Source organism: Mariniflexile sp. HNIBRBA6329, from assembly GCF_043558645.1.
Classification (GTDB): domain Bacteria; phylum Bacteroidota; class Bacteroidia; order Flavobacteriales; family Flavobacteriaceae; genus Mariniflexile.
This window is the reverse complement of record NZ_JBIFXS010000007.1, coordinates 1-115,343: the sequence shown is the minus strand read 5'-3', so window position 1 is coordinate 115,343 and position 115,343 is coordinate 1. Positions and strand designations below refer to the sequence as shown.

At 34.3% G+C, this 115,343-nt stretch carries 93 protein-coding genes (1 of these 93 running past the window's edge); 43 read left to right on the top strand and 50 right to left on the bottom strand.

Annotation, left to right across the window (positions count from 1 at the left end):
• Positions 1-1,496 carry the 3' portion of a rhamnogalacturonan lyase gene (locus tag ACGK9U_RS10060; RefSeq protein ID WP_394466243.1) on the top strand. It extends 331 nt beyond the left edge of the window, so the window shows 1,496 of its 1,827 coding nt (coding positions 332-1,827); its start codon lies off the left edge, out of view; the stop codon is at positions 1,494-1,496.
• Positions 1,497-1,520: 24 nt separating this feature from the next.
• On the opposite strand, the gene ACGK9U_RS10055 is transcribed toward ACGK9U_RS10060, so the two are convergent.
• Positions 1,521-2,399, bottom strand: coding sequence for an AraC family transcriptional regulator (locus tag ACGK9U_RS10055; RefSeq protein ID WP_394466242.1), 879 nt, complete (start codon positions 2,397-2,399; stop codon positions 1,521-1,523).
• Between the two features lie 119 nt (positions 2,400-2,518).
• On the opposite strand from ACGK9U_RS10055, the gene ACGK9U_RS10050 reads away from it, so the two are divergent.
• The 4 genes from ACGK9U_RS10050 to ACGK9U_RS10035 are packed head-to-tail and all read left to right on the top strand — an operon-like array spanning position 2,519 to position 12,870.
• Positions 2,519-3,916: a sugar porter family MFS transporter gene (locus ACGK9U_RS10050; RefSeq protein WP_394466241.1), complete on the top strand. Its 1,398-nt coding sequence runs from the start codon at positions 2,519-2,521 to the stop codon at positions 3,914-3,916.
• Between the two features lie 13 nt (positions 3,917-3,929).
• Positions 3,930-7,241, top strand: a complete 3,312-nt coding sequence (locus ACGK9U_RS10045) for a DUF5107 domain-containing protein (protein ID WP_394466240.1) — start codon at positions 3,930-3,932, stop codon at positions 7,239-7,241.
• Entirely contained in the window at positions 7,235-10,078 is a 2,844-nt protein-coding gene (locus ACGK9U_RS10040) for a sugar-binding domain-containing protein (protein ID WP_394466239.1), read from the top strand. Before ACGK9U_RS10045 ends, ACGK9U_RS10040 begins: the two co-directional genes overlap by 7 nt.
• Before the next feature lie 20 nt (positions 10,079-10,098).
• Positions 10,099-12,870, top strand: a complete 2,772-nt coding sequence (locus ACGK9U_RS10035; RefSeq protein WP_394466238.1) for a beta-galactosidase — start codon at positions 10,099-10,101, stop codon at positions 12,868-12,870.
• Positions 12,871-12,878: 8 nt separating this feature from the next.
• Here the strand turns inward: ACGK9U_RS10035 and ACGK9U_RS10030 are convergent, their stop codons facing one another.
• Both ACGK9U_RS10030 and ACGK9U_RS10025 read right to left on the bottom strand, forming a co-directional pair.
• On the bottom strand, positions 12,879-13,601 hold the full coding sequence (locus ACGK9U_RS10030; RefSeq protein WP_394466237.1) for a geranylgeranylglyceryl/heptaprenylglyceryl phosphate synthase: 723 nt from the start codon (positions 13,599-13,601) through the stop codon (positions 12,879-12,881).
• Entirely contained in the window at positions 13,602-14,228 is a 627-nt protein-coding gene (locus ACGK9U_RS10025) for a 4'-phosphopantetheinyl transferase family protein (protein WP_394466236.1), read from the bottom strand.
• 139 nt (positions 14,229-14,367) lie between these two features.
• On the opposite strand from ACGK9U_RS10025, the gene ahcY reads away from it, so the two are divergent.
• Positions 14,368-15,684: an adenosylhomocysteinase gene (gene ahcY, locus ACGK9U_RS10020; RefSeq protein ID WP_394466235.1), complete on the top strand. Its 1,317-nt coding sequence runs from the start codon at positions 14,368-14,370 to the stop codon at positions 15,682-15,684.
• Between the two features lie 133 nt (positions 15,685-15,817).
• Entirely contained in the window at positions 15,818-16,381 is a 564-nt protein-coding gene (locus ACGK9U_RS10015) for a very short patch repair endonuclease (RefSeq protein WP_394466234.1), read from the top strand.
• 6 nt (positions 16,382-16,387) lie between these two features.
• On the opposite strand, the gene ACGK9U_RS10010 is transcribed toward ACGK9U_RS10015, so the two are convergent.
• From ACGK9U_RS10010 to ACGK9U_RS09985, 6 genes are all read right to left on the bottom strand, one after another.
• Entirely contained in the window at positions 16,388-16,663 is a 276-nt protein-coding gene (locus ACGK9U_RS10010; protein WP_394466233.1) for a hypothetical protein, read from the bottom strand.
• 141 nt (positions 16,664-16,804) lie between these two features.
• Entirely contained in the window at positions 16,805-17,824 is a 1,020-nt protein-coding gene (locus tag ACGK9U_RS10005; RefSeq protein ID WP_394466232.1) for a phytase, read from the bottom strand.
• 9 nt (positions 17,825-17,833) lie between these two features.
• Complete coding sequence (locus ACGK9U_RS10000; RefSeq protein WP_394466231.1) at positions 17,834-20,677, bottom strand: TonB-dependent receptor; 2,844 nt, start codon at positions 20,675-20,677, stop codon at positions 17,834-17,836.
• A 219-nt stretch (positions 20,678-20,896) separates the two neighbouring features.
• On the bottom strand, positions 20,897-21,157 hold the full coding sequence (rpmA, locus tag ACGK9U_RS09995; protein WP_209655651.1) for a 50S ribosomal protein L27: 261 nt from the start codon (positions 21,155-21,157) through the stop codon (positions 20,897-20,899).
• Between the two features lie 41 nt (positions 21,158-21,198).
• Positions 21,199-21,846: a 50S ribosomal protein L21 gene (rplU, locus tag ACGK9U_RS09990; protein ID WP_394466230.1), complete on the bottom strand. Its 648-nt coding sequence runs from the start codon at positions 21,844-21,846 to the stop codon at positions 21,199-21,201.
• 87 nt (positions 21,847-21,933) lie between these two features.
• The gene (locus ACGK9U_RS09985; RefSeq protein ID WP_394466229.1) at positions 21,934-22,377 is read right to left on the bottom strand and encodes a DUF4199 domain-containing protein; all 444 of its coding nucleotides are present in this window, start codon (positions 22,375-22,377) and stop codon (positions 21,934-21,936) included.
• 179 nt (positions 22,378-22,556) lie between these two features.
• On the opposite strand from ACGK9U_RS09985, the gene ACGK9U_RS09980 reads away from it, so the two are divergent.
• Positions 22,557-23,051 (top strand): heavy-metal-associated domain-containing protein, encoded by a 495-nt coding sequence (locus tag ACGK9U_RS09980; protein ID WP_394466228.1) that lies wholly within the window; start codon positions 22,557-22,559, stop codon positions 23,049-23,051.
• A 53-nt stretch (positions 23,052-23,104) separates the two neighbouring features.
• Here ACGK9U_RS09980 and gldD read toward each other — a convergent pair whose 3' ends face one another.
• From gldD to mutY, 4 genes are all read right to left on the bottom strand, one after another.
• Positions 23,105-23,647 carry a gliding motility lipoprotein GldD gene (gene gldD / locus ACGK9U_RS09975; RefSeq protein WP_394466227.1) on the bottom strand — a complete coding sequence of 181 codons (543 nt, stop codon included), beginning with the start codon at positions 23,645-23,647 and terminating at the stop codon, positions 23,105-23,107.
• A 65-nt stretch (positions 23,648-23,712) separates the two neighbouring features.
• Positions 23,713-25,041: a gliding motility-associated protein GldE gene (locus ACGK9U_RS09970; RefSeq protein WP_394466226.1), complete on the bottom strand. Its 1,329-nt coding sequence runs from the start codon at positions 25,039-25,041 to the stop codon at positions 23,713-23,715.
• A gap of 48 nt (positions 25,042-25,089) precedes the next feature.
• Complete coding sequence (locus tag ACGK9U_RS09965; RefSeq protein WP_394466225.1) at positions 25,090-25,542, bottom strand: single-stranded DNA-binding protein; 453 nt, start codon at positions 25,540-25,542, stop codon at positions 25,090-25,092.
• Positions 25,543-25,760: 218 nt separating this feature from the next.
• A complete protein-coding gene (mutY, locus tag ACGK9U_RS09960; protein ID WP_394466224.1) occupies positions 25,761-26,801 on the bottom strand; it encodes an A/G-specific adenine glycosylase in 1,041 nt (346 codons plus the stop codon).
• A gap of 139 nt (positions 26,802-26,940) precedes the next feature.
• Between mutY and ACGK9U_RS09955 the strand changes: the two genes are divergently transcribed.
• Both ACGK9U_RS09955 and ACGK9U_RS09950 read left to right on the top strand, forming a co-directional pair.
• Complete coding sequence (locus tag ACGK9U_RS09955; protein WP_117173525.1) at positions 26,941-27,231, top strand: HU family DNA-binding protein; 291 nt, start codon at positions 26,941-26,943, stop codon at positions 27,229-27,231.
• 444 nt (positions 27,232-27,675) lie between these two features.
• Complete coding sequence (locus ACGK9U_RS09950; RefSeq protein ID WP_394466223.1) at positions 27,676-29,223, top strand: Rne/Rng family ribonuclease; 1,548 nt, start codon at positions 27,676-27,678, stop codon at positions 29,221-29,223.
• Positions 29,224-29,527: 304 nt separating this feature from the next.
• On the opposite strand, the gene ACGK9U_RS09945 is transcribed toward ACGK9U_RS09950, so the two are convergent.
• The 3 genes from ACGK9U_RS09945 to ACGK9U_RS09935 all read right to left on the bottom strand — a co-directional run bounded on the left by ACGK9U_RS09945 (position 29,528) and on the right by ACGK9U_RS09935 (position 31,705).
• Positions 29,528-30,109 (bottom strand): hypothetical protein, encoded by a 582-nt coding sequence (locus ACGK9U_RS09945; protein ID WP_394466222.1) that lies wholly within the window; start codon positions 30,107-30,109, stop codon positions 29,528-29,530.
• A gap of 9 nt (positions 30,110-30,118) precedes the next feature.
• A complete protein-coding gene (locus tag ACGK9U_RS09940; protein ID WP_394466221.1) occupies positions 30,119-30,619 on the bottom strand; it encodes a hypothetical protein in 501 nt (166 codons plus the stop codon).
• 189 nt (positions 30,620-30,808) lie between these two features.
• Positions 30,809-31,705, bottom strand: coding sequence for a neutral zinc metallopeptidase (locus ACGK9U_RS09935; protein ID WP_394466220.1), 897 nt, complete (start codon positions 31,703-31,705; stop codon positions 30,809-30,811).
• Positions 31,706-31,908: 203 nt separating this feature from the next.
• Between ACGK9U_RS09935 and ACGK9U_RS09930 the strand changes: the two genes are divergently transcribed.
• The gene (locus tag ACGK9U_RS09930) at positions 31,909-33,012 is read left to right on the top strand and encodes a lipid II:glycine glycyltransferase FemX (protein WP_394466219.1); all 1,104 of its coding nucleotides are present in this window, start codon (positions 31,909-31,911) and stop codon (positions 33,010-33,012) included.
• A gap of 165 nt (positions 33,013-33,177) precedes the next feature.
• Here the strand turns inward: ACGK9U_RS09930 and ACGK9U_RS09925 are convergent, their stop codons facing one another.
• The 3 genes from ACGK9U_RS09925 to ACGK9U_RS09915 all read right to left on the bottom strand — a co-directional run bounded on the left by ACGK9U_RS09925 (position 33,178) and on the right by ACGK9U_RS09915 (position 36,228).
• Entirely contained in the window at positions 33,178-34,218 is a 1,041-nt protein-coding gene (locus tag ACGK9U_RS09925; protein WP_394466218.1) for an NADP(H)-dependent aldo-keto reductase, read from the bottom strand.
• A gap of 246 nt (positions 34,219-34,464) precedes the next feature.
• Positions 34,465-35,424, bottom strand: coding sequence for an OmpA family protein (locus ACGK9U_RS09920; protein WP_394466217.1), 960 nt, complete (start codon positions 35,422-35,424; stop codon positions 34,465-34,467).
• A 39-nt stretch (positions 35,425-35,463) separates the two neighbouring features.
• Complete coding sequence (locus ACGK9U_RS09915; protein ID WP_394466216.1) at positions 35,464-36,228, bottom strand: exodeoxyribonuclease III; 765 nt, start codon at positions 36,226-36,228, stop codon at positions 35,464-35,466.
• Positions 36,229-36,396: 168 nt separating this feature from the next.
• Here ACGK9U_RS09915 and ACGK9U_RS09910 point away from each other — a divergent pair, with 168 nt between their 5' ends.
• Positions 36,397-39,816 (top strand): hypothetical protein, encoded by a 3,420-nt coding sequence (locus tag ACGK9U_RS09910; protein ID WP_394466215.1) that lies wholly within the window; start codon positions 36,397-36,399, stop codon positions 39,814-39,816.
• Positions 39,817-39,865: 49 nt separating this feature from the next.
• On the opposite strand, the gene ACGK9U_RS09905 is transcribed toward ACGK9U_RS09910, so the two are convergent.
• From ACGK9U_RS09905 to ACGK9U_RS09885, 5 genes are all read right to left on the bottom strand, one after another.
• Complete coding sequence (locus ACGK9U_RS09905; RefSeq protein ID WP_394466214.1) at positions 39,866-40,792, bottom strand: M28 family peptidase; 927 nt, start codon at positions 40,790-40,792, stop codon at positions 39,866-39,868.
• An 82-nt stretch (positions 40,793-40,874) separates the two neighbouring features.
• The gene (locus ACGK9U_RS09900; protein ID WP_209652358.1) at positions 40,875-41,618 is read right to left on the bottom strand and encodes a succinate dehydrogenase/fumarate reductase iron-sulfur subunit; all 744 of its coding nucleotides are present in this window, start codon (positions 41,616-41,618) and stop codon (positions 40,875-40,877) included.
• 10 nt (positions 41,619-41,628) lie between these two features.
• Positions 41,629-43,641 carry a fumarate reductase/succinate dehydrogenase flavoprotein subunit gene (locus ACGK9U_RS09895; protein WP_394466213.1) on the bottom strand — a complete coding sequence of 671 codons (2,013 nt, stop codon included), beginning with the start codon at positions 43,639-43,641 and terminating at the stop codon, positions 41,629-41,631.
• Positions 43,642-43,651: 10 nt separating this feature from the next.
• Positions 43,652-44,332 (bottom strand): succinate dehydrogenase cytochrome b subunit, encoded by a 681-nt coding sequence (locus ACGK9U_RS09890; RefSeq protein ID WP_394466212.1) that lies wholly within the window; start codon positions 44,330-44,332, stop codon positions 43,652-43,654.
• 270 nt (positions 44,333-44,602) lie between these two features.
• Positions 44,603-46,474, bottom strand: coding sequence for a T9SS type A sorting domain-containing protein (locus tag ACGK9U_RS09885; RefSeq protein WP_394466211.1), 1,872 nt, complete (start codon positions 46,472-46,474; stop codon positions 44,603-44,605).
• Positions 46,475-46,669: 195 nt separating this feature from the next.
• On the opposite strand from ACGK9U_RS09885, the gene ACGK9U_RS09880 reads away from it, so the two are divergent.
• Complete coding sequence (locus ACGK9U_RS09880; protein WP_394466210.1) at positions 46,670-47,962, top strand: aminopeptidase P N-terminal domain-containing protein; 1,293 nt, start codon at positions 46,670-46,672, stop codon at positions 47,960-47,962.
• A gap of 59 nt (positions 47,963-48,021) precedes the next feature.
• Here the strand turns inward: ACGK9U_RS09880 and ACGK9U_RS09875 are convergent, their stop codons facing one another.
• Positions 48,022-49,344 carry an aspartate kinase gene (locus ACGK9U_RS09875; protein WP_394466209.1) on the bottom strand — a complete coding sequence of 441 codons (1,323 nt, stop codon included), beginning with the start codon at positions 49,342-49,344 and terminating at the stop codon, positions 48,022-48,024.
• A gap of 219 nt (positions 49,345-49,563) precedes the next feature.
• On the opposite strand from ACGK9U_RS09875, the gene ACGK9U_RS09870 reads away from it, so the two are divergent.
• From ACGK9U_RS09870 to ACGK9U_RS09855, 4 genes are all read left to right on the top strand, one after another.
• Positions 49,564-50,220 (top strand): hypothetical protein, encoded by a 657-nt coding sequence (locus ACGK9U_RS09870; protein ID WP_394466208.1) that lies wholly within the window; start codon positions 49,564-49,566, stop codon positions 50,218-50,220.
• Positions 50,221-50,239: 19 nt separating this feature from the next.
• Positions 50,240-51,019 carry an alpha/beta fold hydrolase gene (locus ACGK9U_RS09865; protein WP_394466207.1) on the top strand — a complete coding sequence of 260 codons (780 nt, stop codon included), beginning with the start codon at positions 50,240-50,242 and terminating at the stop codon, positions 51,017-51,019.
• A gap of 58 nt (positions 51,020-51,077) precedes the next feature.
• Complete coding sequence (locus ACGK9U_RS09860) at positions 51,078-51,344, top strand: hypothetical protein (RefSeq protein ID WP_394466206.1); 267 nt, start codon at positions 51,078-51,080, stop codon at positions 51,342-51,344.
• A 73-nt stretch (positions 51,345-51,417) separates the two neighbouring features.
• Positions 51,418-51,666, top strand: a complete 249-nt coding sequence (locus ACGK9U_RS09855; protein WP_394466205.1) for a hypothetical protein — start codon at positions 51,418-51,420, stop codon at positions 51,664-51,666.
• Here ACGK9U_RS09855 and thiL read toward each other — a convergent pair.
• On the bottom strand, positions 51,656-52,696 hold the full coding sequence (gene thiL / locus ACGK9U_RS09850; RefSeq protein WP_394466204.1) for a thiamine-phosphate kinase: 1,041 nt from the start codon (positions 52,694-52,696) through the stop codon (positions 51,656-51,658). The two genes, ACGK9U_RS09855 and thiL, sit on opposite strands and share 11 nt — an antisense overlap.
• Before the next feature lie 254 nt (positions 52,697-52,950).
• Here thiL and ACGK9U_RS09845 point away from each other — a divergent pair, with 254 nt between their 5' ends.
• The 14 genes from ACGK9U_RS09845 to ACGK9U_RS09780 all read left to right on the top strand — a co-directional run bounded on the left by ACGK9U_RS09845 (position 52,951) and on the right by ACGK9U_RS09780 (position 65,413).
• Entirely contained in the window at positions 52,951-53,280 is a 330-nt protein-coding gene (locus ACGK9U_RS09845) for a HesB/IscA family protein (RefSeq protein ID WP_379925025.1), read from the top strand.
• A 49-nt stretch (positions 53,281-53,329) separates the two neighbouring features.
• Positions 53,330-54,778 (top strand): Fe-S cluster assembly protein SufB, encoded by a 1,449-nt coding sequence (gene sufB / locus ACGK9U_RS09840; protein WP_394466203.1) that lies wholly within the window; start codon positions 53,330-53,332, stop codon positions 54,776-54,778.
• Between the two features lie 59 nt (positions 54,779-54,837).
• Positions 54,838-55,257, top strand: coding sequence for a hypothetical protein (locus ACGK9U_RS09835; RefSeq protein WP_394466202.1), 420 nt, complete (start codon positions 54,838-54,840; stop codon positions 55,255-55,257).
• A 63-nt stretch (positions 55,258-55,320) separates the two neighbouring features.
• The gene (gene sufC, locus ACGK9U_RS09830) at positions 55,321-56,073 is read left to right on the top strand and encodes a Fe-S cluster assembly ATPase SufC (RefSeq protein ID WP_394466201.1); all 753 of its coding nucleotides are present in this window, start codon (positions 55,321-55,323) and stop codon (positions 56,071-56,073) included.
• A gap of 77 nt (positions 56,074-56,150) precedes the next feature.
• Positions 56,151-57,464 carry a Fe-S cluster assembly protein SufD gene (sufD, locus tag ACGK9U_RS09825; RefSeq protein ID WP_394466200.1) on the top strand — a complete coding sequence of 438 codons (1,314 nt, stop codon included), beginning with the start codon at positions 56,151-56,153 and terminating at the stop codon, positions 57,462-57,464.
• Positions 57,465-57,550: 86 nt separating this feature from the next.
• The gene (locus ACGK9U_RS09820; protein WP_394466199.1) at positions 57,551-58,765 is read left to right on the top strand and encodes an aminotransferase class V-fold PLP-dependent enzyme; all 1,215 of its coding nucleotides are present in this window, start codon (positions 57,551-57,553) and stop codon (positions 58,763-58,765) included.
• 120 nt (positions 58,766-58,885) lie between these two features.
• Positions 58,886-60,007, top strand: a complete 1,122-nt coding sequence (locus ACGK9U_RS09815; protein WP_394466198.1) for a zinc metalloprotease — start codon at positions 58,886-58,888, stop codon at positions 60,005-60,007.
• A 79-nt stretch (positions 60,008-60,086) separates the two neighbouring features.
• The gene (locus ACGK9U_RS09810) at positions 60,087-60,515 is read left to right on the top strand and encodes a hypothetical protein (RefSeq protein WP_394466197.1); all 429 of its coding nucleotides are present in this window, start codon (positions 60,087-60,089) and stop codon (positions 60,513-60,515) included.
• A gap of 129 nt (positions 60,516-60,644) precedes the next feature.
• Positions 60,645-61,067, top strand: coding sequence for a SufE family protein (locus ACGK9U_RS09805; protein ID WP_394466196.1), 423 nt, complete (start codon positions 60,645-60,647; stop codon positions 61,065-61,067).
• A 73-nt stretch (positions 61,068-61,140) separates the two neighbouring features.
• Positions 61,141-61,464 (top strand): SUF system Fe-S cluster assembly protein, encoded by a 324-nt coding sequence (locus tag ACGK9U_RS09800; protein WP_209652398.1) that lies wholly within the window; start codon positions 61,141-61,143, stop codon positions 61,462-61,464.
• Positions 61,465-61,477: 13 nt separating this feature from the next.
• Positions 61,478-63,313 carry an ABC transporter ATP-binding protein gene (locus ACGK9U_RS09795; RefSeq protein ID WP_394466195.1) on the top strand — a complete coding sequence of 612 codons (1,836 nt, stop codon included), beginning with the start codon at positions 61,478-61,480 and terminating at the stop codon, positions 63,311-63,313.
• A 22-nt stretch (positions 63,314-63,335) separates the two neighbouring features.
• Positions 63,336-63,842: a DUF2480 family protein gene (locus ACGK9U_RS09790; RefSeq protein ID WP_394466194.1), complete on the top strand. Its 507-nt coding sequence runs from the start codon at positions 63,336-63,338 to the stop codon at positions 63,840-63,842.
• Between the two features lie 80 nt (positions 63,843-63,922).
• Entirely contained in the window at positions 63,923-64,849 is a 927-nt protein-coding gene (locus ACGK9U_RS09785) for a DUF3078 domain-containing protein (RefSeq protein WP_394466193.1), read from the top strand.
• A gap of 33 nt (positions 64,850-64,882) precedes the next feature.
• Entirely contained in the window at positions 64,883-65,413 is a 531-nt protein-coding gene (locus tag ACGK9U_RS09780) for a hypothetical protein (RefSeq protein WP_394466192.1), read from the top strand.
• Positions 65,414-65,479: 66 nt separating this feature from the next.
• Here the strand turns inward: ACGK9U_RS09780 and ACGK9U_RS09775 are convergent, their stop codons facing one another.
• Both ACGK9U_RS09775 and hflX read right to left on the bottom strand, forming a co-directional pair.
• Positions 65,480-67,738: a transglycosylase domain-containing protein gene (locus ACGK9U_RS09775; protein WP_394466191.1), complete on the bottom strand. Its 2,259-nt coding sequence runs from the start codon at positions 67,736-67,738 to the stop codon at positions 65,480-65,482.
• A 12-nt stretch (positions 67,739-67,750) separates the two neighbouring features.
• A complete protein-coding gene (gene hflX / locus ACGK9U_RS09770; protein WP_394466190.1) occupies positions 67,751-68,962 on the bottom strand; it encodes a GTPase HflX in 1,212 nt (403 codons plus the stop codon).
• A 75-nt stretch (positions 68,963-69,037) separates the two neighbouring features.
• Here hflX and ACGK9U_RS09765 point away from each other — a divergent pair, with 75 nt between their 5' ends.
• The gene (locus ACGK9U_RS09765) at positions 69,038-70,006 is read left to right on the top strand and encodes an endonuclease (protein ID WP_394466189.1); all 969 of its coding nucleotides are present in this window, start codon (positions 69,038-69,040) and stop codon (positions 70,004-70,006) included.
• On the opposite strand, the gene ACGK9U_RS09760 is transcribed toward ACGK9U_RS09765, so the two are convergent.
• From ACGK9U_RS09760 to ACGK9U_RS09750, 3 genes are all read right to left on the bottom strand, one after another.
• Positions 70,007-70,213, bottom strand: a complete 207-nt coding sequence (locus ACGK9U_RS09760; RefSeq protein ID WP_394466188.1) for a hypothetical protein — start codon at positions 70,211-70,213, stop codon at positions 70,007-70,009.
• Positions 70,214-70,471: 258 nt separating this feature from the next.
• Positions 70,472-71,830 (bottom strand): DUF5689 domain-containing protein, encoded by a 1,359-nt coding sequence (locus tag ACGK9U_RS09755; protein WP_394466187.1) that lies wholly within the window; start codon positions 71,828-71,830, stop codon positions 70,472-70,474.
• A 34-nt stretch (positions 71,831-71,864) separates the two neighbouring features.
• A complete protein-coding gene (locus ACGK9U_RS09750; RefSeq protein ID WP_394466186.1) occupies positions 71,865-74,633 on the bottom strand; it encodes a carboxypeptidase-like regulatory domain-containing protein in 2,769 nt (922 codons plus the stop codon).
• Between the two features lie 121 nt (positions 74,634-74,754).
• Between ACGK9U_RS09750 and ACGK9U_RS09745 the strand changes: the two genes are divergently transcribed.
• Positions 74,755-75,810, top strand: coding sequence for an endonuclease/exonuclease/phosphatase family protein (locus tag ACGK9U_RS09745; protein ID WP_394466185.1), 1,056 nt, complete (start codon positions 74,755-74,757; stop codon positions 75,808-75,810).
• 161 nt (positions 75,811-75,971) lie between these two features.
• Here ACGK9U_RS09745 and ACGK9U_RS09740 read toward each other — a convergent pair whose 3' ends face one another.
• The 10 genes from ACGK9U_RS09740 to uvrC all read right to left on the bottom strand — a co-directional run bounded on the left by ACGK9U_RS09740 (position 75,972) and on the right by uvrC (position 90,782).
• Positions 75,972-76,409 carry a hypothetical protein gene (locus ACGK9U_RS09740; protein WP_394466184.1) on the bottom strand — a complete coding sequence of 146 codons (438 nt, stop codon included), beginning with the start codon at positions 76,407-76,409 and terminating at the stop codon, positions 75,972-75,974.
• 100 nt (positions 76,410-76,509) lie between these two features.
• A complete protein-coding gene (locus ACGK9U_RS09735; RefSeq protein WP_394466183.1) occupies positions 76,510-79,107 on the bottom strand; it encodes a TonB-dependent receptor domain-containing protein in 2,598 nt (865 codons plus the stop codon).
• 167 nt (positions 79,108-79,274) lie between these two features.
• A complete protein-coding gene (gene pgi / locus ACGK9U_RS09730) occupies positions 79,275-80,894 on the bottom strand; it encodes a glucose-6-phosphate isomerase (protein WP_394466182.1) in 1,620 nt (539 codons plus the stop codon).
• A gap of 3 nt (positions 80,895-80,897) precedes the next feature.
• Positions 80,898-82,199 (bottom strand): peptidoglycan DD-metalloendopeptidase family protein, encoded by a 1,302-nt coding sequence (locus ACGK9U_RS09725; protein ID WP_394466181.1) that lies wholly within the window; start codon positions 82,197-82,199, stop codon positions 80,898-80,900.
• Positions 82,157-83,074 (bottom strand): tryptophan 2,3-dioxygenase family protein, encoded by a 918-nt coding sequence (locus ACGK9U_RS09720; RefSeq protein WP_394466180.1) that lies wholly within the window; start codon positions 83,072-83,074, stop codon positions 82,157-82,159. The genes ACGK9U_RS09725 and ACGK9U_RS09720 overlap by 43 nt, the downstream gene beginning before the upstream one ends.
• Positions 83,075-83,082: 8 nt before the next feature.
• Complete coding sequence (locus ACGK9U_RS09715; protein WP_394466179.1) at positions 83,083-83,865, bottom strand: DUF3108 domain-containing protein; 783 nt, start codon at positions 83,863-83,865, stop codon at positions 83,083-83,085.
• A 195-nt stretch (positions 83,866-84,060) separates the two neighbouring features.
• Positions 84,061-85,197: a 4-hydroxyphenylpyruvate dioxygenase gene (gene hppD / locus ACGK9U_RS09710; RefSeq protein WP_394466178.1), complete on the bottom strand. Its 1,137-nt coding sequence runs from the start codon at positions 85,195-85,197 to the stop codon at positions 84,061-84,063.
• 120 nt (positions 85,198-85,317) lie between these two features.
• Positions 85,318-86,505, bottom strand: coding sequence for a homogentisate 1,2-dioxygenase (locus tag ACGK9U_RS09705; RefSeq protein ID WP_394466177.1), 1,188 nt, complete (start codon positions 86,503-86,505; stop codon positions 85,318-85,320).
• Between the two features lie 227 nt (positions 86,506-86,732).
• The gene (locus ACGK9U_RS09700; RefSeq protein WP_394466176.1) at positions 86,733-88,970 is read right to left on the bottom strand and encodes a patatin-like phospholipase family protein; all 2,238 of its coding nucleotides are present in this window, start codon (positions 88,968-88,970) and stop codon (positions 86,733-86,735) included.
• Positions 88,971-88,988: 18 nt separating this feature from the next.
• The gene (gene uvrC, locus ACGK9U_RS09695; protein ID WP_394466175.1) at positions 88,989-90,782 is read right to left on the bottom strand and encodes an excinuclease ABC subunit UvrC; all 1,794 of its coding nucleotides are present in this window, start codon (positions 90,780-90,782) and stop codon (positions 88,989-88,991) included.
• Between the two features lie 116 nt (positions 90,783-90,898).
• Between uvrC and ACGK9U_RS09690 the strand changes: the two genes are divergently transcribed.
• Genes ACGK9U_RS09690 through ACGK9U_RS09675 form a run of 4 tightly spaced genes read left to right on the top strand, consistent with a single transcriptional unit; the run spans position 90,899 to position 93,761 of the window.
• On the top strand, positions 90,899-91,324 hold the full coding sequence (locus ACGK9U_RS09690) for an ATP-dependent zinc protease (RefSeq protein WP_394466174.1): 426 nt from the start codon (positions 90,899-90,901) through the stop codon (positions 91,322-91,324).
• The gene (gene rimK, locus ACGK9U_RS09685) at positions 91,321-92,202 is read left to right on the top strand and encodes a 30S ribosomal protein S6--L-glutamate ligase (protein ID WP_209652434.1); all 882 of its coding nucleotides are present in this window, start codon (positions 91,321-91,323) and stop codon (positions 92,200-92,202) included. The genes ACGK9U_RS09690 and rimK overlap by 4 nt, the downstream gene beginning before the upstream one ends.
• Positions 92,203-92,219: 17 nt before the next feature.
• On the top strand, positions 92,220-93,191 hold the full coding sequence (locus tag ACGK9U_RS09680) for a succinylglutamate desuccinylase/aspartoacylase family protein (protein WP_209652436.1): 972 nt from the start codon (positions 92,220-92,222) through the stop codon (positions 93,189-93,191).
• A gap of 6 nt (positions 93,192-93,197) precedes the next feature.
• Positions 93,198-93,761, top strand: a complete 564-nt coding sequence (locus ACGK9U_RS09675) for a 5-formyltetrahydrofolate cyclo-ligase (RefSeq protein ID WP_394466173.1) — start codon at positions 93,198-93,200, stop codon at positions 93,759-93,761.
• Between the two features lie 32 nt (positions 93,762-93,793).
• Here ACGK9U_RS09675 and ACGK9U_RS09670 read toward each other — a convergent pair whose 3' ends face one another.
• The 9 genes from ACGK9U_RS09670 to panC all read right to left on the bottom strand — a co-directional run bounded on the left by ACGK9U_RS09670 (position 93,794) and on the right by panC (position 105,414).
• Positions 93,794-95,818 carry a hypothetical protein gene (locus ACGK9U_RS09670; RefSeq protein WP_394466172.1) on the bottom strand — a complete coding sequence of 675 codons (2,025 nt, stop codon included), beginning with the start codon at positions 95,816-95,818 and terminating at the stop codon, positions 93,794-93,796.
• Positions 95,819-95,873: 55 nt separating this feature from the next.
• Positions 95,874-96,494, bottom strand: a complete 621-nt coding sequence (locus ACGK9U_RS09665) for a lipoprotein signal peptidase (RefSeq protein WP_394466171.1) — start codon at positions 96,492-96,494, stop codon at positions 95,874-95,876.
• A 95-nt stretch (positions 96,495-96,589) separates the two neighbouring features.
• Positions 96,590-96,970 carry a TraR/DksA family transcriptional regulator gene (locus ACGK9U_RS09660; protein ID WP_394466170.1) on the bottom strand — a complete coding sequence of 127 codons (381 nt, stop codon included), beginning with the start codon at positions 96,968-96,970 and terminating at the stop codon, positions 96,590-96,592.
• A gap of 4 nt (positions 96,971-96,974) precedes the next feature.
• Complete coding sequence (gene ileS, locus ACGK9U_RS09655; protein WP_394466169.1) at positions 96,975-100,379, bottom strand: isoleucine--tRNA ligase; 3,405 nt, start codon at positions 100,377-100,379, stop codon at positions 96,975-96,977.
• Positions 100,380-100,514: 135 nt separating this feature from the next.
• Complete coding sequence (radA, locus tag ACGK9U_RS09650) at positions 100,515-101,873, bottom strand: DNA repair protein RadA (RefSeq protein WP_394466284.1); 1,359 nt, start codon at positions 101,871-101,873, stop codon at positions 100,515-100,517.
• Between the two features lie 106 nt (positions 101,874-101,979).
• Positions 101,980-103,128, bottom strand: a complete 1,149-nt coding sequence (locus tag ACGK9U_RS09645; protein WP_394466168.1) for an alpha/beta hydrolase — start codon at positions 103,126-103,128, stop codon at positions 101,980-101,982.
• A gap of 85 nt (positions 103,129-103,213) precedes the next feature.
• Entirely contained in the window at positions 103,214-104,194 is a 981-nt protein-coding gene (locus ACGK9U_RS09640; RefSeq protein ID WP_394466167.1) for a lysylphosphatidylglycerol synthase transmembrane domain-containing protein, read from the bottom strand.
• A gap of 4 nt (positions 104,195-104,198) precedes the next feature.
• On the bottom strand, positions 104,199-104,549 hold the full coding sequence (gene panD / locus ACGK9U_RS09635; RefSeq protein WP_394466166.1) for an aspartate 1-decarboxylase: 351 nt from the start codon (positions 104,547-104,549) through the stop codon (positions 104,199-104,201).
• 13 nt (positions 104,550-104,562) lie between these two features.
• Positions 104,563-105,414, bottom strand: a complete 852-nt coding sequence (gene panC, locus ACGK9U_RS09630; RefSeq protein ID WP_394466165.1) for a pantoate--beta-alanine ligase — start codon at positions 105,412-105,414, stop codon at positions 104,563-104,565.
• A 196-nt stretch (positions 105,415-105,610) separates the two neighbouring features.
• Here panC and ACGK9U_RS09625 point away from each other — a divergent pair, with 196 nt between their 5' ends.
• From ACGK9U_RS09625 to ACGK9U_RS09600, 6 genes are all read left to right on the top strand, one after another.
• Positions 105,611-106,420, top strand: coding sequence for a glycogen/starch synthase (locus ACGK9U_RS09625; RefSeq protein WP_394466164.1), 810 nt, complete (start codon positions 105,611-105,613; stop codon positions 106,418-106,420).
• A gap of 25 nt (positions 106,421-106,445) precedes the next feature.
• Complete coding sequence (locus ACGK9U_RS09620) at positions 106,446-108,131, top strand: DUF4270 domain-containing protein (protein WP_394466163.1); 1,686 nt, start codon at positions 106,446-106,448, stop codon at positions 108,129-108,131.
• A gap of 143 nt (positions 108,132-108,274) precedes the next feature.
• Complete coding sequence (glmS, locus tag ACGK9U_RS09615; protein WP_394466162.1) at positions 108,275-110,122, top strand: glutamine--fructose-6-phosphate transaminase (isomerizing); 1,848 nt, start codon at positions 108,275-108,277, stop codon at positions 110,120-110,122.
• Between the two features lie 226 nt (positions 110,123-110,348).
• Entirely contained in the window at positions 110,349-113,153 is a 2,805-nt protein-coding gene (locus ACGK9U_RS09610) for a TonB-dependent receptor (RefSeq protein WP_394466161.1), read from the top strand.
• Positions 113,154-113,338: 185 nt separating this feature from the next.
• Complete coding sequence (gene atpD, locus ACGK9U_RS09605) at positions 113,339-114,847, top strand: F0F1 ATP synthase subunit beta (protein ID WP_394466160.1); 1,509 nt, start codon at positions 113,339-113,341, stop codon at positions 114,845-114,847.
• Positions 114,848-114,898: 51 nt separating this feature from the next.
• Positions 114,899-115,177 carry a F0F1 ATP synthase subunit epsilon gene (locus ACGK9U_RS09600; RefSeq protein ID WP_379926364.1) on the top strand — a complete coding sequence of 93 codons (279 nt, stop codon included), beginning with the start codon at positions 114,899-114,901 and terminating at the stop codon, positions 115,175-115,177.
• Positions 115,178-115,343 lie beyond the last annotated feature (166 nt).

Here is a 115,343-nt window from a genome sequence, read left to right as displayed (position 1 = left end):
ACGGTAGAGACTATAAATATGAAGCAAATGACGCTTCTGTTGGAGACTTAGATGGTGATGGCGAATATGAACTTATACTTAAATGGATGCCCTCAAATTCGCATGACAATTCCCATAGAGGTTATACCGGTAGTACTATTTTACAAGGATTGAAATTGGACGGCACTATTTTATGGACTATAGATTTAGGAAAAAACATTCGTTCAGGTGCACATTACACGCAATTTTTAGTTTATGATTTTGATGGTGATGGAAAAGCAGAAATAGCTTGCAAAACTGCCGATGGCACTATTGATGGAAAGGGAACTATTTTAGGTGATGCTTCAGCAGATTTTAGAACCCCAAACGGCTATATTTTATCCGGTCCCGAATATTTGAGTCTTTTTAATGGTGAAACAGGAGCTTTTATAACCACCCAAGATTATATTCCTGCAAGAGGAAATATATCCGATTGGGGTGATGGTTACGGGAATAGAGTAGATAGATATTTAGCCTGTGTAGCTTACCTTGACGGAAAACGACCAAGCTTAGTATTCACAAGAGGTTATTACACACGTACTGTTCTAGCTGCCTACGATTATAGAAATGGAAAACTAACAAACCGTTGGATATTTGACACCGATGAAAAAGGAAATGAAAAATATTACGGACAGGGAAACCATAATTTAGCAGTAGGTGATCTTGATGGCGATGGGAAAGATGAAATTCAATTTGGCTCATGCGCCATAGATGACGATGGTACTGGTCTATACTCTATTGGATTTGGCCATGGCGATGCTGCACATTTAGGAGATTTCAATCCTGAACATGAAGGATTAGAATATTTCATGGTTCACGAAGAAGCCGACAGACCTGAAGTACCACAAATAGATTATAGAGACCCTAAAACAGGCAAAGTATTTTGGAGCGTTGCAGGTAAGGGCGATATTGGAAGAGGTGTAACTGCAGACATAGACCCTAACTATATTGGCACAGAAAGTTGGGCATCAAATGGTTCCGGAATCCACAACAGCAAAGGCGAAGTCATTTCAACAATATATCCTTCCACAGGTAGAAGAGGTGCTAGCTTTAACATGCTTGCATGGTGGGATGGTGATTTATTGCGTGAGCTAGTAGATAAAACTGTTGTAGCCAAATGGAATCCTACCACTAAAAGCTCAGACATTCTACTTACTGCCTATAACTATGACAGCATGAACTTAAGAAGCAACAATGGCACAAAATCAAATCCTTGTTTAATTGCTGATATTCTTGGAGATTGGCGGGAAGAAATTATTTGGAGAAATTCTGAAAATACAGAATTGGTTATTTTCGCAACACCTTATAGTACTAACGAGCGCATATTTACATTAATGCACGACCCATTGTATCGCGTAAGTATTGCATGGCAAAATGTTGCTTACAACCAACCTGCCCATACTGGTTTTTATTTGGGTCATGGTATGGCAAAGCCAAAAGCTCCTAAAATTTATTTGGCAAAAAAACCAATTAAATAAAAACCTAGAAAACAGAACATCTTATCACCCTTTTTTGAAATTTCTGTAATGTTTTGGTGATTTACCCATGATCTTGGAAAAAATTCTACTAAAATAAAATGGATCTGGATACCCTACTTCAATTGCTATTTCATTAATTTTAAGTCCACTAAAATCTAACAATTTAGACGCCTGCTCAATTCTTATATAAGTTAAATAATCCAAAGGCGTTCTAGATGTTTTCTTTTTAAAGAGCACACAAAATTGAGACACAGATAGCCCCACGTGATTGGACATCATTTCTAAACTTAATTTTTCTGAAATATGATTTTTCATATATCTAATACTCTTTTCTATCCTGTCATGCGTTTGAAGTTCCTTAATTTTTCTAAACTGAGATAAGTAACGAAATGACCCTAGCATATGCCATAAACAAATATTGGCATATTCTAAATTATCCATACTATACCCCATTCCTAGGTTATTAAAAATTTCTTCAAAAAGTAGAATTCTGTCACTAAACCTAGCATTTTTATCCAAATCTATTCTTAACTTTTCATTAGGATAATTAACAAATAAATGCGCTTTTTCTCCAATAAAGTGAATCCAATAGATACTCCATGGATCATGATAATCACTTCCATATCGATGAGGTGTTTTTGGTGATATTATAATATATTCATTTTCTAATATCGCCTGTCTTTTATTATTAATTTCTATCCACCCTTTTCCTTCTGTACAATAAATTAAAATATTTTCTAAACTTCCATTTTTCCTATATATACTATGCCCTTTAGACTTAGGATAATAACCAATATCTGTTACCAAAAGCGATTTTGTGAGATTATTTTCTTTGAGTTCTTTAATAATTCCTTTAGGTAAAACAATGGCTTTTTTCTCAGTATCAAGTATGTTTTTTGTCATAATATAAAGATATTAAAAACAATAATATAATCCATTTTAATAAATTAATAATCTATTTTATAAACCTAATGGATACCTTAGTTTTGTATAACCCGCTAAACCAATAACCATTAACTAATATGATAGAAAAGAACAAATTCAACAATCGATTTTTATTAAGTATTTCCCTAGTAACCGCTATGGGAGGCTTATTATTTGGATATGATTGGGTGGTTATTGGAGGCGCAAAACCTTTTTACGAGAAATTTTTCAATATTACAAGTTCACCATCCTTACAAGGTTGGGCCATGAGTTGTGCTCTAATTGGCTGCTTATTAGGTGCTATTTGTTCGGGCATACTTAGTGATAGGCATGGTAGGAAGAAACTGTTAATCGCTGCTGCCTTTCTCTTTGTTATTTCTGCCTATGGGACTGGAGCCACAAATAATTTTACCCATTTTATTATTTATAGAATTATTGGAGGTATTGGTATTGGGTTAGCTTCTAATCTATCACCAATGTATATCGCCGAAGTTTCACCGAGTGCAACTAGAGGTAGATTTGTATCTCTAAACCAACTAACAATAGTCATTGGAATTTTAGCGGCACAATTAGCAAATTGGCAGATAGCAGAACCTGTTCCAGAAAATATTACAGATTTAGAGATATTAAATTCTTGGAATGGGCAAACAGGTTGGCGTTATATGTTTTGGATGGAATTAATTCCTGCAGGCTTATTTTTCCTATTAATGTTTTTTGTTCCAGAAAGCCCTAGATGGTTAGCTGCTAATGGAAAATCAATACAATCGAAAATCATTTTATCAAAAATTGGAGGGGATATTTATGCTGAAAACGAATTAAAAAAAATTAAGAGTACCCTTGATGATGGTAAAAATCAAATTATTAATTTAAGACAATTATTTGAACCCAGTTTAAAAAAGATTATCATTATTGGCGTTGTAATTGCCGTTTTCCAGCAATGGTGCGGTATTAATGTTATTTTTAATTATGCCGAAGAAATTTTTAAAGCTGCTGGGTATGGTGTTTCAGACATCCTTTTTAATATTGTTATTACTGGAAGCGTAAATTTAGTATTTACATTTATTGCCATAGCCACAGTAGATCGTTGGGGAAGACGATCTTTAATGCTTTTTGGCGCTGGCGGATTAGCGGGTATTTATGCCTTAATGGGAATCGCCTACTTTTTTCAAATTAGCGGATTACCGCTTTTAATTTTGGTGATATCTGCAATTGCATGTTACGCTATGTCTTTGGCACCTGTAACTTGGGTTGTCCTTTCAGAAATATTTCCAAACAGAGTTCGAGGTGCAGCTATGTCTGTTGCCACAGTAGCGTTATGGTCAGCCTGCTTTATTCTTACGTATACATTCCCACTTTTAAATGACTTTTTTGGCACTTCAGGAACGTTTTGGCTATACGGTTTAATATCGGTTGGAGGATTTATTTTTATTTATAAAAAACTGCCCGAAACAAAAGGAAAATCTTTAGAGCAAATTGAAGAAGAAATTAAAAATTAATTAGTTACATAAAATGAGTGTAAACGTTTGGAAGGAAAATATTGTAATACCAACTTATGAAATAGAAGCACCAGAAAAAAATCCTATTTTTTTAGAGAACAGAGTCTATCAAGGTAGTTCGGGTAAAGTGTATCCGCTTCCCATTGTAGAAAAAATAAGCGACACTAAAATAGACAAAACATGGCATGCTATTTATTTAGAAAATGATTTTCTGAAAATCATGATACTTCCCGAATTGGGAGGACGTGTTCAAATGGCATTCGACAAAACTAAAAACCGACATTTTGTATATTACAATCAAGTAATAAAACCCGCTTTAGTGGGACTTACAGGACCATGGATTTCTGGTGGCATAGAATTTAACTGGCCACAACACCACAGGCCTTCAACGTATAGTCCTATTGATTCTGATATTGAAGAAAATGAAGATGGTAGCAAAACTGTTTGGTGTAGCGAAATAGAACAAATGACCAGAACCAAAGGCATGATGGGTTTTACGTTATACCCAGACAAAGCCTACTTAGAGATTAAAGTAAAACTTTACAATAGAACCGCCCAACCTCAAACCTTTTTGTGGTGGGCTAATCCAGCGGTAAAAGTCAATGATCATTACCAATCTGTTTTTCCTCCGGATGTTCATGCCGTTTTTGACCATGGAAAAAAAGATGTTTCAGATTTCCCAATAGCCACAGGAACATATTATAAAGTAGATTATTCACCGGGAACGGATATCTCTAGATATAAAAACATTCCAGTCCCAACATCATATATGGCCATAAATAGCGCATTCAACTTTGTAGGTGGTTATGAAAACGATTCTAAAGGTGGTTTGCTTCATGTCGCAGATAACAACATTTCTCCCGGTAAAAAACAATGGACTTGGGGCAATGGTGATTTTGGAAAATCATGGGATTTAAATCTAACGGACGAAGATGGGCCTTATATTGAACTCATGTGTGGCGTATACACAGACAATCAACCCGATTTCTCATGGATGCATCCCTTTGAAGAAAAAACGTTTTCTCAATACTTTATGCCTTATCGCGATTTAGGCGTTGTTAAGAATGCCACTAAAGAAGCGATGCTTAATTTAGAATTCGATGATAAAACAGCCATAATAAAATGCTATACTTTAGGCATTTACAATAATGCAAAAATTGTACTAAAAGTAAAAGATGACGTTCTATTAGAAGACACGATAAACGCCACACCCAAAAGTTCTTATGAAAAGGAAATAGCTATCAATCCTAAAACACCGCTTACAGATTATAATCTTACACTCTTCGACGAGTTCGGCAATATTTTAGTAGCTTATCAACCTCTGGGAAAAGAGGAAAAGGAAATCCCAGAGCCCGCAAAAGCTGCTAAAGCTCCTAAAGACATAAAAAGCATAGAGCAACTCTATTTGCGAGGACTCCATTTAGAACAATATAGGCATGCTACATTCAATCCTCAAGATTACTATTTAGAAGGATTGAGAAGAGAGCCTGGAGATGTTAGATGTAATAATGCCATGGGATTGTTAATGTTAAAAAATGGTCAATTTGAAAAAGCTGAATCTTACTTTAAAAATACTATTGAAACATTAACAGAAAAAAACCCAAATCCGTATGATGGTGAGCCATATTATAATTTAGGTCAAAGTTTAAAATATCAAGGCAAATTTGATGACGCCTACAAAGCATTTTATAAATCGGCTTGGAATGCCTCATGGCAAGATGCCGCATATTTTCATTTAGCCCAAATTGCAACCTTAAAAAGCAATTATGCTTTAGCTTTAGAATTAATAGAAAAATCATTGTTACGAAATTGGCACAATCATAAAGCCAGAGTTTTAAAAATTGCTTTATTACGCAAAACGAAACAAACTCAAAAAGCATTCATATTACTTAATGATAGCCTCTTAATTGATAGGTTTAATTTTGGTGCATTATTCGAAAAGTATTTGCTAAACAGCAATGAAAACACTTTAGATGAGCTAAAATTATTAATGAGAAACAATATAGATAGCTACATAGAATACGCACTCGATTATGCTAATTCTGGCCTTTATAATGAAGCTATTTCGCTGCTAAACACTGGGATAAAGACATGTAAACCTCATTCTTTAGCTTTCTATTATCTGGGCTGGTTTGAAACACTATATGGCAAAACAGAGCAAGCCTCAAATACCTTTGAAAAAGCAAAAACAATTAGTACAGATTATAGTTTTGCCTTCAGACTGGAAGCTATTTTAGCTTTAAAATGTGCCATCAAAAACAGTAAAGACCCCATAGCTTATTACCATTTGGGAAATCTTTGGTACGATAAAAAACAATATGATCTTGCCATAGCATGTTGGGAGAAATCCCGAGACTTCAATCCTGAATTCCCGACGGTTCATAGAAATTTAGCACTGGCATATTTTAACAAAAAGAATAATCATGGTGAAGCTTTAGCATCTTTAGAAAAAGCATTTGAATTAAATAATTCAGATTCAAGAATTTTATTCGAATTAGACTGCCTATATAAAAGGTTAAATTACCCTATTCATAAAAGGTTACAATTTTTAAATGAACATAACCGTTTAGTTGAATTTAGGGATGATTTATATTTAGAAGTTTGCACCCTACATAACTTACTTGGTGACTACGGCAAAGCATTACAACTTTTAAACACGCGTCAATTTCACCCATGGGAAGGTGGAGAAGGTAAAGTTACAGCACAATATTTATTTTCATTAATCGAATTGGCAAAAACCGAAATAGAGAGCAAAAATTTCGAAAAAGCTATTTCGTTATTAGAAAAAACTATAAAATACCCCGTAAATTTAGGCGAAGGAAAACTTGAAGGAACTCAAGAAAACGATATACATTATTGGCTTGCCTGTGCCTATAGCGGTTTAAACCTTAAAGACCAAGCAACACGATACTGGGAAAGGGCATCTCATGGGCTAACAGTGCCTTCCGCAGCCATTTTTTATAACGACCAACAACCCGATAAGATTTTTTACCAAGGATTAGCATGCTTAAAGTTAGGCAAAACAAAAGAAGCTGAAATTAGATTTAATAATTTAATAGATTACGGATATAATCATTTTAACAATGACATCAAAATAGATTATTTTGCAGTGTCATTACCAGATTTACTGATTTGGGAAGATGATTTAAACAAACGAAATAAAATTCATTGTCAATATCTAATCGGTTTAGGTCATTTAGGATTGAATAATTTATCTAAAGCAAAAGAAGCATTTGAAAACGTGTTATCCGAAGATATAAATCATCAAGGCGCTACTATACACCTAAACATGGCATTAAATCATAAAAAACATAAAACATGTTAAGAAAGTTATCACCGTTTTTATTATTTGTTCTAATAGCAATTCAAAGCTGTCAAGAGAAAATAGAGAATATAAATCTTTCTGGAAACTGGTCTTACAAACTAGACAAAAACAATGTTGGTTTAATAGAAAAATGGCAAAATCTTAAATTTAAAGACACCATTCAATTACCAAGTGCTTTAAGAGACAAAGGCATTGGCGATAACCCAACATTAACTACAGAATGGACTGGAAGTATTTATGATAGCACATGGTTTTTTAACCCAGCAATGGAAAAATACAGAAAAAAAGACAGTTTAAAATTCCCTTTTTGGTTAACGCCTAATAAACATTATGTAGGTGCCGCATGGTATCAAAAAGAAATTACAATTCCCGAAAATTGGAAAAACAAAACAATCGGTTTAGAATTAGAAAGACCGCATTGGCAAACACAAGTTTGGTTGGGCACTGTATATGGCGGTTCTCAAAACAGTTTGTCTACATCTCACATTTTTACTTTTAACCAAAATGTAAAACCAGGAAAACAGCTATTAACCATTCGCGTAGATAATGCCATAAGAGATTTAGATGTTGGTATCAATTCCCATAGTATTTCTGATCATACCCAAGGTAATTGGAACGGAATTATTGGAAATATGGTTTTGTATCCAATCAATGAATATAAAATCAATCAACTTAAAATAACGCCAAATCTTAGTGATAAAGCCATTCAAGCTAAAATCATTCTGAATAAAAACACCCAGGAAAATCTTAAAGTTTCTATTAAAGTTAATGGTTTGAATCATGAACATCACATACAACCTTCAACATTTAATTTTGAAAAGGAAACAAGTGAGTTTTCTTTTAAAATACCAATGGGTAATGATTTTAAAACTTGGAGCGAGTTTAATCCTAACTTATATAAAATTGAAGTCACCATAGAAAACGAAAATGGCATTCAAGATATAAAAGAAGATGTATTTGGAATGCGGGAATTCACCATTGAAGCTAAACATTTCAAAATTAACGGCACTCAAATATCATTAAGAGGCACTACAGAATGTAGTGTGTTTCCGCTAACGGGTTATCCGCCAACAGACGAAGCTTCATGGACACGTATTTACGAAATATGTAAATCATTTGGATTAAACCATATGCGTTTTCATTCTTATTGCCCACCAGAAGCTGCTTTTATAGCCGCTGATAAAGCAGGCATCTATTTACAAGTTGAAGGTCCGAGTTGGGCCAAATATTCGGTTAGTCTAGGAAACGGAAAACCCATTGATAATTATTTAATGGAAGAAACAAAACGAATTATTGATGCTTATGGAAATCATCCGTCGTTCTGTATGATGGCCTACGGCAATGAACCATCAGGAAATTATGTGCCATATCTAGAAAATTGGGTAAGCCATTTTAAAGCTTACGATCCGCAGCGGGTTTTTACTGGAGCTTCAACAGGTAGAAGTTGGGCTATTATTGAAAATAGCGATTTTATAGTACGCTCTCCCCCTCGCGGATTGGAATGGAAAGACAAGCAACCAGAAAGTTTCTTCGATTACAGAGATAAAACTGAAAACCAAAACAGGCCCTACGTCACTTTTGAAATGGGGCAATGGTGCGCTTACCCTAATTTTGATGAAATTAAAAAATATACCGGTTCTTTAAAAGCGAAGAATTTCGAACTGTTTCAAGAAGACTTAAAAGATCATCATATGGCAGATCAAGCCCATGATTTTTTAATGGCTTCTGGGAAATTACAAGCTTCTTGCTACAAACAAGAAATTGAAGCCACACTAAGAACGCCTAATTTGGCAGGATTTCAGTTATTAAGCTTAAACGATTTTTCTGGACAAGGCACCGCACTTGTTGGTGTTATAGATGCTTTTTGGGATGAAAAAGGCTATATATCAGCAAACGAATTTAAATCCTTTTGTAATGACGTGGTGCCGCTTGTAAGGTTGCCAAAATACACATTTTATAACAATGAAATATTAACAGCAGAAGTTGAAGTAGCAAACTTTAGCGGTCGAAAATTAAAAGATACGAACTCAACATGGCAATTACTTGATGAAAAAAACACAATACTTCAATCAGGACATTTAAATTCTGAAACCATTCCTATTGGAAAAGGAAATGACCTAGGGACCATTAATGTGCCTTTAAATTTTGCAACAGAAGCTTCTAAATTAACTTTAAAAATTAACGTTGGAAACTACACAAATCAATGGCATATTTGGGTGTATCCTAATTCACTTCCTGAGATTGAGGATTCAAATATTTACATCGCAAAAACTTTAGATGCTAAAACAAAACAAGTTTTAGAACAAGGAGGCAAGGTATTATTGTTAGCTGCTGGAAAAGTTGAAAACGGAAAAGATATTATACAATACCAAACACCTGTTTTTTGGAATACTTCTTGGTTTAAAATGAGGCCGCCGCATACAACGGGTATGCTTATAAAAAATGAACACCTTGTATTTAATGATTTCCCAACGGATTATTACAGCGACTTACAATGGTGGGAAATAGGAAACAGACAACAAATTATGAATCTTGAAAATTTCCCAGCAAGTTTCAGACCTATCATTCAACCTATTGACACTTGGTTTTTAAACCGAAGACTCGCCATGCTTTTTGAAGCAAAAGTTTCTACTGGAAAATTAATGGTTTGTAGTATAAACCTAAATGATATTGACGCTACTAAACCTGTTTCAAAACAACTTTATCACAGTATTTTAAACTATTTATCATCAGAAAAATTTAATCCAACCGAAACAGTTTCGTTAGATGTTATTTCAGAATTATTCGAAAAGAAAGAACGTGCAGTATGGAATTCATATGTTTCAGAAAACCCATAATTATTTAACCTTAAACCTTTATGAAATTTAAATTTACACTTATTGGTTTACTATACATAACAACTTTGTTAAGTGCTCAAAACATATCTATTAATGGTAATATTGAAGCACCAAAAATTGTTGAAGGCACTTTAAACATGGGACATCCTGGTTCTAAAGGAAAAGAACTTACGGTTAATAACAAACACTTATCGTTGGCTGGAAAGCCTATTTTACCTGTAATGGGTGAAATTCATTTTACTAGATGTAACCCAAATAAGTGGGAAGATTTAATATTGAAAATGAAAGCCAATGGCATTACCATTATTTCCACCTATGTATTTTGGATTCATCATGAAGAGGAAAAAGGCGTTTTCAATTGGGAAGGAAGTAAAAATTTAAAACGATTTATAGAACTATGCAAAAAGCATGATGTATGGGCGTATCCTCGTATTGGCCCTTGGTGCCATGGCGAAGTTAGAAATGGCGGATTACCAGATTGGATTGTAAACCAACAAGAATTTAAACCACGAACAAACGATGCTAAATATCTAGAATATGTAGACCGATGGTATCGTGAAATTTCAGAGCAATTAAAAGGGCTTTATTACAAGGATAATGGGCCTATTATTGGAATTCAATTAGAGAACGAATATTGGCGAGGAAAAGAAGGCGAAAAACACATCATGGCTTTAAAAAACATGGCTTTAAACTATGGTATTGATGTACCCATGTACACTGTAACAGGATGGCGAAATGCATCGGTTCCAGAAAATGAGGTCATTCCGCTTTGGGGAGGTTATCCTGCAGCTCCTTGGAATACCGATGTTAAAGCCATAAAAACCAATGCCAGTTATGTGTTTAACAAACCTATAAACGACCATAGTATAGGTAACGAAGCAAGCACTGCTCAATACCAACCAAATTATGCGTTATATCCTTATTTTACTTGCGAATTAGGTATTGGAAACCAAATTTCAGAACACAGAAGACCTATTTTAAGCCCTATTGATGGCGTAACTATTGCAACAGCCAACGTTGCCTCTGGAAGTAATTTACCAGGTTATTATGTGTTCGCTGGTGGTTTAAACCCTGTTGGAAAACACACAACATTACATGAAGAAAGATATGAATCTGGCTATTGGAATGAATACCCTATTATTTCCTATGATTTTCAAGCTGCTTTAAAAGAAACTGGCGAAATATCACCAGCGTATCATAAATTAAAACCTTTACATTATTTCATGTCAGAGTTTGGAGAACAAATTGCTCCTATGACACCTATTATTCCTATAGATAACAACAATCCAGACGATTTACAATACACCTTTAGAGTTAAAGATGATAGTGGTTTTTTATTTGTCTCCAATTACTATAGAGGTTTTAATAAATCTACCAAGAAAGATGTTCAGTTTCATATTAAGTTGAAAGAGGGCGACATTAAAATTCCATCATCACCAATAAATATAGAAGACAGTACTGTTTTTATATGGCCTGTAAACCTTAAAATGGGAAATAATACCTTAAAATACGCAACAGTACAACCTATTTGCAATATTTATAATAAGAAAACTGAAGATTGGTATTTTAAGAAATCAGAAAATATAACCACAGAGTTTTTATTTGATTCAAAAAACATTGAAACAATTATTATTAATGGCGTAAAACAAGAAAAAACAGGTGATTTCTTTTTATTAAAGCATCTCAAAACAGGTCTAAGCCATCCAATTATTATTAAAACCAGAGATGGTTTTTTGAAACGTATTTTTGTGCTATCAGAAGAGCAAATGGATAACTTTTGGTATTTTAAAAGCAAAAACAAAACATATGCTTTTTTATCTACAGCCAATTTGACAATGGATGAAAATGAGAGTCTACACGTATTTTCAACTCATGAAACTGATGAAATTATTGCATTAAACAGCGCGTTAAAAGCATCAAAAAAATCAAAAGATGGTTTTAAGCATTACACCATAAGAAACCAAAAAAACAATATTCCTTTTACTCTTGATGTAGCTGATTTAATCGATGAAGCAAAGTGGCTTCAAATTTCACCTGAAAATTATCAAGACAAAAATGAGATGTACCACAAACAATTTTTTAAAGATTTTAATCTTACAAATACTGCAAACATCAAAAAAGCTACTTTTCATTTTTTAACAGAAGAAACATGTATAATTCGCATCAATGGCAATTGGCTAAATCAAAATATGGATATTGAAAAAGTAAACGAATTAGACTTTACGGGCTATTTAAAAAAAGGAGTTAACCGTATTTTATTGGATTTCCCATATATAAAAAACAAAAAAGCTTTTGCTGGAGTTTTAGAAGTGGAATTTTATAATGCCAACAAAACATTTATCGCAACAGATGCAAGTTGGCTAAACACAGAACAATATAAAATTCCTGCACCTTGGGATGATGTTCGTAATAAAACAAAACCTGTAATAACAGAAAAACCCATCCAGTTTCAAGATTTTGGTTTTACACCAAACAGATATCAACTTACTTTTGATAAAACTAAAATAGACGCATACAAAAACGTGTATTTAAGACTTAACTATTCTGGAAACAAAATAAAATGCTATTCTGGAGAAAATTTGGTTGCAGACAATTTTAATAATGATACTACTTGGTCGATTAATCTAACAGATGTTAAAATAGAAAAAGATGTGCCATTAATTTTTGAAATAGAGCCCCACGGAGAAAATCCTAAAATTTATTTTGACAAACCTCAGATTTTAGATAAAACAAAAATAAATTCAATAGAAATAAATGAAGAACATCTAAACGTTTTTGAGCTAAAACAATAGAAAACCACTTATTTTAAATCATTAAAAAACGATTCATCATCTTCAAATGCAGTCCCAATAACCACAAAATCCGCTCCAGAATGGTAAGCGTCTAACAATTGCTCTTTATTTCTTATGCCACCACCAACAATTAAAGGTATTTGTAATTCTTGCTTAACTAAAGTAATTATTTCAGATGTTACCGGATGCGTTGCCCCACTACCTGCTTCTAAATAAATCATCTTCATACCTAATAATTCTCCAGCTCTAGCAGTATCAACAATATTCTGAATGCTATTTCTAGACATAGGATGAGTTCCTGTTACTCTTTGTACCGCCGTTTCTTTACCGTTTTCAATTAGCATATAGCCTGTAGAAATCACTTCTAGGTCCATATCTCGTAATTTTGAAACAGACTCAACGTGTTTCCCTATTAAATAATCTGGATTTCTACCTGAAATCAAACTTAAAAACAATAAGGCATCAGCGTTGTTTGTAATTTGTGTAACATCGCCTGGAAACAAAACTATCGGAAGTTGGGTATGCTTTTTTATTTCTGCAACCAAAACATCCGTAACACCTGCTTTAACGGTACTGCCACCAACAAAAACATGTGTTGCTCTAGATGTATTTACTTTTTTTATAAAACCCACAACACTTTCAATAGGAAATTTATCAGGATCTATTAAAACAGCCAATAATTTTTCGCCATTAGCAATGGCTTCTTGTATATGTCTATAAACACTGTTCATTTAACCAATGGCGTAGGCACAAGTAAATCCTTCAAACTCTAAAAAATGAATATGATATCGGTATTTCCTGTCCTCATAATCAATCCAAGCCACCGTTTCTTTTTCATTATCCGACACAGGAATAACCAAACAATGCTGTATAAAACTTAACCCAGGGGTTGCAAATAATTTATAAAGCGATTCTTTTACGCACCAAATTATCGTTAATTTATTAATGTAATCTGAAGCGTTTTTATCTAAATAATTAAATTCATAATCAATAAATTTATGAGCAATTACAGTTATTTTATCGCGCTGTTTTTCAATGTCTATCCCAATAATGGCTTTGCTAATTATAATAGCCGAAAAACCAAATGAATGTGTAATGGAAATATATTTACCATCATTTAAATACGGCTTGCCATGTTCATCATAATGCAAATCGACATCTTCATAACCAAAAGCCCTTAACAAACAACGCACACTTAAAAACCCACGTTGATGCAATTCACTTTTCATACCTAAAACACGCTCTAAACTTTTGGGTTTTAAGTTTACCATTTGCATTAAATCATCAAAAGATTCAGTAATCTTCCAGATTTTAACAATAGTTTCTGAATTTGGAGTAATAGTTTTGTAAAGAGGCATTTAATATTCTAAAAGTTATTAGTTATCTTTGCACCGCCTAAGGCCAGTTAAACATTTTTTGTTGAGCAATTTAACTATTTTAAATACGATTCCAAAGATGTTTCCATTTTATAAAACAAAGAAAAAACAAAAAGTTGATATGAGTACAAAAACAATTCCTTACGTAGCCAACAAAGTAAAAGATATGTCGCTTGCAGATTGGGGACGAAAAGAAATAGAATTAGCCGAGGCTGAAATGCCAGGACTTATGAGTTTACGTGAAGAATACGGAAATTCACAACCACTTAAAGGCGCAAGAATTGCTGGATGTTTACACATGACCATCCAAACAGCGGTTCTTATTGAAACCTTACAAGCTTTAGGTGCCGAGGTTACTTGGAGCTCTTGCAACATTTTCTCAACACAAGATCAAGCTGCTGCCGCTATTGCTGCTGCAGGAACATCAGTGTACGCTTGGAAAGACATGACCGAAGAAGAATTTGATTGGTGCATCGAGCAAACCCTTTTCTTTGGCGAAGACAGAAAACCATTAAACATGATTCTTGATGATGGTGGCGATTTAACCAATATGGTTTTAGACCGTTACCCAGAATTAGTTGCCGATATTAAAGGATTAAGTGAAGAAACCACAACAGGTGTTCACAGATTATACGAACGCGTTAAAAAAGGAACTTTACCAATACCTGCCATTAACGTAAACGATTCGGTTACCAAATCGAAATTCGATAACAAATACGGTTGTAAAGAATCTGCTGTAGATGCCATTCGTCGTGCAACCGATATCATGCTTGCCGGAAAACGCGTAGTGGTATGTGGCTATGGCGATGTTGGTAAAGGTACCGCAGCCTCTTTTAAAGGCGCTGGAAGTATTGTAACTGTAACTGAAATCGACCCAATTTGTGCCTTACAAGCGGCTATGGACGGTTTTGAAGTTAAAAAACTAGAAACAGTTGCTCCAAATGCAGACATCATCATAACAACAACTGGAAACAAAGATATTGTACGTGGTGAACATTTTGAAGCGGTAAAAGACAAAACCATCATCTGTAACATCGGGCATTTTGATAACGAAATTGATATGGCTTGGTTAAAGAAAAACCACGGGCACACCAAAAACACCATCAAACCTCAAGTTGATAAATATACCGTAAACGGAAAAGATATTATTATTCTTGCCGAAGGTCGTTTAGTAAACTTAGGTTGTGCTACAGGTCACCCAAGTTTTGTAATGAGTAATTCGTTTACAAACCAAACCTTGGCTCAAATTGAGCTTTGGACCAATAGCGAAGCCTACGGAAACGACGTGTACATGTTGCCAAAACATCTAGATGAAAAAGTAGCAAAATTACACTTAGCTAAAATTGGCGTAGAACTTACCGAGTTAAAACCAGACCAAGCAGACTATATTGGTGTAGCTGTGGAAGGTCCTTTTAAACCAGAATATTATAGATACTAAATTGTCATACTGAACTTGTTTCAGTATCTCATTATAAATTATAAATCCCAAGCAACTCCTGTTTGGGATTTTTTCATTTTTTGGCAATTGCTAAAGCACCGCGCTTTTCGTTCATAGTTTTGCAAAACCATAAATGGAAGTTTTGCAAAAGCTAACCACTACAATCGCTATTGCACCATCAGCTAAATTGGTTGCCAATCCATTTTTCATTATATTCAATACGTTTATGGGCTATAGTGAAGAAAAAATAAAAGTACCTCGATTTAACGAGGCTTCTGGTTTTTACACCACCAAAAAACGCTCTAAAATAATGAGCCGAATAAGGGGTAAAAACTCCAAACCTGAATTGCTTTTTAGAAAAGCATTATGGGCAAAAGATATACGTTATAGAATAAACAATAAAACACTACCCGGAAAACCAGACATTTCAATAAAAAAATACCAATTGGCCATTTTTATTGATGGCGAATTTTGGCATGGTTACAACTGGAACGAGCGCAAAGAAACCATAAAAAGCAATCGTGGATTTTGGATACCAAAAATAGAGCGCAACATACAGCGCGATATAGAAGTAAACCAACAACTGACCGAAATGGGCTATACGGTTTTCAGGTTTTGGAGCAACGACATTAAAACCGAACTCCATAAATGTATTAATAATATTTTGGTTTATATAAATACGGGGGAAACCCATTAGAATATGTTATTCATCAACCATATCTTTCTCAAAATACCACCACAAACTAGAATCAATAGACGCTTTCATTCTATTAATATCAACCGATTCTTTTAAAAAGATGGTCAAGTTTTCATCCGCACGATTTTGCTCTACAGTATCGCTTATTTCAATAGATTCAATTTCAGTGAAATGCTCTAAATGTTTTTTAATCTTACCATCTAAAGACTCATCACTCAAATATATCTTAATAGTTTGTTGCGATGGAGAATTTCTAATTTCAGATCTAAATGGTGGAAGCATAAACAATAATTTTTTAGTGAAACAATACTTAATTGCAAATGCGTAATGCAATATGTCTAAGTTAATAAATTTTTTCAATAAAATCAATAAAAAACCCTTTCTGTTTCCAGAAAGGGTTTTAAAATATTCAGCAAATATGATTTACTCTGTTAATTTAAGTTTTCCCAAATCATGAAAAAAGAAATCCTTTTCATCGTTCATACTTACAAACAATCCGTTTGGAAACTTACTTCCCAAAGGCAGTGTTGTAACATCGCAACCATCAGTTTCGAGAGTTCCTAAATTCATCTCTTTTATAAACGCGTTGGTTTCTAAATTAAAAATATTAAAGGTATGCGCTTGTTGGTTGGACACTATTAAATAGCCTCTATCTTCATATTTTGCAATGGCAATCCCTTCAATATCATCTTTAAAATGCTCGCCACCAAAAAGAGCTATTTCAGCATCTCCGTTTTCTGGATTTGCATGGTATTTTCTAATGCCCACGCCCTCATCTGAATAATAAACAAAACCCGCTTCGTCATCAACCGCAATAGCTTCAATTTCTTTTTGCCCGCTAAAGTTTCCTAGTTTTCTAAGTAAATTAGCTTTTACACCTGAAGCATCTGAAACCAATTCATATTGATATAAATAGCCTTTTTTTGGACCGCTCTTTCTGCTTACAAATACCGAAATTCGACCTGTCACAGGATTTTTATAAAGAGCAACACCCATAGGTCGTTTCATTTCAATAGTGGTTTCATCTTCAAAAACCTTAAAACCGCCATTATCTAAAGGTTTCATATCTGGAACGGAAAACAAACGGATTTGGTTTTTTTCTCGTTCAGAAAACACCATGATATCTGTTGAAGTAGAATCGGTTAATTTGAAACCATATTCTACATCCACATTATTTGGATAGCTAATATTGGTGATACTTTTCTCTTTAATAATTTTCCCATCTAAATCGAATGCATATACGCCGCCATTTACTTCATCTTTATCAGTACCAAAAACAATACTGGCTTCAGGATTGTTTTTATTAATCCAAATAGCAGGATCATCGGTATCATGCGGTGATTTTTCTGTTACGGTTGTGGCAACTATTTCTGGTAATTTAGCGGCACATGCCAATAACAAAAAGGTTAATCCAAAAACGATATTTACTTTAATTTTTTTCATGCTTGCTATCTAGTTTTTCTTAAACAAATCATATTTTAAACCAAAGGTTAAGCGTCTGCCGTAATATTCCATTTGCATGGTTCTAGACTTTACACCTTGAAAATAACGCAACGGTTGGTTGGTAATATTGTTTAAATCGGCATACAGACTCAAGTTTTTGTTTATGGAGATATTAGCGTTGAAATCTAAAAAGAATTGCTCATCGTAATACCTGTCTTCAAAATCACGACCTCCAATTTCATCTATATAAGCATCGGAATAATTACCTGACAAACGCAGACTTAATTTTTTAGTTGCATAACCTAAAGAGGCATTAAACATGTTTGGTGCAGTTTGAGGTAAATCTAAATCGTTACGCTCTTCGCCATCTTCATTTTTAATACCTTTAGCGTTAGATGTTAAATAGGTGTAATTTAAATAAATGCTGAAGTTTTTTGCAAAACCTGGCAAAAAGTCTAACTGACGTTGTAAAGAAAACTCTGCTCCGAATACTGTAGCACCATCGCCATTTAATGGTTGATATACTTCATAACCATTAGTATCTTCTGACTGACTTGTGTACACAAAATCTTGAATATCTTTATAGAATATACCCGCAGAAATAATTCCAACAGATTTGAAATAATGTTCAGCCATCACATCAAAATTCATAGATGTGGTTGGGTTTAATTCTGAATTACCTAGATAGATTTCTTCGTCTTCGTTATTAACTTCTTGATAAGGTACTAGATCTACATAATTTGGTCTTGCCAAAGTGTTTGTCCACGCAAAACGCAACACAGTATTGTCGGACACATTATATTTAAAATGTAAACCAGGTAAGATGTTTGTATATGAGTTTTCGTCTTTTAACTCGTTTGTTCCAGCATAATCGCCATCTTCATCAAAAATCAATTCATTTCCTAAACTGTTGATTTTTGTATGCTCTAATCTTACACCAAAAAGCACACTCAATTTATCTGATAGTTTTTGGTTGGTCATAGCGTAAGTTGCAAACACATTTTCATCGACATCAAAATTGGCCGTAAGGTATTCCTCTGGAAGATCTTCTGCTTCAAATTGTGCTGCATCATACAAATTTAAAGTTCCTAAATATTCTGGCGTTGCAAAAGTTCCAACCGCATATTGGCTACCAGCTAAAAAGTCTTTATCTGAATAATTACGTGTTGGCACTCCTCCTAACAAATCTAAATCTGAAGTTTTGGGGCTGTATTCAACAAAATCATTATCCCTGTTTTTATTCTTTAACCTGGTGCGTACACCAAACTTTAAAAAACCATCTTCTTGTTGGAAAATGTTTAAAGGCAATTTAAAATTGGTAAAGAAATTAAAATCCTTTTCTTCTGTATATTGATTTTCTTCTGTTAATTCTCCAAACTCAAAAATATCGAAAGCCGCAACATTAGCATCTAAAGGTGTAAATAATGGCTTATCTGTATTATTGTTGAATGCTACACCATACTCACTTTCATACTCCAAATAACGCTCGTTTAATCGCTCTTCTGAAGCTTTAGCAAATGAAGCCATCCAATCTATTTGCAGTTTATTTGCTAAATGCTCGCCTCCTAAACTAAAGTTAAACATGCGTTGGTCTTCTAAACGTCTGTTTTTACTACGGTTATTATCAATACCTCCTTTAGATTGTCTTTTAGCTTCAATGGGAAATGAAGTTAAATTGCCATTTCCATCAACGGTAAAATCACCTGGTTCAATATCTTCACCATCTAAAATTTCTTGTTCTAAGCGGAATCTGTTTTCGCGGTCGTCTCTCCAATTATAAATAGACTTGAAATAAATATTGTTGTTTTCGTTTAATTTATAATCAAAATTTGCTGAAAAACTACGACGAATACGTTGTACCAAATACTCTCTAATTTCAGACACTTTAGCATATGGATTTACATCTACTTCTTCTAAATTATCTTCATCATCAAAAGCATTGTATTCAAATGCGTCTTCCCATTCTGCCTCCACATTATCACTTCCAAAGTCGTTGTCGTTAAAAGATGCAGAAAGCATGTATCCAAATTTTCCATTTTTGCTTCTATCACCTAATAAAAAAGACCCATTTAGAATTCTTTTATCGGTAATGTAATTGACTCCAGAACCAGCAGTTGCCGACAAACGGAAACCTTGGGGAGATGTTTTTGTTATTAAATTAACCGAACCACCTAATGCATCGGCATCCATATCGGGCGTTACCGCTTTGTTAACTTCAACGGTTTGAATCATATCCGCAGGAATTAAATCCATTTGTACATTGCGGTTATCACCTTCAGCGGAAGGAATACGGCTTCCGTTTAATGTTACAGAGTTTAATTGAGGCGATAAACCACGAATAATAATATTACGCGCTTCCCCTTGATCTACCTGCATGGTGATACCTGGAATACGTTTTACGGCATCACCAATATTAGCATCGGGGAATTTTCCAATCTGATCCGTTGAAACGATATTGGTGATGTTTTGCTTATTTTTTTGAGTGTTCAAAGCCCTAGCTTGACTTCCTAAAGAGTAGCCAGTAACCTCAACTTCATCCAATTCAGTATTGTTAGATTTTAATGTTACATTTAAAGTACTTGTCTTCCCATTTGTAACAATAACTTCCTGTTTAAAATCGGCATACCCCAAATATTTAATTAAAAGATTATAAGTTCCCTCAGGAATATTAACTAAAATGAAGCTTCCATCAAAATCTGAAATAGACCCCTTTTTTAGTTCCTCTATTACTACGTTAGCTCCTGGAACAGTAATTCCGTTTTCGTCGGCAATGATGCCTCGTATATTTCCATTTTGTGCAAATACCCCTATTGATATTAGCGCTAATAATAAAAATACATAGTGTTTTTTCATGTTGTTTTTGTTGATTAGTTATTTGAGCGAAATAACAAAACAATCAAGCAAAACACTTTAATCCATTTTTAAGCTACAGTTAAGTATGAAAAGGAATCCATCATACTTTGCATTAAATTAACAATTATAAAACTTTACGGAAAGAAAACGGGTTTTAGCAATTAAAAAACCCTTTCTGTTTCCAGAAAGGGTTTGTACTTTTTAAAAGAAAAGTGTTTCTTAAACCTCGAAAGGTACTACAGACACATAAGATTTGTTATCTTTTTTCTTTGTAAATTTTACAACGCCATCTACATAAGCGTGTAATGTATGATCTTTAGAAGAATATACATTTTCACCTGGGTGGTGTGTATTACCTCTTTGTCTTACGATAATGTTTCCAGCAATAGCAGCTTGACCACCAAAAATCTTAACACCTAAACGTTTTGATTCTGATTCTCTACCATTCTTAGAACTACCTACTCCTTTTTTATGAGCCATTGTCTTAAGTTTTTATATTGTTAAACTTCAGCGGTTAGCAATTAAGCTTTCCCACCATTTAATTCGTCTTGCCATTTTTTTAACTCATCCCATTTACCTTCAGCAGCTAATTTAGCTTGTGCTGACCAAGTATCAGTTACGTGGTTTCCACGAACCTCAGCGATGATTTCAGAAATTTTAGCAGCATCCGTTTTTGCTAATTCAGCGAAAGTTGTAATACCTGCAGCAGCTAATGTTTCTGCAATCTTAGGCCCTATACCTTCTACTTTTTTCAAATCGTCTGCTTTACCTGTTGCTTTTTTAGCAGCTGGTTTTGCTTCAGCAGTTTTAACTTCTGCTTTTTTCTCAGCTTTTGCTGGTGCAGCTTTTTTAGCTCCAGAAGCAGCAATGCTTTCTATTACAATTTCAGTTAAAGATTGACGGTGACCGTTTTTCTTGCGGTAACCTTTACGTCTTTTCTTTTTGAAAACTATAACTTTATCACCTTTAAGGTGCTTTAAGACTTTTGCTCCTACTTGAGCTCCGTCTATAGCTGGGGCGCCTACAGTTACATTGTCACCATCACCAATTAGAAGAACGTTATCAAAAGCTACTTGCTTTCCTTCTTCTGTTTGTAAACGGTGTACAAAAACCTTTTGGTCTTTAACAACTTTAAATTGTTGCCCTGCTATCTCTACAATTGCGTACATAGCGTAACGTGTTTATTAATTAATTTTTGTTCAAAAATGAGTGCAAATATACTGCTATTTAATTAATCTACAAACGTTTTGTTTTTTTTAGGCAAGATTTTTACTGTTTTTAAAAAGTTGCATGACTGCAAGTGTAGAAACTACCGTGGTTGCAAAACCCATAATGGCAACAACAAAGGTTACCAAACCCACATCGGCACCAAGGCCTCCATGCATTTCTTTAAGCAATTCGGGCAAAAAGCCTGTACTAAACTCGGTAGCATAAAATAAGAAAAAAATGGTGAAAAACACAGTAGCTACAAAACCTGTAATAAGACCTATTTTAAAGCCTTCTCCATAAGAAAACGCACCAGGACTCTCTAGCTTACTTAATCGTATGGCTTCATAAATCCCAAAAGCAGTTATTACCGCATTAAAAAAACTAAATACAGGATTAATGTGTTTGTGAAACAATGCTAAAATTAAAAAATAAGCAATTAATACAGCACTAGTAACAAGTCCAAACCGAATAGGGAGCGATATTTTTTTCATTTTTCAAAGTTTTAATTTATTGACTAAACATTATGGAAATTTGACCAATAACCATTTATGCTACTAAATTTCGTGAAAAATTTGGTAAAAAAATAATTTTAACGTGCATTTAATATTAATTTCCAATTAACAAACCTCATTATTTAGTAAATTTGCTTGAAATTAAATACTCAAAAATAATGAAGTCTCTAAAAAATATCATGATAATTGGGTTTATGGCATTATTTGCTATGAGCTGCAAAAACGAAACTAAACCAGAAGTAAAAACTGTGGAAGTTGCCAACGAAGCCACCCATACCTTAAACCCTAATGCCACTTATGCTAAAGCAGAATTCACCATTGAGGGTATGACCTGTGCGATGGGATGTGCAAAAACCATTGAAAAGAAAATTGCAAAAATGGATGGTGTGAAATCTGCCACTGTTGATTTTGACAAAAAACTAGCTATGGTTGAGTATGATGAAGCAAAAGTAACCCCTTCTTTATTAGAGCAAACCGTTACCAAAGTTTCAGATACTTATACCGTTAAGGATATGAAAAGTGGCCATTCTGATAAATCAAGTTGTGATGCAAATTGCAAAAAGGCTTGTTGTACTGGCAAAACCGAAGCTGAAAAAACAGCTTGTTCAAGTGATTGCAAAAAAGAATGTTGCACAGCAAAAGCTAGCGCATAGTCTTTAAAAAAACTTTTAAAAAGGCTTCTTAGTTTCGAGTTAAGAAGCTTTTTTTATTTCCAACGTAGCGTTTCCATAATGTGTGCCATATCTTTTTGCAGGTAATTTGCTGCTGGCAAAATAGAATCGTAATTAGGTTTTGTATTGAAATACAGCGAACCAATTAAGAAATGCTTAATACTATCGGTTACATAAAATTGGGCTGGCGATGCTACATTTCCTTTTACTTCAGAAAAAATACCATACACCTTTCTTTCTTTATTTTCGTAAGGAAACACCGGAATTTCGTCCGCTTTAATAGTATGTTCTAAAGTGAATTTTTGTGCATCCCGTAAAAAATCGGTTAGATTTTTTTGGTCGTCATCAACCGCTTTGTAAGTTAAAAATATGGTGGCCTTAAGCGTTGGATACTCTATATTGATGCCATAACTTTCGGTTGAAGCGGCTAACCTTTTTAGCTTAATTTCACTCGCCAACGCATTGGTTTCAAAAGAAAAAGGAAGCTCTGCATTCACTTTGTCATATTGCGCCTGCGGATACTCCAACCTTAAATAGCCTTTAGGTTTTGGTATATAATCTTGCCCACAAGACATCATTATAAAAAACCCGACTGTTATTAAACTTTTTAAGATATAGGTGCTTTTCAAATTATAAATGCTGTTTAGGTAATGGTGAATTTTAATAGTTTTATACGTTTTTTGTCTAAAGCCTCAATTTTAAAAACGTAATTTTCGAAGTTTATTTTAGTGTTCAATTTTGGAAAACTGCCCGATATTTCTAAAACAAACCCTGCAATAGTTTCGGCTTCTCCTTTTTTATCTTCAAAAATAGTGTTGTCTTCAATTTTAATGATTTTATAAAAATCTTTCAAAGGTGTTTTTCCTTCAAACACAAAATTATTATCATCTAATTTAGAATAGGTCAAATCTTCATCATCAAATTCATCACTAATGTCGCCTACAATTTCCTCAATAATATCTTCTAAAGAAATGAGCCCCGAAGTACCTCCATATTCATCTACCACCACCGCTAAATGCACTTTTTTCTCTTGAAATTCAGACATTAAATCGTCTAACTTTTTATTCTCAGGCACAAAAAATGGCTCCCTCATCAAGCTAGTCCAATCGAACTGCTTTCTTTCTATATAAGGCAATAAATCCTTTACATATAGAATCCCTTTAATGGTATCTATATTATCTTTATAAACTGGAATACGCGAGTAGCCATTTTTTATGATTTCAGGCATAATCTCCATGTATTTTTGCTCGATGTTCAATGCAAAAATATCTATACGAGGGCGCATCACCTGTTTGGTATCGGTATTGCCAAAAGACACGATACCTTGTAGAATTTTATGTTCTTCTTTGGTAGTATCTTCTTCACTGGTAAGCTCCAGTGCTTGCGATAGTTGATCGACACTTAAATTAGATTTTTGTTTCCCCAACCTATTATGTATCCCTATGGTCATGCTTCGCATAGGCAAACTTAATGGCGAAAGTAGCACATCTAAAACCTTAAGTGGATACGACATGAAAGTTGCGAACTTTAAATTGTTTCTACTAGCATAAATTTTAGGTAAAATTTCTCCAAACAATAAAATCAAGAAGGTTACTAGAATAACTTTTACAAAAAACACTAATTTGATTTGAAAATAATAAAAGTTGACAGAGTAATCAAATCCCTCAAACATTACTCCACTCATAGACTCAAACAAAATAACAATAGCTATGTTAATGAAATTATTGGCTACTAATATGGTCGCTAATAATTTTTTTGGACGCCCTAAAAGACTTGCTATAATTTGAATACGCTTGGATTTTGCTTCCAGCCCTTTGTCTACATCTGTTTTTGAAAGTGAAAAAAGAGCTACTTCGGCACCAGAAATAAGTGCAGAACAGAATAAAAGCAAGAACAATAATACAACACCAAAAACAATTGAAACATCAATTGCAATGATTAAACTTTTAAAACTCGCGGGGTCAGGATCCAATACTGTGGTTTTAGTTAAACAATGAATTCTCGTTGTAACGAGACATTATTAAAATGGCAAATCGTCATCCTCTTCTCCAATTGGCTCTGGAGCTTCCGGCTGTTTTGCAACAGGTTTTTGCGCCGTAGTTGGCGCAGCGTTTGATGCATTACTTTCACTCTCTTTCTTGGTAGATAAAAAAGTAAAATCTGTACATTGAATTTCGGTTGAATAACGCTCTGCACCACTTTCATCTTGCCATTTTCTGGTTTTCAATCGGCCTTCAATATATACTTTATCGCCTTTGCTTAAATACTTTTCGCAAATTTCGGCACCTTTATTTCTAACTACAATGTTATGCCATTCGGTATTGGTAACACGCTCATTAGTTTGCTTGCTGGTGTAGGTTTCGTTTGTTGCCAAAGGAAATCTGCCAACACAACCACCACCTTCAAAATAATGCATTTTTACCTCATCGCCCAAATGCCCAATAAGCATTACTTTATTTAATGTTCCAGACATAATTTTTGTTTTTTATAGGATAGCAAAATTACTGAATTGCTTTGCATTTTAACGATTTGCTTTCCGTTTTTTTAAAATTAATAAAAATTTTGATTGCGATAACTATGCCCATGAAAAATGTTGAATTTATTAAAATCATCTTTTAGTCTTTGGATTTCTGATGCCTCGAAAATGACAATTTCAATAGGGAACTCAAACGCTTAACGTTTGAGAGCATCTTAGAAATTAAAACTTTCAATAAAATTTCCAATTAAGATAGGCACTGCGTATGTGTGTATTTCAATTGTTGGGATGGCATTGGGCAACGCATTGTTCACTTTTACAATCCAAAATTTAGTATGTAAATGTTGATGCGATAATTTATGCACAATATCTTGGTCATTATATAAGGACAACTCAAAAGCATGACCATTTAATAATGAATGGTTTTTAACCAAATTATTTAAGGTTTCAAAATCGCAACTTTTGGAAGTTTCAATTAAAGGAAACTGATATAAATTTTGCCAAATGCCTTTCCCTTTGCGTTGTTCTAAAATGGTATTTTCTTTATCGTCAATAAATACTAAAAAATTGAAATACTTTTTTTTCGCTTTCGCAGATTTAATTTTTACTGGTAGTTCGTTAATTCTATTTGTATTGAAGGCTGTACAACTTTTACTAAAAGGACATATAGAACAATCGGGACTTTGGGGTTTACATTGCGTTGCACCAAACTCCATAATGGCTTGGTTAAACGTTGCAGGATCTTTTCTATCAATAAGCTCTTGCGCCAATTGTTTAAACTCTTTACTGCCTTTTGACGAGTTGATAGGCGTATCGACACCAAAATAGCGCGCTAATACCCTGTACACATTGCCATCTACAACAGCCTCGGGTTTATTAAAACAAATGGATGCTATGGCACTGGCGGTATAATCACCAATGCCCTTCAGTTTTAATAAATCTTTATAATTGTTTGGAAATTCACCTTTTAGTTGGTTGGCAACATATTTTGCTGTGGTATGCAAATTTCTGGCGCGCGAATAATAACCCAACCCTTGCCAAAGTTTTAAAACATCACTTTCTTCGGCGTTAGCTAAATGAAAAACCGATGGGAATTCTTCTGTAAATTTGACGTAATATGGCAAACCTTGAGCTACTTGTGTTTGCTGTAAAATAATTTCCGATAGCCAAATAAAATAAGGGTTGTTTGTTTGCCTCCAAGGCAGATCTCTCTTATTAATTGAATACCAGTTGTTTAAAGTTTTTGAAAATATCATTAATTAAATAAATGCTGCGAACAAAAATAAACGTTTATAATCTTAAATTTTAATGAATTAGGTTTGAAATATTGAATTTTAAATTCCTATATTTGCATCCCTTTTAAAATTTATAGTAACTTAATAAAATATAATAAAAATGACTAAGGCTGATATAGTAGCAAAAATTTCTGATAAATTAGGAATTGAAAAAGGAGATGTTCAAGCAACTGTTGAAACATTTATGGAAGAAGTAAAATCTTCTTTAGAGAGTGGTGATAATGTTTACTTAAGAGGTTTTGGTAGCTTTATAATTAAAACTAGAGCTGAAAAAACTGGTAGAAACATTTCAAAAAACACTACCATTAAAATACCATCTCACAATATCCCTGCATTTAAGCCTGCAAAAGTTTTTGTTGAAGGCGTTAAAACAAATGTAGACGTTAAATAAAAATGCATTAGCTGGACCCGGTTTCAGTATTAAAATAAATTATTAATTTAAAAAGACATTATTTATGCCAAGTGGTAAAAAACGCAAGAGACATAAGGTAGCAACGCACAAAAGAAAAAAACGTGCACGTGCTAACCGTCACAAAAAGAAAAAATAAGCCCTAAAAAGTAGTTATAAAAGCTACTTTTTTCGGTTTAAAACAAAAACGTTCATTGAAATGAGTTTATTAAATTTTTAGACACTTTACGGTGTTTTATAAACTCCACGGATATTAAAAATCCTGTGAAAAATAATGTATAATCCATCTGTACAGTTCAGTCGTTAGTCGCTAGCTGTTAGTTGTTGGTTGTTTTTTGTTAAGCATAATATCTTAACGTTCTTACAACTTTACAACTTCACAACTTTCAACTTCACAACTTAAACGTATGGATAAAAATTAACTTAATGGATAAAGAATTGATTATTCGATCTAGTTCCGAGCACGTTGATTTTGCCTTATTAAAAGATGGAAAACTTATTGAATTACAGAAAGACGAAGATGGTAATAACTTTTCGGTTGGTGATGTGTTTATAGCCAAAATAAGAAAAGCTGTTCCTGGGCTAAATGCTGCATTTGTAAATGTAGGCTATGAAAAAGATGCGTTTTTGCATTATCATGATTTAGGCCCAAAGCTACCTTCGCTTTTAAAATTCACAAAAAGTGTAAGCACAGGTAAACTAAAAGATTTTACTTTAAAAAATTTCCCATTTGAAAAAGATATTGATAAAGACGGAAAAATTTCTGACGTCTTAAAATCAAATCAATCGCTATTGGTACAAATAGTAAAAGAACCTATATCCACCAAAGGCCCTAGAATAAGCTCCGAGCTTTCTATTGCTGGCAGATATATTGTTTTAGTACCTTTTTCAAACCGCATTTCTATTTCTCAAAAGATAGAAGACAAAGATGAAAAAGACCGACTAAAACGATTGGTAAAAAGCATTACGCCACCAGGGTTTGGCATTATTGTACGCACTGTAGCACAAGGCAAAAAAGTAGCTGAACTAGATAAAGATTTGCAAAACTTGTTAGGTCGTTGGACCGCAATGTGCAAAAAGCTACACAAAGCACATCATCCAAGTAAAGTATTAGGAGAAATGAATAAAGCCTCGTCCATTTTACGAGACATATTCAACGATACCTTTACTGCTATTCATGTAGATGATGAAGCGCTTCACATTCAAATTAAAGATTACGTACAAGAAATTGCACCAAACAAAGAATCTATAGTAAAATTGTATCAGTCTAACGTTCCCATTTTTGAAAAATTCGGGATTGAAAGACAAATTAAAACCTCCTTTGGTAAAACCGTATCTATGGCAAAAGGCGCGTATCTAATTATAGAACACACCGAAGCCTTACACGTTATAGATGTAAACAGCGGTAACCGCTCAAACAAAGCAAACAACCAAGAGGATACAGCACTAGAAGTTAACTTAATAGCTGCTACCGAAATGGCGCGCCAATTACGATTACGTGATATGGGCGGCATTATAGTGGTAGATTTCATTGATATGACGAGTGCTGACCACAGGCAACAATTGTTTAACCACCTTCGCGATGAAATGAAGGACGATAGGGCTAAACACAAAATATTGCCACCAAGTAAATTTGGTTTGATACAAATTACTAGACAACGCGTTCGCCCAGAAATGAACATTAAAACTCAGGAAGAAAACCCTGACGAAGTAATGAATGGCTCTGAGGTAGATGCACCAATAGGTATCGTAACAAAAATTACGCACGACCTAGAACAACTATTAAAAAAAGACTATAAAAAGCTGACCTTAAACACACATCCTTTTATAGCAGCCTTTTTAACAAAAGGTTTTCCATCAATACGTTCAAAATGGTTTTTTGAACACAAAAAATGGGTTAAAGTTTTACCAAGAGATGCTTACACGTATTTAGAATACCACTTTTTCGATAAAGATGGTAAACAAATTAAATAATTTAAAAAAGCCTTACTATTTGTTTAGTGAGGCTTTTTTTGTTTTTAAAATGTCATTGCAAGAAGTGAGAAACAAAGCAACCTATCCGTTCTTTTTAATAGCGTATAAAATGCGGTGGGCGTTACCCCAAAAAAGGGTCGGGTTATTCGTTACAAGTCCTCGCTCATACGTCGCTGTGGTCTTTTCACTGCTATCCCTAACGCGGATTTCGTATTCACTAGAATATTTATAGAATTAAATTAATTTCAAGACTTTTTCATACCGCCACTAAGCAGAGCTTAGTTGTAGCTGTTACCTTAACAGCCTAATCATTTAAAAACCTATCAATACATTTATAGTAGCTATTAAACTTAGCTTGGTAACCATATCTCTTTTTTCCTTTATTAATGCAATTTATAATTTCAGATAGTGATTGATTATTCTTTTCATACTTAGGTAATTTATCAATATGAATAATTTTACTTTCAAAGTCATCAGAATAAAATAAAGCATTTGTAGTTCTTGAAGAGCTTGAACTACCGCTTAAAATTTCTCCTAAATAAAAATAACCATCGATATAAAAAATTTTCTCAGATGAACCTAATATCAAAACTGGTATTCTAGGACTAGATTTGTTAATTCTAAAAAAAACATCATCTAGCCTAAATCCCCAGTATTTGTTTATATTAACTTTTACTTCTTTGGAATTTATAATGGCACATAATTTATTCTTTCCCCAGCTACTCCAGGAAAAATTTGATATTTGACCTAAATAGACATCTTTTTTATTTTTAAAATCTTCATAGGTATTATAAATATATAATTCCTTTGATTTTTGATAATTTGAATCTTGGCAAAATACATTAATAGAAGTTAAAGCTAAAACCAATAATATTAGTTCTTTCATTATTAAAGTTTATTTTAACAATCTCTTTTTTTCTAAATTAGCTACATATATCTTCATCGCCTTTGCGAAATAAGAAAATTCAGCGCCACTTTGGTAAATTTTATCTTCTATTCTATCTTCCACGTAGTAGCGTTTAAGTGTCACACTCGAACTTAACCCATCTGAATAAATAGTTGATCTTGTTGTTCCTAATGTATAATCAAAAACATATCTATACTTAGACATATTTCTATATTCTGGTTTTTTAAGTTCCTCTCTAGTCAATAAAACGTATGCCCCGTTGTAATTTTTTTTAAAAGCACTTTTCAGATATTTATCATAACTTCTCCTTCCCTTAAGAATTCCAACAATAACGGTGTGTTCAAACTTCCCAAAGTTAGGTGGAATAGCATCGTTTTCTTCTGTAAATTCAGACCTTGCTTTTGAAGACTGAATCGATTTTCCTATAAAACAAGAATTCAAACACAAGATGATAAACAAGAGAGAAATTATTTTTATCGTTTTTTTCATTTATAAATTTTTATTAAAGACAAATAAACGAATTTTCTTGTTAAATTCTATTAAAAAAACCATTAATGAAAGCTAAAGTTATTGTTAAGTCGATGAAGCCAAATATCTTTAAAATATGCAAACCGTTAATATCTAGAAAGAACACTTAGACAAGCGCAGTACATCAGTTCAGCATTATATAAAAATTTGTTACAACGAAGACGCACTAAACGTATCACCTTGCGATAAATCCCCCGTTTCAAAACCTTTTTTAAACCAGCGCATACGCTGTGCCGAAGTGCCATGTGTAAAAGAATCGGGCACTACCCTACCACTCGATTGTTTTTGTAGTCTGTCATCACCAATGGCATTAGCGGCATTCATAGCTTCTTCAAGATCGCCGGTTTCCATCATCTGTGTCATTTGTTGGGAATGATGTGCCCAAACACCAGCTAAAAAATCGGCTTGAAGTTCTAACATTACCGAATATCTGTTATATTCGGTTTGGGAAACTTGCCCACGTAATCGGTTCATTTTATCGGTAGTTCCCATAATTTTTTGAATGTGATGCCCTACCTCGTGCGCAATCACATAAGCCTGCGCAAAGTCTCCTGGCGCATTTAATCGGCGTTCCATTTCATCAAAAAAACTTAAATCTATATATAATTTTTCATCTCCTGGACAATAAAAAGGACCTGTAGCACTAGAAGCAGACCCACATGCAGAGGAAACCGAACCTGTAAAAAGCACCAATTCTGGTTCACGATAATTAGGCAATAGCTTATTCCAAACATCTTCAGTATTAGCTAAAATGGTAGCACTAAATTCGGCCAATTCTTGATCTTTAGCAGTAGCTTTGTAAGGTGCAGAAGATTCTGTTAAAGATCCACCACTTAAAAGTTGCGTAATTAACGCTAGTGGGTTTTTACCCATTACTAAAGATACCACTATAAAACCACCTACTATAAAAAGCCCAACTTTTGAAAAAAGAAGTCTAACTAATGGTACTAATAATGTAGGGCTAAATCCGCCTATACCTTGACCAGAACCACTTTTACCTCTACGATCATCTATATTTGAACTTTTTCTTCTGCCTTGCCATTTCATAATGACTAAAATTAAATTGTGATTTTTTTTTTGATCGCATCAATTTACATATAATTTCGATATTATAAATTAATCACATAAAAGTTATTGTAAAGTTTTACTGAAAATTTCATTTGAAATGCTTTGTTATTGATGAAAAAGGGAATCAAATTACATATGATTTTCAATTAAGTATATGATTTCTTAGTTTTGCCGCAAAAAAAATGATTTGTGAGTTAGAGCGAAAAGATATTGAAGAATTTAAAACAACAAACATATTGCCCCAAACACCTTTTTGGGGTCGCGTAAAAAGCAAACAAGGGTTTATACCACAGGGATTTGAGTTAACAATTTCCAGAAACCTTTTAATAAGCAATGCCAGTTCTTTAGAAAAAGAAGTTGAAGACTTATTAATACTCATTAAATATATAAATAACGATACCTGTATTGCCTATGTTCCATATGGGCCAAAATTAGAACCTACATTTGAAAACCAAGGCTTGTTTTTAGAACAATTATCAGAATCCATAAAACCACACTTACCTCCCAACTGCATCTTTATCCGCTACGATTTAATTTGGGAGAACCAATGGGCCACCGAAAAAGAATATTTTGATAATTCAGGCAATTGGGTTGGGCCACCACCCAACCAAACCCAAGAATTTAGAGTGAATTTTGGTACAAACAACTGGAACCTGCAAAAAAGCGTACAGGACAACCTACCTAAAAACACTTTTTTTCTTGATTTAACTTTAGACGAACAAGACTTACTATATAACATGCGATACAACACACGTTATAATGTAAAAAAAGCAAATAAAAAAGGTATTAAAGTTCGAGAATATGGCATTGATCATATAGATGCATGGTACAAATTATATGTTGACACAGCTTTAAGACATGGCATGCCTTTACAAAACCAAGAATTTTTTTCCACTATTTTAAAAAATCAGGATAACAACAAAAATGGTGTTACCGTTAAAATGCTCATGGCTGATATTGATGGTAAGTTCCTTTCCTCTATGTTTTTAGTGTTATCGAAAAAGAGAGGCACTTATTTATATGGGGCTTCTAAATCTTCTAAAAAGAATGCCATGGCAAGCTATGCATTGCAATGGGAATCTATACGAATGGCAAAAGCTTTGGGTTGTACAGAATACGATATGTTTGGCTCAGCACCCAATTTAAATCGCTCCCATCCACTACATGGCGTACATATTTACAAAAAAGGATTTGGTGGCGACCTCTACCATAGAATGGGTTGCTGGGACTACCCTTACAACAAGAAACTTTACGATTTATATAAGCTACAAGAAACAATGAATTAACCGAAAGTAGGAAACCAAGAGGGGTCTAAAAAGTCTATATATTGTCAAACTGAACTTGTTTCAGTTTCTAAAAAATATTGATTATCAAAGAGTTAAGATTCTGAAATGAATTCAGAATGACACTTGTTGATACTTTTCAGACCTCTTTTTTTTATAACTATAAAACTACGTTGCAGGATTAGGAATTTGGGCATGCACCGCATTAATCTGTTCAAGAATCTCATCAGTCAATGTTGTATGTATTGAATTGATGTTTTCTTTAAGTTGTTCTAAAGTGGTAGCACCAATAATATTGCTAGTTACAAAGGGTTGTTGGTTTACAAAAGCCAAACTCATTTGCGCTAAACTCATACCATGATCTTCTGCTATTTTTAAATAGCGTTTGGTAGCTTCGGTACATTGTTCACTGCTGTATCGTGCAAATCTTGGGAACAATTTGAGTCTTGCATTATCAGCCGCTGTACCTTTTATGTATTTCCCTGAAAGCACTCCAAATGCCATAGGTGAATAAGCTAACAATCCTATATTTTCACGCATGGAAATTTCAGCCATATCGCCTTCATAACCTCTGTTTATTAAGGAGTATGCGTTTTGAATGGTTTTCATTCGTGGCAAACTGTGATTTTTAGACTCTTCTAGATAACGCATGGTACCCCAAGCTTTTTCGTTTGAAATGCCAACGTGTTTGATTTTGCCCATTTTAATTTGCTCATCTAAACCATGAAGCACTTCATTAAAATTGTCGGTCCAACTATCGTTTGGGTTATGTTTATAATCGCGTGTACCAAATGTATTGGTTTCGCGTTCTGGCCAATGTATTTGGTATAAATCAATATAATCGGTTTGTAGGCGTTTCAACTCATTATCTACAGCTTCTTTTATAGATTTTGATGTTATTCCTGTGGTTCGAATATGCGCGGTATAGTCGCTTGAGCGACCTACAATTTTGCTTGCCACAACCACTTTATCTCTATTGCCTGTTTTTTTCAACCAAGTGCCTATAATTTTGCTTGTAGCGCCTTGCGTTTCTGGACTTGCGGGTACTGGGTACATTTCTGCAGTGTCTATAAAGTTAACACCGTTCTCAAAGGCATAATCTAGTTGTGCATGTCCTTCGGCTTCGGTGTTTTGGTTGCCCCAAGTCATAGAACCTAGGCATATTTTACTAACTTTTATATCGGTTTTTGGTATGGTGGTGTATTTCATTTTAGATTGTTAGACTACTTAGATGTTAGATTGTTAGACTGCTTAGATATTTAGATTTTTAGACAATTCTTTATGTTTTTAAATAAGATGTTAAAGATAAAAAAACCTTTCAGTTACTTATGTACTGAAAGGTTTAAAAATGTGTTAAGGTTTGTTTTGCGTTAGGGATTGCAGTGGAAAGCCCACAGCGAGGTACGAGCGAGGACTTGCAACGAAAAGCCCGACCCTTGTGGTAACGCCCAACTTTTAATTATCTTTTAATAATTTTGAAAGTTCGTCTAACTTTGGTGTCAAAATAACTTCGATACGACGGTTTTTTGCTCTTCCTTCTGGCGTATCGTTGGTGGCGATTGGTGCAAACTCACCACGACCTGCGGCGGTTAAGTTTTCGGCATTGATGGAGGCGTTTTCTCGTAAAATATTAACGATGGCGGTGGCACGTTTGGTTGATAAATCCCAGTTGCCCACTATTTGCCCACTACCTTGATACGGCACGTTATCGGTATGTCCTTCAATTAAAATGGCGATATCTGGGTTGTTTGCCAAAACATTTCCTAATTGTTGTACGGCTCTACGTCCTTCGGTACCAACGGCCCAACTACCTGAACTGAACAATAATTTGTTTTCCATTGAAACGTACACTTTCCCATCGCGCTGCTCTACGGTTAAACCTTTGCCTTCAAAATCGGTTAAGGCTTTGGAAATAGCGTCTTTTAAGGCTGTCATAGCGGCATCTTTATCGGAAATCACTTTTTCAAGTTCTGCTACACGGTTTGAACGGTCTTGTAATTGTTTTTTAAGATTTTCCAATCGCTGGTTTTCTGCTGCCAAAGCTTGTTCTTTTGCTTCTAATTGTGCTAATAATTCTCTGTTTTTTTCTGAATTTGCAGCGATAGAGGCTGAACTGTTTTTCTCTAAAGCATCATAAGAAGATTTTAAAGCATCTAAATTTGCTTTAGTGGCTTCGTAATCGCTCTCTAATTTGTTACGTTCTGCAAGCACTTTCGAATAATCTGCACGAAGTTGTTTTAAATCATTTTCTGCTTTTGTTTTATCGAAAAGTAAGTCTTCGTTTTCGTCTGAAAGTTTTCTATTGGCTTGCTTTAAATTGGCATATTTATTTTCTAAATCTTTATAAATTTTAGGCGAAACACATGAAGTAACAAGTATTAATGCTAATGCGATTAAGGAAATTCTTTTTATCATTTTTTTAATTTCTTTATGGGTTGGGTTATAATATTGGGGTTAATTTTCTATTTCTAACAATATGGGACAATGGTCGCTATGAACAGCATCCGACAATATAACGGCTCTTTTTATCTTTTCTTGCATCGCATTTGAAACCATGGCATAATCTAACCGCCAACCTTTGTTGTTAGCACGAGAGTTGGCTCGGTAACTCCACCACGTATATTGATGTGGTTCTTTGTTTAAATGACGGAAAGAATCGGTAAATCCACTGTTTATAAATGCGCCTATCCATTTGCGTTCGGCTGGCAAAAACCCTGAAACATTGCTCAATCCTTTGGGGTTGTGAATGTCTATTTCTTCGTGGCAAATATTGTAATCGCCACAAATAATTAAATTTGGAATATCTACTTTTAGTTTGTTGATATAATCTTGAAACATATCCATGTATTCAAATTTATGACCTAATCGAGCATCGTTTGTTCCCGAAGGCAAATACAAACTCATTACCGAAAAACCATCAAAATCGGCCCTAAGGTTTCTGCCTTCAAAATCCATGGAAGCAATTCCTGTGCCATATTCTACGTGATTGGGTTTAATTTTACTTAAAATGGCAACACCACTATACCCTTTTTTTTGAGCACTAAACCAATAGTTATAATTGTAACCTGCTTCGACGAAAATATCTAAATCCAATTGCTCTTTTAAAGCCTTAATTTCTTGTAAACAAATAACATCGGGGTTGGCACTTTTTAACCAATTTAGAAATCCTTTATTTAATGCTGCCCGAATACCATTTACGTTGTATGAGATTATTTTCATTTACTTTGTTTTTATGAGATCCCAACCTGTGTTGGGATAACTCGTTTTAAAAAACGAGTTAATTTCAGCTAAAATAAATAATGCGTTACTTTTACACTATTATTTTATAGCACTTTTAACGAAATCTATTAACAAAATATTTTAAACTATTTGAAGTTTAAGTATGTAATGAAGTTTATAACCTGCCTTTTTGTTTTTTTTATTGGATTTTGTGGTTTTGCACAGAGTCCGGTTTCAAACTATAGAACTAAAAAAGTTGCTGTAAACGATTCTATTGTAATAGATAGCGTAAGTATCAATTCAAATTACTTTTCAATTAAAACAAAATACAATGCGGTTGTAGATTCTTCTTTTTATAGGGTTGATTTTAAAAAAGCCTTTTTAATATTTGTCCAACCTGTTGAAACCGATTCCATCATTATCAATTATTTAAAATATCCCGAGTTTTTAACCAAAACATACCAGCAATTAGACGACAAAATTATTGTTGAAAACACCGATAACCTTCAAAAGCTTTATCAACTCTCACAACCTAACGAATCTAAAAATTACATTCCTTTTGATGGGTTAACAACTTCGGGAAGTATTTCTCGTGGGGTTACGGTTGGAAACAATCAAAACTCCGTTTTAAATAGCGAATTGGATTTACAAATTTCAGGGAAATTGAGTGAAAAAGTGTCGCTTCGGGCTTCCATTCAAGATGCCAATATTCCACTGCAAGAAAGTGGGTATAGCCAACGATTGGATGAGTTCGACCAAGTTTTTATTGAATTGTATAGCGACAAATGGAACATTCGTGCAGGTGACATTGACTTGCAAAATACCGATTCTTACTTTGCAAACTTTTCCAAACGCGTACAAGGATTGTCCGTTAACGCTAAATTGGGCGATGAAGATGCACAAACCAATGTATTTGGTGCTGGTGCTTTGGTGCGTGGGCAGTTTACCAGAAGTACTTTTAAAGCCCAAGAAGGTAACCAAGGGCCATACAAATTACAAGGACAAAACGGTGAATTATTTGTGCTTATAGTATCTGGTAGCGAAACCGTTTATGTAAACGGCATTGTGGCGCAACGTGGTGAAGATAAAGATTATATCATCGATTATAATGCGGGTGAAATTATATTCAACTCAACCTTCCCCATGACTTCCGAAATGCGTATCACCGTCGATTATCAATACAGTGAACGCAACTATTCGCGCTTAGTGGCATATGGTGGAGGCCGGTTTGAAAGTCAAAAATTGAATATTGGGGTTTCAGTGTATTCTGAAAATGATGCTAAAAACCAACCATTACAGCAAAATATATCGGAAGCACAAGTACAAATTCTAACAAATGCCGGAGATGATAGAACGCAAATGGTAGCGCCTTCGGAAGTTTTAGAGTCCTTTAGCGATAATAGAATTTTGTATAAAAAAGAGCTTATTGGCGGTGTTGAAGCTTTTGTGTTTTCTAACAATCCTGATGATACGTTATATCGTGTTACATTTTCACAAGTGGGTGCCAACCAAGGTGATTACGTTTTACAAAGCAGCAATGCCATTAATAATATTTATGAATACGCTGGTACTTTACAAGGTAACTATGCCCCCATTGTTCAATTGATTGCGCCAACAAAGCTTCAAATAGCTGTTGTAAATGGGAACTATACCCCAACCGAAAAAACCGATATTGGATTTGAAATAGCCGCCAGCAAAAACGATTTAAACCTGTTTTCAAGTTTAGACGATGCCAATAATGATGGTTTTGCAGGAAAACTAAAAATATCACAAAACCTTATTGAAAATGACAGTTTATGGAATTTGAACGTGTTTGCAGATGGCGATTTCATTCAAAAGAACTTCAAAACCATCGAGCGTTTATATAATGCTGAATTTAATAGAGATTGGAATTTAGATGATGCTTCTTCAACCTCAAACATCATACTTGGGAATCAATCATTAATCACTTCTGGGTTGCGTTTAAACCATGCTAAAAAAGGATATGCTACCTATCAATTTGAACATTTGGGTTATTCTGAAAATTTTAATGGTAACCGACATGTTTTTAATGCCAACTTAATGCTTCATAAATTTAGAATTGCATCGTATTCTAGTTTTTTAAATGCCACTTCCAACACCAATACCTCCACATTTTTAAGGTCTTCAAATACTGTTGCCTATAGCATGGAAAAAAGTTGGTTGGGAACTAAATTGTCTATTGAAGACAATGAACAAAAAACTGTTGACACCCAAGAGTTGACTGATTTAAGTCAGAAATTCAAATCGTACGAAGTATTTTTTGGCGTGGGCGATAGCACAAAAATCTTCACCGAAATTGGATACAAAAACCGTGTGAACGATAGCATTAGAAACAACCAATTACAAAAAGTAAATACGTCTAATACTTTTTATTTAGACACACGACTTGTTCAAAATACCAACACTAATTTATCGCTTTATGCAAATTACAGAACTTTAAAAAGCGCTGATGAAGCTATAGATGATGAACAATCCATCAACTCCAGACTACAGTTCAATCAAAAATTATTCAAACAACTTGTGCAATGGAATACACTTTTTGAAACCAACTCTGGCACCTTGCCACAACAAGATTTTACCTATGTAGAAGTAGAACCTGGACAAGGTACCTATACGTGGATAGATTACAATGAAAACGGTATACAAGAATTAGAAGAATTTGAAATAGCCCAATTTCAAGACCAAGGCAAATACATTCGTGTGCTTTTACCCAACCAAGTTTTCATAAAAACACATCAAAACAGGTTGAGCCAAACCTTAACAATCAATCCGTCGCAATGGTCGGTTAGTGAAAATAAAACCAAAAAGTTCTGGTCGCATTTTTACAACCAAACCAGTTATTTGGTAGATAGAAAATTAAAACGTGAAGGAAGCAGTTTTAATTTGAATCCGTTTGAAAGCGATGAAGAAAACCAATTGGGATTGCAGTTAAATTTCAGAAACGTGCTGTTTTTCAATAGAGGAAAACAAAATTATACCACATCGTACACCTTTCTTTCAAACAGAACCCGTAACATTCTATCTATTGGGTTTATTGAAAACGGATTGAAAAGGCATCAGTTTAATTTCAACCATAAAATTGCTGAAAACTGGTTAATAACCTTGCAATCTGATTTTGGAAACAATGAAAGTTTGAGCGAAAATTTTGTAAGCAAGAATTATAATTTTGATGAAAGCCGCTTCAACCCTAAACTATCGTATTTGTTTAATGATAATTCCAGATTTGATATCTTCTACCAACATGTCAGTAAAGAAAATACCATAGGTGGTTTAGAAACCTTAAAGCAACAAAAATACGGCACCTCTTTTACGTTTGCAGGCAGCCCAAAAAACTCCATTATAGGTGAGTTTAACTTTTTCTCCAATACCTTTGAAGGCAATGCGAACACACCTGTTTCCTACCAAATGTTGGAAGGTTTGCAACCCGGAAAAAACTTTACTTGGAGTTTGTTAGCACAGAAAAAACTAACCGATTTTTTAGACCTAAACCTAAGTTATTTTGGTAGAAAAACCGAAACCAGTAGAACCATTCATACGGGAACCGTTCAATTAAAAGCTTATTTTTAAAATTAAATATACCTACAAGGTTTTGAAAACCATGCAGGTATTAAGACTACTAAAAGTTTAGTTGATCTATTTTTTCAAAAACGGACATGATAACCCTAACTGCTTCTATATAAAATTCAGGTTGGATATTCTCGTAATCATCAGTTGGTTTGTGATAATCTTCATGGTCGTCAACACCAAAATACAAAAATGGAATTCCTTTTTTATGAAAGTTAGCGTGATCGGAAGCATAGGTCCAATTGTCTTTCCAATTACCTTCATCATGACCTGCTAAAAAGTTTATTTTTTTGGAATAAGTATGATTTGTAATTACTTGTTTCAAAGTTTCATTATGAACTGTGCCAACTGCAAACAATTCATTGGTATCGCTTCGGCTAATCATATCCATGTTCAGGTTTACCATAATTTGTTTAAAAGGAATAATGGGATGATTCACAAAGTATTTAGACCCTTGCAATCCCAATTCCTCCGCATCAAAAGCCGCTAAAATAACCGAATGTTTTGGGGGATGGGTTCTAAAATATTCAGCAAAACTAAACAGGGCACTGGTACCAGAAGCATTATCATCTGTTCCATTATAAACGTTTCCATTTTTAACACCTTCATGGTCGTAATGCGCACTAATAACAATATATTTATCTGGGTACATTGTACCTTTTATACATCCTAAAACATTTTTACCTTCATAGCGCTTACCAGCTTCCGTAAACGAAAATGGCTGTAAATAGTCCTTTCCTAAAGGCAAAACATCAAACAGCACAAACTGATTGATGATGTACTTTTCAGCCTTTAAAGCACCATTTGTTCCAGTTCTTCTGCCTTCAAAAACATCAGATGATAATGTTTTTATATGTTGAAGCAACATCGTTTCAGAAAATAATGGTGCTCTTGTAACATCATCATGGTTTATAGTTTGTGCATCACACTGTATGCCCAAAAGATATACCAACACAAATAGGCATAGCGTTTTTTTCATTTTCAAGAATTAAGCAACCAAATCTAAATAAAAAACCCAAGCAAAAGCCTGGGTTCTATTTATTATCGATGAAAGGTAAGTTTTAAGACAAACTCGCTTTCATTAACTCTCTATTCATACGAGCGATGTTATCTAATGAAATGCCTTTTGGACATTCAATTTCGCAAGCACCGGTGTTGGTACAGTTTCCAAAACCTTCCAAATCCATTTGTGCCACCATGTTACGAACACGATCTGCAGCTTCAACTTGTCCTTGAGGTAACAACGCATATTGCGATACTTTTGCCCCAACAAACAACATAGCAGATGAGTTTTTACATGTAGCTACACAGGCACCACAACCAATACACGTTGCTGCATCCATAGCTTCATCGGCAGCATGTTTTGAGATTGGAATAGAGTTGGCATCTTGTGTGTTTCCTGAAGTATTCACTGAAATATATCCGCCAGCTTGTTGGATACGCTCAAAAGAGCTTCTATCTACAACTAAATCTTTTATTACTGGAAATGCAGTTGCTCTAAATGGCTCAATAGTAATAGTATCACCGTCTTTAAACATACGCATGTGTAACTGACAGGTTGTTACGCCTCTATCTGGACCATGGGCTTCACCATTTATATACATAGAACACATACCGCAAATACCTTCGCGACAATCGTGATCGAAAGCCACAGGCTCTTCTCCAGTATTTACTAATTGTTCATTCAAAACATCCATCATTTCAAGAAAAGACATATGTTCTGAAATATCAGTTACTTTATAATCGACCATTTGACCCTTTGATTTTGAGTCTTTCTGTCTCCAAATTTTAAGTGTTAAATTCATAATGTCTTTCTTATTTGTATGAACGTTGTTTTAGTTCAATATCTTTAAACTCTAATATTTCTTTATGTAAAACGGCATCGGCAGGTTCGCCTTTGTATTCCCAAGCAGCTACGTAAGCGTAATCTTTATCATTACGTTTAGCTTCACCTTTTTGTTCACCATCTAATTCAACCGATTCTTCTCTAAAGTGACCACCACAAGATTCGTTTCTATTAAGTGCATCTTTAGCGAATAACTCACCTAACTCAAGAAAATCGGCTACACGACCCGCTTTTTCCAATTCAGGGTTCATTTCGCTTGCAGAACCAGGTACTTTTACGTTTTTCCAGAAATCTTCACGCAATGCTTTAATTTCCGTCATCGCTTCTTTTAAACCTTGCTCGTTACGAGACATGCCGCATTTATCCCACATAATTTTTCCTAATTTTTTGTGGTAATAATCTACGGAGTGCTCTCCTTTATTATTGATAAAGAAATTGATTCTATCGGTTACTTCTTTTTCAGCTTCATCAAACTCTGGCGTGTTGGTTGGAATTTTACCAGTTCTAATTTCGTTAGATAAGTAATCTCCAATTGTATATGGTAATACAAAATATCCATCTGCAAGTCCTTGCATTAAAGCTGAAGCTCCTAATCGGTTAGCACCATGCTCAGAGAAATTAGCTTCACCAATACAATACAAACCATCAACTGTAGTCATTAAGTTGTAATCTACCCAAACTCCTCCCATGGTATAATGAGTTGCAGGGTAAATCATCATTGGTGTTTCGTATGGATTCTCATCAACGATTTTCTCATACATTTGAAATAAGTTTCCGTATTTCTCTTCAACAATGGCTTGACCTAATTCGTATATTTTAGCATCCGAAGGATTTTCAATATTCTGAATTTTAGCTTGGGTTTTTCCATAACGAGTAATTGCCGAGGCAAAATCTAAAAATACAGCTTCACCAGTAGCATTCACTCCAAAACCAGCATCGCAACGCTCTTTAGCAGCACGAGATGCCACATCGCGAGGTACTAAGTTACCAAATGCAGGATAACGACGCTCTAAGAAATAATCTCTATCTTCTTCTGCAATATCAGTTGGCTTTATTTTACGTTGTTGTAACGCTTTTGAATCTTCAATCTTTTTTGGAACCCAAATACGCCCATCGTTACGTAACGATTCAGACATCAACGTTAATTTCGATTGATAATCGCCCGAACGTGGAATACATGTTGGGTGAATTTGCGTAAAACAAGGATTAGCAAAAAACGCACCTTTTTTATGGATTTTCCAAGCAGCAGTAGCGTTACTTCCCATAGCATTTGTTGATAGGAAATATACATTTCCATAACCTCCAGTAGCTATTACAACAGCATGTGCCGAATGTCTTTCAATTTCGCCTGTAACTAAATTACGGGCAATGATACCACGTGCTTTACCATCAATTTTAACAACATCCAACATTTCGTGGCGGTTGAACATCTCAATTTTACCACGAGCAATCTGTCTGTTCATAGCGGAATAAGCTCCTAATAATAACTGTTGTCCTGTTTGTCCTTTAGCATAAAATGTTCTTGAAACCAGTACACCTCCAAATGAACGGTTATCTAACAAGCCACCATAATCACGTGCAAAAGGAACCCCCTGAGCCACACATTGGTCGATAATATTAGCAGACACCTCAGCCAAACGGTACACATTAGCTTCACGCGAACGGTAATCGCCACCTTTTACGGTATCGTAGAACAATCTGTATGTTGAATCGCCATCACCTTGATAGTTTTTTGCTGCATTAATACCTCCTTGAGCCGCAATGGAGTGCGCACGACGAGGTGAATCTTGATAAGCAAATGCTTTTACATTATAACCTAGCTCTGCTAAAGTGGCTGCAGCAGACCCACCAGCTAAACCAGTACCCACAACAATAATATCGATATGACGCTTATTTGCAGGATTTACAAGATTGATATGATTTTTATAATCTGTCCATTTATCTTTTAAAGGACCGTGTGGTATTTTTGAATCTAATGCCATATATCTGAGATTAATGGTGATTTAAATGATGAAAAAGCGCAATAATTATAAACCCTAAAGGAATTATAATTGAATAGGCTTTTCCTATATTTTGTAATGATTTCTTTCTGCTTGCAGTAGCACCCATAGATTGGAATGCCGAGGTAAAACCATGCAATAAATGCAACGCCAAAAATACAAAAGCCAAAACGTAAGCACCTACCCTAATTGGACTCACAAACTTTTCTTGTAACTCATGGAAATAGCGGTACCCATCCACACCTTCGTGCACACCAGACCAATCGCCTTGGATGTATTTGGTGTTAATTTCTGGAAACCAAAAATCAATAAAATGTAAAATGATAAACGCCAAAATAGCAATACCACTGTAAATCATGTTTCTACTCATCCATGTTGAGTTTGCAGCACCGTTATTTTTCACATAAGAAATAGTTCTTGCTTGTTTGTTCTTTATTTCCAAAATAAAGCCCATAACAAAATGAAAAACAACACCAAAAATCAAAATGGGCTGCATTACAAATTGAATTAACCAATTGGTTCCCATAAAGTGAGACACTTCGTTAAAAAGGTCGCCACTGAAAACTGATAAAAGATTAATTGCAAAATGTTGAAGTAAGAAAAACATGAGGAAAAAAGCTGAAAGCGCCATGGCTACTTTTCTTCCGATTGAAGATTTAAAAAATCCGCTCATTAGTTAATTTGTTAAGTATAGTTTGCAAAGGTAATTTACAATAAATTCATAGGCAAAAAGTTGAGCTGTAAAATTATAATTTAGAATAATTATAAGTAATAATACTTAGTTTTGGATAATACTCAATATATTCTTATTAAAAAGAATAAAAACAATGAAAATATGCGAAAAATTAAATGTTTTATTAAATATTTAATACCTTAAATGGTGTTTATTAAACTATTTACACTAATTACACCTTGTTTTACAACTATATTTTTTAGAAAAAACTTAATCTATAAGTATTTTTTTTGTTATTTCTGCTCTATCAGAAACTATCTTAACAAAGTACATGCCTTTTGAAGCCCCTAATAAATTAATTGTTTTGGTTCTAGATGCGTTGGACATATCAAATTGAGACACAAGCCTTCCTCTTACGTCATACACAACTACCTTGTCTAGATTAACAATTCCTGAATTTTTTACATAAAACTGACCATTGGATGGGTTTGGATATATATTAATGGCTGCATTTAACTCTTCTTCTTCTACATTTAAAGGACATGAAGCATTGGTCATTTTTGGTTGGCTTGCACAAACAAAAGTAGAGGTGCTTCTAGACTGAATTGTACTTGCTGCAGAGATGTCTTGAGCACTCAGTACTCTAAGATCTTCATTAAATTGTAAAGTATTATTCATAACTCCATTGGTATTTATTACATGACCTAATTGATGCGCATGACCTAATTCGTGCAACGCAACACTTTCAAAGTCATACCTCCCTGCGATTGTTGTAGGCCCAGATCCAAAATTCCAATCAACATCATCATTAAATACAATATCCATTTCGGCAACAAACCATTGAAAATTACCTCCACCTAAACTACATCCTTTATACCAAGAATAGCAGGCGCCTAAAGTAATTTCATCCAATTCACCATTATCAAATCTTATTACGTTTACTGCTGGGGCAGAAACGCTTGGAGATTCAACAGGTTCACTTTCAAATTCAACTACGTCAACATTGGTCGGGGTGCTTTTTATAGTCCAATTTACCCCTGTTGAACAAACCCAATTATCAAAAGCTCGCTTAAAGGCAGCTTTAGCTCCTGTTCGGGGTGAATCATTAAAAAAATCTGTTTGCATTTCCCATGTGTAACCCCCATTGTTCTGACCTATATGCTGAACTCTGTAGGCGTATGCAGGTAGTGGCCCATTATCGCCCCCTCCCATACCGTCAGTTGTATCATCTGCATCATATACAACATTTATCTCTGAACTTGGAACTGTTAATTCGGCAGTTGATTCCCTAACAGATCCATCATTGTTCGTAACTCTAATTTTTCCTGTCCCAGCTTCAGATGGCACTTCAACAATTATTGAATTTGCAGACCATGTGACCTGTGTATCTAAGGCATCTACATAATTTCCTCCACCTCCTTCGTCTGCATTATTAAAACTAACTTTTCCTTTAACGCTTCCAAAATCTCCAGTTGCACCTCCAGGAATAGTTATAGTAATTGTATTTTTTGTACCTGCTGTAACAGTTGTAGGCGAAAATGTTATTGCCGTAGGAGCAAGTGCTTTATTAATTTTCGATGTTAATGCTATGGCATCATATTTTACCATTTCGGTAATCGGTCTTTTTGTGAGATTAATAATAGCTTTGTGAAATGTATTGGAAATACCTTTTATAGCATTAAAAGGATTAACCGCTAAATCATCATAAACATTATATTTATAAAATCCTTGTTCAGCCCCATAGGGTATAAATTGCTTCTTTACAGATTTATTGCTTAAACTATTTTTAATTTTAGATTCTTCCAATACAAAAACTCCAACATCACCTTGACTAAGGCTTAAGCTATGAGAGACTTTTAATGCTGTTAATTCAACAATTCCACCCAATGTTATAACATCGATTGTTGCTAATTGTTCCCCTTTAAAAACTTTATATACTTTCACTGTATTAGCGGTACATATAATTCCGTCATTAGTCCAAAACGATGTTTTAGAAACAACCTTCCCTTCAACCACCAAACTAGAGTTTTCAATCTGCTTTTTTAACGAAACTTCTTTAAGTAATTTTTGTGCATTCAAACTAAAAAAACTTATAAGAAACCCCAATAGGACAAATCCCGTTCGCAGTGTAACTCTTTTCATATTATTTAAATTTTTAGCAATAATTTCAATTTGGGACAGTATCAAATATAACAAATTATTATGTATGATTTGCTTAGTTTTGCTACTTTTAGCGTATTTAACATAAACCTAAAACTGGTTTAAGCATCTTTTAAAATCACAAATCACCAATTTGATTAACAACTATTTAAAATTATTATTTTTAATAAAAAAAATATGAAGTATTTACCAATAGACTCCTCCCTTTTTATCAGCAACAGAAAAAACTTTACTGCAAAAATGAAACCGAGTAGTTTAGCTGTTTTTAACTCAAACGACATCTATCCTATAAGCGCTGATAGCACCATGCCTTTTCAACAACATCGTGATATTTTTTATTTAAGCGGCGTAGACCAAGAAGAAAGCATTTTGGTTTTGTTCCCCGATTGTCCAAAAGAAAAACATCGTGAAATTTTATTTCTAAAAGAAACCAATGCCCATATTGCCGTTTGGGAAGGAGAAAAACTTACCAAAGAAACAGCTTTTAAAACCAGTGGCATAAAAACGGTTTATTGGCTTCAGGACATGGAAAAAATCATGTTTGAATTAATGACGCAGTGCGATACGGTATATATAAACACCAACGAGCACTACCGAGCCAACGTTGAAACCGAAACCCGCGAAGACCGCTACACCAAATGGTTAAAAGACAAATACCCTGCACACAACGTTTCCAAAAGCGCTCCTATTTTACAACGCCTTCGTTCCGTTAAGAACCCTATTGAAATTGATTTAATTCAGCAAGCGTGCAACATTACCGAAAAAGGGTTTCGGCGTGTTTTAAATTTTGTAAAACCAGGCGTTTGGGAATATGAAATTGAAGCTGAATTGATGCACGAATTTTTGCGTAACCGCTCTAAAGGATTTGCATACACCCCTATTATCGCTTCAGGAAACAACGCCAATGTGTTGCATTATATTGAAAACAATAAACAATGTAAAGCAGGCGATTTAATTTTATTTGATACCGCTGCTGAATATGCAAACTATGCGAGCGATTTAAGTAGAACCATTCCTGTTTCCGGAAGATATTCTGATAGACAAAAAGCAGTTTACAATGCCGTTTTAAGAGTTAAAAATGAAGCCACAAAACTATTAACTCCAGGAACTATTTGGGCTGATTACCATGTTGAAGTAGGCAAAATAATGACTTCAGAATTATTGGGCTTAGGTTTATTGGACAAAGCAGATGTGCAAAACGAAAATCCCGATTGGCCTGCTTACAAAAAATATTTTATGCACGGAACGAGTCACCATATGGGACTAGATACACATGATTATGGTATTTTAACAGAACTAATGCAAGCCAACATGGTTTTTACCGTAGAACCTGGCATCTATATTCCTGAAGAAGGTTTTGGTATTCGACTAGAAGATGATGTAGTCATTCAAAAAACTGGCGAGCCTTTTAATTTGATGCAAAATATTCCTATTGAAGCTGAAGAAATTGAAGATTTAATGAATTCATAAAAAAGAAAAGGGCTGTTTTTAAACAGCCCTTTTTGCATACAATACTAAAGTTTTGCAATTTACAGAGTGACTAATTCAAATAAATAATCGTTTAGTTTTTGCAGCGTATTAATCTTATTTTTGGTATCAACCAAAAGTGAAATATTGTTATTACTTCCTCCGTAGGAAATCATTCTTATTTTTACATCTTGTAGTATTTGAAACAATTTATGTGTTTCTTGGTGGTTTACAACCGAATGCCCAACCAAACAGATAATACTTTGGTTTTTATCTACTTCTATAGTTGCAAATTTTTCTAATTCTACTAAAATTTTATCTAAGTTTTTATCATCATCAATAGTTAAAGACACAGCAACTTCCGATGTTGTAATCATATCTATAGACGTTTCATAAACTTCAAAAATCTCAAACACCTTTCTTAAAAAACCGTGTGCCTGTAGCATTCTGCCTGATTTTATTTTAATGGCAGTAATACCATCTTTAGCAGCCATAGCTTTAACACCGCTTTCAGAATGATCGTTATTAATTAAAGTTCCATAAGCCTCTGGGTTCATGGTGTTTTTTAATCGCACAGGGATATTTAGAAACCTAACCGGTGTAACCGTTTGCGGGTGTAGAATTTTTGCTCCGAAATATGCTAATTCTGCAGCCTCATCAAATGATAAATTTGAAATTGGTCTTGTATTTTCAACATATCTTGGGTCGTTGTTATGCATCCCATCAATATCCGTCCAAATCTGTACTTCTTCAGCGTTAATAGCAGCACCAATAATAGTTGCCGTATAATCGCTTCCACCACGTTGAAGGTTAGAAATTTCACCTTTATCATCCAAACAAATAAATCCTTGCGTGATATATATTTGAGAATCTTCCGCTTCTTTATAAGTGGTTTTAAAATGTTCTTTTATATAATCTAAATCAGGATCTTTAGAAGCATCAATACGCATAAAGCTTAATGCAGGCAATAATGCCGAACTTACACCTTCTTGATTTAAATAGCTATTCACCATATAAGTTGAAAGCAACTCACCTTGCGCCACAATTTGATTTTCTAATTCTATAGAATATGGCTTAGTTGTACATTCAAGCAATAAATTAAACACACTTGAAACGTATGCTTTTACATCTTTGTTTAAAGAAGCATCACTTAACAAGTTGTCTATTACTTTAATATATGATTCATGAAGCGCATTTATTTTTTCAACTGCCCCATCAACTTCGTTATCTGCAATATGTTTTGAAATAGCAACTAACTGATTGGTTGTACCAGACATGGCTGATAAAACAACAATCTTTTTTTCTCCGTCGTTAATAATATTTTTAACGTTACATATATTTTCAATCGATCCTACCGAAGTGCCACCGAATTTTAATACTTTCATACTTTTATAAGCTAAATCGTTTATCTAATTGATTCATTTTCATCAATTAAAGTGCGAATGTATAACTCCTAATCCTAAAAAAGATATTTATTAAAAAATATGTTTATTTTTGCACATATTGTTAAATAATTAACATAGAGCATTGGTTTCTTAGCTTTAAACATTTAGAAAAACTTAATGAATATTGCATGTGCCTTTAAAAAACAATAAAAAAATCACATGAAAACTGTATCAAACTGTGTAGAAGACATTTTAATTACACAACCTTATTTAGAAGAAGCACTTTCCAGAAACATTATAAATTTCAGTGCTTTAGCCATCGAGCTGACTGAACCTATTAGCAAAATGCTGAAAAAGGATGTAAAACCAGGTGCTATTATGATGGCTTTAAGGCGCTACAACCCGCCACCTGCATTATCAAATTCGGTAAAAATGAAAAAATTCATGCAGAATTTGGGTGATATTACGGTACGATCAAACCTAACCGATTTTACCATAAAAAATTCTGAAACCATTATTGACAATCATGCTAAAATTTTAAATCGAATCAATCAGGAATCTAAATTATTTTACACATTTACTAGAGGAATCCACGAAAGCAACATCATTATTTCCAGTAGCTTAAACGACTTTATTAAAGAAAATTTAAAAAACGAAAGTTTTATAGCCATTCAAGATGGACTTTCTGCCATTAGTGTGAATCTTCCACAGGACAACTCCAAAATAGCAGGTTTATATTATCAATTTTTTAAACGTTTAGCTTGGGAAGGCATTGTACTTTACGAGGTAATTTCTACAACCAATGAATTTACCATTTTAGTTGAAGATGAATTTGTAGACAAAGCCTTTACTGCCATTAAAAAAGTGAAAGCTTAGTTTTTAATTGTTTTAGCATATGATATTAAAATATAAGGGCATCCATATAAATTATACAGATATAGGAAAAGGAAAACCAGTGGTCTTACTTCACGGATTTTTAGAAAACCTAACCATGTGGGATGCTTTCATTCCTAAACTAAGCAAAAACAACCGTATTATTTGCATTGATTTATTGGGACACGGAAAAACCGAATGCTTAGGTTATGTACATACCATGGGACTTATGGCAGAAGCTGTTGAAGCCGTTTTAAACTATTTAAAAATTGAACAAGCCACCATAATTGGGCATTCTATGGGTGGTTATGTGGCGCTCGCTTTTGCCGAAAAAAACCCAAAAGCATCAAAAGGATTGTGCTTAATGAATTCTACCGCTTTACCAGATACCGAAGAAAAAAAGCAAAACAGAGACCGCGCTATTGATGCTGTAAAACAGAATTATAAAACCTTTATTAGAATTGCTGTAAATAATTTATTCAGACCAAAAAACAGAATTGCTTTTGCTGATAAAATAAAAGACGTTATTAATGAAGCTTTAAAAACGCCTCTTCAGGGTATCATTGCAGCTTTAGAGGGGATGAAAATTAGAGAAGATAGGCAACACATTCTTCAATCATCTAATTTTAATAAAATGATGATTATCAGCAAAAAAGACCCTGTTTTAGATTACGAAACACTCATTAAACAAACCAAGAACAACAATATATTTGTGGTTGAATTTCCTGATGGACACATGAGTCATATTGAAAATGAAAGTGAATTCTTAATACAAATAATGCATTTCATCGAAAATATTTAGTGTTTTGGCGATTTATTTGGTTTTTTTATTTAAGTTTATTGTCCAAACAACACAAAACATGAAAAAATCTACAACCAAATCCGCACTCATACCGAAGATGTATTGCAATTTCTTTGGTCATGATTATCAAGTAACTAAAAAAGTTACCTACTATGTTAAAGAGTATACTTGCTCACATTGCAAAAAACAACTAACCACAAATAGCAATGGTGGTTTAATTGAGTTAACGCCAAAATTCAAAGAAATCAATGCTATTTTAGAGCGTATACATAATACAAGAATGGAACGTTCAAGGGAAAAAAGATTAGTTTCGTCGATTTATTAACACTTTATCGGTGTTTTATGCTTCATTTTTTATAGTTTAATAGACTCTAAAGTAGCTAATTAAAATATTTTTAATGAAAAACATTCATTGTCTGGTGTTCGGACATGATTTTAAAGTAACCCGAAATGTTACATATCATGTAAAAGAATACACCTGTAAAACTTGCAATAAACAACTTACCACAAATGGCAGTGGCCATTTAACCGAATTAACACCAAAGTTTAAAGAAATTAACGACGTGTTAGAACGCATCCATCAAAAACGTGTATCCAAAATATATCCTCAAAAAAAAAAAGTGGATTTATTAGTGTTTAGTCATTAAAATTTTTCCAACCTTGTGCTTTTATAGGTATTCTACTATCGCCTCTAGTAACTAAATGCATCCCGTCTTTGGCTTCTTTCATAAAACCAATAACGCTTAAACTTGGATTTGCCTTAATTTTTGGAAAATCGGCTTGCGATACGGTTAACAACAATTCATAATCTTCACCCCCATTTAAAGCAACGGTTGTACTATCAATATTAAATTCTTCACAAGTTGAAATTACTTGTGGATCCAATGGAATTTTTTCTTCATATAAATCGCAACCCACATTGCTTTGTTTGCATAAATGAATAATTTCAGATGATAAACCATCACTAATATCTATCATAGATGTTGGTTTTACATCTAAATCTTTCAATAATTGAATAACATCTTTACGTGCTTCTGGTTTTAATTGACGCTCAATAATATAAGTATAAGGCTCTAAATCTGGTTGATTATTTGGGTTTACTTTGTACACTTCCTTTTCTCGTTCCAACACTTGCAACCCCATAAAAGCACCACCTAAATCGCCACTAACAACCAATAAATCGTTAGGTTTAGCTCCATTTCGGTAAACCTCATCTTCTACCTCGCCAATAGCAGTAACCGAAATTAAAAGCCCGGTATTAGACGATGTGGTATCGCCACCAACCACATCAATATTATAAATTTTAGCAGCAGTTTCAATACCAGCGTACAAATCTTCAAGCGCTTCCAAAGGAAACCTATTGGAAACCGCTATTGATACAGTGATTTGCGTTGCTGTAGCATTCATAGCATAAACATCGGATAGGTTTACAACAACAGCTTTGTAACCTAAATGCTTTAATGGCATATAGCTTAAATCGAAATGCACGCCTTCAACCAACAAATCGGTAGTTACTACAATTTTCTTATTGCTAAAATTTAAAACCGCTGCATCATCACCCACACCTTTAATGGTTGATTTATGATTGATTTTAAAGTTTTTAGTTAGGTGATCTATCAATCCAAATTCACCTAATTCACTCAATGATGTACGTTGTTGATTCTTATCTTCTATCATACTGCAAAAATAAGAAGCTTATTTTTATAAATACACACCCTTTCGGTAATAAAAATTCAAATTTTTCTACTTAAAACCATAAATCTATAACAAAGTCACATTTTTTTAATCAATAAGAAAAACCTATAAAACTATATGCTAATATAATGTTAGGTTACATGGTAATACGTGACTTATATTGTATATTTGTACCCTATTTAGAAATTGTCTTAATAAAATTATTGCAAAACGTTTCTAAATCTAATTAAAAACATATGATAAAAGTTTCTGAAACAGCTAAGAAAAAAGTTATCGAACTTATGCAAGAAGATGGCTTTAACCCTACTACCGATTTTGTGCGTGTAGGTGTTAAAAGCGGTGGTTGTTCTGGGCTATCTTACGATTTAAAGTTTGATAAAGAAAACAAAGAAGATGATAAAGTATTTGTAGACAATGATGTGAAAATTATTGTAGACAAAAAAAGTTTCTTATACCTAGTAGGAACTACTTTAGAATACTCAGGAGGATTAAACGGCACCGGATTTGTATTTAATAACCCAAATGCAAATCGTACTTGTGGTTGTGGTGAATCATTTTCACTTTAATCCCATCCCAACCTTCCCAAAGGGAAGGAGTTAAAATTGACTAAAAATTATGAATAAATATACTGAAGACGATTTAAGGGAAGAACTTAAAACCAAGGAATACGAATACGGATTTTATACTGATATAGAATCTGATACATTTCCCGTGGGTTTAAATGAAGATATTGTTCGTGCTATTTCCCAAAGAAAAGAAGAACCAGAATGGATGACCGAATGGCGCTTAGAAGCCTTTCGTGCTTGGGAAAAGATGGTTGAACCAGAATGGGCCAATGTACATTACACAAAGCCTGACTTTCAAGCCATTTCATATTATTCGGCACCAAACAGCAAGCCTAAATACAATAGTTTAGATGAAGTAGATCCTGAATTATTAGCAACATTTGCTAAACTTGGCATCTCTTTAGATGAGCAAAAAAAACTATCTGGTGTTGCTATGGACGTGGTGGTTGATTCCGTTTCTGTAGCTACAACTTTTAAGAAAACTTTAGGTGAAAAAGGGATCATTTTTTGTTCTATTTCTGAAGCGTTGCGCGAGCATCCAGATTTAGTTAAAAAACACATCGGTACCGTTGTGCCACAAAAAGACAACTTTTACGCCGCTTTAAACTCGGCTGTTTTTAGTGACGGTAGTTTCTGCTACATTCCAAAAGGCGTAAAATGCCCCATGGAACTTTCTACTTATTTCAGAATTAACCAAGCAGGAACGGGGCAATTTGAAAGAACCTTGGTAATTGCCGATGAAGGCAGTTATGTTTCTTATTTAGAAGGTTGTACCGCACCAAGCCGTGATGAAAACCAATTACACGCAGCCGTTGTAGAGCTTATAGCTTTAGATGATGCTGAAATAAAATATTCAACCGTTCAAAACTGGTATCCAGGGAATGCCGAAGGAAAAGGTGGTGTTTTCAATTTTGTAACCAAACGTGGTTTATGCGAAAAGAACGCTAAAATTTCTTGGACACAAGTTGAAACCGGAAGTGCCGTTACTTGGAAATACCCTTCATGTGTATTGAAAGGTGATAATTCGGTTGGTGAGTTTTACTCCATCGCCGTGACCAACAATTTCCAACAAGCCGATACGGGTACGAAAATGGTTCATTTAGGGAAAAACACTAAATCGACTATCATTTCAAAAGGTATTTCTGCAGGAAAATCTCAAAACAGTTACCGCGGATTGGTGAAAATCAGTCCAAATGCCGATAACGCCCGTAACTTTTCACAATGCGATAGTTTACTTATGGGTAACGAATGTGGCGCGCATACCTTTCCGTACATAGAAGCTAAAAACAAATCGGCTAAAATAGAACACGAAGCAACCACTAGTAAAATTGGTGAAGACCAAATTTTCTATTGCAACCAACGTGGTATAGATACCGAAAAAGCGATTGCGTTAATTGTAAACGGTTTCAGTAAAGAAGTATTAAATAAACTTCCTATGGAGTTTGCTGTTGAAGCACAAAAACTATTGGAAATTAGTTTAGAAGGTAGCGTTGGATAACCTTTTTGTCATTCCTTCGCAAACAGAATCTCATTAATTGAAGCGTAAATATTGATTAAATGAAGAAAACATTTTTTATAGCATTCATACTAACAGTATTCATTAGCTGTAAAAATAACAACAAGTCCGAACAAGAGGTAACCACAATCGGTGCTGATGGTCAAGAAAAAACCGCCAAACTAAATGACGGACTTACGCTTTTAAAAGGCGATTTTATTTACTTTGCTGATGCTGCCGTACTGCAAACGCAAACTGAAGTTTACGGTGTAGTTATTGATAAAAAAATGCATGAACTAGACAAGAAAGTGCAACCTTACAAAAAAGAGGACACAGATATGGTTTCTGTAGAAATTCGTGGAAATATAATTCCAAAACCTGAAAATGAAGAAGGCTGGCCGTTTCGCGTAGAAATTAAAGAAATATTGAATATTTACAAACCAAACCCAGAAGACAATACCGTAGTAAAACTAGGAAACTAAAAATATAAAAAAACCACCGCCATTACAATGTGGTGTTTTAATAGTTAGATTTAAAAAAGAAGTATGTTAAAAATTGAAAATTTACACGCAAGTGTTGAAGATAAAGCCATTTTAAGAGGCATAAATTTAGAAGTAAAGGCTGGCGAAGTTCACGCTATTATGGGACCAAACGGTTCAGGAAAAAGCACATTAGCTTCTGTAATTGCAGGGAAAGAAGAATATGAAGTTACCAAAGGTGATATCACATTTAACGGTGAAGACATTCATGAATTAGCAGCTGAAGAACGCGCCCACAAAGGTGTGTTTTTATCTTTTCAATATCCTGTTGAAATTCCAGGAGTTTCGGTAACAAACTTCATGAAAACAGCTATTAACGAAACACGTAAAGCAAAAGGATTGGAAGACATGCCTGCTAAAGATATGTTGAAGTTAATCCGCGAGAAATCAGAATTATTGGAAATTGATAGAAAGTTTTTATCGCGTTCATTAAATGAAGGTTTTTCAGGTGGTGAAAAGAAACGTAACGAAATTTTCCAAATGGCGATGTTAGAACCTAAATTGGCTATTCTTGATGAAACCGATTCTGGTTTGGATATCGATGCACTTCGTATTGTTGCAAACGGTGTAAACAAACTAAAAAACAAAGACAACGCGGTTATTGTTATTACACATTACCAACGTTTGTTAGATTATATCGTTCCAGATTTTGTACATGTACTTTATAACGGACGTATCGTAAAATCGGGCGGAAAAGAATTAGCGCACGAGCTTGAAGAAAAAGGATACGATTGGATTAAAGAAGAAGTGAACGCTTAAAATTAGTTTTCAGTTAGCAGTCTCAGTATACAGCAACTTACTAACGACTAACAACTAACGACTAACAACTAGAAACAATGGATTTAAAAGAAAAATTAATATCATCCTTTTTAGCATTCGAAGAACGTGTAGATGTAGATGCATACGTACACGATGTTAGAAACGAAGCTATCAAAATATTTGAAGAAAAAGGCTTCCCTACCAAAAAGGAAGAAGCTTGGAAATACACCTCTTTGAACAGTGTATTAAAGGAAGATTATAGCGTTTTTCCAAAAAATGAAAACGCCATAGAATATAACGATGTGAAAAAATATTTCATCCATGATATAGACACCTTTAATGTGGTGTTTATTGATGGAAAATATTCTTCGCATCTATCGCAAACCACACACGACGGATTGGATGTTTGCTTAATGTCTTCTGCATTAACGAAGCCAAAATATCGTTTGATTATTGAAAACTATTTTAATAAAGCAGCTACTAAAGATAGCTTACCTTCATTAAACACTGCGTTTTCAAGCGAAGGTGCCTATATTCACATACCAAAGAATAAACTGGTTCAAAAACCAATTCAAATCATTTATTTTTCAACAGGAAACGAAGCAGCAACCATGTTGCAACCTCGTAACCTGGTTGTGGTTGATGAGAATTCGCATGTACAAATTATAGAGCGCCACCAAAGTTTAACCGATAACCCTGTTTTGACCAATAGCGTTACAGAAATTTTCACTAATAAACGCGCCATTGTCGATTATTATAAAATTCAAAACGACAACCAAAACGCTACACTTATAGACAATACGTTTATTAAACAAAAGCAAGAAAGTGTTGCATCGGTGCATACTTTTGCGTTTGGCGGAAAATTAGTGCGTAACAATTTGAATTTCTACCAAACAGGCGAACGTATCGAATCTACCCTAAAAGGTGTTACCATTATTGGCGACAAGCAACATGTAGATCACAATACTTTGGTACACCATATTGAACCAAATTGCGAAAGCCATCAAGATTATAAAGGTATTTTTGGCGAAAACGCAACAGGTGTTTTTAACGGAAAAATTGTAGTTGAAAAAGAAGCTCAAAAAACAAATGCGTTTCAAGCCAACAACAACATTCTTATAAGCGATAAAGCAACCATAAACACCAAACCTCAACTGGAAATTTTTGCTGATGATGTAAAATGTTCGCACGGTTGTACCATCGGACAGTTAGATGAAAGCGCTATGTTTTACATGCGTTCACGTGGTATTCCAGAAAAAGAAGCCAAGGCACTTTTAATGTACGCCTTTAGCAACAACGTATTAAGTTCGGTTAAAATCCCTGAAATTAAACAACGCATTACTAAAATTATCGCCAACAAATTAGGCGTTAATATTGGTTTTGATTTATAAAATTTTTTGAAGCTGTTCCCGCTTTCGGCAGTCGCTCTCTGCGAGGAGCTCCAACAAATGCCTCAATCGGGGCTAAACTTAAACCTATGTTCAATGTAGAAACCATTCGAAAAGACTTCCCCATTCTTTCTCGCAAAGTAAATGGTAAACCTTTGGTGTATTTTGATAATGCAGCAACCTCACAAACCCCACAACAGGTTATTGATGTTATTGTAGATTATTATTCTAATTACAACGCGAATATTCACCGTGGCGTGCACAGTTTAAGTCAAGAAGCTACCGATAAATACGAACAAGCACGCCAAAAAATTCAAAAACATTTCAACGCAAAACATGCCCACGAAATTATATTTACATCGGGTACAACGCATGGCATCAATTTAGTAGCCAACGGATTTTCATCTATTTTAAAAAAGGGCGATGAGATTATCGTTTCAGCTTTAGAGCATCACAGCAACATCGTACCATGGCAAATGCTTTGCGAACGTACTGGTGCTGTATTAAAAGTCATTCCCATGAACCAAGAAGGCGAATTGGTAATGTCAGCATACAATAAAATACTCTCCAAAGACACCAAACTTGTTTTTGTAAATCATATTTCAAACGCCTTAGGCACTATCAATCCTATTGAATACATCATTGAAAAAGCGCACCAAGTAGGTGCTGCCGTATTAATTGATGGTGCACAATCATGTCCTCACATAAAACCCGATGTTCAAGCTTTAGATGTCGATTTTTATGTAGCTTCAGCACACAAGATGTGTGGACCAACAGGCGAAGGCATGTTGTACGGAAAAGAAAGTTGGTTAAAAAAATTACCACCTTACCAAGGTGGCGGTGAAATGATATCCGAAGTTACTTTCGAAAAAACAACTTATGCCGATTTACCGCATAAATTCGAAGCTGGAACTCCAAACATTTGTGGTGGTATCGCTTTTGGAGCCGCTATCGATTATATGAACGCTATTGGCTTTGATGCTATTGCCAAATACGAACACGAACTTTTAGAATACGCTACAGAGCAGTTATCTCAAATTGATGGGTTAAAATTCTACGGTACTTCAAAGTATAAAACGTCCGTTATTTCTTTTAATTTAGAAGGCATTCATCCTTACGATGTTGGTACTATTTTAGATAAATTAGGAATTGCTGTTCGTACGGGTCATCATTGTGCGCAACCTATTATGGATTATTATAAAATACCAGGAACGGTGCGTGCTTCGTTTGCTTTTTACAATACCAAAGAAGAAATTGATGTACTTGTTTCCGGTGTTAAAAAAGCAAAAATGATGCTTTCTTAAAATTTATTTTTGTCCTAATATTGGCCATTTATCGATTTTCTTATAAACTTGGCAAGGTTTCTGTTAATTATTTCTTAAAAAATACTACATTACAGGTTGTCAAACCTTAAAAACTAACCAATGAAGACTTCCATTTTACGTTTTTTGGCTTTTGCCTTTATACTTTATGCTTGTAATAATACAAGTGAAGAAAGTGAAATGTTTAATCAAGAGCAACCTGAAATTGATATGAGCGACTTTTACGTTTATACCGATGCATCTGCTGATTTCAGCAAAACACAGACAACCAATAAAAGCTTCACAAAATCTTGTGGAACTATGGTCAACCTAAATAGGTTATTAAGTGAAAATCCTAGTTTAGAAAAAACAATGTATGATATTGAATACAATACACGAAAATTCATTGCACAAAATAATTTTAGACCTGGAAAAGGTGGAGGTGGCAATGGCGGCGGCGGAACAGGCGGCGGCGGAACGGGAAATGGCGATATTACACCTTGGCAAGATTTCGCTGGCAATACTATTCCTGTAATATTTCATGTGATTTATAGTTCATCTTCAGAAAATATTCCAGATACTCAAATTACACAGCAAATAATTGCACTGAATGAAGATTTTAACGCTAACAATCCTCAAAACTCAAATATTCCTGGAGTTTTTAGCTCATTAGAAGCAAATTTGGGAGTAAATTTTGAATTAGCTGGTGTTATAAGAAAAGAAAGCAGAAAGAAAAGTTGGAGGCCAGATGACACAATGAAATTTACTTCTTCAGGAGGTGATGACGTGATAGACCCTCAACATTATTTAAACATTTGGGTAGTTAATAACATGCCTTATCAAGGCGGAAATATTTTAGGCTATGCACAATTCCCTGGTGGTGATTGGGCTACCGATGGTATTGTCCTTGATCGCCGTTTTGTTGGCCAGACAGCTTATTCTACAGGTAGAACAGCAACTCATGAAATTGGACACTGGATGAATTTAAGACATATTTGGGGAGATGGCCCCTGTGGATATGATGATTTTGTAGGTGATACACCAGAAGCAGATAGTTATAATTATGGATGTCCAACGTACCCTGGTCCAGAAAGTTGCGGTTCTTATGATATGTTTATGAATTTTATGGATTATACAAATGATGATTGCATGAATTTATTCACTAATGGACAAAAGGCTAGAATGGCTGCAATATTTAATACATCAAGTAGTTTTAGAACTGAAATGGGTATTGCCATAAACTAATAGAAATATTCATTAATATAATATTTTACAAAGACGTCTTTTTGGCGTCTTTTTTGTATTATTATATAAAACAATTCATATGAAAGTGATTTTAATCTTACTAAACTTAATAATTTTGAATGAAAGTTGTAACGAATCAAAAATAAATCAGGATTCCATTTCTTTTGAATATTCAGCCATGTCTAGAGGTCAATTTTTAGAAATTAAAGCGAATAAAAAAACAACTTCAATTAAAAAAAATAGAACTGATGCTGCTATTTTAAAACCTACTGAAGAAAAACAATGGGAAGGATTAATAAATGCATTAAAATCTGTAACCATAAAAAACATTTCAGAACTAAAAGCACCTTCTGAAAAACGTTTTTTTGATGGTGCAGCAATAGGCAATTTAAAAATAACTTACGAAGGAAAAACCTATGAAAGCCAAAGTTTCGACCATGGAAACCCTCCCGAAGAAATAGCACAACTTGTTAAAGAAATACTATCTATTTCAGAAAACATTGAATAGCAACATTTCTTGTTGTATTTTTGCTATATAAATTGATGTCAGGTCGAGCGCAGTCGACACCTCATTATGTTTTGCATATAGAAACAACATCTAGACTGCGCCTGAGGAGACAACTATAAAATTTTAAGAGTGAGTATTGAAGATATCCAAAACGAAATAATAGACGAATTCTCAATGTTTGAAGATTGGGAAGAACGTTACCAATATATGATTGATTTAGGGAAAGATTTACCCTTAATTGACGACCAATATAAAACCGACAACAACATTATAAAAGGTTGCCAAAGTAAAGTTTGGGTACATGCCGAAATGCAGAACGATAAAATAGAATTTACTGCCGATAGTGATGCCATCATCACCAAAGGTATTATTGCTATTTTAATACGTGTATTTTCAAACCAACACCCAAAAGACATCATTGATGCCGATATGGGTTTTATAGACCAAATTGGTTTAAAAGAACATTTATCGCCTACCAGAGCAAACGGTTTGGTAAGTATGATAAAACAACTTAAAATGTATGCTATTGCATACCAAACACAACTTAAATAGTTAAGTCGTTTGTTGTGGAGTCGTTCAGAAAAACAACTTAACAACGTACAACTTAACAAAAAACGTTAAAAAAATGAGCGAAACAATTGATACTACCGAATTAGGAGAAAAAATAGTAAACGTACTTAAAACCATTTACGACCCAGAAATACCTGTAGACATCTACGAATTAGGATTGATTTATGATGTATTTGTAAATGAAGATTACGACGTTAAAATATTAATGACTTTAACAACCCCAAACTGTCCGGTAGCAGAAACATTACCAATGGAGGTTGAAGAAAAAGTAAAGTCGTTAAACGATGTAAAGTCGGCCGAAGTTGAAATCACTTTCGATCCGCCTTGGACACAAGATTTAATGAGCGAAGAAGCAAAACTTGAATTGGGGATGCTTTAATTAACTATTTTGAATGGCCAAACGCACCACTAAATCTTTAAAAGACGACAAAAAAACAAATTTAAAGTCGTCTTTTAATACCTTGGTTTATATCCCACGGTTTCTAAAAGAAATTTGGAATGTAAACAAAAAACTCTTCTTAGCATCTGCGTTTTGCAGACTTATTGGAGCTTTGCTTCCTGTCATCATTTTATGGGTTGGAAAGTTAATTATTGATGAAATCATTCATCTTACTTCCATAAACGCATCGGATTATACGCAACTTTGGACCTATGTAAGTATTGAATTTGCCTTGGTTGTCCTTTCCGATTTAATAAGTAGAGCCATTTCGCTTACCGATGGTTTATTGGGTGATGAATACAACATTGCAACCTCCGTAACCATCATAAAAAAAACCAATCAAATCAATATTAGTTTATTAGAAAATTCGGAGTTTTATGATAAACTGGAACGCGCTCGAACACAAACTACAGGTCGTGTGGGCTTAATGTCCAACGTGTTGGGGCAAGTACAAAGCGCCATTTCCATCGCCACTTTAGTAGCTGGACTAATTTATTTTGAACCTTATTTAATTATTCTGTTGGTGCTCAGCATCATTCCATCGTTTATTAACGAAGTTCGTTTTAGCCAACAGCAATACTCTCTAGCAAGAAGTTGGACTTCCGAACGACGCGAATTGGACTATCTGCGTTTCATTGGCGCCAACGACAAAACTGCTAAAGAAATAAAGCTTTTTGGTTTAACCGATTTTATTGTAGATCGTTTTAAAAACCTTTCCGAAGAATATTATCAACTCAACAAAACCCTTGCTATCAAACGTTCAGCATTGGGTTTTCTGTTTAATGTTTTAGGTTCTTTAAGCTATTATGGTGCGTATGTTTTTATTATTTACCGCGTCCTTTCGGGGGTAATTACATTAGGTGAGCTTACCTTTTTATCGGGGTCCTTCAACCGATTGATGCGAAACCTTCAAGATTTCTTTTCGAAATTCACCCGCATATCAGAAAGTGCTTTATACCTAAAAGATTATTTCGATTTTATTGATATCTCCATCGCTTCAAAAACCAAAGAAGACGTACCGCTTCCTAAGCACATTAAAGAAGGTTTTGAATTTAGAAACGTTCATTTTTCATATCCCGATTCAGATATTGACATATTGAAAGGCATTAATTTCACACTTAAAGCAGGTGAAAAAATGGCATTTGTGGGTCAAAATGGTGCTGGAAAGACAACGCTTACCAAGTTACTCTTACGTTTTTACGAACCCACTTCGGGTGAAATTTTATTGGATGGCATTAATATTAATCGCTTCAATAAAGCGGAATATCAAGAATTTTTCGGAGTTATTTTTCAAGATTTCTTTAGATATGAATTCACTGTAAAAGAAAACATCGCTATTGGAAACATAGATGAATTGGACAATCAATCTAAAATAGAAACCGCAGCTAAGTTAAGTTTGGCAGATGATGTGGTATCTGAACTTAAACATGGTTACAATCAACAATTAGGAAAACGGTTTTCTAACGGACAAGAACTTTCTGGTGGGCAATGGCAAAAAGTTGCTTTAGCCCGTGCCTATATGAAGAATGCGGAAGTTATGATTTTAGACGAACCCACATCAGCATTGGATGCCAAAGCAGAAAGCGAAGTTTTTGAACGGTTTATTGGTTTAACCAAAGGAAAAACAAGCATTATTATTTCGCATAGATTTAGTACCGTTAGGCAATCCGATAGAATTTTAGTTTTGGAACACGGTAAAGTACTGGAAATTGGCACACATGCTGAATTGATGCAAAACCAGACCTTATATGCTGAATTGTTTTCGCTTCAAGCGGAAGGTTATCAATAATAAAATTGTTTAAATTTGTAGTATGGCAGATGAAATTATAAATCGCGTTGCGAACAGTGTTTTGGTTACTATCAACCTTGAAGACTACTATCCTAAAGGCCAGCGTATCCTTTTTGATATTAAAGATTGGCTTTTTGAAGGTTTCGTTTTACGAGAAAAAGATTTTAGAAACCAAGTTGCCGAATACGATTGGTCGCAATACCAAGATTCGTATTTAGCGTTAACCTGTAGTACCGATGCTATTATACCAGGTTGGGCGTATATGCTTATTAGTTTACACCTAGAACCGTTTGCTAAAAAAATCATTATTGGCAATTTGGAACTTTTAGAAACTTCCATATATCAAGATGTCTTAAATAATTTAGATGTTTCTGAATTTGCAAATAAGCCTTTAATCATAAAAGGTTGTTCAAAAAAACCAGTGCCTCAAAATGCCTATATTATGCTTGCCAACAAATTAAAACCTATTGCAAAATCCATTATGTATGGCGAAGCTTGTTCTTCGGTTCCCCTTTATAAAAACAAATAATCTTAAAATAATTTTTTATGTGACCTGCTTTCAAAAATGGGTCTAAAATTTTAATAATATCAATTTATCAAACTTAAAAAATGAAAAGAATCCTATTATTACTTACATTATTTATTGGAATTTCAACAGTAAACGCACAAACAAAAGAAGAGCTTGAAGCTCAAAAAGCCGAAAAACAAGCTGCTGCAAAAGCCTTACAAAGTGAAGCAAGAGCTTTACAAGCAAAAATAGATGCTTTACCAGGTTGGAGAGTTGGCGCTTTTGGAACTATTGGTGGTAGCTTATCTAACTTTAGTAAATGGTATGCACAAGGTGTGCCGAACAACTCATCTGGTAATATTGGATTTACTTTTAATGGTCATGCCAACTTAATTCAAGAAAAATTCTTTTGGAGAAATGCACTGACTACCAATTTAAATTGGGTGAAATTAGATGATAAAGATGACCCAACAGATGATGACAGTTTTAGACCTACTACCGATGTTTTTAATGTTACATCTTTATATGGAAGAAACATTACAAAAACATTAGCAGCTTCTACTTTAATGGAGTACAGAACTACGCTTTTAGACAACTTTAACAACCCAGGTTATTTAGATTTAGGTATTGGTGCCACTTGGACGCCTATTGATAATTTAATTGTGGTAATTCACCCTTTAAACTACAACTTTGTGTTTAGCAGTGGCGAAACGATTTTCGAGTCGTCATTAGGTGCAAAAATTGTAGCGGATTATACCAGACAAATTGGTGCTATAAACTTTAAAACAAACTTATCTATGTTCCAAAGCTATAAAACTAGTGACTACTCCAACTGGACTTGGAATAACTCGTTTAGCTATACTCTTTGGAAAATGATTGGTGTTGGTTTTGATTTTGGATTAAGACAAAACAAACAAGAAGCTTATAACTATCAACAAAGTCAACCAGGTAGCACACAATCGCAACTTAAATATGCCGATAACGATTTACAATCATATTACACTATTGGATTGAGTTATAAATTTTAATTATAAAAACTCTTGTTACCACACCTTTGAAGAATGACACAAAAACAACGAAAAATATTTTATCCTTCCATTTTCTTTCTAGGAATAATTTTAATGTATTTTCAAATACAAATTTTTCGGAATACAATAATTAATTGGGTGATACCTGCATCTATAGTAATTGTCGTTGCAGTTTTGAGTTTTTTAATGGATTTTAAGAATTACAAACGGACTTATAATTATAGCGGAATAGGTTTGTATTTATACTCGTTAATGCATTACATAATCGGATTTGGATTTATTGCCTGCTCTATTTTTATGCTGACTAATTATTATTTAGCTGACCCAAACTTAAAAACTGAATCTTATGAAATCGTTGACCGAACTTGGATTCATGGAACTGGGACAAAACATCATTACGGAAAAAAACAGCCTGTTTTTACAATAAATTATAAAGGAAAAGAAAAAGAATTAGTTTTTTTTGCCGAATATTATGACAAAATGGATTTTTATAAAACTATAGAATTTGAAACGCGGAAAGGTTTTTTCGGATTTGACATTTTAGAAAACAAAAAACTGAATTAATAAAAACTCACTTAAAACACATATAAACGTCATACATTAAAAACGCACATGAAATGATGTGCGTTTTTAATTATCCTTATTTCCTTTGAATTTACGTTGCTTCTTTTTGCTGGAAAAAAACCTTTTGAAAAATCCATCGCGCTTTTCTGCGTTGCAATCTAAATCGGTGATAACCTCATCTGAAGGTTTTTTAAAATGACTTTTTGTAATGTAATTGTATTGGGAAACTTCATTCATCTTCTTATAAAATTTAGCAAAAATTGGTAAAGCCGAATTTGCTCCTTGCCCCATACCTGTGGTTTTAAAACCAATAGATTGGTTATCGTTCCCTACCCAAGTAACCGTCACCAAATTTGGGGTAATGCCAACAAACCAACCATCTTTATTATCTTGAGTGGTTCCTGTTTTACCTGCCATGTCATTGGTTAAACCATATGAGGTTCTCAATCTGGAAGCTGTACCCGAATTAACCGTCGATTTCATTATTTCAAGCATGACTTGACGTGTATAATCGTTATAAGCCGGCTCTGATTCTTCTTGTTTATATGAGGCAATTACCTTTCCATTCCTATCTGTAATTTTTGTAATGCAAAATGGTTTAACAGGTTTACTATTATTCACATAACTAGCATACGCACCCGTGAGTTCTTTTAAATTAATTTCGGTAACACCCAATGCTATAGAGGGCAAGTTGGGCAACTCTTTTTTAATCCCTAATTTTTTAACTTGTTCTAAAACATTAGGAATTCCAACTTCATTCAGCACCTTTACCGCAATGGTATTTACTGAATTGCTTAATGCCATTTCTAGATTGTAATTGATATAAGGATCTTCCGTTTCGCCTCCAGAATTGGATGGCGTCCAATTGTTATAATTACTATAAGTTACCTCCGCTAATGAAAAATAGGTACAAGGTTTCATACCGTTTTCAATAGCAGCCGTATAAACAAACGGTTTAAAAGTGGAACCTACCTGTCGTTCGCTTTGCGATACATGGTCATATTTAAAAAATCGGTAATCCGTACCACCAATATAAGTTCTTATGGCACCTGTTTTGGGTTCGATGCTCAACATACCTGTGTTTAAAAATTTCAAATAGTACTGTAAACTATCTAAAACACTTATTTTCTGAATGGTATCTCCCTTCCAATGAAATAACTCCATATCGCGTTTTACGAAAAGTGAATCATGAATTTGTGCATCGGACAACCCCGCTTCCTTAAATTTTTTGTGTTGAGATGTTTTCTTTAAAGCACTTTCAATAAGTTTTTTATTGGTTTTCCAAGGTGCATAGTTTCCATAGGATGCTTCAAACTCGTTTTGTAAAATGGTAAGATGCTCTTTCATTGCCTCTTCTGCCAACTCTTGCATCCCCATATCTAAAGTGGTATGAACTATCAAACCATCACGATATAAATCATAAGGCTCGCCATTTGGGTTTTTAATAGAATCTAAAATTACAGCCAATTCTTTTTTTACTTGCTCTCTAAAATAAGGCGCTATCCCAACATCATGATTAAAGGATTTGTAATCCAATCCCAATGGCTTTTTTGCATAAAAATCTGCCGAATCTTGCGGCATATTTCCATATTTAACCATTTGATTAAGCACAACATTACGTCTGTTTAAACTGCGTTCTGGGTTTAATCTGGGGTTATAATAATTGTTCGCTTTTAAAGACCCCACCAAAGTTGCGGCTTCATCTTTTGTAAGCTGAAATGCTGGTTTATTAAAAAATTTACGTGCGGCACTTTCTACACCGTAAGTGTTATCTGAAAAAGGAACCGTATTGAAATACATGGTAAGGATCTCTTTTTTGGAATAAATGGTTTCTATACGTTCAGCAATAATGGATTCACGAAACTTATTGATGACCATGCTGAAAAACCTGTAATTATTCCTGCCGTATAGATTTTTTGCGAGTTGTAAGGTAATGGTACTTCCGCCACCAGCAGATTTATCTCGTAGTAGAATGCTTTTTACAAAAACGCGCATCAAACTTACATTATCAATACCGTTATGTTCATAAAAGCGAACATCTTCGGTAGCCACTAAAGCATCAATAAGGTGTTTCGGAAAATCTTCATATTTTAAAGGCTGCCTATCATAGATATAATACTTGCCTATAAGTTTTCCTTCATGATCTAAAACCTGAGTTGCTTCTTCTTGTTTAATGGAACTTAATTCAGTACTTGTTGGCACCTTCCCAAAAACCCCTAAATAAATGCTAATATAAAGCCCAAGGAAAAAAATTAAGATGGATGCAAAACCTATAAGCCACCATTTTATCCATCTATTTTTCAGTAATCCTTTTATTAACGCCATCCTTGGTTTTATCTAATTCATATCTTCGTAGTTGGGGTACAAAAATTTGTTATAAGGAAATCGTGTGATATGAATTTCGCGAACCTCATCGTAAACACGTTTTTTAAAATCTTCTAAATTTTCTTTATTTAATGCCGAAATAAACAAAGCGTTATTGCCCACTTTACTCATCCAAGTGCTTTTCCATTCGTTAAGCGTGTAATGTTTACTACTGCGTGTTGTTTCTAAATCATCCGTATCTAAAGGTTCTGCTTTATAGGCATCAATTTTGTTAAACACCATGATAGTTGGTTTATCGGCACTTTTAATTTCACCTAAAATCTTGTTTACCGACTCAATATGCTCTTCAAAATTAGGATGCGAAATATCAACCACATGCAAAAGTAAATCGGCTTCCCGAACCTCATCAAGCGTACCTTTAAAACTTTCCACCAATTGGGTAGGCAACTTTCTAATAAAACCAACGGTATCACTTAACAAAAATGGTAAATTTTGAATCACTACTTTTCTAACAGTAGTATCTAAAGTGGCAAACAATTTATTTTCGGCAAACACATCACTTTTACTTATCACATTCATTAACGTCGATTTTCCAACATTAGTATAACCTACCAACGCCACACGCACCATAGCACCACGGTTACCACGTTGGACCGACATTTGCCTATCGATGGTTTTTAATTTTTCTTTTAACAATGAAATTTTATCGCGTACTATACGTCTATCGGTTTCAATCTCAGTTTCACCAGGACCACGCATACCAATACCCCCTTTTTGACGCTCAAGATGCGTCCACATACCCCTTAAACGCGGTAATAAATATTCGCATTGTGCCAATTCTACTTGCGTTCTAGCATAACTGGTTTGGGCACGTTGTGCAAAAATATCGAGAATTAAATTGGTTCTATCTAAAACCTTACAATTTAGAATTTTACTAATGTTGCGTTCTTGGGCAGACGATAATTCATCATCAAAAATAGCAGTTCCCACTTCATGTTCTTCAATATATTTGCGAACATCTTCTATTTTACCAGTACCTATAAACGTTCTTGGGTCGGGTCTTTCCATTTTTTGGGTAAAACGTTTCACCACCTCGCCACCTGCTGTGAAGGTTAAAAACTCTAACTCATCTAAATATTCACGAGATTTAACTTCGTCTTGTTCCTTAGTAATAACACCTATTAAAACGGCCTTTTCTAAAGTAATATCTTTCTTTTCTAACATAAAATAAACGTAATATGCAAAGTTACACAATTGCAACCACTTAAATTTTTATATTTTTAGTGATTATTTTGAATTATGACCGACTTTTTTGAAGATACACCCATACGCCACGACTTACAAACCATAGCATTTTATAATCTTGAAAATTTGTTCGATATTTATGATGACTCCAGAACAAACGATAATGATTTACTTCCCATTTCCGTAAAAAAATGGACGCCAAAACGCTACGACAATAAACTTCGGAAATTAAGTTTTGCCATTTCTAATATTGGACAAAAAGAAACAGGCAAACACCCTGCTATTGTGGGGTTGGCAGAAGTTGAAAATTCCAAAGCCATTGAAGATTTAATTAGCTACAAGCATTTAGAAAACTGCAATTACGGTTATATACATTACGATTCTTTAGACGAACGCGGTATTGATGTAGCTTTGATATACGACACTACAGCTTTTGAGGTAACACATTCCGAAGTATTTAGAATTCATTTGATTGATGCCTTAGGAATACCCAATTATACAAGAGATATTTTATTGGTTTCTGGGTTTTTAGATGGCGAAGCTATTCATGTGATTGTGAACCATTGGTCGTCTAGACGTGAAGGTGAAAAGGAAACCGAACCTAAACGTATGGCCTCATCACATAAAGTAACTGAAATCATTGCCAATTTACGCTTAGAAGATGCAGACGCTAAAATTATTATTATAGGCGATTTTAACGACGACCCGTCGAGCAATAGCATTAAAAATTTAATTGAAGATGCAAGCCTTTACAACCCAATGGAAACCTTGCGCTCTTTCAGCAGAGGCACCACCTACCATAACCGCCAATGGAATTTATTTGACCAAATAATATTCTCCACTAATTTTTTTGAGAAAACGCCCAATAAGTTTGAATTTGAAACCGCTAATATTTTTGATGAAGATTTTTTAAAACTCTTTAACGGAAAGTTTAAAGGAAGTCCTTTTAGAACCTATATAGGAAAAAAATACCAAGGCGGATATAGCGACCATTTTCCGGTGTATGCTATTTTTAAGAAGTGATTAAGCAGCTTGAAAAAGCACAAATGCCAACATGAGTGCTCCTATTGGCAACAATAAAAGCAACCAAATGCTGTGTTTTGGACTTGCCTTTTTGTTCATTTTGGCATTTATCATCATACGCCTTTTACCAGTGTATTGCATCCAGTTTTTAAAAAACACAAAGCCTGAAACCAAAACAAACAGTATCCACGCTTTTTCTTTGCTCATGGTAGTCATGTTCGTTTGATTAAAAAATTTCGCAAAGAATACTCCCAAAAGCAGTAACAACGTGCATTGTAATATCGAAACATAAGCCATAGCAATGCTATTCGATTTTTGTTTGTACTTGGGTTTAAAAAAGGTAAATATGCTGTAGAATAGGACGTCGAAGGTGTTCATTTTTTATTTGGCTAATAACTATTTTTTTTCTGGGTAAATGTACTCATTATCTCAACGTCATTTCAAAACAAAAAACAGCTAAATAAATTATTTTGCAACCACTTTTACATTGTCTACTTCGTAAGTTGCAGCTGCCGATGTGGTTGAAGTGTATTTAAATGCCACAAACAAATTACCTCCTACAGCAGTTGATACATCTATACTTCCAGAATTGGTCCATTTCCAACTGTTTCCTGAAGATATAGTTGCTGAAATAGGAGACCAAGTACCACTTGTAGTTGGGTTTCTACCGGGAACGTAATCGGTACACATAAATACTTGCAATACATTACCAGCATAGTTTTGTGCTGTTTGGAATGTAAGGGTAGCTCCGGTAACGTTTGATAAATTGATAGCTGGTGTAATTAACCAATCTTCATTCGCTTTATTACCACTAGCATAACCAGACATTGCAGCACATTTACCTGGGTTACCATAATTATTAGATTGCCATACTTGAGCCCCAGTTACACTGTAAGCAGTCCAAGTTGTAAAATTAGTTTCGAAAGTTTCAACAAATAACGGGTCGCAACGGTTACCGTCCATAACCACATCATCGGTAGCGTTTAAGTTAATTACTAAATCGTAACCATTATAAGTTTTATTAATAATTCCTGAAATAGTTCCTTTTCCGTTAGTAGGTATAATGATGTTTTTAAAAGAAGCAAAGGTGCTAGATTCTAAGATGAATTCTGAAGAATCACTGCAACTTTCAATAGGTCTTTGAGAATCAAAATCATCTGTAGGATCTATATAAGGTTGTCCTGCCAATCCTATTGGAAATTGTACATCCAATAATTTTACAAACATACCTATGTGAGCTTCTGTAATTTGCGATAAGCTCAATTCTTTAGGAACCAAAGTTTCGGTTGTAGTAGATCGGAATAAATGATCTGGAATCTGGTTAGCTGTCATGGCTAAAACATCATTATCAAACGTATCAAACTTACCTCCAATAGTTATAACATCATCGCCCGTATTGGTTTCACCTATATACAATCCTTTTAAATAAATATAAACCTCTCTACCTTTGTTGAATTGATTATAAGTATCCACTTGGTTTAAAACCACTTTAAGGGTTGACGTTGGATTTGTTGGGCTGTCTTGAATAAAGAATTCTTTATAAAAATTACCTGTTTCATCACTTGAAGACACATAACCCTTTACAGCAATCTCAGACGTTATTTGAGTTGCTTCATATTGCACAAAATTGCTTTTTACTTGGGCAATGGTTTGCAATTGCACCTGTCCATTGTCAATTTTAGCCAATAATTTTTTCAAACCTTCATTTTCATCGTTACCTAGGCTAGTAGGTACTGTAAAGTCGTCATCTTGAACACACGATTGGATAGTAAAACCAGCTACTACAGCAACCATTAACATTAAAATTTTATTTATATTTTTCATGACACATTGTTTTTAATATTTTCTTATTCTTTTTTTAAAACCTTAGGTAAAAATTAACGAAGTAATTGGCACCACGGGCGTACCAGTATTTATTTCCGAATACACGGGTTGGGTTTGCATTATCATCTCTTAACTCGCGATAATTAGCATTTCTTCCTTGTTCAAAACCACCTGTTTTATATTCTTTATCTAAAAGGTTTCCAACACTGGCAAAAAAACCCACGTATTTATCGCCAATTTTCCAAGATTTTCCACCTACCAGGTTTATTACCATATAGTATTCAAACTTTTCTTGTTTTAGAAGTTCTCTTGCAACATCTTCATCATAATCGTTAAACGGTAACCCATCAGCATCTAAATAAAAATTCTCTGTTCTAGTTAAGGTATTAATATCTATATAGGTATTAGTAAAAAAGTTGGCTGTTGCACCAAACCACCAATAATCTGGATCGCGGTATTCAAAACCAACAGAATAAGCACGTTGTGGACCTCCAGCAACTTTATAATCTTTCAAATTAGCTTTACCATAGTCAATTGAACCAGTTGCCGATGTAAAACTAGCCGAGGTTAAATATAAATTTGGGTTATTATCATAAGTAAATTGTCCTACAGAAGCAGCGCCTTTTAGTTTAATAGTAGGTGTTACTTGTCCTTCAATACCTAATTCTACTCCAATATTCTTTTTATCGATACCTTGTAAAACTTGCTGAACAAAGGCAGAAGTATCATTGCTTTCTATATCTTCTCCGCTTAAACCATCGGCAAAATAGAACCCAACTTCATTAGCATCCTCAATTTTAGAATAATAGGCAGTTAATTTTGCTTTTACTATAGGTGATCGGAAAATGTAACTTGCATCCATTGCCGTTACTTTTTCCTCTTCTATATTTCTAACTATGTTATGGTTTTCTCTAGAGTTTGAATAGGTATTACGTAACGATGGCGCTTTTGTTATATACCCTCCATTTACATCTATTAAATGCTTCCCTGTTATTTTATAGGTAAATCCTGCTTTACCGCCAAAACCATTAAAGGTTAGCTCTTCACCTTTTCCATAAGATAGAGTTCCAGCAAACCTACTGTGCTCCCATAAACCTTCTCTTTGGTAAGTTGTATTTGTTACACTACCAGAAAGGTAAAAATCAATTTTATTGTATTTGAATTGGGCTTGAGCGTAACCAGAAATAACATCGGCAAATAAATTGTAGTTATATCGGTACTTATCACCTTCTCCAACAACTCTATCTGGATTTTGAGTATCGTATTGATACCCATCAAAAGAATCTACATTTAAAACACCTGAGTTTGAACCTAACAAGTCCATGATTTCTCCAAAGTTTTCAGATTTTAATTTTTTATAGTTAACCGATGCGTTCACTATAATGTTTTGATTGATTTCTGAATTTAAAATGGTGTTTAATGTAAGCTGATTATCATCACTCCTATCTTCATACAACCCATAGGCTGCGTATGTACCAGCAGCATTGTTTGTAATGTTAGCATCGTAAATTCTGCCCCAATCTATTTGTCCATCATTCAAAAATGCTTGTTGAGCTTCGTATGCTCCAGCTGTATCAGGACCATCAGGATCAGATAAAAAATAACTTGGTAGTTTTTGATAATATGTCGGACTTGGGCTAACACCTCCAGCAAAATCCAACCTACTATTTCCTATTTGACCAAATTGGTAACCAACGTTTGTGTTCAACTTCGTTTTTTTAGAAATATCCCAATAATGGTTTAACATTAAAATGGGTTCTTTAACTTTTTTTATACGCGAATTGCGTTTTTCACCATCTTGATATCCCCAATACTCGTTATACTTAATACCTTTTAAATCATACACTTCTTGAGTATTTGGTGATGATTTTCCACGTCGGTTTGGTGCATAAATAGATGTAAGGTTTAAACTGTGCTTTTCTCCAAATTGCTTTTCTAAAGAAACAAAAATCGAGTTTGAATCGTAAAACGTAGCATCTTGATACCCTTCATTGCCCCAACGTCTAGACAACATAATGGCCATAGACCATCCGCCTTTCATCAACCCCGTTGCATAACTTGCCATGGCTCTATTGGTATAACTTCTGTTTGAAGACGAGTATGTTATTTGACCTCCTTTGCGGAAAACGGAAGCTCGTGTATTCATATTGGTGGTTCCTAAAATACCTCCAAAATTATAAGCCGATGGGGTTAAACCTGGCGTTAATTCTTGGTTTCTAACCACATCGTTCAATCCGCCCCAATTAGCCCATTGTGGCCTACCATCATATACTTTGTTCATTTCAATCCCATTAATTAAAACAGAACCGTTTTCAGAATCTAAACCTCGCATTCTAAAAAACGACGAGCTAAACTCGAAAGCTGCTGTACGTTGAAATACATCCATGGAAGATGATAAAAGTCCTGAAATATTGTCTGAACCACTGGTATCGTCGGTCAATTCGTCATCAGAAAGTGTAATGGTAAACAAATCTTGCGAACTTGAAGCATCAAACTCCAAAGTCATATCGGTAATGTTTACCGTTCTAGCTTCATTTACAACTATAGGGTACCTTTTTGTAACATATCCTATCTTTGAAATTTTTAAAATCTGCTCGCCTAAAGGTACATTAGCTGAAAACACAAAGGTTCCCTTTGCGTCAGTTTGTGTCGTTTGGTTTGTTTCTTCAATGGTGACAGAAACATTGGGAATAGGCTCAAAAGATGCAGCATCATTCACACTACCTTTAATAATGGTTTGTTGTGCAAAAACAGTAAAAACTGAAAAAATTCCGAGCAAAGAAATGAGCAATTTTTTTATCATCTTCCACTTAAATTATAAATAATATGTTGTTAAATACTACTTTTTTAACAAACTAAACTTACAACATTTAAAGTAAATATTTACATTTGATAATAAAAAATTTAAATAGAATATCATGTTTATGAAAAAACTTAATTTTTATGTTATCGTACTCCACATATTTCTATATACTAAAGCAAGTTCGCAGGAAAAAAAGATCTATAAAATACATACCGTTGCTTTCTATAATTTAGAAAACTTCTTTGACCCTATAGATGACCCTACCAAATTTGACGAAGCAAGCCCTATTATGGAACTAAATGTAAATAGGGAAGAGATCTATAAAAAGAAAGTAAAAAACATGGCGAGGGTTTTAGCCGATATTGGAAAAGAAGATACCAACAACGCTCCGGCTATTATTGGCGTTTGCGAAGTTGAAAACAGAGAGGTTTTAGAAGCTATTGTAAACGACACTTTATTAAGAGATAAAGATTATGGCATTGTACATTACCACTCGCCAGACGCCAGAGGTATAGATGTAGCCTTATTGTACCAGAAAAAGCTTTTTACACCCATTTCTACAAGTACTCATGAATTAAAAATATTTGACGACCAAACCAGAAAACGTGTTTACACCAGAGACCAATTGTTAGTTAGTGGTGAATTGGAAGGCGATTTAATCCATCTTATAGTAAACCATTGGCCTTCTAGAAGTGGTGGGGAAGCTAGAAGCAGACCAAAACGTGTTGCAGCTGCCAAATTAACCAAGCATTTAGTAGATTCACTGCAATCTATAGACCCTTATGCTAAGGTTTTTGTTATGGGCGATTTGAATGACGACCCAACCAATGAAAGCATTAAAAAGGTTTTAAAAACTGAAAAAAGCAAAGACAAAGTAGGACTTAAAGGTATTTACAATCCTTATGAAAACTATTTTAAAGATGGTTTGGGCACAACGGCCTATAGGGATGCTTGGAGTTTATTTGACCAAATAATGTTCACAAAACCATTGCTTGAAAAAGATTATTCGTCTTTCAGGTTTTACAAATCTGGCATTTACAATAAAAACTATTTAATTCAAAAAGCAGGCGCTTATAAGGGCTATCCCAAACGTAGTTGGAGCTATGGCGGGTTTACCGATGGTTATAGCGACCATTTTCCTGTGTATGTGTACCTTGTTAGGGAAGTTAGCAATTAATTTCCTTTATATATAAAACAAAAAATGCAACTTTAAGAAGTCGCATTTTTTGTTATTTGTCAGGTCGATTACAGTCTAAACCTTCATGAATATTTCTTAAAAAATAAAGTTCTCGACTCCGCTCGAACGGACCATATTCAGTGTTTTTTAGAATGCATTTTTTAAGCTAACCAGATACTCCAAGGTATTCTTGATAAAAGCAATACCAACGCAATGGAATAGAAAACAGCTATTGGTTTTAATTTTGTTTTTGAAGTTAACTTCTTTTTATGTTTTGAATAACCTATAGTAATTAAAGCTACAGCTATTATATTTACTAACGGATGTTCTACTAAATACAACCTTAGCAATGAGTCTTTCATTACCCCACCGCCTAATTCGCTCCATAATTGAAACCTATCCGATACAAAATAAAGTACCAAACCAATAAGCAATTGAATGTGAGAAACAATTAAAGTGAATAATGCTATTCTAAAATCTTTAGCTTCATATTCTTTATCTCCAAATACTTTTATTAAGGCATTTACAACCGCAATAATTAACACTAAAAGCACTAAGTAAGCCCAATAAGAATGTAGCTTTAATACAACATCGTACATGAATTATTTTTTTAAAAGTTTATAACAACAAATGTAATAATTAAAAACATAAAAAAACCGCTTCCATGGAAGCGGTTTGATATAATATGATGTGATTATATTAGAAATTGTAACGCATGCTAAAATTCCATGTTCTACCGTAACCAAATCTTACCCCATTATCTACATTAACTCCTTTCCAAGCTACATCGCCGGAATCTACATGAATGTTATCTCTTGAGTTTTCAATATAAACTTCATCAAAAACATTATTGATATTTACTCGCATTTGTAATGACTTATCGTCATTTTTTCCTAATAACATTTTATATGACACGCCTGCATCAACCGTATCATAAGAGGGTAATTTAATAGCGCCTCTATTATCTTCCGTTGCAAATTCCGCTCCAGAAAAATCAGAGTTCCCATATAAATTATCATACTGATTCCAATTAGCTCCAACTTTTAAACGCGGTAAAATTTCATAATCTGCAGTAATACCAGCAGTAAATTGAGCTGCTTGTCCAATTTTTACACCATCAATATAACTCGTAGCGCCTTGAGATATTACAGCTCCTGTATCATCAGTCGTTCTTGTTGTAATGTTTCCATCGTATTTCCAATCACCAACAGACACAAATCCATTAATATTCAATCCTTCAGCAAAACGCGTAAATACTTCCAACTCAACTCCCATATGCACTTGTTTTAATGGACTTGTTTGTGTAAACTCATCTGCTTGTCCGTTACTATCGGTATCTCTGGAGCTGTAATCAATTTTATTATCCCAAGTAGTGTGGTACACATTAAGATTAGCAGACACAACATCTCCTAAAAATTTATATCCTGCTTCTAGGCCTGTAATTTTTTGGTTGCCTTCTACAAATGGGTTTAACTGATTTGAATTTCTATCATCAACAAATAAATCACTATGGAAAGGCTGACGGGAATAGTAGCCCACATTAGCAAAAACAACATTACTTGCATTTAGGTTATATGAAGCACCTGCCTTTACATTAAATCCCGGATTATTCACTTTATCTGATTCTTCCGATTGCCCTTCACTAGCAACACTTAAAAATTCTGTTCTTATGTGGGATTGTGTAGAAGCAGATCCTTGAAAAAATGCTGAAAAACTATCTTTTGCATATTCCAATTGACCAAAGACACCCATGTAGTTAATATTTTCTTCATAATCATACCCAAAACGTTGTGCATGATCATCATTAGTGTTAAAAAACACATTCCATGGATTTATGCCTCCAAAAACTTCTGTTAATTGGTAAGCACCACCATTATAATTACTAGACGCATTTACTGAATTTACTGATAAAAATTCGTTAACACTTCTAAAATGAATACCATTATACAAACGCACATCAGCACCTACATTAAGGCTTAAATTTTCGTTTAAATCATTATTGTAATTAGTTACTAAACCATACCAGTTATGGTTATTGTTAGAACCTCTGGCATAAGTAGCCACTCTACTTCCAGCGCTACCCGTACGCTGCGTTGAAGCAAAGGCACCTCTACCTGCCGATGCATATAATACGGTTGATAACGATGAGTTATCATTTATTGTTAAATCCCAACTTAAATTAGCAACTGGTTTATGATAGATGTTTCGTCCAGCTGGATATCTTCCGCTTTGTAATAAATTTGGACTATTTACACCACTGTATGAACCATTATTATTTGTAAAGCCATTAAACTTTCTTCCATTATCCAATAAGGTTTCTAAATTATAAAACCCTGAAGTTGCATGCCACTGAGGAGCACCTGTTATCATGAAATTGAATATATTATTATCATTAGCCTTATATCCTAAAGAAATAAAATAGGTTTGTCCTTGTCCATCGGTATCTTCAACGTAACCTTCACCTTGCCAGTGACCTAATAAAGCTGAAAATGCCCATCCGCTTTCCATTAATCCAGTTGAATATGATGCTGTTGTTTTTGTGTAATTATCATTAGCAATCATTTGTTGTAAAAAGCCGCCTTCTTTTCTATCAATTGTTTTAGTCACAATATTTACGGTACCTCCAACAGAAGATATTGCTAATTTAGAAGACCCTAAACCTCGTTGTACTTGAACTGCTTGTGCTACATCTAAAACTCCGGACCAGTTAGACCAAAACATCCTACCATCCTCAGGACTGTTAATTGGTTGCCCGTTTAATAAAAATGCTGTATTAACTTGATCAAAACCCCTTAAGAACATTTGCCCTTCACCAAAGCCTCCACCTTGAATAGATTGAACAGATGGGGTTGATTTTAAAACTTCTGGTAAATCTGAAGTTCCTGTTTTTTCTTGAATTTGATTTGCCTTAATCGTAGAAACCGCAATGGGCGTCTTTCTTCCCTCCGCTAGATCGATAACACCAGAACCAATAATCACAACCTCGTCAAGTGAATTATCTGGGGTTAATTTAATGTTACCCAAATTAGTACTTCCAGTAAATTTTAAAGTAACTGAACTGTAACCAACAAAAGAAATAACGATTTGACCGGTAGGTGTAGTAGTTTCTAATTTAAACTTACCGTCAAAATCTGAAGAAACACCATTGGTAGTTCCTTTTTCAACAACATTCGCTCCTGGTAGTGGCGAATTAAGTTCGGCATCCATAATAGTACCTGTTATAGTACTTTGAGCCATCATAACTGTAGAAAACAATAACACTACAGCCATCAATAAAAATTGAGTAGTTTTTTTCATAATAAAGATTAATTAAATGAATTAGTCGCTGCAAAATTAAGTATAAATATCGCATGATTATTATGTAATTGTTAACATATCAGATTCTTATTATATAAATAAAAAAGCATTTATAATTTTCATATAAATGCTTTTTTTTAAGAATATTATTAAGAATTTCCTGCTCTTTAAGACATCTTCTTGTAGTGATTCAATAAATTTTGGGTTGATGAATCATGGCTGTTACCTACGCTATTGTTAAATTCTTGTAGAATTTTACTAGCTAATTGCTTGCCTAACTCTACACCAAACTGGTCATAACTAAATATGTTCCAAATAATGCCTTGTACAAATATTTTATGCTCGTACATCGCTATTAATTTACCTAAACTTTCTGGTGTTAACTTGTTAATAAATATAGTATTTGTAGGTTTATTGCCTTGGAAAACTTTAAAAGGCTTTAATGTTTCCGAAGCTCCTTCTGCCAATACCTCTTCTTCTGTTTTTCCATTTAACAATGCTTCGGTTTGCGCTAAAAAGTTAGACATCAATTTATCTTGATGGTCTTGGTTTCCGTGCAACGATTTTGTAAAACCAATAAAATCGGCAGGAATCAATTTAGTTCCTTGATGTATTAATTGAAAGAATGCATGCTGTGAATTGGTTCCTGGTTCTCCCCAAATAATAGTACCTGTTTGGTAATCTATTGTGTTGCCTTTTCTATCAACACTTTTGCCATTACTTTCCATAATACCCTGTTGAAGGTACGTAGCAAATTGATTTAAATATTGAGAATAAGGAATAATAGCCTCACTTTCAGCTTTAAAAAAGTTATTGTACCAAACGCTTATTAATGCTAAAACAACGGGGATATTGGTTTTAAAATCTTCATTTTTAAAATGCTCGTCCATTTTATTGGCACCTTGCAACAAGCTATCAAAATTTTTATAGCCAACGGCTAAACTTACGGTTAAACCAACGGCGCTCCATAATGAAAAACGACCTCCAACCCAATCCCACATTGGGAAAATATTGTTTTCATCTATACCAAAAGCTTTTACATTTTGAATGTTGGTTGAAACCGCTACAAATTGTTTAGCAATCGCTTCTTCATTAGCCGATTTTAAAAACCATGCTTTCAACGTATTGGCATTAGAAAGCGTTTCTTGTGTTGTAAACGTTTTTGAAACTATTACAAACAAAGTTGTTTCTGGGTTTAGTTTTTTAATAACTTCGTTTACGTGGTCGCCATCCACATTGCTCACAAAATGAGTTGTTAGGTGGTTTTTGTAGTATTGAAGTGCATCAACCACCATAGCTGGACCTAAATCGGATCCACCAATACCAATATTTACCACATCGGTAAACGCTTTTCCTGTGAAACCTTTAAGTTCGCCATTTACAACTTGATTTGTAAACGCTTCTATTTTTTGTTTTACGGCATATACTTCGGGCATTACATTAACGCCTTCTACCTTAAAATTGGCATCTTTAGGCGCACGTAAAGCAGTATGCAATACGGCACGACCTTCGGTTTCATTTATTATTTCGCCAGAAAATTGACTTATAACGGCATCTTTCAACTTTACCTCATCGGCTAATTCCAACAGATACTTTAAAGTTTCTTCAGTAATCCTGTTTTTGGAAAAATCTACATAAAAATCATCCCAATTAATGGTGAATTTATTTGCCCTGTCTTTATCTTGAGCAAACAAATCTTTCATATGATTATTACTAACTTTATTAAAATGCTCTTGAAGTTTTTTCCAAGCATTTGTTGTTGTTGGGTTGATAGTTGGTAGTGCCATAATTTATTCTTTTTGAGTTACAGTAGTTTTTACCTCTTTTTCCTTTGAATCATCAAAAATAGGTAACGCATCTAATTTAACCTTTATTGGTCTGATAAAATTTAAATAATCGCCTTTTAAAGATTCAGCAATTGGCTCTGATTGTGATAATTTTTCTTTGAACGGATCGACCTGTTTGCCATTTTTCCAAAAGCGATAGCATACGTGTGGTCCACCGGTATTTCCCGTCATCCCTATCCAACCAATGACATCGCCTTGTTTTACGTGCTGACCAACACTAACTTTACGTTTTTGCATATGCAAATATTGGGTTTCGTAAGTGCTATTGTGTCTAATTTTTACATAATTACCGTTACCACCTTTATACTGCGATTCGGTAACTGTTCCATTTGCCGTGGCTAAAATAGGGGTTCCAATAGGTGCCGCAAAATCAGTTCCTTTATGGGGTCGCAAAGCAAAACCGTAGTAAGCAATGCGCCTGTTTAAGTTGTATTTAGATGATATTCTGCTAAATTGCACAGGTGCTTTTAAGAAGGCACGTCGCAAATCTTTAGCAGCTTCATTGTAGTATTCGTATATGTTTTTAATAGAATCCGTTCGATACCTAAAGGCATAATATGGTGTGTTTTTATGGTTAAAAACTACAGCTTTTACATTATGTACACCTGCATAAATAGTATCATCAATATATTTATCGGTATAAATTACTTTATACGAATCTCCTTTTTGAAGCCTTGTAAAATCGATAGTCCAAGCATAAATTTGTTCAGCCAACATGTTGGTTAGAATAGGGCTAATGCCTTTTTTATCTAACTCTTGGGATATGCTGCTATTTAAAACACCTGTAACCGATTTCTCTACATATTTAATTGGTTTTCTACTTGTATAGGCGTGAATGGAATCTTGAAAACTTATAACAACAAATTCTTCTTGATTGGGTTGATAGATGAAATGTTTGGGAATTTCCAAAGTATCTTTAGAACAAAGCAATGTGTATGGTTTTCCTATTTGAAGGCGTCTAATATCGAATGTGTCTCTTGCTTTTTCTGCAATTGAAAAAATTCTTGGATAACCAATTTTGTTACGCTCTAAAATAACACCAAAACTATCACCGCTTCTTACGGTATCTCTTTTTACAACAAAATCGCTTAAATTAAACCCGAATTCGTAAATATCGGCAGGCTTTTCTACAACTGGTACTACTTCAACAGGCTGCTCTTTTTCTTTACACGCAATAATGCTTAATAATGCTAATAAAACTACTAAATATTTACTCCCCATTCTTCTATTTCTTGCTTTGTCCATAAGTCCGGAAAAAATATTCTTTTTTGATACTTTGGATGCATGTATTTTACCCATTCACTTCCTCCTGTTGCTTCGGCGGTTTTTCCGCCAATATTTAAATAATGATTTGCTGTATTATAATGAGCCATAACCCATTTGATGTTTACCGTATAATCAAAATGGCGCATGGCGTTAATTAACTCTTTGTCTTCCCTAGCTTCTTTAGGAAGCTCTTTAAATTTAGAGTATAAATTATTTGTGCTATAAAACTGGGCAAATCTAATAAATTCGTCTTTATATCTTTCTTCAAAAACTGTTAATGTGTAACTTTTTTTGCCTGTTTTATAATTCTTTCCAGCGGCTTGCCAATATAAATGCTCGAAAGCATTTTCATAGGAAGAATTTCTATCGATTGTATCCCTGAATCGTTTGTCTATTAAGTTTATCAATTCAGTAGAAGCAAATTCAATTTTTCTGTATTGGGCACTTTGAAATCCGCTAGCTGGTGTTAAAGTTGCTCTAAATTTGTTGTATTGATCAACGTCCATACCATCTTTCATAATGCTAAATGAAGAAGTAAGCATATCGAAATAACGACTGATACGCATGAGTTTTGAGGTAAACAATTCAACGGTCAACTCTTTGCTTTTTGCTACTTGGTCAATTTCAACAAGCACCATTTTAAACAACAACTCGTTTATTTGATGGTACATGATGAATACCATTTCGTCTGGAAAAACGGTACGCTGTATTTGAAGATTCAACAAGGCATCGGTTTGAATATAATCCCAATAATTTATGGGTTTACTGTGTAATAGACCTTCTAAATAAGCTTCTAAATCTTGGTCTATTGCCTCGTATTTGTCTTTAAGTTGGTCGTTTATTTTAGATTTCAAAATATCTTTTAATTATCAACAACTATTTTAAAAGGGTGTTTTAATCCTTTGAAAGCTTCTAATTCGGCACGTAAAGAACCCACCCTTAAATCGGCCCTAATACGCAAAGGTATTTTATTTTTATCTTTTGACACCCAAAGTGTTAAACTTTCTTCTTCTTTAAAAACGCGTCCCGCCATAACATAAGGCCTGAATTTTAACGACTCTATTTTACCAAAATCGGTATCAATAATTTCTGTTCCTAAATACTTTAGTTTGAATCCGTAATTTTCTTCATCAAAAAACATATCGGTACGTATCTCATCACCTATTTTCAAAGCGCTTATATTAATTTTATTACGCAAATAATAGTAAGTTGATACCATGTCTTGAACGTTTGGTTTGGTCTCAAACTCGGTTTTCGTTTTTTTCTTTTTATCGTTTACATAGGCCTTGTTATTTTTTTGATCAAAATCCACCTCTAAATCTTTGGTATGCCCACCTTCATCTATATTTCTAATGAATTTATATGGCAGTAGCGTGGTTCTATCAAAATAGCTTTCATAACGGTCTTTTACTTTAAAAAACCATTTTATCATGCCCGACGTCCACCCTTTTCCTATTACATGGTACACATCTTTATTATCAAGTTTCGTTTCCTTTACATAAAGCGTGGCATTTCCTGCTTTTAAAAAGCCACTATAACTCATTTTAAACTGAAACCATTCACCATCACCAAATGCCGATTCCTGTTGTGCAAAGGTTGTTTGTGTGATTATTATTGCCGATATTACAAGTAGTGTCTTTTTCATCTTTATTGAGGTAATTGTAATTACATTCTTGAATTACATTGTTATGTTATTTATAGGAATTTGCAATTACTGTTCCAAAAATATAAAAATTACTTTTACCGTTTCAATTTAAAAGAAGACCATAACGTTAATTTGTTACTGTATTTATAAAAAACTATCCGAAATATTTTAATATGAAGTTGTGCAAACAGAAAGCTAAAGCGTTCCTCTATTGGCCTGTTCGCGTTCTATAGATTCAAAAAGTGCTTTAAAATTTCCTGCACCAAAACCCCTTGCTCCCATACGTTGAATAATCTCGAAGAATAATGTTGGTCTGTCCTCTACAGGTTTTGTAAAAATTTGTAATAGGTAGCCTTCTTCATCGGCATCAATCATGATACCTAAGCCTTTAAGTGTTTCGATATCTTCACGCAATTCATGATTATGCTCGTGTAAACGCTGTGGCACTGCCTTATAATAAGCTTCGGGTGGAGTTGATAAAAACTCGACACCTCTTGATTTTAACTGACTCACTGCTGTTATAATATCATCGGTTGCAACCGCTATATGTTGCACGCCTGCGCCTTCGTAAAAATCGAGATATTCTTCAATTTGAGAACGCTTCTTTCCTTTTGCGGGTTCATTTATCGGGAATTTTATGCGTCCATTGCCATTGCTCATCACTTTGCTCATTAAAGCAGAGTATTCGGTATGTATTTGCTTATCATCAAATGACAAAAAATTTTCAAAACCCATAACATCTTCATACCATTTTACCCACGTATTCATTTGCCCCCAACCAACATTGCCAACCATATGGTCTATATATTTTAAACCCACAGGTTCTGGATTGTATTCAGATTCCCATTTTCTAAAACCTGGTAAAAATGTACCCTTATAGTTTTTACGCTCTACAAACATATGTACCGTTTCTCCATAGGTATAAATACCTGCTCGTACTACTTCGCCATGTTCATCTTTTTCAACAATAGGTTCCATATATGATTTTGCACCTCTACTAGTGGTTTCCTGATACGCTTTTTTAGCATCTTCAACCCAAAGTGCAATGACTTTTACACCATCACCATGTTTAACTATATGCTCATTTATGGGTGATTTGCTGTTTAAAGGTGTAGTAAGAACTAACCTTATTTTATCTTGTTTAAGCACATAACTTACTTGGTCTTTTGAACCTGTTTCCAGACCTTTATAAGCATACGATTGAAAACCAAACGCTGTTTTGTAAAAATGCGCTGCTTGTTTGGCATTGCCCACGTAGAATTCTACATAATCGGTTCCTAGAAGTGGCAAAAAATCTTGTGCACCTTCGAATATTTTTTCTAATGTATACATAGTATAAGCCCCTCTAAATCTCCCCTAAGGGGAGAAACTCAAGCAGGGTAATTGAGTATTTTATTTATACTGTTTTATTTCATTGAAATACTTCTCGCTAAAAACTCAAATCATGAGTAATCAGTTCCCCTCCTTTGGAGGGGTTAGGGGAGGCTTCAACCACGATTTATAATAATCCTCATCGGCAATTTTCATACCTTCTTCGGTTACCATAAGCGGCTTAAAAGTATCTACCATAACTGCAAGTTCATCGGTTTTGGTTTTTCCTATGCTACGCTCGGTAGCTCCTGGATGTGGCCCATGCGGAATACCTGCGGGATGTAGCGAGATGTAACCCGCTTCAACATCGTTTCTGCTCATAAAATCGCCATCTACGTAATACAACACCTCATCACTATCTATATTGCTATGATTATATGGTGCAGGTATGGAAAGTGGATGGTAATCATAAAGTCGCGGTACAAAACTACACACCACAAAGGCATCGGTTTCAAAAGTTTGATGCACTGGTGGCGGTTGGTGGATGCGCCCCGTTATGGGTTCAAAATCGTGAATGGAAAATGCATACGGGTAATTGTAACCATCGTACCCTACTACATCAAAAGGGTGCGATGCGTACACCATTTCTATAATATCGTCTTGTTTTTTTACTTTTATTAGGAAGTCGCCCGTTTCGTTATGGGTTTCTAGTTCTTGTGGCTTACGGATATCGCGTTCACAATACGGCGCATGTTCTAACAACTGCCCAAACCAATTACGATAACGTTTTGGTGTGTAAATGGGGCGACGCGACTCAACAATAAACAGCCTATTATCTTCCGTATCAAAATCTATTTTATAAATAACACCTCGTGGCACCAACAAATAATCACCGTATTTAAAATCGAGATTCCCTAACATGGTTCGGAGTTTTCCCGAACCTTTATGGATGAAAATTAATTCATCTGCATCAGTGTTTTTATAAAAATAGTCTTGGGTTGCTTGTTTAGGTGCCGCTAAAATAATGGCACAGTCTTTATTTACCAATACTGTTTTTCGGCTTTCTAAATAATCGTGTTCTGGTTTTATTTGAAAGCCTTTCAACTTATACGACTGTATGTTGTTTGCTTTGGCTATTTTAGGCGCTATACTGTATTGTTTTTTTATTTCTTTTACTTGCGTGGGTCGTTGCTCGTGGTAGCTATTAGTGTACATGCCATCAAACCCAATAGTGCCAAATAACTGTTCGGAATACAAACTGCCATCTGGTTTTCTAAATTGGGTATGGCGTTTATGTGGAATACTTCCTAATTTATGATAAAAAGGCATACTTTAAAAATTTAAAAGTTAAAAGTATAATGTTCAAAGTTGAGCCCTTCGACTGTGCCCAAGGTGACATTGAACTAAAAATCAATTACATATAAAGATACAATAAAGTAGGCTTATTCAGGATTTCTCTTGATAAGGAAGTGCAGAAATAGTAATAAGTCTTGCCAAAAATGTTGCATAACCTAACAAATATCGTGAAAAAATTACGGAGATAGTTTAAGAATTTGTTAAAACCAGAAACCAACATTAAAAAACCAATAGCTCTGGTTTTCTTCTGGTGAATAACTGCATTTTGCTTGAATTGGACCAATAAACGTTTCGATGGCGTAACCTAAGGCGTAACCTCTGTAATCGGGTAACGTGAACCATTCGCCTGTTTCAAAAATATTATCATCAACATTTGCCCAGTTACCTTCTAAAGTGATGTGATGCTTTTTAAATAGTTGATAATCGGCAGTTAAAGATGCTTTTACAAAACTATTCCCAGTAAGGGAAATATAATCGTAGCCTATAAACGGAATAAAGTTATTTATTAAATTATTGCCATTTCCTCCCAAAGCAAAATCTAAAGCTTGGGTTGATCTGTCGCCAATTTTAAAGCCGCCTCCTGTTTGTAAATTAAAAGCCAATTTTTTTGAAACACTAAAGGCATAACCCATATCTGCCTTTGCAAGTGAAAAATTCTCAAAAGTTTCATTAAATGAGGATGCGTATAAATACATATGTAAATCACCATCAAAATACACGCCTCTACTTGGAAAATATTTATTGTTGTAAGTATCTAATTTTAACCCGCCAAAAACACTTAAGTAATCGGTGCTTTCGAAAACAAAACGATTGGTTCTATTGTTGGTTGTAAGTGTTTGTGTTTTTATTTCCAGGCGTTTGTGTTCTAAACCAGCACTTAAAGCAAAATCTTTTCTAAATAAGGTTTGTACATATATTTGATTGGTTTGATCTTGTAATTTCGCATCAATTTTGTTTAACTCTGAACCCGTTAATTGAGCATCGTCTAACAGTAGTTTTGCGCTAATATCCTTATTAAATTGATGGTACCTGGATTTTAAACCAACACTCCAATAGAAACCATTATCAATAAAATATTCAAAATTATAGCGTACGTTATCACCTAAAATAACATCCAACGAAGCCAAATCGTTATCAAACAACCATCTTTTTTTTGTGAAATTAACTAGTGCGGCACTTTTATACAAATCATCATAATGTATTCCTAGTTTTAAAAAGGTGGTGGTTTTGGTTTCGTTTAAATTCGCTATTAAATCATAGCCTTCTTTATCTTCGCTTCTATTTAATTCGTATTCAAAAGAATCGAAGTTGTTTGTAGCTACCAAATTATTAATGCCTTTGTTGAATTTTTTGTAGCTGATTTTTTCGTTACTTTTTAATTTCAGCTTACCTAAAACATACGCTCTGGTATATTTTTTATTTCCTTTTATAACTATGTTATTAATAGTAATACTATCGTTTGCAGCATAATTAACTTTTGATTTTAGGCCTGATTGTATTTGATTTTTAGCAACCAATTTGTTTAAAACATGCGCTTTTTCAATAGTAGCTTGTTTACCATTTTCAATAATTTTTGAACCCTCACTAAAAGATACCACGGAATAATCTTTAATATCCGGCTTAATATAAATATCGGTTTTCTTAATCTTCAATTTCATATCATTAATCGTCCTGAAATTGTTTATTTGAACCAACACATCTGGTGCCGATGTTAATTCTTCCCTGGTTGCCAACCCATCTTGCACATCTACTCCAATAATTACGTCCATGCCTTTGGCACGCAACTCATCTACTGGGTAATTATTAACCACCCCACCATCAATTAGCACTTGACCATCAATGATAACTGCCTGAAATAAAGATGGTAATGCACCACTTGCCATCATAGATTGCGCTAAATTACCCGAATCCAACATAACGGCTTGTCCTGTCTCTATATTAGTAGCAATACAGAAAAATGGTATAGGCAACTTACTAAAATTGTTAATTTCACTAACATGTAATGTGAGTTCTGAAAATAAACTATAGGTGTTTTGACCTCTTGATAATGCAGAAGGTAATTTAATTTTAAAATTTTCAAACGGTAATGTTACGGCATACTTTTCAGAATTATCACGCTCATAAAATGCTTTCGAATCTCTTGGTAAATCGTCATTTATTAAATTATCGAAATCTATGACTCTAAAAATTGAATCGAGCTGATTTCCTGTATAACCTGAAGCATAAAGCCCTCCAATGATAGCACCCATGCTTGTTCCTGCAATATAGTCTACCTTTACACCAAGACTATCAATTACTTTTAAAACACCAATATGCGCCAACCCTTTGGCACCTCCTCCGCTTAACACTAAACCAACTTTAACCCCGTCGTTTTCCGTGTCTTGAGAAATTCCCTCAAAACAAACAAAAAACAGTATTAAGGTTAAAATATATTTCATGTGTTAATTTTGAATGTTCTATTTATTATGGTAGTAATTATATATTTTTTCAGCTCTAGATACTCCAACAACTGGTTCTAACTCATCTAATTTTGCATTGGCAACACGTTTTACCGATTTAAAATGTTTAAACAACTCTACAATCGTTTTTTCACCTATGCCAGGAATTGTTTCCAACTCTGTATTTAACGCACTTTTGCTTCGTTTATTCCTATGGTGTTCTATTCCAAAACGGTGCGCTTCATTTCGTAATTGTTGTATGACTTTTAGCGTTTCGCTTTTTTTATCTAAATATAGTGGAATTGGATCGTTTGGGTAAAATAATTCTTCTAAACGCTTTGCAATTCCGATGATTGCTATTTTTCCTCTCAAACCCAATGCATCCAAACTTTTTAAGGCTGATGATAATTGCCCTTTCCCTCCATCTATGATGATGAGTTGTGGCAAGGGTTGCTCTTCATCCAACATGCGTTTGTAACGGCGGTATACCACTTCTTCCATGGATGCGAAATCGTCTGGACCTTCTACCGTTTTAATATTAAAATGGCGGTAATCCTTTTTACTGGGCTTTCCGTTTTTAAAAACCACGCAAGCAGCAACGGGGTTGGTTCCTTGAATGTTCGAGTTATCGAAACATTCTATATGTCGTGGTTCTTCATGCAACCTTAAATCGGCTTTCATTTGTGCCATAATGCGGTTGGCGTGCCTATCAGGATCTACAATTTTATCCTGTTTGAACCTTTCCATACGGTAATATTTGGCATTTCTAAGCGATAAATCCAATATGTGTTTTTTATCGCCCAATTGTGGCACGGTTACTTTAATGCCTTCACCCAATTCCACTTTAAAAGGCACGTATATTTCTTTTGATTTTGAATGAAAACGTTGACGAATTTCTGTAATTGCCAACTCTAACAACTCAACATCCGTTTCATCCAATTTTTTCTTAATTTCCAAAGTATGCGAACGGATGATGGATCCGTAAGATAACTGTAAAAAATTGACATACCCGTAACTTTCGTCGCTCATTATGGAAAATACATCTACATTGCTGATTTTTGGGTTTACAATGGTTGATTTTGCTTGGTAATTTTCAAGAATTTCTATCTTTTCCTTAATTTTTTGAGCTTCTTCAAAACGCATGTCTTCAGCATATTGTTTCATTTGAAGCTTAAATTGCTGCAACGAATCTTTAAAATTTCCTTTTAAAATTTCTTTGATGTCCTTAATGTTTTCGTTGTATTCCTGTTCGGTTTCCAAACCCTCGCAAGGACCCTTACAATTTCCTAAATGAAATTCTAAACACACTTTATACTTGCCTGCTTCAATTTTATTTTCAGCTAAATCATAATTGCAATTTCGCAACGAATACAGCCCTTTTATTAAATCCAACAGGGTATGAACCGTTTTCATGCTGGTATAGGGGCCAAAATATTCCGAGCCATCCTTAAAAACACGGCGGGTAGAAAACACTCTAGGGAAACGCTCGTTTTTTATACAAATCCAAGGGTACGATTTGTCGTCTTTCAGCATTACATTATACTTGGGCTGATACTTTTTAATGAGGTTGTTTTCCAACAACAAGGCATCGGTTTCCGTATCTACCACAATGTGCTTGATGGTGTCAATTTTTTTCACCAGCACACGCGTTTTACCATTATCGTGTGTTTTTGTAAAATAACTACTAACCCGCTTCTTTAAATTTTTGGCTTTTCCAACGTAAAGAATAGTGCCATCAGCATCATAATACTGGTACACCCCTGGTTGATTTGGTAAGGTTTGTAATTGTATTTCTAAAGTAGGTTTATCCATTAACGTAAAGGTAATTATTTTAATTTTTTATTGATAAAATACGCCTGCATAAATCTGTTAAACTTTTGAAGCTACCTAACTATTCGTTACATTGCAGCACATTTTAAAACCATAAAATGAACAAAAAAGTAATTGGTAGAGTTGATAAAATAGATTTCCCTAAATTGGGTCTATTCAATATTGATGTTAAAGTTGATACGGGCGCTTATACATCTACCATTCATTATGATGAAATTATTGAAGATAACAACACATTACGATGCATTTTTAACAGTGATAAGCATCAAAATTTTGGAAAAACCGAGATTATTTTTAACGAATACTCGAGCACCGTTGTAAAAAGTAGCAACGGATTGAAAGAAAACCGATATAAAATAAAATCTGAAGTCATTTTTTTTGGAAAAACTTATAAGATTAATCTAACTTTAAGCACACGTAATGACATGAGATTTCCTGTGCTAATTGGCAGGCAATTTTTAAAACGGAAATTTCTGGTTGATGTAGATTTAGAAAACGTTTCCTATAACACAAAACCCCTATGAACATAGTCATATTATCAAGAAATTCTAATCTATATTCAACCGACCGACTTGTTGAAGAAGGTGAAAAACGAGGCCATAAAGTTGAAGTGATAGACCCCTTAAAATGCGATATTATTATTGAAAGGGAAAAACCAACCATATATTACAAAGACCGCTATTTAGATTATGTTGATGCCGTAATTCCTAGAATTGGCGCCTCCATCACCTTTTACGGGTGTGCAGTAGTAAGACAGTTTGAAATGATGAATGTGTTCACCATCGCAACGTCCGATGCCATACAGCGTTCTAGGGACAAGCTCCGCAGTTTACAGCGCTTGAGCAAAGCCGGAATTGGCATGCCAAAAACCGTTTTTACCAATTACTCACGTGATGTTGAAGAAGTGATAGAGCATGTTGGCGGTGTACCCGTTATTATAAAATTACTGGAAGGCACACAAGGTTTGGGGGTTGTTTTAGCTGAAACCAAAAATGCTGCCGAATCGGTTTTAGAAGCTTTTAATGGTTTAGAAGCCCGTGTTATCGTTCAAGAATTCATAAAAGAAGCCAAAGGTGCCGATTTACGCGCTTTAATTGTAGATGGGCAAGTTGTAGGCGCCATGAAGCGCCAAGGGAAAGAAGGTGAATTCCGTTCAAACTTACATCGTGGCGGTTCAGCCCAAGTTATAAAACTAGATGAGCAAGAATTAAAATTGGCTATGAACGCATCGCGTGTTCTTAAACTTCCTGTTTGTGGGGTTGATATGCTGCAATCGGCACGTGGACCGTTGCTTTTAGAAGTAAATTCTACACCCGGTTTAGAAGGTATTGAAGAAGCTACAGGTAGAAATATTGCCAAAAGCATCATCACGTACATTGAAAAAAACAGACACCAGCGTTAAAATAAATTAGGTTTCGTATGACTTTAGTGAACAATATTTTAACTATTCTAGACACCAAAATATATCCCGGCGAAAGCAAAGAAATTGATTTTGATGTTGCCAATCTTCACACCTCATCACCCGTAAACGTTCCCATTATTATTGAACGCGCTAAAAAACCAGGGCCTATCGTGCTGTTCACTGCAGGCATTCATGGTGATGAAGTAAATGGTGTTGAAATTGTTAGGCAACTCATAGCCAGTGGCATTAACAAACCAAAAATTGGTACCATTATTTGCATTCCCGTCATCAATGTTTTTGGATTTATAAACTTAAAACGCGAGTTTCCCGATGGCAGGGATTTAAACCGTGTGTTTCCGGGTACGGTTGATGGCTCTTTGGCCAGTAGGGTTGCCCATAAACTCATACACGATATTGTGCCCTGTGTAGATTGTATTATCGATTTTCATACAGGTGGTTCCGGACGTTTTAACGCACCTCAAATACGTATTTCAAAAGAAAACAGACATCTTAACGAGTTGGCTAAGGTTTTTGCTGCACCCTTCGTTTTGTATTCTAAAAACTTAAATAAATCGTTTAGAAACAGCTGTTACAAATTAGGAAAAGCCATGTTGCTTTTTGAAGGCGGTAAATCGTTTCACATAGATGAGAATATTACCAACCATGGCGTTAATGGTTCAAAACGTGTTTTAAAACATTTAGGGATGCTAAACTCGCAAGCTAAAGCTACTAAACCAAAAAAAGACACCGTTTTTATTAATGAAAGCCGTTGGCAACGTGCTAGTTTTTCGGGCATGTTTAGAGCCACTATTGCCATTAGCAGCCATGTAAAAAAAGGCGATGTTTTAGGATACATAACCGACCCCTATGGCAAATTAAACCAAGCCGTAAAAGCCCAAAACTCAGGATATATAATTAATGTGAACGAATCGCCCATTGTTTACCAGGGGGATGCTTTATTTCATATTTCCACAAAACTTAAACGATAGAAACACATGCTTAAAGCCGAATTACGGAAAAAATATAAAAAGCTTCGTAATGCGTTGTCAACAACCCAAATTGACGATTTAAGTATAGCTATTGCCAATCAACTTTTAAAATTACCTATTTGGGAACATGCATTCTATCATGTTTTTTTAGCTATTGAAGAACACAAAGAAGTAAATACCGATTATATTCTGAATATCCTTTCGGGAAAAGACAAGCATATTGTTATTTCTAAAAGTGATTTTGAAACGGGTTTAATGACAAACTTTCTTCTAACAGATAATACCGTTATTAAAAAAAACAGTTACAATATCCCTGAACCTGTTGATGGCATTGAAATTTCCAACGATAAAATAGAAGTGGTTTTTATACCGCTTTTAGCTTTTGATAAACAAGGAAACCGTGTGGGTTATGGCAAAGGTTTTTACGATCGTTTTTTAGCCAATTGCAAACCCGAAACCATTAAAATTGGCTTATCTTTTTTTGAAGCTGAAAATGAGATTACTGATGTTTTTGAAAGTGATGTTAGGTTGGATTATTGCGTAATGCCAAAAACCATTTATCGATTTTAATTCTTTTTTATCTTTTTAAGGTTTAACGAGATTTATTTGATAATCTCAACAAACAAATCGGCAACATCACTTGTGCGATAGTCATAATACCGTGTTCTTGGAAATCCAGAAGACAGGCTTACAATATTTCCTACATCATCTTCAGCTACATACAAAGGATATCCTTTTGTTGCAAGTTTAGACAACCCTTGGTTGCTGATATCATAAACCACAAGCTCCTTTTTAAAATGATTATAATTACCATTTGTGCCAACATCATTATTAGTTCCAAAAATCTTAGTTCCTAATTTATTAAAATTCAATGTTATTACTGGATTCGGATAACTTGCAACCACCGAATAATTTACCGATGAATAAATTGTATTTCTGTTTTTATTTAAAATTAGGTTACTGGAATTATTTACAGCAATATCACTGTTGTATCTAGCATACATCGGCAACTGTTTAATGCCATTGTTTGTTATTTGTCCTTCAGAATTAATTGTATATTGAATAGCTCTGCCTTCATTATTATGGCTTAATAAAATAGTATTTGCATCCATTTTAGTAATCTCATAGTTAAAGCTTCCTTGGTGGTCTGGAAAGTGTAATTTTTCATCTATTTTTAAAAATTCACTTCCATTCCTTTTATAAGTTTTAACGTAATCACCATCAGCAACCACCCAAATATTATTACTTAAATAAGCGAAACTATTAACTAAAGAATTGTTAGGTTTTAACGCATACTTATATATCAAATTACTTGCATCATATACCCACAAATCGCCTCCTTGAACAAAAAGAAGTTCTTTTCCGTTTTCCGAAGTTATCAGTTTCATTTCTGTATCTGTAGAACTAGTAGGCATCTTAAAAGCTTCCGCGGCTATTTTTTTATTTAAATAATCATACTTTACAAGTCTCATTTCATTTTTAATAGACTTCCCATACAAGAAAAACGATTTACTCTGTGCATCAAAACTCAAAAACTTAAAATTATTAAAATCTAGTATTTCATCTCTAGTAAAACCAATTTTAATCATATTTTTAGTCATATCCAAAGGGCTACTATTCCCAAAAATATTATGAACATAAATGGAGTAAACCGGGTTGTTTACATAGGGTGGATTAAAATCTGTAAAGCTTGTAACATTTACATCTTCAATAATTTTAACGGTTTGAACGTTATAGCTTGAGCTTGTATTTTGGTCTTGTACCCGAATTTCATAATGTGAAAAGTAGTATCCGGTATATTTTTCCCAAGAAATTGTAATAGAATTATCATTATAACTGGAATTTACAATAGCAACATTTTTAGGAATGATAGATTCTGTGTTTATATACCATGCATTACTTTCACCTAACAACCCTTCATCGGTATAAATTTTCAAGAAGTAGCAAAAACTTCCTGCTACAGGCGGATTTTCATCTATAAAACTAGTTAAATTAACATCTTCAATCGTTTTAATTAATTGTGCCGAGTTTACAGAACAGCCGTCATTACTTCGGAATATTTCATATTTTATGAATGAATTATAACCATTATACTGGTTCCATTTAAACTCAATATGACTAGAAAACATAGGTTCTTCTACCCTAGTAAAAGACGATGTATAAATATCAAATTCATTTGGAGGTAAATACCTGTAAGCTGTAAATGTATAGGGTTCGTTAACATTGTCTCCATCAAAATCAAGCATTGCGGTAAAAACAAAATTAGTAGCACTTAAACTATTAATTGTAACTATTTGGGAACCTGTATTTTCAAAATCGGATAAGGTAATGATCCCATTATTCAATGCCCATTTTAGTTTATTTTGAGTTGGCTTGCAGGTTGCAGATTCTTGAAACAAAAACTCATCATACTCTTGATTTTCTCTGTAAATAAAAAAATCGCGGCCACATTCTTGTATATTCACTGGCACATCTGCTGTTCTTCCTTGGCTTTCTACTTTATAAATAGACCACACGCCATATAAATTTTCCTTTTTGGCATATTTCAAAATACTCTTAGTAGAGTCTATATCATCAGTAGTACAAGAAATAATAAAAACAAAAATCAAACAAACAATTGATACCAAAGTTTTAATATTGCTATACATAAAAACTTCACATTAATTTAAGTTAAAAATAAATTTACTTCTTCGGAAACGCCCTCTTATTAAAAACAATAAGCATAATAAACCCAGTGCTTATGGCCATATCGGCAACATTAAAAACGGGTTCGAAAAAGGTAAAAAACCTACCACCGTAAAATGGGATCCATTCGGGCAAATAGCCTTTAAACAAAGGAAAGTAAAGCATATCCACCACTTTACCGTGCAACAAAACATCGTAACCTCCTGTTTCAGGTAAAAAGGTGGCTACTTGATTTAAACTATCTTCAAATATAACACCATAGAATACAGAATCTATAATATTGCCCAAAGCGCCTGCAAATATTAATGCAATGGACAGTATTAATATTCTTGAAGCTTTTTTGTTTGTGGCATCGTACAACCAATAACCTATACCAAAAATGGCAACAATTCTAAATACCGTTAAAAATATTTTTGCGGAACGATCTGAAATAAAAGACACAAAATCGCTGATTTTTGTTCCCCATGCCATACCATCATTTTCAATAAAATAGATTTGAAACCAGCTAAAAACCTCAATGCTTTCTTGGAGTTTAAAATGTGTTTTTATATATATTTTACTTATTTGATCTATGAGTAAAATAATAATAATTAGAACAATTGATTTTTTTAGGGACATGAAATAAATTACGAATTACGATTGGATACGTGTTTTTAAAAATGAAAAACGTCTCAAAAAAATGAGACGTTTCAAATATATAATTTAAAAAATTATTATTGCATGTTTTTAGCTTCAATGCTTAAGGTAGCGTGAGGCACTAATTTTAAACGTTCTTTGGCAATTAACTTACCTGTAACTCTACAAACACCGTAAGTTTTATTCTCAATTCTAATCAAAGCGTTTTTTAAATCGCGAATAAATTTTTCTTGTCTAATTGCCAAGGCAGAGTTAGATTCTTTGCTCATTACTTCACTTCCTTCATCAAAAGCCTTAAAAGTAGGTGATGTATCTTCTGTACCATTACTATGGTCGTTCATATACGCACTTTTAATTAGCTCTAAATCGTGCTGTGCTTTCACTATTTTCTCTTGTATTAGCGCTTTAAATTCGGCTAAATCTTTATCTGAATATCTTACATTTAAATCTAAACTCATAATCTTAATGTTTTTGTATGTACAATTTGGTATTTACATCATCAAACGCAATTTCTATACCATTATCTAATTTATCAATAATTTGAAGGTCTTCGGTTAGTGTTTCTGCTTTAATATACGAAATATTTGTGTTTATAGCTGTAACTATTTGAACATCATTTTGTAATTTAACATCTATTCGGTCTGTTACCTCAAATCCTGAATCTTTTCGCAAATTCTGAATACGGTTAACAAGCTCCCTAGCAACACCTTCCATTTTTAAATCTTCAGAAATGGTAACATCTAAAGCAACGGTTAAATTTCCTTCGTTTGCTACCAACCAACCTTCAATATCTTGCGATGTAATTTCTACATCATCTAGGGCTAAAGTTATATTTTTTCCATTAACTTCAATATGTAAAACGCCATTTTGTTCGATTTTGTTAATATCTTCTGCCGAAAAGTTAGTAACTACCCCTGCAATGGCTTTCATATCCTTTCCAAAACGTGGCCCCAGGGTTTTAAAGTTCGGTTTTATCTGTTTCACCAAGATATCTGAAGCTTCTTCTAAAAGTTCAATTTCCTTAACGTTTACTTCATGCTTTATTAAATCTGAAACTGCTAAAATCTCTTCCTTTTGCTGTTTACTAGTAACAGGAATCATGATTTTTTGAAGTGGCTGACGCACTTTTATCTTCTCCTTAGCTCTTAACGATAATACTAAAGATGAAATTGTTTGTGCCGCTTCCATTTTGCGCTCCAAACTCTTATCTACAACTGAAGCGTCATATTTTGGAAATTCTGCAAGATGCACACTTTCAAACGTTTCTTTTTGGGTGGCTGCATTCAAATCTAAATACAAGCGGTCCATAAAGAATGGTGCTATGGGCGCGCCCAACTTCGCAATAGTTACCATACAGGTATAAAGTGTTTGGTATGCCAAAATTTTATCTTGGCCATAATCGCCCTTCCAGAAACGTCTTCTACATAAACGCACATACCAGTTACTTAAGTAATCTTGTGTAAAATCTGAAATAGCGCGTGCAGCTTTTGTTGGTTCGTACTCAGCATAAAATTCATCAACTTTTTTAATTAATGTATTTAATTCTGAAAGGATCCATCTATCAATTTCTGGGCGTTCATTTATAGCAATTTCAGCTTCACTATAATTAAAACTATCTAGGTTTGCATACAGTTGAAAGAACGAATAGGTATTATAAAGCGTTCCGAAAAATTTACGTTTTACTTCTTCAACACCTTCCAAATCGAATTTTAAATTATCCCATGGATTTGCATTTGAAATCATGTACCAACGCGTCGCATCCGCGCCATAAGTTGATAAGGTTTCAAACGGGTCGATGGCATTTCCTAAACGTTTGGACATTTTTTGTCCGTTTTTATCCAACACCAATCCATTTGATACCACATTTTTATAGGCTACAGAATCGAAAACCATGGTTCCAATAGCATGAAGCGTATAGAACCACCCACGTGTTTGATCAACTCCTTCGGCAATAAAATCGGCTGGATAAGATGTTCCTTTATCAATTAAATCTTTGTTTTCAAAAGGATAATGCCATTGTGCATACGGCATTGCACCAGAATCGAACCAAACATCAATTAAATCGCTTTCGCGTTTCATTGGTTTTCCTGAAACGGAAACCAATACAATTTCATCTACAATGTTTTTATGCAAATCGATTTTCGCATAGTTTTCTTCAGAATTGTTTCCTACTTCAAAATTTTCAAAAATATCTTTAGCTAAAACACCTGCCGAAACTGCTTTTTGCATTTCTACCTTTAGTTCTTCAACAGAACCGATACAGATTTCTTCTTTACCATCTTCTGTTCTCCAAATTGGTAATGGAATTCCCCAATAACGTGAACGCGATAAGTTCCAATCGTTGGCATTTGCTAGCCAATTTCCAAAACGACCTGTACCAGTTGCTTTTGGCTTCCAGTTGATGGTTTCGTTCAATTCGAACATACGCTCTTTCACATCGGTTACTTTAATAAACCAAGAATCTAACGGGTAGTAAAGAATCGGTTTATCGGTTCTCCAACAATTTGGGTAACTGTGTTTGTATTTTTCAACCTTAAAGGCTTTATTTTCTTCTTTTAATTTGATGGCAATCTCAACATCTACCGAACGTTCTGGCGCTTCACCTTCATTATAATATTCATTCTTCACATATTTACCAGCATATTCACCCATTTCTGGACGGAATTTACCTTGTAAATCTACCAACGGTACTAAATTTCCATTTTCATCTTTTACCAACATGGGTGGCACTTCGGGTGTTGCTTGTTTAGCAACCAAAGCATCATCAGCTCCAAAAGTAGGTGCTGTGTGTACGATACCCGTACCATCTTCGGTAGTAACGAAATCGCCCGAAATGACCCTAAAAGCATTTTCTGGATTATCGTTAGGAAGTGCATAAGGTAATAATTGTTCGTAGGTAATGCCTACTAAATCTTTACCAATAAATTCTTTAACGATGTAAAAAGGGATTTTTTTATCGTTTGCATTATAGCCTGATAATTCCTCTTTTGTTTCAACTTGATTAAACTTTCCTGCAAATTGATAAGACACTAATTTTTTTGCCAAAATCACATTGACAGGTTCAAAAGTATATTGATTGAACGTTTGAACCAACACATAGTCTATTTTTGGACCAACGGTTAATGCCGTATTACTCGGCAAGGTCCAAGGTGTGGTGGTCCAAGCTAAAAAGTGAATATCGCCTTCGTTTTGTAAAAAGTTTGGTAACGATGCTGGTTTTGCTTTAAATTGCACAACAATCGTAGTATCCGTTACATCTTGATACGTTCCAGGTTGGTTCAACTCGTGCGAGCTTAAACCTGTACCCGCTTTTGGCGAATAAGGCTGAATGGTATAGCCTTTATACAATAAGTTTTTATTGTAAATTTCTTTTAGCAACCACCAAACAGATTCCATGTATTTTGGTTCGTAGGTAATATATGGGTCGTCCATATCTACCCAATAACCCATTTTTTGGGTAAGGTCGTTCCAAACATCGGTATAACGCATTACTGCTTTACGGCAAGCAGCGTTATAATCTTCTACCGAAATGGTTTTGCCAATATCTTCTTTGGTAATGCCCAATTCCTTTTCAACACCCAATTCAATAGGTAAACCGTGTGTATCCCAACCTGCTTTACGCTTTACTTGAAAACCTTTCATGGTTTTGTAACGTGGAAAAATATCTTTAATAGCGCGCGCTAAAACATGGTGAACACCAGGTAATCCGTTTGCAGAAGGTGGCCCTTCAAAAAACACAAACGACTCGTGATTTTCTCTTGTTGAAACACTTTTTTCGAAGATGTTGTTTTCTTGCCAATAGTTAAGAATTTCTTCAGCAACATTTGGCAAGTCAAGTCCTTTATATTCAGGAAATTTCGCTTTCATTTTATCCAATTTCTGATCGAGGTGCGAAATTAAATAATTTTAAGGAAATAGTCCCCCGAGAATTAAATAATTTACACCCTTTTACAGCTTAAATCTAATATTTGCAATTTGTAACGTAAAAACGCTAAGAATTAACTAAATAACAAAACCAACCAAATCTTCAATTTTAGAAATAAGTTGAATTTTTATTGCAGTCTTTTTTAATGAGATTTTATTGTATTTGGAAACAAAAATGGTTGAAAACCCTAGTTTTTCAGCTTCTAAAATGCGCTGTTCCACGCGTTGTACAGGACGAATCTCACCTGAAAGTCCAACTTCAGCAGCAAAACAAACATCTTTTGGAAGTGCTACATCTTCATTGGATGATAAAATGGAAGCCACCACAGCTAAATCTATAGCAGGGTCATCAACATTAATACCTCCCGTGATATTTAAAAACACGTCTTTTGCTCCTAAACGGAAACCTGCACGTTTTTCCAAAACCGCCAGAAGCATATTTAATCGCTTCGCATTAAAACCTGTAGCACTACGTTGCGGTGTACCATAAACCGCTGTACTAACTAATGCTTGTACTTCAATCATTAACGGCCGCATACCTTCTAGGGTTGCGGCTATGGCATTTCCTGAAAGTTCTTCGTCTTTTTTAGAAATTAAAATTTCTGACGGGTTGGAAACTTCACGCAAACCAGAACCCTGCATTTCATAAATACCCAATTCATTAGTAGAACCAAAACGGTTTTTATGTGCACGTAAAATTCTGAACACATGGTTGCGGTCGCCTTCAAACTGCAAAACCGTATCTACCATATGTTCCAAAATTTTAGGTCCTGCTATGTTACCGTCTTTTGTAATATGCCCAATTAACAATACTGGAGTAGCCGTTTCTTTGGCAAATTTTATAAGCTCGGTAGTACATTCTTTTATTTGTGAAATGCTTCCCGAAGATGATTCGATATAATCGCTATGAAGTGTTTGAATGGAATCTATAATAACAATATCCGGTTCCAAAGTTTCAATTTGTTTGAAAATATTTTGGGTTTTGGTTTCGGTAAGAATATAACAATTGTTGTTTGTTGGGTTAATGCGTTCTGCTCGCATTTTTATTTGTTTTTGGCTCTCTTCACCAGAAACATACAATGTTTTATAAGGCAGTTTTAATGAAATTTGAAGTAGCAAGGTGCTTTTTCCAATACCAGGTTCTCCTCCTAAAAGCGTTAACGAGCCTGGTACAATACCACCTCCAAGTACACGATTAAATTCGCCATCAAAAGTATCCAGTCTGGCTTCGTTTGAAACGTCTATATCTTTAATTCGCAGTGGAACTGCCGCTTTTTTTACGGCCGCTGTTGGTGATTTCCAATCACTTTTTTCAGGTGTTTGAATCACTTCTTCAACAATGGTATTCCATTCTTTACAAGCATTGCATTGTCCTTGCCATTTGGCGTATTGCGAGCCGCAATTCTGACAAAAAAAAGTAGTTTTTACTTTAGCCATAATCATTCCTGCGAAAGCAGGAATCTCTGCCTTCATTTTTATTTTAAACCTAAAAGGTCAATTCTTTCTTTTATTTTAAACCTACAAGGTTTCAAAACCTTGCAGGTTAATATCCAAAATCAGCTTTGATGGCTTCAGATTTTTCAAGCATTATATCCTTGGTAATACCCGCAATTTCTTCAAAAGTAAAGCCTGTTTGGTAAGTTCTCATGGCTTTTTTTGTATCACCAGTTTCTTCGTAAAAACGTGCTAAATAATAGCTTCCCAAAAGTGTTTTTGGGTACTCGTCTCTGGCAATTTTCCCTAAAGCTTCGTAATATTCAAAATTTTGGGTCTTTTCAATAGCTGCGGAAATCGCTTTAAAATCATTTACAAGAACTTGCTTTTTAATGCCAAATAATTCGTTGATGGTTTTATATTTTTCCTGAAGGTATTCAACTGGTGAACCTTCTAGTTTTAGAATGGTTTCGGTGTATTCATCTTTACTTATAGGCTGAAAAACCTTAAATATAGCTTCTATGGCATTTGGTATGGCGTGGGTTGGCACCGAATAATGCGACGGCTTCTCGAAATTATTGAATTTATAGAATAGATTTTTGTTATCTAACGCTGAAATATCTGTATTTAAAGCATCCGTCATTTTTTTTATAGATGACGAATCGTTATTTGTGTTGGCCAAATAGTAGAATGTTTTTGTTTGTGTCTTACCCAAAACTTCAGGAAGGTAATCTAACATTTTAGGCGCTAATTCTGGACTAACAGCAATGTAACCTTTAAAAATAGGATTTGGCTTTAGCAAAAAATAATTGATAAAATTGGCTGTTTCTCCATGTCCGACTGCAACCCTGAAACTGCCTGCTTTATATTTATTTTCTAAATACGGAATAAGCTCCATGCCAATAAACTCGAAAAAATTGGCTCCCGTTTCAATAGGTAATGAATTTTGCTCAGAGTACATGCAATCATCATAACGTTTATCATATTGGTTAATCCCTACAACAATACACCCTGGCATATCTTCCCAATACGAGTAATAATCGGCATTTCCTGCTACAGCTTCAAACAAATAATCACCATCTAAAACAATAAATAAAGGATATGTTGTTTTATCACTCACATTGTAACCTCTTGGTAATTGAATTTTCAGTTCGCGTGTTTCACCAAGTTTTGCAGACTCTATGGTTTCGTACTTTACCTGGGCATTAAAACTATTTATTGAGCAAACAACTAATAAAATGGAAAGGAGATGTTTCATTCTATAAAAATGATTTGAGATTTTCATGCAAGATATGAAATTAGTAAAACTAAAAAAAGTGAAATTGGGGGTTAGATGATGGGCACTAGATCTTAGGTGTTGGGTGTTGGCCTCTGTTTCTGTTATATATTGGCAAATAAATTAATGATAAACCTCCGAACACAATAATCATAAGTGTTTGGGAAGCCCACATAATCCAACCAAAAGCAATACTTGGTTCTTGAGCAATTCCAAAAATTGAAAATGCAGCATAAACTGCTAATGGATACGACCCAATACCACCGTTTGTTGCAGCAATACTAAAGCTTGCCGATATAAACCCAACTAAAATAGCTCCTGTTGAAATACCTTCTAAATCTTCTATTGCAAGGGATGTTACGTAAAACATGAGCACATACATAGCCCAAATAAATAGTGTATGAAAAATGAATGCCCATTTTTTCTTCATTTTGAAAACACTTAATGCACCTTCAATCAATCCATTTACAAAAACTCTTATTTTAAGGGCTACTTTAGATGAACTTCTTTTAATAAATCTAAAAAAAACGATAGCCAATACAACTAAAACAACAACTAGAAGCAATACTATTTTAGTAGGGTTGAATTTCTCAATAAAAAAGGCATAAATAAAATCAAACTGAAGGAAAAGTGTAATGAGTATGATACCTAGCATTACTATTAAATCGGCAATACGTTCGGCAACTATGGTTCCAAAACCTTTTTCAAAAGGCACATCTTCGTAATTTGTTAGAATGGAAGCTCTGGCAACTTCTCCTGCTCTTGGTATGGTATAATTTATTAAATAAGTTGCAAAAACTGCCATGACACTATTTGCAAATTTTATGTTATACGCCATAGGCTCTAACTGAAAACGCCAACGGTATGCACGCGATAAATGGCTTAAAAGTCCTAAAAACATACCAAAAATAATCCACCAATAATTGGATTTTTTTAAGTACCCCCATATATCTCCTACCGAGACTTTAGACAGCGAATACCAGACCAAAAAAACTCCCAGTAATAATGGGAGTAAAATTTTTAGCGTCTTTTTTATATGTTGGTTCAAACGTTTATTTTAACAAGTTTGTTGCTTCATCTGGAAAGACTAAAGATGGTTTAAATACTTTGGCTTTTTCAATATCCATAAAAGCATAAGTAATTAAAATTAAGGTATCGCCAACAGCAACTTTTCTTGCAGCAGCACCGTTTAGGGTAATTTCCCCACTATTTCTAGGCCCAGGAATGCAATAGGTTTCCAAACGTTCACCATTATCGTTATTTACAATTTGCACTTTTTCACCTTGTATAATGTTAGCGGCATCCATTAAATCTTCATCTATAGTAATACTACCAATGTAGTTAAGTTCTGCACCGGTACATTTTACTCTGTGTATTTTAGATTTTACTACTTGTATTTGCATGTGGCAAAGATAATTAATTTAGAGCGATATTATCAATCAGCCTAATATCATCAGCATAAACGGCTATAAACGCTCTATATTTCTTTTTTTTAATTTTACGTTGTACTGTTTTTAAGGTTGTAGCATCGGCAATGATAAAGTATTCCAACTTTAATAAATCATGGCTATCAAACTGTTTTTCAACCCATTTCGATACTGTATTAGCACTTTTTGTGCCAAAAAGCCGTTTGGCAGTTTTTAATGTTTTATAAATAACAGGTGCAGCTTCTTTATAGGCCGGTTTTAATCGGGTGTTTCGGGAACTCATAGCTAAACCAGAAGTTTCTCTATAAATTGGACATGGCACAATATTTACTTGAATATAATGCTTTTCAACTAACTTTTTTATAATGGCTAATTGCTGAAAGTCTTTTTCTCCAAAATAAGCATTATCTGGTTTTATAATGTTGAACAAACGCTTTACTATGGTTCCTACTCCGTCAAAATGGCCGATTCTAAATTTACCTTCCATTTCAAACTCCAACCCGTCAAAATCAAAAGTTTCAGATACCATGTTGCCCTCATAAACATCTTCAACCGCTGGTGCATACACCAAAATATGTTCTTTACTTAGTGTTTCCAGTAAATTTACATCAGTTTCTAAGGTTCTTGGGTATTTTACTAAATCCTCTTTATTATCAAACTGTGTTGGATTCACAAAAATACTAACAACCACTTTGTCGTTATTCTCCAATGCTTTTTTAACCAAAGCTAAGTGTCCTTTATGTAATGCTCCCATAGTAGGAACCAATCCTAAGGTTTGCTTTTTAGCTTTAAAAGCATCAATTGCAGTTACAATTTGTTGTTTTTCTGTGTAAACCTTCACTTTTTAATATAAAATTAACGGGTGCAAACTTAAGATTTTACAACCAATCTGCATAAATTTTTGTACTTTTGCGTGTTTTTTATTTCGATTTTCCGAAAGAAACACATTTATACAACACGTTTTTTAAGTTTCTTATCACACAGAAATGAATAATGGTATGTATAAAAATTACATAGAAAGCAATAAAAACTGACACATGAAAGATAAGAGGATATTATATGTATCATCTGAAGTAGTACCCTATTTACCAGAAACCGAAATTTCTTCAATGTCTTTTGAGGCGCCAAGATTAGTAAATCAGCAAGGTGGTCAAATTAGGATTTTCATGCCTCGATACGGCAATATAAACGAACGAAGACACCAATTGCACGAAGTTATTAGACTTTCTGGAATTAATTTAGTGATAAACGATTTAGACATGCCACTGATTATTAAGGTAGCATCTATTCCAAAAGAACGTATTCAAGTTTATTTTATTGATAACGATGAGTACTTCAAAAGAAAGGCAACTTTAACCGACGAAGATGGTAACTTATTTCCTGACAACGACGAACGCGCCATTTTCTTTGCAAAAGGCGTAATTGAAACGGTTAAGAAATTAAATTGGTCTCCCGATATTATTCATGTGCATGGTTGGTTGGCATCTTTACTGCCTATTTACCTTAAAGAATACTATAAAGACGAGCCTTTATTTAATGAAAGTAAAATAGTAACTTCAGTATACAATCAAAGTTTTAACAATACGTTAAATAAAGATATGCTGAATAAAGTTAAATTTGACAATCTTAACGAGGATGCTATTAAAGTTTTAGAAGAACCATCGTATGTTAACTTAATGAAAGTTGCCATTGATTATTCGGATGCATTAATAGTAGGATCGGAAGATATACCAAAAGATTTAGAAACCTATTTAAAAGCGTCAAATAAGCCCGTTTTAGAATACAAAAGCAAAGATGAATTTGGTGAAGCATACAAAACATTCTTTAACAACAGCGTTTTAAGCTAAACCTTTTACATTCATTAAATTATATATGAAGAAGACCATTAAAGCCCTTAAATTTTCTCTATTTTTTTCACTCCTTGTTTCACTTTTTTTAGCTTGCGACAAAGATTTTTCAGTTGTTGATAGCGATGTTCTAGGAGAAAATAATTTGAATTATAATACGGATAGCACAAGCTTTCAAATAGCAGCTTACAATAAAAAACTTGAAGCTTTACAAATTAACGGTTTGTCTTCAAACCTGTTGGGCGTTTATAACGACCCTGCTTACGGGCAAACTATTGCAAGCATTGTAGCACAAGTAACACCTACAACATTTAGTCCAGATTTTGGAGATAATACTGTAATTGATTCTGTTGTAATAAGTATTCCTTATTTCAGTAGAATTAACGGAACGGAAGATGGCAACCCAACTTACACTATTTTAGATTCGTTATATGGCAAAAAGTCTAATGGAGACATAAAACCTTTTAAATTAACCATTTATCAAAATAATTATTTTTTAAGGGATTTTGACCCTAGTGCAGGTTTAGATGAAGCTCAAAAATATTACTCAAAAGCAGATGGCAGTATTAACTCTACCGATAATTTTGCTTTAAACGGCACCTCGGTTATAAATTTTGACAACAATAAAGGAGCAATAATTAAAGATACTATTTTCGCACCTAGCAACAAACCTACCAAAACAAGTGTTATAACTAATGGCGAAAAAGTTACAACATCTTCTGCCCCTGCATTTAGAACTAAATTAGACCCCGCATTTTGGAAAGCTGCCATTATAGATAAAGAAGGTGACGCTGTTTTAAGTAAAGCTTCTGAATTTAACAACTATTTTAAAGGGTTGTATTTTAAAGCCGAAGCTGTTAACGGTGATGGTAGTATGGTTTTATTAAATTTAGCTTCTACCAATGCAAATATTACCATCCATTATTCTAAAGACTCTTCGGTTGCTGGCGAAAGAACACAAGCTACCTACGTATTAAATTTTACAGGCAATATTTTAAACACGTTTATAAATAATTACAGTTCGGTACCATTACAAGACGGTGATGAAACTTTAGGCGACGAAAAGCTTTATTTAAAAGGCGCTGAAGGCTCAATGGCAGTTGTTGATTTGTTTAGTGGTATGGTAGATTATACCGATGATAATGGGGTTACCTCATCTATTCCTGCATTAGAAGCCTTTAAAAAAACATACAGAACAACAGATGATAATGGCAACTATATTTTAAAGCGCTTAATAAACGACGCTCAATTAATTGTGTATGAAGACGAAAATCTTGAAACAGATGGAAATTCAGACTTACATAAGTACGACAGAATTTATGCATACGACATAAAAAACAGCACTTATCTTGTTGATTATGAATATGACCCCACGAACGGAAACACATCATCTCCATTTTTTTCAACCTATTTTCATTTAGGACGACGTCAAACAGACAATACAAATGCCATAAAGTATAAAATTCATTTAACCGAGCATTTAAACAATATTTTACTTAGAGATTCAACCAACACAAAAATAGGTTTGGTACTATCTAGCAATGTAAACTTAATTAATAATTCTAAAATTCTGAACAGCACAGGTGAAGTCACCAATGCACCAGCTGCATCTGTAATAACGCCAAGAGGCACTATTTTATATGGAACCCATGCAACAGTTCCTAATAATAGAAAAATGAAGTTAAAAATATTCTTTACGGAGTCTAAATAGGATTTAAACTGCAAAGTATCTATTCTAATTAAAAATAAGGACTTCATCGTATGAATTAAGAACTTCATATAAATAATTTAGTGTTCATTTGTATTTATTTTACTTATTTGCTTTGAATTTTACCTAAAATCAAAAAATAAATTATGTGTGGAATTGTAGGATATATAGGAAATAGAGAAGCTTACCCAATTATAATTGAAGGACTTAAAAGATTAGAGTACCGAGGTTATGATAGTGCAGGTATTGCTCTTTTTGATGGCACTGACCTTAAAGTTTGTAAAACAAAAGGGAAAGTATCCGATTTAGAAGAACGTGCGGAAAAAGAAATAACAAAACACGGAAATATAGGTATTGGGCATACAAGATGGGCAACCCATGGTGTGCCAAACGATGTTAACTCACATCCGCATCTTTCAAATTCTGGCGATTTAGTTATTATTCATAATGGGATTATTGAAAACTATGAATCTTTAAAACAAGAATTAACTTCAAGAGGTTTTACATTCAAATCAGACACCGATACCGAGGTTTTAATAAATTTAATTGAAGACGTAAAAAACAGAGAGAACGTAAAACTTGGCAAAGCAGTTCAAATAGCATTAAATCAAGTTATTGGTGCTTACGCCATTGCCGTTTTTGATAAAACCAAACCTGAAGAAGTTGTTATTGCCCGCTTGGGAAGTCCTTTAGCAGTAGGTGTTGGTGAAGATGAATTTTTTATAGCAAGTGATGCCTCTCCTTTTTTAGAATACACCAAAAATGCCATCTATTTAGAAGATGAAGAAATGGCTATTATCAGGTTCCATAAAGGCATAAAGGTTAGAAAAATTAAGGATGATTCTATAGTCCCTGCCTATGTTCAAGAACTTCAAATGAATTTGGAGCAAATTGAAAAAGGTGGCTACGAGCACTTCATGCTTAAAGAAATTCACGAACAGCCAAAAGCAATAACCGATACTTATAGAGGACGACTTTTAAGAAACGAAGCTATTATTAAAATGGCGGGTGTTGAAGATAATATGAAAAAGTTTCTCAATGCCAATCGTATTATTATTGTGGCTTGTGGCACCTCTTGGCATGCAGGCTTAGTAGCAGAATATATTTTTGAAGATTTAGCAAGAATACCAGTTGAAGTTGAATACGCTTCTGAATTTAGGTACAGAAACCCTGTAATTACAGAAAATGATATCGTTATAGCCATTTCACAATCTGGGGAAACTGCCGATACTTTAGCCGCTATTAAACTAGCAAAATCTAGAGGTGCTTTTGTTTTTGGAGTTTGTAACGTGGTAGGTTCATCTATTGCTAGAGAAACTGATGCTGGTGCTTACACGCATGCAGGCCCAGAAATTGGAGTAGCTTCAACAAAAGCATTTACTACTCAAATTACCGTTTTGACTTTAATGGCGTTGCGTTTAGCCAGAGCTAAAGGCACTATTAACAGTACAGACTTCCGTCAGCATTTATTAGAATTAGAATTAATTCCCAAAAAAGTTGAAGAAGCATTAAAATTGGACGCCCATATTAAAAAGATTGCAGACATCTACAAAAATTCTCGCAACTGTTTATATCTAGGAAGAGGTTTTAATTTCCCTGTAGCACTTGAAGGTGCTTTAAAATTAAAAGAAATTTCATATATACACGCTGAAGGTTACCCTGCTGCGGAAATGAAACACGGCCCTATTGCTTTGATTGACGAAAATATGCCTATCGTTGTTATCGCAACAAAAAAAGGCCATTATGAAAAAGTAGTAAGTAATATTCAAGAAATTAAATCAAGAAAAGGAAAAATCATTGGTATTGTTACAGAAGGTGATACCCAAGTTAGAGATTTAGCAGACCACGTTATTGAAATTCCCGACACTTTAGAATCGTTATCTCCATTATTAACTACTATTCCGCTTCAATTATTATCGTACCATATTGCAGTATTATTAGGAAAAAATGTAGATCAACCACGTAATTTAGCAAAATCCGTTACAGTAGAATAATCATTTATTCTACATAAATATTTCTTACAAAGAATAGTCCTGTTTTAAGTTTTAAACAGGACTATTCTTTGTTTATACCCTCGTTTTTTACTAATAAATCGATTTAATATACTTATTCATGTTAAATTTTACTATGCGTGCATAATTTTTTTGTACTTTTATTCTGGAATAAAATAAATATATTTATATTGTTTATTTCAAAATTAAAACCCAAAACTAAGACTAAATGAAAACAATTCTCTCCCTTTTACTAATCTTTGTTTGTGGTATTTCATACTCGCAAACAAAAATTTCTGGTTCTGTTGTAGATGACAACAGTCAACCTATTCCTGGTGCAAATATTATCATAGTAGGAACATCAACAGGAACAGTTACAGATTTTGATGGTAAATTTTCACTAACATCAAATCAAAATCCACCATTTGGTGTTCAAGCGAGCAGTGTTGGTTTTGAAACTATTACAATTCAAGTAATTTCAAATAATCAACAACTAAATTTTGTTCTAAAAGAAGGTACTTCTTTAGATGAAATAGTAATTTCAGCCTCTAGAACACCAGAAAGCATAAGAGAATCTCCCGTAACTATAGAGAGATTTGATGCAAAAGATATTCAATTAGCAACAACACCTGACTTTTATTCAAGTTTAGAAAATTTAAAAGGGGTCGATGTTAATAAAGGAAGTTTAACTTTTAACGCTGTTAACACACGTGGATTTGCCACTTTTGCAAATACACGATTTGTTCAACTCGTTGATGGTATGGATAATGCTTTACCAGGATTAAATTTTGCATTGGGGGATATCCTAGGGCTTAATGAACTCGACATTAGTAGTGTAGAAATATTACCAGGTGCCTCTTCAGCACTTTATGGTGCCAATGCCTTTAATGGTATTTTATTTATGACTAGTAAAGATCCCTTCAAACACCAAGGCATAAGTACCTATGTAAAAACAGGATTGACTGTACAAGATGAAGCAGGTGATAATCAATTTTATGATTTTGGAATTCGAGCTGCCCATGCATTTAGTGATAAATTTGCAGCAAAAGGATCGTTTTCTTATTTAAGAGGCACCGATTGGTATGCGTCGGACGATAATCAGTATTCACTAGGAGCAGTAGGAACGGTTGATGCTATTTCACCTTTTAGATCAGGTCCTGCTCATAATGGCTTAAATATTTATGGTGACGAAGTGAGTTTAGCTGCTTTAGGCTTAAACCTTAAACAAGTTGCACAACAATTAGAAGGAAGTTTACTCCCAATTGGAGCAAGTGCATTAGTTCCTGCGGTAAATGTAGCAAGAACAGGCTATAAAGAATCTGATTTAACTGACTATAAAGCCGAAAGTATTAAGGCATATTTCACACTAAACTACAGACCATTTGGTAACAATACAGAAGTTATTTGGAGTTCTAAAATTGGTAAAGGGTCAACTATTTATCAAGGATCTAATAGATATGCCATAAGAGATTTTGGATTGCAACAACATAAATTAGAATTTAGAGGTGATAATTTTTTCCTTAGAGGGTATACAACTTTAGAAAATGCAGGCAACTCTTATGACATGGCTTTTACAGGAATTAACATGAATAAAGTAGGTGCACAACAGTGGTTTGGTGCCTATGCAGCAGCCTATGCCCAAGGTGCTGGTGCCATATTAAGTGGTGGTGGCAACCCTAACGATCCAGCAACCCAAACTCAAATACATGCTGGAGCAAGAACTTTTGCAGATACTAATTTTACACCACAACCGGGCACTCCTGAATTTATAGCTCTTTTTAATAAAGTCACAAACGACCCAGATATAACTACTGGATCCAAACTAGTGGACGAATCAAAAATGAACATTGCTGAAGGGAATTACAATTTTAAAGACTTATTAAATAATGTTCTAGATTTACAAATAGGTGGTCAATACAGACAATATTCATTAAATTCAGGCGGAAGTGTATTTACAGATTATGATGGGTCGATAGATTATCATGAACAAGGTGCATATATCCAAGGTATTAAAAAATTAATGGACGAGCGATTAAAAGTTACGGCATCAGTACGCTATGATAAAAATGAATTTTTTGACGCTAGTTATTCACCAAGACTCTCTTTAGTATATGCTGCTGGAGAAAACAAACAGCATAATTTTAGAGCCTCTGTTCAAACAGGATTTAGAAATCCTGATACGCAAGCATTATTTATTGGTTTTGATGTGGGCAGATATATATTGGTAGGTGCCGCACCTGCCAATTTAGACAGAAGATTACCAAACACAACTTTAACTGGAAGAGATGCTTACTTCAATTCCTATACATTCAACTCTTTTCTTTCTTTCGCTGCAAGTGGTGGAGCAACGCCATTAGCACCAGTTAAAGGTACTGGTATAACCCCTTTAATCGAACAAGAAAAAGTAACTGCTTTTGATGTAGGGTATCGTGGCAAAATAGGATTTGTAACTGTCGATTTGAACGCTTATTATAATGCTTACGACAACTTTGGCGCTCAAAAATTAGTAGTGACTCCTAAATCGGGATCGGTAAGTGATATGACTGGTGTGAGTGCTATAGCAACTGGTAATTACCAAATTTTTGGTATTTACACAAACTCATCTGCAGACGTTAGTTCTTATGGGGGTGTTATTGGTCTATCTACTAAAATAGCTAAAGATTTTGATTTTGGAATAAATTGGACCTATGCCAAATTAGATTTTGACCAAACAACAGATCCAGATTTTAGTCCAGGATTTAATACCCCAGAGCACAAAGTAAAAGTGTCATTAGGAAATCCTGAATTATTTAAAAATTTTGGATTTAATGTAAATGCACGTTGGAGTGATGAGTATTTCTGGCAAGCAACTATAGCTAATGCCATGATACCTGCCAGAACAGTTGTTGATGCCCAAATAAACTATTCAGTACCTTCTATGAAATCTACATTCAAAATTGGAGGAACTAATTTAGGTGGAAAAGAATATCAAAGCGCAGTGGGCTCTCCTTTTATTGGTTCACAGTATTATGTTTCTTGGACTATAAACAATTAAATTATTGATTCTAAAAAGAGTCTATTATATTTTATGCTTTAAAACACCTCTGTATTAGAGGTGTTTTTTTATTGTAAAAAAGCTTAAAAAACAACTTTCATTTTAAATTAAAAAAATTATCTTTGCACGCGGAAACTAAAAGTGTTTTCATTCAATTAAAACGCATAATATTAAACACATAAGTAATGGCTAAAGTTACAGGTAAGGTTGCACAAATAGTAGGTCCGGTTATCGATGTTGAATTCGGTGCTGGTTCTGAACTTCCAAAAATTTATGATTCATTAGAAATTAAAAGAGCAGATGGTTCTTTATTAGTACTAGAAGTACAATCTCACATTGGTGAAGATACCGTACGTACTATTGCTATGGACTCGTCAGATGGTTTAAGCAGAGGTACTGAGGTTGTTGCAACTGGAGCGCCTATACAAATGCCTATTGGCGATGCTGTTTACGGACGTTTATTTAATGTAATTGGTGATGCTATTGATGGTCTTGGAGATTTACCTAAAGCTGGAGAAGCTGGGTTACCAATTCATCGTCAAGCTCCTAAATTTGAAGATTTATCAACTTCTACCGAAGTTTTATTTACAGGTATTAAAGTAATCGACCTTATCGAGCCTTACGCAAAAGGTGGTAAAATTGGTTTATTTGGTGGTGCTGGTGTAGGTAAAACGGTATTAATCCAAGAGTTGATTAACAATATAGCAAAAGGTCACGGTGGTTTATCAGTATTTGCTGGTGTAGGTGAAAGAACTCGTGAAGGAAATGACCTTTTAAGAGAGATGTTGGAGTCTGGAATTATTCGCTATGGTGATGATTTCATGCATTCTATGGAAGATGGCGGATGGGATTTATCTAAAGTTGATAAAGCTAAAATGAAAGAATCTAAAGCGACTTTCGTATTCGGTCAAATGAACGAGCCACCTGGAGCACGTGCACGTGTTGCCTTATCTGGTTTAACAATTGCTGAATATTTCCGTGATGGTGCTGGTGAAGGACAAGGAAAAGACGTACTTTTCTTCGTAGATAACATTTTCCGTTTTACACAAGCTGGTTCAGAGGTATCTGCACTTTTAGGTCGTATGCCTTCTGCGGTAGGTTACCAACCAACTTTAGCAACTGAGATGGGTGCGATGCAAGAGCGTATTACTTCAACAAAAAGAGGCTCTATTACGTCGGTACAAGCGGTTTACGTACCTGCGGATGATTTAACGGATCCTGCACCTGCTACAACGTTCGCGCATTTAGATGCAACAACCGTACTTTCTCGTAAAATTGCTGAGTTAGGTATTTATCCTGCGGTAGATCCATTAGATTCTACTTCTAGAATTTTAACTGCTGATATTTTAGGGAAAGATCATTATGCTTGTGCACAACGTGTAAAAGAGTTGTTACAACGTTATAAAGAATTACAAGATATTATTGCTATTCTTGGTATGGAAGAGCTTTCAGAAGATGATAAATTAGCTGTAGGGCGTGCAAGACGTGTACAACGTTTCTTATCGCAACCTTTCCACGTAGCAGAACAATTTACAGGTATTCCAGGTGTTTTAGTAGATATTAAAGAAACTATTAAAGGTTTTAACATGATTATGGATGGTGAATTAGATCACTTACCAGAGGCAGCGTTCAACCTTAAAGGAACTATTGAAGAAGCTATTGAAGCTGGAAACAAAATGTTAGCGGAAGCATAATCCAATTGACAATTATCAATTGACAATTATCAATTATCAATTTTAAAAATTATGTATTTAGAAATTGTATCACCAGAAGCCACGTTGTTTAGCGGAGAAGTAACAAGTGTTGCTGTTCCAGGAGTTAATGGTAATTTTGAAATGTTAAACAACCACGCTCCTATTGTATCTATATTAAAAGAAGGTTTTGTTAAAATCACTGGTAATATAGAGTTAGATGAAGCGGTTAAAAACAAATTTACCAAAGGTGATAAAAACACAACATTGCTAAAAATTGAATCTGGCACGATTGAAATGAAAGATAATAAAGTAATTGTTTTAGCAGACTAAACTTTATACTTTATTTAAAATATAAAAAAACGCGAAGCAGAAGCTTCGCGTTTTTTGTTAATATAACTTAAGGTTATAATCTACTTAATGTAAAAAACCTCCGTTAAAAACGGAGGCTTTGATTTTCAGATTAGCCCCAAAGGGGCATTAGGCTCATTCATGATGC

What these genes read in the sequence shown, in the direction of transcription:
- ACGK9U_RS10055 (WP_394466242.1), bottom strand. Translation starts at nt 2,399, where the DNA reads ATGACAAAAAACATACTTGATACTGAGAAAAAAGCCATTGTTTTACCT.
- ACGK9U_RS10050 (WP_394466241.1), top strand. Translation starts at nt 2,519, where the DNA reads ATGATAGAAAAGAACAAATTCAACAATCGATTTTTATTAAGTATTTCC.
- ACGK9U_RS10045 (WP_394466240.1), top strand. Translation starts at nt 3,930, where the DNA reads ATGAGTGTAAACGTTTGGAAGGAAAATATTGTAATACCAACTTATGAA.
- ACGK9U_RS10040 (WP_394466239.1), top strand. Translation starts at nt 7,235, where the DNA reads ATGTTAAGAAAGTTATCACCGTTTTTATTATTTGTTCTAATAGCAATT.
- ACGK9U_RS10035 (WP_394466238.1), top strand. Translation starts at nt 10,099, where the DNA reads ATGAAATTTAAATTTACACTTATTGGTTTACTATACATAACAACTTTG.
- ACGK9U_RS10030 (WP_394466237.1), bottom strand. Translation starts at nt 13,601, where the DNA reads ATGAACAGTGTTTATAGACATATACAAGAAGCCATTGCTAATGGCGAA.
- ACGK9U_RS10025 (WP_394466236.1), bottom strand. Translation starts at nt 14,228, where the DNA reads ATGCCTCTTTACAAAACTATTACTCCAAATTCAGAAACTATTGTTAAA.
- ahcY (WP_394466235.1), top strand. Translation starts at nt 14,368, where the DNA reads ATGAGTACAAAAACAATTCCTTACGTAGCCAACAAAGTAAAAGATATG.
- ACGK9U_RS10015 (WP_394466234.1), top strand. Translation starts at nt 15,818, where the DNA reads ATGGAAGTTTTGCAAAAGCTAACCACTACAATCGCTATTGCACCATCA.
- ACGK9U_RS10010 (WP_394466233.1), bottom strand. Translation starts at nt 16,663, where the DNA reads ATGCTTCCACCATTTAGATCTGAAATTAGAAATTCTCCATCGCAACAA.
- ACGK9U_RS10005 (WP_394466232.1), bottom strand. Translation starts at nt 17,824, where the DNA reads ATGAAAAAAATTAAAGTAAATATCGTTTTTGGATTAACCTTTTTGTTA.
- ACGK9U_RS10000 (WP_394466231.1), bottom strand. Translation starts at nt 20,677, where the DNA reads ATGAAAAAACACTATGTATTTTTATTATTAGCGCTAATATCAATAGGG.
- rpmA (WP_209655651.1), bottom strand. Translation starts at nt 21,157, where the DNA reads ATGGCTCATAAAAAAGGAGTAGGTAGTTCTAAGAATGGTAGAGAATCA.
- rplU (WP_394466230.1), bottom strand. Translation starts at nt 21,846, where the DNA reads ATGTACGCAATTGTAGAGATAGCAGGGCAACAATTTAAAGTTGTTAAA.
- ACGK9U_RS09985 (WP_394466229.1), bottom strand. Translation starts at nt 22,377, where the DNA reads ATGAAAAAAATATCGCTCCCTATTCGGTTTGGACTTGTTACTAGTGCT.
- ACGK9U_RS09980 (WP_394466228.1), top strand. Translation starts at nt 22,557, where the DNA reads ATGAAGTCTCTAAAAAATATCATGATAATTGGGTTTATGGCATTATTT.
- gldD (WP_394466227.1), bottom strand. Translation starts at nt 23,647, where the DNA reads ATGATGTCTTGTGGGCAAGATTATATACCAAAACCTAAAGGCTATTTA.
- ACGK9U_RS09965 (WP_394466225.1), bottom strand. Translation starts at nt 25,542, where the DNA reads ATGTCTGGAACATTAAATAAAGTAATGCTTATTGGGCATTTGGGCGAT.
- mutY (WP_394466224.1), bottom strand. Translation starts at nt 26,801, where the DNA reads ATGATATTTTCAAAAACTTTAAACAACTGGTATTCAATTAATAAGAGA.
- ACGK9U_RS09955 (WP_117173525.1), top strand. Translation starts at nt 26,941, where the DNA reads ATGACTAAGGCTGATATAGTAGCAAAAATTTCTGATAAATTAGGAATT.
- ACGK9U_RS09950 (WP_394466223.1), top strand. Translation starts at nt 27,676, where the DNA reads ATGGATAAAGAATTGATTATTCGATCTAGTTCCGAGCACGTTGATTTT.
- ACGK9U_RS09945 (WP_394466222.1), bottom strand. Translation starts at nt 30,109, where the DNA reads ATGAAAGAACTAATATTATTGGTTTTAGCTTTAACTTCTATTAATGTA.
- ACGK9U_RS09940 (WP_394466221.1), bottom strand. Translation starts at nt 30,619, where the DNA reads ATGAAAAAAACGATAAAAATAATTTCTCTCTTGTTTATCATCTTGTGT.
- ACGK9U_RS09935 (WP_394466220.1), bottom strand. Translation starts at nt 31,705, where the DNA reads ATGAAATGGCAAGGCAGAAGAAAAAGTTCAAATATAGATGATCGTAGA.
- ACGK9U_RS09930 (WP_394466219.1), top strand. Translation starts at nt 31,909, where the DNA reads ATGATTTGTGAGTTAGAGCGAAAAGATATTGAAGAATTTAAAACAACA.
- ACGK9U_RS09925 (WP_394466218.1), bottom strand. Translation starts at nt 34,218, where the DNA reads ATGAAATACACCACCATACCAAAAACCGATATAAAAGTTAGTAAAATA.
- ACGK9U_RS09920 (WP_394466217.1), bottom strand. Translation starts at nt 35,424, where the DNA reads ATGATAAAAAGAATTTCCTTAATCGCATTAGCATTAATACTTGTTACT.
- ACGK9U_RS09915 (WP_394466216.1), bottom strand. Translation starts at nt 36,228, where the DNA reads ATGAAAATAATCTCATACAACGTAAATGGTATTCGGGCAGCATTAAAT.
- ACGK9U_RS09910 (WP_394466215.1), top strand. Translation starts at nt 36,397, where the DNA reads ATGAAGTTTATAACCTGCCTTTTTGTTTTTTTTATTGGATTTTGTGGT.
- ACGK9U_RS09905 (WP_394466214.1), bottom strand. Translation starts at nt 40,792, where the DNA reads ATGAAAAAAACGCTATGCCTATTTGTGTTGGTATATCTTTTGGGCATA.
- ACGK9U_RS09900 (WP_209652358.1), bottom strand. Translation starts at nt 41,618, where the DNA reads ATGAATTTAACACTTAAAATTTGGAGACAGAAAGACTCAAAATCAAAG.
- ACGK9U_RS09895 (WP_394466213.1), bottom strand. Translation starts at nt 43,641, where the DNA reads ATGGCATTAGATTCAAAAATACCACACGGTCCTTTAAAAGATAAATGG.
- ACGK9U_RS09890 (WP_394466212.1), bottom strand. Translation starts at nt 44,332, where the DNA reads ATGAGCGGATTTTTTAAATCTTCAATCGGAAGAAAAGTAGCCATGGCG.
- ACGK9U_RS09885 (WP_394466211.1), bottom strand. Translation starts at nt 46,474, where the DNA reads ATGAAAAGAGTTACACTGCGAACGGGATTTGTCCTATTGGGGTTTCTT.
- ACGK9U_RS09880 (WP_394466210.1), top strand. Translation starts at nt 46,670, where the DNA reads ATGAAGTATTTACCAATAGACTCCTCCCTTTTTATCAGCAACAGAAAA.
- ACGK9U_RS09875 (WP_394466209.1), bottom strand. Translation starts at nt 49,344, where the DNA reads ATGAAAGTATTAAAATTCGGTGGCACTTCGGTAGGATCGATTGAAAAT.
- ACGK9U_RS09870 (WP_394466208.1), top strand. Translation starts at nt 49,564, where the DNA reads ATGAAAACTGTATCAAACTGTGTAGAAGACATTTTAATTACACAACCT.
- ACGK9U_RS09865 (WP_394466207.1), top strand. Translation starts at nt 50,240, where the DNA reads ATGATATTAAAATATAAGGGCATCCATATAAATTATACAGATATAGGA.
- ACGK9U_RS09860 (WP_394466206.1), top strand. Translation starts at nt 51,078, where the DNA reads ATGAAAAAATCTACAACCAAATCCGCACTCATACCGAAGATGTATTGC.
- ACGK9U_RS09855 (WP_394466205.1), top strand. Translation starts at nt 51,418, where the DNA reads ATGAAAAACATTCATTGTCTGGTGTTCGGACATGATTTTAAAGTAACC.
- thiL (WP_394466204.1), bottom strand. Translation starts at nt 52,696, where the DNA reads ATGATAGAAGATAAGAATCAACAACGTACATCATTGAGTGAATTAGGT.
- ACGK9U_RS09845 (WP_379925025.1), top strand. Translation starts at nt 52,951, where the DNA reads ATGATAAAAGTTTCTGAAACAGCTAAGAAAAAAGTTATCGAACTTATG.
- sufB (WP_394466203.1), top strand. Translation starts at nt 53,330, where the DNA reads ATGAATAAATATACTGAAGACGATTTAAGGGAAGAACTTAAAACCAAG.
- ACGK9U_RS09835 (WP_394466202.1), top strand. Translation starts at nt 54,838, where the DNA reads ATGAAGAAAACATTTTTTATAGCATTCATACTAACAGTATTCATTAGC.
- sufC (WP_394466201.1), top strand. Translation starts at nt 55,321, where the DNA reads ATGTTAAAAATTGAAAATTTACACGCAAGTGTTGAAGATAAAGCCATT.
- sufD (WP_394466200.1), top strand. Translation starts at nt 56,151, where the DNA reads ATGGATTTAAAAGAAAAATTAATATCATCCTTTTTAGCATTCGAAGAA.
- ACGK9U_RS09820 (WP_394466199.1), top strand. Translation starts at nt 57,551, where the DNA reads ATGTTCAATGTAGAAACCATTCGAAAAGACTTCCCCATTCTTTCTCGC.
- ACGK9U_RS09815 (WP_394466198.1), top strand. Translation starts at nt 58,886, where the DNA reads ATGAAGACTTCCATTTTACGTTTTTTGGCTTTTGCCTTTATACTTTAT.
- ACGK9U_RS09810 (WP_394466197.1), top strand. Translation starts at nt 60,087, where the DNA reads ATGAAAGTGATTTTAATCTTACTAAACTTAATAATTTTGAATGAAAGT.
- ACGK9U_RS09800 (WP_209652398.1), top strand. Translation starts at nt 61,141, where the DNA reads ATGAGCGAAACAATTGATACTACCGAATTAGGAGAAAAAATAGTAAAC.
- ACGK9U_RS09795 (WP_394466195.1), top strand. Translation starts at nt 61,478, where the DNA reads ATGGCCAAACGCACCACTAAATCTTTAAAAGACGACAAAAAAACAAAT.
- ACGK9U_RS09790 (WP_394466194.1), top strand. Translation starts at nt 63,336, where the DNA reads ATGGCAGATGAAATTATAAATCGCGTTGCGAACAGTGTTTTGGTTACT.
- ACGK9U_RS09785 (WP_394466193.1), top strand. Translation starts at nt 63,923, where the DNA reads ATGAAAAGAATCCTATTATTACTTACATTATTTATTGGAATTTCAACA.
- ACGK9U_RS09780 (WP_394466192.1), top strand. Translation starts at nt 64,883, where the DNA reads ATGACACAAAAACAACGAAAAATATTTTATCCTTCCATTTTCTTTCTA.
- ACGK9U_RS09775 (WP_394466191.1), bottom strand. Translation starts at nt 67,738, where the DNA reads ATGGCGTTAATAAAAGGATTACTGAAAAATAGATGGATAAAATGGTGG.
- hflX (WP_394466190.1), bottom strand. Translation starts at nt 68,962, where the DNA reads ATGTTAGAAAAGAAAGATATTACTTTAGAAAAGGCCGTTTTAATAGGT.
- ACGK9U_RS09765 (WP_394466189.1), top strand. Translation starts at nt 69,038, where the DNA reads ATGACCGACTTTTTTGAAGATACACCCATACGCCACGACTTACAAACC.
- ACGK9U_RS09760 (WP_394466188.1), bottom strand. Translation starts at nt 70,213, where the DNA reads ATGAGCAAAGAAAAAGCGTGGATACTGTTTGTTTTGGTTTCAGGCTTT.
- ACGK9U_RS09755 (WP_394466187.1), bottom strand. Translation starts at nt 71,830, where the DNA reads ATGAAAAATATAAATAAAATTTTAATGTTAATGGTTGCTGTAGTAGCT.
- ACGK9U_RS09750 (WP_394466186.1), bottom strand. Translation starts at nt 74,633, where the DNA reads ATGATAAAAAAATTGCTCATTTCTTTGCTCGGAATTTTTTCAGTTTTT.
- ACGK9U_RS09745 (WP_394466185.1), top strand. Translation starts at nt 74,755, where the DNA reads ATGAAAAAACTTAATTTTTATGTTATCGTACTCCACATATTTCTATAT.
- ACGK9U_RS09740 (WP_394466184.1), bottom strand. Translation starts at nt 76,409, where the DNA reads ATGTACGATGTTGTATTAAAGCTACATTCTTATTGGGCTTACTTAGTG.
- ACGK9U_RS09735 (WP_394466183.1), bottom strand. Translation starts at nt 79,107, where the DNA reads ATGAAAAAAACTACTCAATTTTTATTGATGGCTGTAGTGTTATTGTTT.
- pgi (WP_394466182.1), bottom strand. Translation starts at nt 80,894, where the DNA reads ATGGCACTACCAACTATCAACCCAACAACAACAAATGCTTGGAAAAAA.
- ACGK9U_RS09725 (WP_394466181.1), bottom strand. Translation starts at nt 82,199, where the DNA reads ATGGACAAAGCAAGAAATAGAAGAATGGGGAGTAAATATTTAGTAGTT.
- ACGK9U_RS09715 (WP_394466179.1), bottom strand. Translation starts at nt 83,865, where the DNA reads ATGAAAAAGACACTACTTGTAATATCGGCAATAATAATCACACAAACA.
- hppD (WP_394466178.1), bottom strand. Translation starts at nt 85,197, where the DNA reads ATGTATACATTAGAAAAAATATTCGAAGGTGCACAAGATTTTTTGCCA.
- ACGK9U_RS09705 (WP_394466177.1), bottom strand. Translation starts at nt 86,505, where the DNA reads ATGCCTTTTTATCATAAATTAGGAAGTATTCCACATAAACGCCATACC.
- ACGK9U_RS09700 (WP_394466176.1), bottom strand. Translation starts at nt 88,970, where the DNA reads ATGAAATATATTTTAACCTTAATACTGTTTTTTGTTTGTTTTGAGGGA.
- uvrC (WP_394466175.1), bottom strand. Translation starts at nt 90,782, where the DNA reads ATGGATAAACCTACTTTAGAAATACAATTACAAACCTTACCAAATCAA.
- ACGK9U_RS09690 (WP_394466174.1), top strand. Translation starts at nt 90,899, where the DNA reads ATGAACAAAAAAGTAATTGGTAGAGTTGATAAAATAGATTTCCCTAAA.
- rimK (WP_209652434.1), top strand. Translation starts at nt 91,321, where the DNA reads ATGAACATAGTCATATTATCAAGAAATTCTAATCTATATTCAACCGAC.
- ACGK9U_RS09680 (WP_209652436.1), top strand. Translation starts at nt 92,220, where the DNA reads ATGACTTTAGTGAACAATATTTTAACTATTCTAGACACCAAAATATAT.
- ACGK9U_RS09675 (WP_394466173.1), top strand. Translation starts at nt 93,198, where the DNA reads ATGCTTAAAGCCGAATTACGGAAAAAATATAAAAAGCTTCGTAATGCG.
- ACGK9U_RS09665 (WP_394466171.1), bottom strand. Translation starts at nt 96,494, where the DNA reads ATGTCCCTAAAAAAATCAATTGTTCTAATTATTATTATTTTACTCATA.
- ACGK9U_RS09660 (WP_394466170.1), bottom strand. Translation starts at nt 96,970, where the DNA reads ATGAGTTTAGATTTAAATGTAAGATATTCAGATAAAGATTTAGCCGAA.
- ileS (WP_394466169.1), bottom strand. Translation starts at nt 100,379, where the DNA reads ATGAAAGCGAAATTTCCTGAATATAAAGGACTTGACTTGCCAAATGTT.
- radA (WP_394466284.1), bottom strand. Translation starts at nt 101,873, where the DNA reads ATGGCTAAAGTAAAAACTACTTTTTTTTGTCAGAATTGCGGCTCGCAA.
- ACGK9U_RS09645 (WP_394466168.1), bottom strand. Translation starts at nt 103,128, where the DNA reads ATGAAACATCTCCTTTCCATTTTATTAGTTGTTTGCTCAATAAATAGT.
- panD (WP_394466166.1), bottom strand. Translation starts at nt 104,549, where the DNA reads ATGCAAATACAAGTAGTAAAATCTAAAATACACAGAGTAAAATGTACC.
- ACGK9U_RS09625 (WP_394466164.1), top strand. Translation starts at nt 105,611, where the DNA reads ATGAAAGATAAGAGGATATTATATGTATCATCTGAAGTAGTACCCTAT.
- ACGK9U_RS09620 (WP_394466163.1), top strand. Translation starts at nt 106,446, where the DNA reads ATGAAGAAGACCATTAAAGCCCTTAAATTTTCTCTATTTTTTTCACTC.
- glmS (WP_394466162.1), top strand. Translation starts at nt 108,275, where the DNA reads ATGTGTGGAATTGTAGGATATATAGGAAATAGAGAAGCTTACCCAATT.
- ACGK9U_RS09610 (WP_394466161.1), top strand. Translation starts at nt 110,349, where the DNA reads ATGAAAACAATTCTCTCCCTTTTACTAATCTTTGTTTGTGGTATTTCA.
- atpD (WP_394466160.1), top strand. Translation starts at nt 113,339, where the DNA reads ATGGCTAAAGTTACAGGTAAGGTTGCACAAATAGTAGGTCCGGTTATC.
- ACGK9U_RS09600 (WP_379926364.1), top strand. Translation starts at nt 114,899, where the DNA reads ATGTATTTAGAAATTGTATCACCAGAAGCCACGTTGTTTAGCGGAGAA.